Here is a 112,902-nt window from a genome sequence, read left to right as displayed (position 1 = left end):
GCAAGCGCCTGCTGGTGTTAACCGAGCAGGGCGGCGAGGCGTTCGCTACGGTGAAAACGCAAGCGGATGCGCTGCGCGCCCAGTTGCTGGCCGATATCGATCCCGCCGCGCTGGCAGTGACCGAAAACGTGTTGCAGCAGCTGCTTGAACGCTTAGGAAACGTATAGCCGTGGCGAAACGTAACCCGTATGCCCCTCGCGAATGGCTGCCGCACGAAAAGCCGATGCTGCCGGGATCGCCCTCGACACCGCTGCATGCGCCATCGAAACGCATCGCGTTTGGCCTGATCGGCCTGCTGATCTCCATTACCGGTGCGCTGAGTAATGCGCTGGTGACCGCCAACCTCACCAATCTGCAGGGCACCTTCGCCGCGTACAGCAACGAAATCGCCTGGCTGCCGGCGGTCTACGTAATGGGCAATATCTCCATTAATCTGTTGCTGGTGAAGTTCCGCCAGCAGTTTGGTCTGCGGCTGTTTACCGAAGCTTTTCTGGTGCTGTACGTCATCGTGGCGTTTTTTCACATCCTCGCTAACGATCTCAGCTCGGCGATTATCGTGCGTACCGCGCACGGCATGGAGGGCGCGGCGCTCAGCTCGCTGGGCATCTATTATCAGATCCAGGCCTGGCCGGCGAAGCACCGGCTTAAAGCGCTGGTGATTGGCATCACCGCCTCGCAGCTGGCGATTCCGCTGGCGCGGCTGTTCTCCAGCGAGCTGCTGCAGCTGGAGGAGTGGCGCGGCCTCTATCTGTTTGAGCTGGGCCTGGCGATGATTGCGCTGGGCTGCGTGCTGGTGGTCAAGCTGCCGCCGGGCGACCGTATCAAAGCGTTCGAAAAGCTCGATTTTGTCACCTTTATGCTGCTGGCACCGGGCATGGCGTTATTGTGCGGCGTGCTGTCACTCGGGCGCATTGAGTGGTGGTTCAGCACACCCTGGCTCGGCGTCTGTCTGGCGCTGGCGCTGGTGCTGATTGTCGCGGCGGTGGTGCTGGAGCATAACCGCGCTAACCCGCTGATTAACACCCGCTGGCTGAGCAATGGCATGATCGTGCGGCTCGGCATCGTGATGATCATGATGCGCATCGTGCTGGCCGAGCAGAATACCGGCGCGGTCGGCTTTCTGCAGCAGCTGGGCCTGCTCAACGATCAGATGCGCGGGCTGGCGCTGGCGATCATTGCGGGCGTGATCTGCGGCATGATTGCCAGCGCGCTGACCATCAAACCCAACCATCTGAGCTGGCCAATCGTGGTCTCGCTGGCCGTAATGATTGTCGCCTCGCTGATGGATGCGCAATCCAGCCCGCTGACGCGTGCCAGCAATCTCTACTTCAGCCAGTTTCTGCTCGGTTTCAGCAGTGCTTTTTTCCTTGGGCCAGCGATGCTGCTTGGCATCGGCGGCGTGGTGACTCAGCCGAAAAATCTGGTGAGTTTTGTCGTGCTGTTTGGCATGAGCCAGAATCTTGGCGGGCTGATTGGCTCTGCCATTCTCGGCACCTTCCAGACGTGGCGCGAAAAATATCACTCCAGCCTGCTGGGTGATCAGCTGTCGCTGCTCGATCCTAATGTGGTGGATCGCCTCAGCCAGTACAGCGCGCTGTTTCGCAGCCAGCTGGCGGACAGCGGCCTGCTCAGCGCGCAGAGCAGCAGTCAGCTGCAAACCGTGGCCACGCTGCAGGCCAACGTGCTGGCTTATAACGATACCTATTTACTGACCGCCGCGCTGGCAATGATAACGCTGATGTGGGTGCTGTGGCGCCTGACGCGGCTGCGTTATCTCAACTGGCGCCAGGCGCGACATAATCTGACTGAGCAACAGCAGCAGGCTGCGCCAGCAAACCGAACGGAGACCCCATGAGTCAACAGGACGATCTACAGGCTGCGGAGCGCGAGCGCACCAACCGCCGACGCATTCTCTCTATCGCCGCCGGGAGCGGCATCGCCATCGTGGGCGTGCTGGTGATTTTATACGCCTGGCAGCTGTGGCCCTTTACCAGCACCATCCAGTCAACGGAAAACGCCTACGTGCGCGGCCAGGTGACCTTTATCAGCCCGCAGGTCAGCGGCTACCTGACGAACGTTGAGGTGGTGGATCTGCAGCCGGTGCGCAAAGGACAGCTGCTGATGACCATTGACGATCGTATCTATCGCCAGCGCGTGCATCAGGCGCAGGCACAGCTGGCGATGAAGATCGCCGCGCAGAATAACAACCAGCAGCAGCAGAAGAGTGCGGAAGCCACTATCGCCAGCAATAAAGCCGCGCTGGAGAATGCCAAAGCGCAGGCGCTGAAAAGCAGTCTCGATTTGAAGCGGGTGGAAAATCTGGCGGCGGATGGCTCGCTGTCGGTACGCGAGCGTGACGCCGCGCGCGCAGCCAATGCGCAGGCTCAGGCCCAGCTGCGCCAGGCGGCGGCGCAGGTGGCGGTCTCGCAGCAGAATCTGCAAACCACCATCGTCAACCGTGCGGCGCTGGCCGGCGACGTAGCCAGCGCGCAGGCGGCACTGGAGCTGGCCAATATCGATCTGGACAACACGCGCATTATCGCGCCGGACAGCGGCCAGCTCGGTCAGCTGTCGGTGCGCAAAGGCACGTATGTTACTGCCGGCACGCGGCTGACCTCGGTGGTGCCGGATAATAAATGGGTGATTGCCAACCTGAAGGAAACCCAGCTGGCGCGCGTGCGCCCCGGCCTGCCAGTGTCGATCCGCGTTGATGCGCTGGACGGCAAGCGCTTTGACGGCCGCGTTGAGTTTATCTCGCCCGCCGCCGGATCTGAGTTCAGCGCCATCTCGCCAGATAACGCCACCGGTAACTTCGTGAAAATCGCCCAGCGCATTCCGGTGCGCATCAAAATTCTTGGTGACGAACTGCAGCAGCTGCGGCCGGGGATGTCGGTGGAAGTCGACATTGATACCGCCGCCGAACCACACCGGGATGCGTTATGAAGCGGCCGTTACTCGCGGTGCTCATCGCGCTGCTGCTGACCGGCTGCGCCCGCGAAGTGGAGCAGGCGCCGTCGTCGCTGCCGATTCCGCCCGACTGGCGTCAGCAGGTCGGGCCCGCCGCCGCGCCGGAAGCACAGTGGTGGCGCAGCTTTGGTGATGATCGCCTCAACTGGCTGGTGAACCAGGCGCTACAGCACAACAGCGATATTCTCATTGCCCGGTCGCGCGTCGATCAGTATCGCGCCGAGCTGCGCGCTGCGCAGGGCGACAACTTCCCCACGCTGTCGGCGGGCGTGGCGGCAACCCATCAACGTGCGCTGTCAGCGGCGACCGGTCAGCCGTACGAAAGTGCGGTTTTTCAGGGACTGCTGCAGGCGAATTATGAGGTCGACTTATGGGGCAGCCGCAGCAACAGCATCCGCGCGGCGGAAGCCACGCTGGCGGCGCAGCGTGCGGCGGCCTCGGCAGCCGAGCTGACGGTGGCCAGTTCGGTCGCGTCCGGTTACCTCAGCCTGTGCGCGCTCGACGAGCAGCTGCGTGTGACCGAGGCCACGCTGGAAACGCGGCAGAACTCGCTGAACCTGGCGCAGCGTCAGTTCGAAACCGGCTATACCTCGCGGCTCGAATGGATGCAGGCGGCGTCGGAGTATCAGACAGCGAAAGCGCAAATTCCGCAGCTGCAGCATCAGATCGCCCAGCAGGAGAACGCGCTCAGCATTCTGGTTGGCATGAATCCGCGCCAGATCGCGCGCAGCAGCCAGTTCGACCAGCTGCGACCCCACGCACTGCCGGCGCTGCTGCCGTCGCAGCTGCTGAATCGCCGGCCTGACATAGTCCAGGCGCAGCGCCTGCTGCTGGCGAGCGACGCGTCACTGGCGGCGGCACAGGCACAGCTGCTGCCATCGCTCAACCTGACGGCGTCCGGCACGCTGCAGAGCAGCCAGCTACACGATCTGCTGGATAATCCGTTCCGCCTGTGGAGCATCGGCGGCAGCGTGCTGGCACCGCTGCTCAACCGCGAAGCCCTGACCGCACAGGTGGATGTGGCGATGGCGTCGCGCAACCAGGCGCTTTATGGCTACGAAAGGGTGGTGCGCAACGCCTTTGCCGAGGTGGATAACGCGCTGGATGCCATCACGCGCAGCCAGCAGCAGCTAACAGAGTTGCAGGCGCAGGAGCGCTACGTTGCCGAGGCGTGGCGGATTGCGCGCAACCGTTATCAGAATGGCTATGCGTCCTATCTCGATGAGCTTGATGCGCAGCGCACGCTGTTCAGCACCCAGCTGAATATTGTGGCGGTGAAAAACACGCTGCTGCTGGCGCAAATCGATCTCTACCGCGCACTTGGTGGCGGCTGGCAGGGTTGATCATCATGCCGCAGCCGCCTGGCTGCGGTCATAAATGATGTCTAAAGCCCGTTCACCCCGCTTTCACAACAGCACCAGCCCGAACTTAAGTGGTTCATGCTTTTTTTTACTTGTCTTTACAATTAGTGGTATTATCCGCGGCGCTTTACACAGTCTGAACGGAACTATGCAGGGGTTGTTGCCTGCACGGTCGCGTGGTTGCGCGGCTTGCCATGACAGGGGAAGAAAAGGAAATGATGAATAAAAAAGCCACGCTGGCACTGCTGGTTGCAGCGGTATTAATCACCGGCTGTGCATCGCGCACGGCACCGATCCAGAACGTCAGCCAGACGGTCGCGCAGAGCTACAGCGATCAGCAGATGCAGCGGGCTATCGTGGAAGCTGGCGCGGCCAATCACTGGGTGATCTCACCGGCGGGTCCGGGCGTGATGAATGGTCTGCTGGCAGAACGCGGCCACACGGCGAATATCCGTATCACCTACACTGCTAACAGCTACCGCATTGATTACGTCAGCAGCACCAATCTGAAAGCAGGCAGTGGCCAGATTCACCGTAACTATAACCGCTGGATTCAGAACCTGAACCAGGGCATCCAGACCCGTCTGGCGGTGCAGGCGGTAAAATAAGTCATCACCCGCGCCGCTAACAGTTAATCGTAAAGTTAGCCGGCACGCTGCCGAAATAGAAACAGGCGGACCCGATGTCCGCCTGAGAACTCGGCGACATCCGCGTGAGGCGGATGACTGGAATAGAGAGCAGGGAAGGGATGCCGCGCAGCGAAAATCTGACCATCCCTGAGGCTGAAGAAAGAATGCAGGTATGAAACTCGCTTACTCCCTTGTTGACTGGCATGCCATCGCGCCGGGCCACAGCAGCGCCGACGACTGGCAGCGCTGGGCGCAACACGCGCCGGTACTGGATGCCTGCCTGGCTATCGCCAAACCTCAGTTTTTACCGATGATGACTGCCCGTCGTCTCAGCCCCGGCAGCCGTGCCGCCGTTGAGTGCGGCCTTGCGCTGCTGGCCCGACAGTCGGTTGACGCCGTGGTGTTTACCAGCCGCCATGGCGAACTGGAACGCAATCTGCGTATTCTGCGTACGCTCGCGGACGGCCAGCCGCTATCCCCCACCGACTTCGCAATGTCCGTGCACAACTCGGCGGTCGGCAGCCTGACCATCGCCGCACGTCAGCCATTAGTGTCATCGTCAATTTCTGCCGGCATCGACAGCTTCCAGCAGGGCCTGCTTGAGGTCAGCACGCTGCATCAGGCCGGTTACCGGCAGGTGCTGCTGGTGGATTTTGACGGGCTGGTGCCCGACTACTACCGTCCGTGGCTGCCGGAGATCGATACCTTTAATGCACCCTACGCGGTTGCGCTGCTGCTGCGCGCCGGCGAAGCGTGGCGCTGTACGGCGACCGCCGCCCGCTCTCAGCCCGATGCGCTGCCGCAGAGCCTGCAGTTTCTGCATGCGATGCTGAGCGAAACGGCGGATTTCACCCTGGCCGGCGAGCGTCATCAGTGGCGCTGGGAGCGTGCTCATGGCGGATAACGCTATGCCGATGCGCCAGCGGCGCGGTGGCAACTATTACTGGCGGCTGGTGATGACCGCGCTTTGCTTTAGCCTGTTCAGCATTGGCGGTCTGTTGCTGTCGCTGATCTGGTTCAACCTGCTGCTGCTGATTCAGCGTGACGGTCTGCGCCGGCGGCAGATCGCGCGCCGCAGCATTGCGTGGAGCTTTCGCTGCTTTCTGCGCTTCTGCCGTTTTGTCGGCGTGTATGACTATCAGATGCTGGGTGCAGAAGCGCTGCGTCAGGATCGCGGCTGCCTGATTGTCGCCAACCATCCGTCGCTGATCGATTACGTGATGATCGCCTCGCTGTTACCCGAGATGGATTGCCTGGTGAAGGCCGACCTGCAGCACAACATTTTCTTCCGCGGCGTTATTAAATCAGCCGATTACCTGATCAACAGCGAGGCGGAGACGCTACTGCCGGATAGCCAGCAGCGGCTGGCACGCGGCGATACCATTCTGATTTTCCCCGAAGGGACGCGCACCCGCTACGGCCAGCCGCTGCAACTGCAGCGCGGTGCGGCAAATATTGCGGTGCGCGCCGGATGCGATCTGCGCGTGATTCATATCACCTGTACCCAGCGTATGCTCGACAAGCAAAGCCGCTGGTATCAGATTCCGCTGGTTAAACCGGTTTTTACGGTACGCGTACAATCGCGTATTGCCAGCCACGCCTTTCACGAAGCGGATGAGGATGCGCAGCCGCTGGCCGCGCGCCGTTTGACGCGTTATCTGCAAAAGGCGCTGGTGCCTGAAGAGACAAAGTAAGTTATGCAAGCACTGATTGACGACATTAAAACCATGATTATCGACACGCTGAATCTGGAAGATATCAGTCCGGATGATATCGATAGCGATGCACCGCTGTTTGGCGAAGGGCTGGGGCTCGACTCGATCGATGCGCTGGAGCTGGGACTGGCGGTGAAAAACCGCTTCGGCGTGCAGCTCTCCGCCGAGAGCGAAACGCTGCGGGCGCACTTTTTTTCCGTGGCCACGCTGGCCGCTTTTGTTGAACAACAGCAAGCCTGAGAACCGTCGACATGAATAAACAAGATATTTACCAGGAAGTGGCGACGCTGCTGACTACGCTGTTCGAAATTGATCCGGACGAGATCCGCCCGGACGCTCGCCTGTATGAAGATCTCGAACTCGACAGTATTGATGCGGTTGACATGGTGGTGCATCTGCAAAAACGCACCGGGCGTAAGATCAAGCCAGAAGCCTTCCGCGCGGTGCGCACCGTACAGGACGTGGTTGACGCCGTCGACCAGCTGATGCGCGACCAGGCCTGATAAACGCCATGCACAGGCTGTTGCAGCTGCTGAACGCGCTGGCGCTGATCGCCTGGCCATTGCTGGTATGGCTGGCGCTGACTCACCCGCAGTGGCGCGGCGTGCTGGTGCTGCTGGCGCTGGTGTTTGCGGCGCGCATCTGGAGCCTGCGTCAGGCGCAGGGCGCGCTGAACCGCACGCTGCTGCTGCTGGCGCTGATCGGCTGCCTGCTGTCTCTCGCCAGTATCGTGTTGCGGGCGCAGCATCTGCTGCTGTGGTATCCGGTGGTGGTGAATGGCCTGTTGCTTCTGCTGTTCGCCGCGTCGCTGTTCAGCCCGATGCCGCTGGTAGAGCGCCTGGCGCGCCTGCGTGAACCTCAGCTGCCGCCGCGTGCCGTCCGTTATACCCGACGCGTGACGCAGGTGTGGTGCGGGTTTTTTATTTTCAACGGCAGCGTGGCACTGACCACCTGCCTGCTGAGTCATATCCGGCTATGGACACTCTGGAACGGGTGCATCAGCTATGTGCTGATGGGCGCGCTGATGGGCGGCGAATGGCTGCTGCGTCAGCGCATGAGGAAACATGCATGAAGGCCTTGGCGATTCGCGACTGGCTGCACGGCGCCGATCGTCTCGTCGCCTGGCAGGGGCAACAGCAGCATACGCTGGCGCAGATGCGGCAGCAGGTGCTGGGCTTAACCCATCAGCTACAGGCGCAGCCTGGTGCACGCTGGGCGCTGTGCTTTGACAACAGTTACCACTTTACCGTGGCGCTGCTGGCGAGCTGGTACGCCGGCAAAACGCCGGTCATCCCGGGCCACTGCCGCGCAGCGCAGCTGGAAGAGATGCACGACAGTCTTGATGGCGTGATCAGCGATATGCCGCTGGCGGTCACCCTGCCACAGCTACGCTGGGACGGCGCGCTGGCGCAGGGCGCGCTGCCAGAGATAGCGGCGCAGGCGAGTCTGGTGCTGTTCACCTCCGGCTCAACCGGAACGCCGCGTCGCGTGGTCAAATCACTGCGCGCCATGGATCTGGAAGCTCAGTGGCTGGCCGATCTGTGGGGCACGCGTCTGCAGGCGTGTCACGTCATTGCCTCGGTAAGCCATCAACATCTGTATGGCCTGAGTTTTCGCATTATTCTGCCGATGGCGCTCGGCCTGCCGTTCGCCGCGCAGCAAATTTTTTATGGTGAGCAACTGGCGGATCAGCGTGCCGATCGCCGCTACGCCTTTATCAGCAGTCCGGCGTTTTTGCGCCGGCTGGACACGGCGCTGGTGGCGCCGCCCTGTGCACTGATTGTCTCCGCGGGCGGCGCGTTGCCGGGCGCGGATGCGCAACGCGCGCAGCAAACGCTGGACTGCGCGGTGGATGAAATTTACGGCAGTACCGAAACCGGGGTGATCGCGTGGCGCCGGGCCAGCGATGACGCTGCGCTGTGGCAGTGCTTCCCCCACGTCTCGCTGCGCGAGATCGCGCCGCAGCGCTGGCAGGTCTTCTCCGATCTGCTGGAGAGCCGCGCGGGCTGTGCGCTGGACGACCGTATCGTGCAGCAGCCGTCGGGCCGGTTTCAGCTGGCAGGGCGCCAGGATCGGGTGGTGAAAATTGAAGACAAGCGCGTGTCGCTGAGCGAAGTAGAGCGTCGCCTGCTGGCGCTGCCTGGTGTGGAAGATGCCGCCGCGCTGGCGATTCAGCGTCACGGCCGCCATGCCATCGCGGTGGTGCTGGCGCTGCCGCAACTGCCAGACGCCGCCACGCTGCACCAGCGTAAACAACAATGGAAACGCGCGCTGCAACCCTGGCTGGAGCCGGTCGCCATGCCGCGCTACTGGCGGGTGGTGACGGCGATTCCGGTCACCGCGCAGAGCAAGCGCGCATGGCCGCAGATAGAGGAATTGTTTGATGTTACCGGTTGAATTAGACGCGCAACAGCAGGATGGCACGCTCACCCTGCGCCTGCTGGCGGCTGCCGACCTGCTGTGGTTTCGCGGCCACTTCCCGACGCTGCCGATTCTGCCAGGAGTGGCGCAGCTTGACTGGGTACTGCACTACGGCCTGACGCGCCTCGCGCCGGGTAAGAGCTTTGCCTCGATTGAAAACATCAAATTTCAGCAGCCGGTGCCGCCGGATGCGCAGCTGGAGCTGCAGTTGCAGTGGCTGCCGGAGAAGTCGCTGCTGAGTTTTCGCTACGCGCTGCTGCGCGGTGCGCAGGCTGAGGTCGCCAGCAGCGGGAAGATTCGCCTGTGCTGAGTGCCTCTTTTGCGCCCTGCGTGCTGATTCCCTGCTACAACCACGGTGCCATGCTGGCGTCGGTGCTGGCGCGGCTGGCCCCGTTCAACCTGCCGGTGATCGTGGTCGACGACGGCAGCGATGCCCGGACCAAACAGCACATCGCTGCGCTGGATGCGCCGCAGCTCCGGGTGCTGACGCTGCCGCACAACCAGGGTAAGGGAGCGGCGGTGATTGCCGGACTGCGCGCCGCCGCAGCCGCGGGCTTTAGTCATGCGCTGCAGCTGGACGCCGACGGACAGCATCAGGTGGAGGACACACCGCGCATGCTGGCAGAGGCCGAACGCTATCCGCACTGCCTGATTTCCGGCCAGCCGCAGTACGATGCCTCAATCCCGAAATCCCGGCTCTATGGACGCTACATCACCCATTTCTGGGTATGGGTGGAAACGCTGTCGTTCTCGCTGAAAGACAGCATGTGCGGTTTCCGCGTCTATCCGCTGGCAGCGTCGCTTGAGCTGTGCGATCGCCGCGCTATTGGCCAGCGCATGGATTTTGACACCGAGATCATGGTGCGCCTCTACTGGCAGGGCACGCCGAGCCGGTTTATCCGCACGCGCGTGACCTATCCGCCGAGCGGCGTCTCACACTTTGACGCGCTGCACGACAACCTGCGTATCTCGTGGATGCACACCCGTCTGTTCTTTGGCATGCTGCCACGCATCCCGCAGCTGCTATCCCGCCGGCATCAGCAGGCGCACTGGGCAGCGACGCCAGAGCGCCGCGGCCAGTGGGGGCTGCGCTTTATGCTGTGGCTGTACCAGCGTGCCGGCCGCCTGCCGTTTATTCTGCTGCTGTGGCCAGTGGTGGCGGTGTACTGGCTCAGCGGTCGCGCGGCGCGGTCGGCGTCGCAGCAGTGGCTGACGCGCGTACAGGCCGTGGCGCATCAACAGCAGATTACGCTGCCGCGGCCGCTCAGCAGCTATCGCCACTTCCTGCGTTTTGGCAACAGCATGCTGGATAAAGTCGCCAGCTGGCGCGGTGACCTGCAATGGGGACGCGATATCGACTTCGCGCCCGGTGCGGAAGCGGTGATTCGCGCCGCTGAAGGCAAAGGCCAGCTGATTCTCGCCTCGCATCTGGGCGATATCGAAGCCTGCCGGGCGATGGCGAAGCAGGTCAGCGGTCTGGTGATCAACGCGCTGGTATTCACCGACAACGCCCAGCGCTTCCGCGCGGTGCTGGAGAGCATTGCGCCGCAGGCGGGCGTCAATCTGCTGCCGGTCAGTGATATCGGCCCGGACACCGCAATTTTACTGCAGCAAAAGCTGGATGCCGGTGAGTGGGTGGCCATTGTTGGCGACCGCACCGCCGTGCAGCGTCAGCGCGGCGGCGAACGGCGCGTGGTGTGGAGTGAATTTATGGGCCAACCGGCACCGTTCCCGCAGGGACCCTTTGTGCTGGCGGCGGCGCTGCGCTGTCCGGTGCTGCTGATGTTCGCGCTGCGCCAGCAGGGCAAACTGCGCGTGCACTGCGAGGCCTTTGCCGATCCTTTACCGCTGCCGCGCAATGGACGACAGCAGGCGCTGCAGGCGGCGGTCGATCGCTACGCTGCGCGCCTGCAGCATCATGCCCTGCTGGCACCGCTGGACTGGTTTAACTTTTACGATTTCTGGGCTCTGCCCGAAGAGGAGCAACGCGATGCGTGACGCAAGCTGGCGCGCGGAGATTGAACGGGTGGTCTCGTTTCATGACTGCGATCCGATGGGCGTGGTGTGGCACGGCAACTATTTCCGCTACTTCGAAGTGGCGCGTGAAGCGCTGCTGCGCAGTATCAACTACAGCTATGCAGAGATGAGCGCCAGCGGCTACGTCTGGCCGGTGGTCGATACCCGGGTTAAATACCGCCTGCCGCTGCGCTGTGAAGAGGCCATTCGTGTTGAAGCCAGCATCAGCGAATATGAGAACCGGCTGCGCATCGATTATGTCATCCGTAACGCTGCCGGGCAGGTGACCACCAAAGCGCACACGCTGCAGGTGGCGGTCAGCGCCAGCACGCAGGAGATGTGCTTTGTCTCGCCGGATATTCTGCTGCAGCGTTTGGGGGTGTCATCATGATTCGTCTGGTCTGCCTGCTGCTGACGCTGCTCAGCGCCAGCGCCAGCGCGGTGACGCTGGAACAGCTACAGCAGCGCTTTGCCAGCCAGCCGGTGATTCGCGCCAGCTTTGTTCAGGTACGCAGCATCGCTGGAATGGCGCAGCCGCTGATGTCGCGCGGCCAGCTGTTGATTGCTCAGCAGCAGGGGCTGTGGTGGCACCAGGCGACACCGTTTCCGATGACGCTGATTCTGGATGATCACCGCATGGTGCAAAGCATGAGCGGCCAGCCGCCGCAGGTGATCACCGCAGACAGCAATCCGCAAATGTTCCAGTTTAACCATCTGCTGCGCGCGCTGTTCCAGGCGGATGAGCAGGTACTGCGCGAGAATTTTGTGCTCGATTTCCGCGATGATGGTGGCGACGGCTGGCAGCTGAGCCTGACGCCGAAAGCGGCACCGCTGAATAAGATCTTCAACCGCATCGATCTGCAGGGCGCGGCGTATCTCAACCGCATTACGCTGGATGACCGCCAGGGCGATAAAACGGAAATCACTCTGAGCGATACCCGTACGCAGCCCGGCCAACTGACTGATGAAGAGCGAGCCCGTTTTGCCGCAGCGCAGTGAGATTTTTGCCGCGCGCGCGTGGCTGGCCGTCTGTCTGATGCTGATGCTGGCGCTGGCCTGGTTACTGCCGCGCAGCCACATTAACAGCAGCGTGCTGGCTCTGCTGCCGCAGCAGAATCTTGGCCAGGCACCGGCAGAGATTCAGCAGGGCTTTATGCAGCGGCTCGACCGCCAGCTGGTGTGGCTGGTGAGTGCGCCCGGTGCGGACGGTGACGCCGCCGCTGCGTGGTGGCAGGCGCAGCTCCGGGCACTGCCGATGCTCAGTGAGGTCAGCGGCGCGCTGGATGGTGATCAGCTGCAGCGCTGGGGAAGCTTTGCTTATCAGCATCGCAACGGGTTGATCGATCCGCTGACGCGTGCGCGACTGCAGCACGGCGGCGGCGCGCAGGCCGACTGGATTCTGGCGCAGCTGTTTTCGGCGTTTGCCGGGGTGAGCAGCAAAGAGCTTGCCGGTGACCCGCTGCTGCTGGTGCGTGGCGCGCAGCTGGCGCTGCAGCAGAACGCCAGCAAAATGGTGCTGCACAACGGCTGGCTGACGGTCAGCGATGCGCAGCAGCGCCGCTGGTATTTTCTGCACGGCGAACTGGTACATAACGCCTTCAGCATGGCGCAGAGCCATCAGCTGGTCAGCGCGCTGCATCAGCTTGAGCAGCAGTTGAAACAGCGCTGGCCGCAGGCGCAGCTGCTGACGCGCGGCACGGTGCTGTTCAGCGACGATGCCAGCCAGCGCGCGCAGCATGATGTTGCCACGCTGGGCAGCGTGACGCTGGGCGGTTTGCTGCTGCTGGTGTGGCTGGTGTTTCGCTCACTGCGGCCGCTGGCACTGAGCGTGCTGTCGGTAGCCATCGGGGCGATGGCCGGCACCGTGTTCACGCTGCTGTTTTTTGGTGAGCTGCATCTCACCACGCTGGTGATGAGTCTCAGTATTGTCGGCATCTCGGCCGATTATACGCTGTACTACCTGACGGAACGCATGGTGCACGGTGAGCACGCCACACCGTGGCAGAGTCTGCATAAAGTGCGCGGTACGCTGCTGCTGGCGCTGGGCACCACGGCGATCGCCTGGCTGCTGATGCTGCTGGCACCGTTTCCCGGGCTGCGCCAGCTGGCGGTATTTGCCGCCAGCGGCCTGGGCGCCTCGTGCCTGACGGTGATCTGTTTCTATCCGTGGCTGGTGCGCGGCCTGCCGGTGCGACCGGTGCCGGCGATGGTGTGGCTGGCGCGCTGGCTGGCCGCGTGGCGCCGCCAGCGCGGGCTGCGCGTCGGGTTACCGCTGCTGGTAGCCCTTTACGCGCTGAGCGGCATCTTACAGCTGCGCGTCGACGATAATATTGCTCATCTGCAGAGCGCGCCGGCGCAGCTGCTGGCGCAGGATCGCCAGCTGGCGCAGCTCACCGGGCAACAGGCCGATCAAACCTGGTTTGTGGTTTGGGGTGATAACGAGCAGCAGGTGTTGCAGCGGCTTAATGCGCTGGCGCCCGAACTGCAGCGCGCGCAGCAGCAGGGCTGGCTGACAAGCTATCGCCTGCTGCCGCTCAGCACGCTGGAACAGCAGCAACAGGATGTCGCGCTGTTACAGCAGGCGGCCCCGACCATCATGGCGCGTCTGCAACAGGCCGGTATTCGTCCGGCGCAGGCCAGTCTGCAGCCGATGCCGGTCTGCGTGCAGGCGTGGCTGGCGAGTCCGCTGAGTGAAGGCTGGCGGCTGCTGTGGCTGTTGCTGCCTGACGGACGCAGCAGCGTGCTGGTCCCGGTGAGCGGCGTGCAGAACAGTGCCGCGCTGCAAAAGCTGGCGACAGGGCAAGCAGGCGTGAGCTGGGTCGATCGCAAGGCCCGTTACGATGAGCTGTTTGGCTTCTGGCGCACGCTGCTAAGCGGCCTGCTGGCGCTGGCGCTGCTGCTGATCACCGTCAGTTACACCCTGCGCCTTGGCCTCAAAGCCGGGCTGCGCAGCGCGCTGCCGTCATGGCTGTCGCTGGCGGCCGCGCTGGCCACGCTCGGCTGGCTGGGTGCCAGTCTGAATCTGTTTGCGCTGCTGGCGCTGATTCTGGTGCTGGGCATTGGCATCAATTACACGCTGTTTTTCAGTAATCCGCGCGGCACGCCGCTGACGTCGATGCTGGCGGTGACGCTGGCGATGATGACCACGCTGCTGACGCTGGGCATGCTGGTATTCAGCAGCACCAGCGCCATCAGCAGCTTTGGTACTGTGCTGTGCAGCGGAATTTTTTGTGCATTTTTACTGGCGCCGCTGGCGCTGGCGGGCGGAAAAAGGAAATCACGATGAGAATGGGTGCGTTACTGCTGGCGCTCAGCCTGCTGCTGAGCGGGTGTGCGTCTCACCATGACGAGTCCAGCCGGCCCACGGCCTGGCTCAAACCCGGCGTGCGCGTCACGCTGCCGGCACCGGGCATCTCGCCCGGCTTTCAGCAGCAGCAGTTGCTGACCGGGCGCGTGAAGGGCAAAACCCAGTCATTGCTGGTGCTGCTCAGCGCGGATGCGCAGCAGATCTCGCTGGCCGGGCTGTCGTCGCTTGGCATCCGGCTATTCCGCGTCACTTACGATCAACAGGGGATTCATACCCAGCAGATGATGGCGCTGCCCGACCTGCCGCCAGCCAGCCAGGTGCTGGCCGATATTATGCTGAGCTACTGGCCAGTCAGCGCGTGGCAGCCGCAATTGCCGTCCGGCTGGACGCTACGCGATGTGGGCGACCGGCGCGAATTGCGCGATGCCTCCGGACAGCTGATCAGCCAGATTCATTATCTGCAGCGCGGGGAACAGCGTGAGCCGATTAGCGTCGATCAGCGCGCCTTTGGCTATCAGATTCACATCCAGCATCTGGACACCTCCTCATGATTTACCTGTCGGCTTTTGGCATGGTCAATGCGCTGGGCAGCAGCCTGGCGCAGATTGCCGCCCAGCTACAGCAGGGCACAGCGCCCGGCATGCAGCTGCGTGACGGCTGGTTAGCGCAGGGCAAGCGCTGCTGGCTGGGTGAAGTGCCGGGCGCGCTGCCGCCGGTACCGGCTGAACTGGCGGCGCATGATACGCGCAACAATCGTTTGCTGCTGGCGGCGCTGCAGCAGTGTCAGCCGGCGCTGGATAAGGCGATTACGCGCTATGGTCGCGCCCGCGTGGCCATCGTGCTGGGCACCAGTACTTCCGGCGTGGATGAGGGCGATCGGCAGACGGACGGCGGCCATGCCGGTTATGACTACCGGATGCAGGAAATGGGCGATCCGTCGCGCTTTCTGGCGCACTATCTGCAGCTGGATGGCCCGGCGTACACCATTTCTACGGCCTGCTCCTCCAGCGCGCGCGCCATCATCAGCGGGGCGCGGCTGATTGCTGCCGGTCTGGCCGACGTAGCGCTGGTGGGCGGTGCGGACTCGCTCAGCCGCATGCCGATTAACGGCTTTGCCAGCCTAGATTCGCTGTCGGAACATCACTGCGCACCGTTCAGCGCCGGGCGCGACGGTATTTCGATTGGCGAAGCGGCGGCGCTGCTGCTGCTGACGCGCGAGCCACAGCTACTGGCGCTGCTGGGCTGCGGTGAATCGTCAGATGCCTGGCACATGTCAGCGCCGCATCCGCAGGGCGTGGGCGCGGAAGCCGCCATGCGCATGGCGCTGCAGCAGGCCGGTTTGCAGCCGCACGAGGTGGGCTATATCAATCTGCACGGTACCGCCACGCCGCTCAACGATCAGGTTGAAGCGGCGGTGATTCACCGCCTGTTTGGCGATGCCGTGCCGTGCAGCTCTACCAAGCACCTCACCGGCCACACGCTGGGCGCAGCAGGCGCCACCGAAGCCGCGCTGGCGGCCCTGATTATCCAGCAACAGTTGTCGCTGCCGCCGCAGGATTTTTCGCACGCGACGCAGGATAGTACGCTGCCGCCCTGTGGACTGCTGACTGTGGCACAGCCGCTGGCGCGCCCGGTGATTGCCTCCAACTCATTTGCCTTTGGCGGGAACAATACCTGCCTGATTGTAGGATCTTCGCATGAATGATTTTTTGCCGGTGGGCGATTACCTGCCGCACCGCGCGCCGCTGCTGCTGCTTGAGCGCGTGCTTGACGTCACGCCAGACAGCGTTGTCTGTGCGGTCACGGTGAGCCCGCACGGCGTGCTGGCACCGTTTCTCACGCCGCAGGGCGAGCTGCCGGCGTGGTTTGGCGTCGAGATCATGGCGCAGACCGTGGGCGTCTGGTCCGGCTTTCATGCCCGCCAGCGCGGTGCCAGTGACATACGCCCCGGCATGCTGCTGGGCGGGCGTGGCTATCGTGCCAGTGCGTCCACCTTCGCGGCACACAGTGCGTTGCAGATTGAGATGCACCTGCTGATGCGCGATGACAAGCTGGGCAGTTTTGAGGGCGAGATCCGCTGCGGCACCAGCCTGCTGGCCAGCGGACGACTGAACACCTACCAGCCCGACGACGACGAATTAACCCGATTAGCGCAACAAGGAACCGAGTGATGACCCGCAGCGTATTAGTAACCGGGGCCAGTAAAGGTATTGGCCGTGCCATGGCTTTACGTCTGGCCGCCGACGGATTTGATATTGTGGTGCATTACCACCGCGACGCCGTCGGTGCACAGCAGACGCTGACGCAGATCGTTGCCGCAGGCGGCCGTGGCCGCACGCTGCAGTTTGACGTGGCACAGCGGGAAGCCACGCGTAACGCGCTGGAGCAGGACATCGCCGCGCACGGTGCTTATTATGGTGTGATCAGCAATGCGGGCATTACCCGCGACGGTGCTTTTCCGGCGCTCACCGAAGATGAATGGGACAGCGTGATCCACACCAACCTCGACAGCTTTTACAACGTGATTCATCCCTGCGTCATGCCGATGATCGGCCTGCGCCAGGGCGGACGCATCATTACCCTCTCTTCGGTATCCGGCATGATGGGCAACCGCGGACAGGTCAACTACAGCGCGGCCAAGGCCGGCATCATCGGCGCCACGAAAGCGCTGGCGATTGAACTGGCGAAACGCAAAATCACCGTTAACTGTATCGCGCCAGGTTTGATCGATACCGGCATGACCGATCTTGAGCCACAGGTAATCGACGAAGCGCTGAAAATCATTCCGATGAAACGTATGGGCGCGGCAGACGAAGTCGCTGGCCTGGCCAGCTATCTGATGTCGGATATCGCTGGCTACGTTACGCGGCAGGTGATTTCCATCAACGGAGGAATGTTGTGATGCAGCGGGTAGTGGTTACCGGTATGGGCGGCGTCACCGCTTTCGGTGAGAGCTGGAGCGCGGTGGCGCAGCGCATTAAACAGGGCCAGAATGCGGTACGTAAAATGCCGGAGTGGCAAGTCTATGATGGGCTGCACACGCTGCTGGGCGCGCCGATCGATGACTTCACGCTGCCGCCGCACTACACGCGTAAACGCATCCGCGCCATGGGCCGCGTCTCACTGCTGGCGACGCGTGCCACCGAGCTGGCGCTGGAGCAGGCCGGCCTGATTGACCATCCGGTGCTGACCAGTGGTGAAACCGGCATCGCCTATGGGTCTTCGACCGGCAGCACCGGTCCGGTGAGCGAATTCGCCACCATGCTGACGGAAAAGCACACCAACAACATCACCGGCACCACCTACGTGCAGATGATGCCGCATACCACTGCGGTTAACGCCGGACTGTTTTTTGGTCTGCGCGGTCGCGTGATCCCCACGTCCAGCGCCTGCACTTCCGGCAGCCAGGCGATTGGCTACGCGTGGGAAGCCATTCGCCATGGCTATCAGACCGTGATGGTCGCGGGCGGGGCAGAGGAGCTGTGCCCCTCGGAAGCCGCCGTGTTTGATACGCTGTTTGCCACCAGCCAGCGTAACGACGCGCCGCACACCTCGCCGGCACCGTTCGATCAACAGCGCGATGGTCTGGTGATTGGCGAAGGGGCGGGCACGCTGATTCTGGAATCGCTGGCACATGCGCAGGCGCGCGGCGCGACCATCTATGCGGAGCTGGTCGGTTTTCACACTAACTGTGACGCGGCCCATATCACTCAGCCGCAGCGTGAAACCATGCAGATTTGTATTCAGCGCGCGCTGGACAGCGCAGGGGTGACGGCAGCGCAGATTGGTTACATTAACGCACACGGTACCGCCACCGATCGCGGCGATATTGCCGAAAGCCAGGCGACGGCAGCAATTTTTGGCAATCGTACGCCCATCTCTTCGCTGAAAAGCTATTTCGGTCACACGCTGGGTGCCTGCGGCGCGCTGGAAGCCTGGATGAGTATTGAGATGATGCGTGAGGGCTGGTTTGCGCCCACGCTGAATCTGACGCAGCCCGCCGCCGAATGCGGTGAGCTGGATTACATCACCGGCGAGCCTCGTCTGCTGCAGACCGATTATATCCAGTCAAACAACTTTGCGTTCGGCGGCATCAACACCTCGCTGGTGTTTAAACGCTGGCGCGACGCCTGATTCGCTCCGTTTACCCAGCATTCCCGTCGTCCGGCGGGAATATTCTTCCCCCGATGATGCGTCTGGCGGTGGTACACCGCCGGATTTCGCTTGCATTTGGCTGTACGCTGCGCATAATCGCAAACCGCAATAATAATGATTCTCAGTATAGTTTGCATCAGGGGATAACCATGCGCAGAACGCCTTTCAATCCCGGAATGAAACCGACGCTGCTGGCCATGCTGGTCAGCGCCGGTTGTTTGCCAGTGATGGCTGCTACCACTAACACCAGTAAAACGACCCAGAGCGCTAACGAACAGCAGACGCTGACCGTCACCGCCACGCCGCAGAGTGAATTCAAACCCGGCGGCAACGACTTAGTACCGGCCTTTCTCGACGGCCAGATTGCCCACGGCGGTCGCCTCGGCATGCTGGGCGAGCAAAACGCCATGGACGTGCCGTTCAACGTCATCGGCTATACGGCAAAAATGATTCAGGACCAGCAAGCGCAAACCATCGCCGATGTGGTGCGCAACGATGCGGGCGTGCAGAACGTCAAAGGTTACGGCAATTTTGCTGAAACTTACCGCATTCGGGGTTTTACTCTCGACGGCGATGATATGACTTTCGGCGGTCTGCCGGGCGTGGTGCCGCGCCAGGTGATGGACGCTTCGCTGATCGATCGCGTGGAGATCTTCAAAGGCGCGAACAGTCTGGTTAACGGCGCAGCCAGTTCCGGCGTCGGCGGTATGATTAACCTCGAGCCGAAACATGCCGAAGATACGCCGATCAATCGCGTTGGCCTCGATTACACCTCCTCGTCTCAGGTTGGCGGAACGCTGGACGTGGGGCGTCGCTTTGGCGATAACAATCAGTTTGGCGTGCGGGTTAACGCCGTGCATCGCGAAGGCGAAACCGGCGTTGACGGCGAGAAAAAACGCACCACGGCGGCTTCGGTCGGTCTTGATTATCGCGGCGACCGGCTGCGCACCTCGCTGGACGTTGGCTATCAAAAGAAAACCTTCCATGACGGCTTACAGGGCGTGAAATTCGCCAGCGCCGGCGTGATCCCGGCGGTGCCGTCAAATTCGCATAATTACAGCCAGAAATGGGTGTACAGCGATATGGAATCTGAATTCGGTATCGCCAAAGCAGAATACGATATTACCGACAGCTGGACGGCGTATGCCGGCCTCGGCGCACAGCACGCCCATGAAACCGGCAACTACGGCGCGCCGACCATTACCAACAGCAACGGTGACGGCACCATCAGTAGCTTCTACTCCAACCGCATTCAGGACAACATGAGCGGCATGGTGGGGCTGCGCGGTGAGTTCCACACCGGTTTCGTCAGTCATAAAGTCAACGTGGGTTACTCGGCGCTGACCACCAATGCGAAAAATGCCTACAACATGTCGCTGGTGGGCACGCCGTTTAATATCTACCACAGCGGTGACGTGGCGGAACCGGCGGCCACCTTCGCCGGCGGCAAGTTCTCCGATCCGCTTACCACGTCGCGCACCCGCACCCAGGGCTATCTGCTGAGCGATACGCTGGGATTACTGGACGATACGCTGCTGGTGACCGTTGGTGCTCGCCATCAGAAAGTGGTGGTGCGCAGCTATAACTACAACACCGGCGCGGAAAGCGTTGATTCGCGCTTCACCAACGACCGCTGGATGCCAACGTACGGCGTGGTCTACAAGCCGTGGAAAGAAGTGGCGCTGTACGCGAACCATACGGAAGCGCTGCAGCCTGGTGAAGTAGCCCCTAAAGACGCCGTCAACTATGGCACCGTGACTGGCGTGGCGCACTCGAAGCAGAATGAGATCGGTGTGAAAACGGATTTCGGCCGCATCGGCGGCTCGCTGGGGCTGTTCGAAATCCAGAAACCGTCCGGCCTGATCAACAGTGACAATGTCTACGTCATGGATGGCGAGCAGCGCCATCGCGGCGTGGAAGCCAACGTGTTTGGTGAGCCGGTGCTGGGCCTGCGCCTCAACGCCAGCGCCACCTGGATCGATCCGGTGATGAAGAAAACCGCCGGCGGCACTTACGATGGCAAACAGGCGATCGGCGTGCCGCGCTACACCTACGTGCTGGGCGCGGAGTATGACATCAAGCCGGTGGAGGGTCTGACGGCGACGGCGCTGCTCAACCACAGCGGCTCTCAGTACGCCAACTCGGCCAACACCCTCAAGCTGGACAGCTATACCACGCTGGATCTTGGTATGCGTTACCGCATGAAGGTGAATCAGAACGATCTGGTGTGGCGCGTGGCGGTCGAAAACGTCACCAATGAGAAGTACTGGTCAAACGTTGATGACACCGGCACCTATCTCGCACAGGGCGACCCGCGCACGCTGAAAATCAGCATGAGCTACGATTTCTAAGCGGCCACCACGGGGCGTAGTGACGCTCCGTGGTCTTTTCCGCCAGAAATAGTGCTGTACGTTGGCCGCTATTCCATTACACTCTGTGCGGCAATCCCGCTGAAAAACGCCTCTTTCCTGTTGAGTCATCATGAGTTCACCCGCACCACCTGACGATCACGACGAACCTTTACGGCAACCGCTGGATGATGCGCACTTCGCCATTGTGGTACTTGCAGTGACCTCGGTTACCCTTATAATCTTCGTCCTGATGCTTACATTATGGATGAGCTGAGGCCAGCAACCGACTACGGACGCCCGCAAGGAGATGTCGATGGAATCCCGGGATGACAAACTGATCGCCATCATTGGACTGCTTTCCGCCTGCCTGATCGGCGTAGTGTTCCTTTTCACCATGACCTGGCTGACGGACGTGCGCCATCCAGCCGATCCGTCACTGGATGTACAAACCTGCCCGCCCAAAACCGCCAGCCCGGTGCAGCACTCTTAATCCTGGGTGCGCCATTTAATCTGCTGACTGCGTAACTCCAGCGCCAGTGCTTCATGCAGGGTGCGATTGCCATTGGGATCGCCCAGACCAAACAGCGCGCCAGGCGAGCGCCGATCGTCGGCCCACGCCGGATACTCCACCACCGGATAGAGCGAAATGCCTTCCAGCGCCACGCCCTGCGCTAAGGCCAGCCGCGCTTCATCACTGACATGCCGCAGCCAGGGCGCGCGCGCGTCGCCTTCCGCGCCGGTTTCTGCCAGCAGCAGCGGGCGCTGATAACGCTGCCAGCACTGCATAAGCAGCCGGTGCAGCGGCTGACGCTGCGGATGATCGGGTGGAATGGTGTCGCCGGAGAAGAACCAGTGGTTGTCGGGATAATAGTTCAGCCCCAGGATGTCGAGAAAATCGGGCTGACCACCCAGCTCCGGCGCATCGCGTCCTGCCAGCCAGTCCCAGGCTTCAAACTGCGCCTGATGCTGGCTGTCGGCATAGGGTTTGCTGTCGGGGTTATGCGGATCGGCGGCGATCTGCACCAGCGGGTCGGTCAGCACGAAGCGGGCGTCCGGATAGACGTCGCGAATGGCGTGCATGGCCGTCAGCGAGGCGCGCACCAGCTGACGTTTCAGTTCGCGGCCGCGCGCGCTGGCGTAGGGATCGAGCCACGAGACATCGGCGCCGGCCCAGGACCAGAAGGATATCTGATTGATAGGCGTAAAGAACGGCTGCTCCACGCCCTCATCCCGCATCAGCTGAGCCATGGCGCGTGCGAAGCGGCCAAAGTGCTCCACAAACGCCGGCTTCCAGATATCGAGATGATCGGGGTAGCCAAAGTGCGCCAGCTCCCAGATGATTTGTAAATCATGGCGCGCCGCCGCGTGAATCATCGGCAGAAAGGTGCGCCAGTCGTATTCACCTGGCGTGGCTTCAATCAGGTGCCAGCGGGCGCCGTCGCGCGCGGTGCGCAATCCTTCCTGCGCCAGCGCGGCGTAATCTTTCTCCAGCAGCATGTCGTGGCCGCTGCTGATGACCATATCCAGTCGTCGCCCGCCGCTGCGGCAGGCGGTAGAGCAGGGGAAGCTGCCCTGAAAAAAGCTGCGAAATAGCCGGGGCTGATGGCGCGGGGATAGCTGAGTCATGATCTTCTCCTCACGAAGAACGCCGGATGCAGAACGCCTGGCTAAGTCTAGACTAAATTAACGCCGCACCCGACGCGGAAGTAGACGGCTCTGATTGCCTTTACGTGCGGTGATACCAACAATAACAGCTTCAGTGTAAGCAGGGATTGAGTATGAGCGAAGCGGCACTGCGTTCCTCACGCGAACGGCCGGGCGACGGGCTGAGAGAACATGCGCAACAGCAATGTGCCCGTCATCCGGGACTGAGCGGCATTCATCCGCTGAACGATGGGCTGGATGCGTTTGCGGCACGCTATCTGCTGATGGGCATGGCGCAGCACACCATCGACGTCCAGTATTACATCTGGCACAACGACATGTCCGGACGCCTGCTATTCAGCGCGCTGCTGGATGCGGCGGAGCGCGGCGTACAGGTGCGCCTGCTGCTGGATGACAACAATACGCCCGGGCTGGATGAAACGCTGGCCGAACTCGATCGGCATCCGAATATCGCCGTGCGGCTGTTTAATCCCTTCTCGTTTCGAACCCTGCGCGCGCTGGGCTATCTGACCGACTTCGCCCGCCTGAATCGCCGGATGCACAACAAAAGCCTGACCGTGGACGGCGCGGTAACGCTGGTGGGCGGCCGTAACATCGGCGACGAATATTTTGGCACCGGCAATGAGCCACTGTTTACCGATCTCGACGTGCTGGCGCTGGGGCCGGCGGTAGATGAAGTGGCGGAAGATTTCGCCCGCTATTGGCACAGCAAAGCGGTATCGCCGTTGCGCAGCGTCGTGGACACCGGCGCACCGCCGCATGAAGCGGTGCGTTTACCGCCGGAGTGGCAGCAGAGCGAGGCGGTGCAGCGCTATCTGGCGCGGCTGGAGAAATCCTCGTTTGTCAGCCAGCTGGAGCAGGGCTCGCTGAGCATGACCTGGGCACACACACGGCTGCTAAGTGACGATCCGCGCAAAGGGCTGGGCAAAGCGAAGCGCTCCTCTTTGCTGCCGCAGCGCATGCTGGAGGTGATCGGCACGCCGCAGCAGCAGTTCGATATTATTTCGGCCTATTTTGTCCCGACCCGGGCCGGGGTGGCACAGCTGCTGGCGCTGAAGCGGCGGGGCGTTAAGATCGCCATCTTAACCAACTCGCTGGCCGCCAATGATGTCACCGTGGTTCACGCCGGCTATGCGCGCTGGCGCAAGAAGCTGCTGCGTCACGGCATTGCGCTCTATGAACTGAAGCCGCAGGCCAATGCCGCGGATGCCCCGCACGATCGCGGTCTGACCGGGAATTCCGGCTCCAGCCTGCACGCCAAGACTTTCACCGTCGATAACCGCAAAGTGTTTATTGGCTCGTTTAATTTCGATCCGCGTTCGGCGGTGCTGAATACGGAGATGGGGCTGGTGATTGAGAGCGAAGCGCTGGCGCAGCAGACCCATCAGCGCTTCAGCAGCGGCATGCGCGACCGCGCCTGGGCACTGCGGCTGGATAAGTGGGGCCGCGTTAACTGGGTGGAGTACAGCGGCGAAGCGCGGGAAGTGGTACATAAGCACGAGCCGCAGTGCACGCTATTGCAGCGTTTGCTGGTGCGGCTGGTATGGCGTCTGCCGGTGGAGTGGCTGCTATAGCCGGGCTGCACCGCGCGCAGCCCGGCGGGTAAGCACGCCGTTACGTCTGCGCGGAGGTCTCTGGTTTACGCTGCGGCTTGCCGGAGAACAAAAAGCGCAGCAGCGGGATACGCAGATGAATTTCGTACAGGGCAAAGGCAACGCCAAACACCATCAGCAGGCCGACAAAGAAGCCCAGCGTATTACTGCTGATGTGTGGCGTAACATAGATGCCGTACAGGATGGTCAGCGGATGGTGCACCAGATAAATAAACAGCGACGCGTTCACCAGATACATGATGCGCGGCGAGTGGCTGTTCAGCAGCTTGTGGCCGAAGCTGAAGCAGACGTTCAGCATACACAAGCCCATCAGTGTAGAAATGATGGCATCAAGCTCGTAAAGCCAGCCTTCACCGCTGCTGTAGCGCTGATTCAGGCTGTACGCGATAAACACCGCAATGGCACCAAAGCACATCACCGGATTAAAACGCACAAACAGCGCTTTCAGCGCCTGATGTTTCCAGCTCAGTGCACCCAGCATAAAGAACGGCAGGAAGAACAGCGACTGCATTACCGCAATGCTGAACAGGCCATCCATTAACAACGCGGGGGCAAAGTGGAAAATCAGCCGACGGAAGGCGCACCACACCAGCGCATAAGCCAGCAGGGCCAGCGTCAGCTTGCCCCAGCCAACCTGCTGATAATCGATGCGGCGCTGCTGATCACGCAGCCAGCGGAAGCTCAGCATGCCAAACGCGGTCAGAATCACCAGTACCAGTAAAAACCACAGGTGCGAAATCAGATCCCACATCAGTGCGTTGTACTTGTCATACAGCGAGAAGTTTGCCCAGTCGCCGACTTTGCTGGTGAGATTTTTCAGCATAAAAAACTGTGGCAGGGTAATGAGCGGAACCGCGGTTAACAGCGGAATGCCGACGCGCTCCAGCCGCACCTGCAGCCAGCGGTTGGGCTGATAGCGCAGATAGAGCATATACGAGAAATAACCTGAAATAACAAAGAACACCTGCATGCGGAAGGCGTGAATAAAATCATTCAGCACCGTCAGCCACAGTGAGGCGTCCTGGCTGTTAACCGACCAGCGTTGGGTCGAGTAAATCAGCGAGACGTGGAAAGGCACGCCCAGCAGCATTAAATACGCTCGAATCGAGTCGAGGAAATATTCACGTTCGGGTTTGGCTGAACTCATAAGCTTCCGGTTTGTCAGTTTACTTGCCGGTTTCACCCTGAAACCGGATTATGCCGGACGAAATTCTACCGGCTGTAAACAGCGTATACTATCAGGTGAATCTGTTTCTTAATCTTCCGGGTTTAATTATCCGAAAAGTACACTTTCGGCTTACGAATCAGGGGAACAATCTTTTACATAAGCTGTCGGAAAACCGAATAATCCTTTAAGATAAATGGGTTTGATCTAAGCACACGAAAGGGGGGGATGTGCTGACTAAAGTGAAGAATAATGGCGGGCTGGTGAAGATGCGCTGGGTAGGCGCAGCAGTTCTGCTGGCGTTGTACGCCAACAATAGCTGGGCGTTCAACATTGATGATGTGGCAAAGCAAGCTAAGGCGCTGGCAGGGAAAGGTTTTGAAGCGCCAAAAAGCAATTTACCCTCTCAGTTTCGTGAAATGAAGTTTGCTGACTATCAGCAGATCCAGTTTAACCACGACAAAGCATACTGGGGCAAACTGCGCACGCCGTTTAAGCTCGAGTTCTATCATCAGGGCATGTATTTCGACACGCCGGTGAAAATCAATGAAGTCACCGCGTCTTCGGTACGTGAAATCAAATATAACCCTGACTACTTCAATTTCGGCAACGTGAAACACGATGCCGATGCGGTGAAAAACCTCGGTTTTGCCGGTTTCAAAGTGCTGTATCCTTTAAATAAAAAGGGTAAAGACGATGAGATCACCAGCTTCCTGGGTGCCAGCTATTTCCGCGTGATTGGCGAAGGCCAGGTGTATGGCCTGTCGGCGCGTGGTCTGGCGATTGATACCGCGCTGCCTTCCGGTGAGGAGTTCCCGCGCTTTAAAGAGTTCTGGATTGAGCGGCCGAAGCCGCAGGATAAACAGCTGGTGATTTATGCGCTGCTGGATTCTCCGCGCGCCGCTGGTGCCTATCGCTTTGTGATCCAGCCGGGCAAAGAGTCCACCGTGGACGTGCAGTCTAAAGTGTATCTGCGTGACAACGTCGGCAAACTCGGCGTAGCCCCACTCACCAGTATGTTCCTGTTTGGCGCTAACCAGCCGTCGCCGGTCAGCAACTTCCGTCAGGAATTGCATGATTCGAACGGCCTGTCGATTCACGCCGGAAATGGCGAGTGGATCTGGCGTCCGCTCAATAACCCGAAACACCTGGCGGTCAGCACCTTTACCATCGAAAACCCGAAAGGCTTCGGTCTGCTGCAGCGTGGCCGTGACTTCAGCCATTACCAGGACCTGGACGACCGCTATGATCTGCGTCCAAGCGGCTGGGTTGAGCCGCAGGGCGACTGGGGCAAAGGCCGCGTAGAGCTGGTGGAGATCCCGACGGCAGATGAAACCAACGATAACATCGTGGCCTTCTGGACGCCGGAGAGCCTGCCAGAGCCAGGCAAAGAGATGAACTTCAAATACCGTCTGCACTTTACGCGTGATGAAAACCAGCTGCACCAGGACGATGTGGCCTGGGTGAAAGACACGCTGCGTTCTGCGGGCGATGTGAAGCAGTCTAACCTGGTGCGTCAGCCGGATGGTTCCATCGCCTTTACCGTGGACTTTGTTGGTAAAGCGATGAGCAAGCTGCCGGAAAACACCCAGGTGGCGCCGCAGGTCAGCGTCGGTAACAACGCCGACGTGGTCGAGCAGAGCGTACGCTACAATCCGGTCACCAAAGGCTGGCGTCTCGTGCTGCGTCTGCGCGTGAAAGACAACAAGCAGCCGACCGAAATGCGTGCGGCGCTGGTGAGCGGCGACAAGACATTGACGGAAACCTGGAGCTATCAGTTACCTGCCAATGAATAAATCGACTTATTTACCTCAATCTTACGTGGAGGCGCTGCCGCTTGATGCGGCAGCACGCGCCACGCTCAGCGCCTCGCTGCAGAATGCGCAGGCGTTTCATGCCATTCACAGCGCGCTGGGGCAGGATATCGCCGCCAGCGAACGGCCGGACGATGCGCCGCTGAAATCGGTCTCGTCGCGCGTATCCATGGCGTGGCCGGATTCGCTCGCCGGTGGCCAGCAGCTCAGTAAAGATTATCTCGACCGCACCACGCTGAAGGCGATGCCGCCAGTGAAGCGTTCGCTGATGTTCCCGGAAGCCTGGCGGACTAACCCGATCGCGCGCGCCTGGGATTCCCTGCGCGGGCAGAAAGGCAACCCACGCTATGCCACGGTGGAAGAGCAGAAAGCGGAAGACAAATGGCGCCACGTGGGTTCCATGCGTCGCTACGTGCTGCTGATTCTGACCATTCTGCAGACCGTGGTCGCCACCTGGTACATGAAAACCATTCTGCCGTATCAGGGCTGGACGCTGCTCGATCCGGTCGAGCTGTTTAACCAGAACTGGCTGCAGTCGGTGGAGCTGATCCTGCCGTATATTCTGCAGACTGGCATCCTGTTCCTGTTTGCCATCCTGTTCTGCTGGGTATCGGCCGGTTTCTGGACCGCGCTGATGGGCTTCCTGCAGCTGCTGATCGGCCGCGATAAGTACAGCATCTCGTACTCGACCACCGGGGATGAGCCGCTCAATCCGGAACATCGCACCGCGCTGATCATGCCAATCTGTAACGAAGACGTGGAACGCGTGTTCGCCGGTCTGCGCGCCACCTGGGAGTCGGTGAAACGCACCGGTAACGCGGAGCATTTCGATGTTTACATCCTGAGCGACAGCTACGATGCCGACATCGCCATCGCCGAGCAAAAAGCGTGGATGGAGCTGGTGCGGGATGTCGGTGGGGCGGGCAAGATCTTCTATCGCCGTCGTCGCCGCCGCGTGAAGCGTAAAAGCGGCAACATCGATGACTTCTGCCGTCGCTGGGGCAGCAACTACAGCTACATGGTAGTGCTGGACGCCGACAGCGTGATGAGCGGTGAGTGTCTCACCGGTCTGGTGCGCATGATGGAAGCGAACCCGAACGCCGGTATTATCCAGTCGTCGCCAAAGGCGTCAGGCATGGATACGCTGTATGCGCGCTGTCAGCAGTTCGCCACCCGCGTTTACGGGCCGCTGTTTACCGCTGGTCTGCACTTCTGGCAGCTGGGCGAATCGCACTACTGGGGGCACAACGCCATCATTCGCGTGCAGCCATTTATTGAACACTGTGCGCTGGCGCCGCTGCCGGGTGAAGGCTCCTTCGCCGGTTCGATCCTGTCACATGACTTCGTGGAAGCGGCGCTGATGCGTCGTGCCGGCTGGGGCGTGTGGATCGCCTACGATCTGCCGGGTTCTTATGAAGAGCTGCCGCCGAACCTGCTGGACGAGCTGAAGCGTGACCGTCGCTGGTGCCACGGCAACCTGATGAACTTCCGCCTGTTCCTGGTAAAAGGCATGCACCCGGTGCACCGCGCGGTGTTCCTGACCGGCGTGATGTCCTACCTGTCGGCACCGCTGTGGTTTATGTTCCTTGCGTTGTCGACCGCCCTGCAGGTGGTGCATACGCTGATGGAACCGACCTACTTCCTGCAGCCGCGTCAGCTGTTCCCGGTGTGGCCGCAGTGGCGTCCGGATTTGGCCATTGCGCTGTTCTCCACCACGCTGGTGCTGCTGTTCCTGCCAAAACTGCTCAGCGTGGTGCTAATCTGGTTTAAAGGGGCGAAACCGTACGGTGGCGCATTCCGCCTGTTCCTCTCGCTGCTGCTGGAGATGCTGTTCTCGGTGCTGCTGGCACCGGTGCGCATGCTATTCCACACCGTGTTTGTGGTCAGCGCGTTCCTCGGCTGGGAAGTGGTGTGGAACTCGCCGCAGCGTGACGATGACGCCACGCCGTGGAGCGAAGCGTTCCGTCGCCATGGTTCACAGATGCTGCTGGGCATTGTCTGGGCCGTCGGGATGGGCGTGCTCGATCTCAACTTCCTGTGGTGGCTGGCGCCAATCGTCTTCTCGCTGATTCTGTCGCCGTTTGTCTCGGTGATGTCGAGTCGTGCCACGGTCGGGCTGAAGAGTAAGCGTGCAAAGCTGTTCCTGATCCCGGAAGAGTATGAGCCGCCGAAAGAGCTGGTCGACACCGATCACTATCTGCAGCTGAACCGGGAACGTGCGCTGAAGCATGGCTTTATGCATGCGCTGTTCAATCCGGCGTTCAACGCGCTGGCGACGGCGATGGCGACATCGCGCCATAAGCAGAGCGCACTGCTGGATCACGCACGCGATCGCCGCGTCGATCAGGCATTGAGCGATGCACCGGAAAAACTGAATCGCGAACAGCGTCTGCAGCTGATCAGCGATCCGGTGGTGCTGGCGCGCGTGCACACGCGCTTGTGGGAAAGTGCGGATAAATATCATCAGTGGGTAGAGAGTTATCAGAAACTCACGCTTAACCCGCAGGCGCTGCCTCAGCGCGCCTGACAGGCTAACGGTGATGAAAAAGCGGCAGCGATGCCGCTTTTTTTATGCCTGCGCTTTAGCGAAGTGCTTAACGCGCCTCACACAATCTTTACGCATAAAGACATAGCGGTTTAGCTGCACCCGCAGCTAAAATGGCGCGATGACGCGTGCCAGCGTTCCTGAGCACATTTAAACAGTCACTGACGCACATCAGAATCAGGGGTGTCAGTTCAGGGTGAGTAAATGCAGTGAAATATTGCCTGAAGTTAATTGCGCTGTGCGCCGCCATTTTACTGCTCACGGGCTGTGGCAGCATTATCAGCCGGACCGTACCCGGACAGGGGCACGGTAACCAGTATTATCCGGGCGTGCAGTGGGATGTGCGTGACGGGCCGTGGCGCGTGCTGACCATTCTCGATCTGCCGCTGTCGCTGGTGATGGACACGCTGCTACTGCCGGTTGACGCACAGCACGGCCCGTACGAGTAACTTACGCCCAGTTGTCTGACGGACTGTCGTCGTCTTCCCACTCTTCGGCCGCTGCCTCGCCTTCTTCCAGGTCGCGCGGCGGCTCCAGCTGAAATTCGCCTTCATCCCATTCGTGCAGGGTATTTTCCGACTGCCACTCCTGGCGCAGCTCAATTTCATCGAAATTACCGTCGAACACCGCCTGCGCCGCTTCACCGCTGCAAATTGGCAGGCATTCGCCCTGGCCATCTTCATCAGCGAAAAACTCCGCCTGCCACATAATGTCGCCATCCTGCATCACGTACTTCTGCAGCGCAAACTGGCTGACGCTGGCGTCATCCTGCTCCAGTTCAGGCTGGCTGGCGAGGAACTCTTCGCGTGCGGCTTCAATGGCTTCTTCTAACGTACTATACAGGCTCATCTGCAACTCCTTGTCAGTGCAAAAAGGGATTTCACAGAAGAATAGACGAAAATTGGCAGCTGTCAGGGCGGGAGAGAACAATGACGGGGTGGATGCGTAAAAAGTCATCCACCCGCGCCGGTTACATCATTTTTTGCGGAAAGTGCAGAACCGGTCGTACCGACTCGCGTAACACGGGTGCAGAATAACGGATGCAGCATTTAATACAGGGTTTCACCTTTTTAAAATTAATTCGTGCGGTGGCCAAAGCCTGATTTAAATTATAGAGCGTACCGATGAACACCATATCCTCCTTAACCGGCAGACGTTTACACTCCTTCCGATGCAGCAGATGGTAACCCTCCTGATCGGTACTGATCGTCACGTAGTAGTAGATACCTTTATTCATATTATGTGTCCTGAATATATTTGCTGTGTGTAATCTTTTTATATTTTTAAACGCGCAGTTAACGAACTAACTGTCAGGGTCGAAACTAACTGGATTCAATCGGGCTAACCAATTCCATAAAGATATATTAAAGATGAATTTTTAATCAAAAGAGAATATGGCGGTGAACTTTCAGACAAACACTTGTTTAATCAGTAAAATTTATTAGATAAGTAAGTAAGAAGGCAAGCCTGAGTAAAATTAAATAGGAAAAGGCCTGGAAGTCGTCAAAATCAGATCCGCACCCGTCAAATTTTACGCGTATTGCTGTATAAACTCAGGCACTGAAAAGCAGCGGCGGGCGAGGGAGAAAGCGTTAGCGTAGCAGCGAAAAACCGTGATTAATGCGCAAGATAGCAGCAGGAGGCGTAAAGGCTGCCGTTAACTTAAGTGTCAGCGAGTGGAAGACATAGCAGTTCAGGCTGGGCCTTTTTTTGCGCGCCACTGCGCAGAGAATCACATGAATTAAGGCAAATGTGCGGTAAATAACGCGGGGCATTGATAATACCCCGCAACCGATCAATAGCGTGAAGGCTGCCCTTCGGGGCGGGTTTTAAAGCGGCGATGCAGCCACATATACTGCTCAGGCGCCAGCAACACCGTCTCTTCCACCACTTTATTCATCACGATAGCGGTATCCAGTTCACTCTCCAGTGAGAATTTGTGGCGGATATCCGGCATCATTTTCAGTTCGTAGCCGCGGCCGTGCGGCAGGCGGCGTGCCAGAAACGGCACCACGCTCGGATTGGCCAGACGAATCAGCATATGCGTGCCGGTGGTGGTCGCGGCTTCCTGAACGGCGAAGAACGGGGCGAATACACTGCTGCGCGGGCCGTAGTCGTGATCGGGCGCATACCAGATGATGTCGTTGTTCTTCATGGCGCGGATCATGCCTTTCAGATCTTTGCGATCCAGCATGCTTTTATTGGAACGCATGCGTCCCCAGGTTTGCAGCCAGTCCAGTAACTTGTTGTCGTTAGGGCGATACACGCCAATGCCCGGGTTGTACATGCCAAACACGCGCGCGCCCAGCTCCAGCGTCAGGAAGTGCATGCCAATCAGCAGAATGCCGCGCTTTTGGGCCAGCGCCTCGGTAACGTGCTCCAGGCCGCTGGTGCTGACCCATTTACGAATACGCCAGTCCGGCCAGAACCACGCCATGCCGGTCTCAATCAGCCCCATTCCCACCGATTCGAAATTGTGCTTCACCATGGCTTCACGTTCGCTGGTCGGCATATCCGGGAAGCACAGCGCCAGATTGCGTTGCGCAACCTGGACACGACGCTTCATAAAACGCATGGCAAGGCGTCCCAGCCCGCAGCCAGTCACGTACAGCAGCGGGTAGGGCAACAGCACCAGCACATAGAGGAAACCGATGCCCAGCCAGGTCAGCCAGTAGCGTGGATGAAGGAGTTCGCGGGTAAATTGCGGAAGTTGCGTCATGGAAATATCAATGTCCTGCGTCGTGTACCAGAGAGTCCGGTTTCTGTAATTGGCCGGGATTATGCCATTTTTTCTCTCTGACTGAAATCAACCATCCGTGCGTCAGCGCACGACGAACAGCATTTCTGCGCAGATATTAGCGAGCACAACGCAGAACCCCGTCGATTGTGGCTGATGGCAGGAGAATTGCACCAGAGGCTTTGCATCACGCTCAATTCAGGTATCATATGCGCGCTAAATTTCTCTGATTGCTAACAGGTGTTCACCATGCCAGTGTTACACAACCTCGTTTCCAATAAAGAGCTGAAAGAACGTATGCTGGCCGAAACCGAGCCGCGTACCACAGTCTCTTTTTATAAATACTTCCAGATTGCCGATCCACAGGCATTCCGCGACCGTCTCTATGTTGCCTTAACCCAGCTGAAGGTGTTCGGCCGCGTCTACGTGGCGCAGGAAGGGATTAATGCACAAATCAGCGTGCCGGCCAGTCGCTATGAGGCGATGAAGGCGATGCTCTATGCCTTTGACCCGGCGCTGGACAATCTGCGCATGAACATCGCGCTGGATGACGACGGCAAATCGTTCTGGGTGCTGCGCCTGAAAGTACGCGATCGCATCGTGGCTGACGGTATTGAAGACGGTAGCTTCGACGCCAGTAACGTCGGTAACTATCTTAAAGCGGCCGAAGTCAACGCCATGCTCGACGATCCGGATGCGGTGTTTGTGGATATGCGTAACCACTACGAATACGAAGTGGGCCACTTCGACAACGCGCTGGAAGTGCCAGCCGATACGTTCCGCGATCAGCTGCCGATGGCGGTGGATATGCTGCAGGCGCAGAAAGACAAAAAAATCGTCATGTACTGTACCGGCGGCATCCGCTGTGAAAAAGCCAGTGCGTGGATGAAGCACAACGGTTTTGATGATGTTTACCACATTGAAGGGGGCATCATCGAATATACCCGCCGCGCGCGCGAGCAGGGTTTACCGGTGCGCTTCAAAGGCAAAAACTTCGTGTTTGACGAGCGCATGGGCGAGCGTATCTCTGACGATATTCTCTCCAGCTGCCATCAGTGTGGTGCGCCGTGCGACAGCCACACCAACTGCGTTAATGACGGCTGCCATCTGCTGTTTATCCAGTGCCCGAGCTGTGCAGAAAAGTATCAGAACTGCTGCAGCCCGCTGTGCATGGAAGAGTCGAAACTGGCGCCGGAAGAGCAGCGCGCGCGCCGCGCTGGCCGTGAAAATGGCAACAAAGTGTTCAATAAATCGCGCGGTTTACTCAACATGACCATGGCGATCCCCGCGCCGGACAAAAAGTAACGGCTTAACAGCCTGGCGCATTGCCCGCCAGGCTGTACTGCTGATTACTGACGCACACCTTCGACTGAAATGATCAGCTCGGCTTTTTGCGAGGCCGGACCGAGATCTTTGCTGATGTTGAACTCTTTCAGCACGATTTCGCCGCTGGCGGCAAAGCCGGCGCGATAACCGCCCCACGGATCCTTGCCTTCCCCAATCAGCTGCGCATCCAGCGTGATCGGCTTCGTTACGCCGTTGAGCGTCAGGTTGCCGGTGATCTTATAATCCTTGCCCTGTTTTTTAACCTCAGTCGAGCTGAAGCTGGCCTGCGGGAATTTGCCGGTATTGAGGAAATCCGCGCTGCGCAAATGCTTGTCGCGCTCGGCATGGTTGGTATCGAGGCTGTTGGTATTGATGGTCACGTTGACCTTGTCCGCGGCCGGATTGGCTTCATCAAAGGTAAAGCTGCCATCAAAATCTTTAAAGCTGCCGTACAGCCAGCTGTAGCCAAGATGCTGAATGCGGAACTGGACAAACGCGTGCTGACCCTCTTTATCAAACTTATACTCAGCCGCGCTGGCACTCAGGCTGGTCGAAAAGAGGGCAGCGGCGCTGAGCGCCAGCAGGGTTTTCCTGATCATATTACTTTTCCTTTTCAGAGGTTAAGGGGATGCGGTAACCGAGCATCCGTTTCAGCGTCATGTCGCGATCGACAAAATGGTGTTTCAGCGCGCCCAGGGCGTGCAGGGCAGACAACAGCACCAGAGCCCACGCCAGCCATAAATGGACCTCACCGGCGACATCGGCCTGCTCACCCGCGCCGGTAAACAGTGCCGGTACCTCAAACCAGCCAAACACTGAGACCGGCTTGCCGTCTGCGGTAGAGATCAGATAGCCGCTGATCAGCAACACCAGCAGCAGGCCATACAGCAGCCAGTGCGCCGCATGGGCGGCACGGCGCACGTGCGGCGAGTAACTGGTGAGCGGTGCCGGCGGCGGCGATATCACGCGCCAGCACAGGCGCAGCAGCAGAGCGGCAAACAGTAAGATGCCGATGCCTTTGTGAATCTCAGGGGCGCTGTGATACCAGCCGTCGTAGTAGCCAAGCCCGACCATCCATAAACCCAGCGCGAACATACCGTAAATCGTCAGCGCCATCAGCCAGTGCAACGCAATGGTTAACGCACCGTAATGTCGTGGAGAATTACGCCACATAGTTAAGCCGTTATCAGGAAATAAGTGGTAATGAGAATCTACAACCTGAAATAGAAAATCAATCGTCCTTACTTTTCTATAACTTTGAATTTAGGGGTTCGATATATATGGCGAAAGGCTGGCGGTGTAATTCAATAATTCTGAATAGATAAGCAAATAGCCGTTTTAGCCCTGGCGGCTATGACTATTGCTACACCAAATGCGCCATAAACGCGGGCGGAAAGTAAATTTGTGTCAGGAAAGGTCAATGACTGCCAGTGCGCTCTGCACCGGCAGCAACACGATCAGGCAAAACGCGTAAGTGAGAAGGGCGTGAGGTCAAAGGAGAACGGTTTATTCTGCGCAAACTCGCTGGCCAGTTCACCCAGCACGCTGGCGAATTTAAACCCGTGGCCGCTCAGGCCGGTGATAATCAGTCGGTCAGGCTCGCCGGGCAGGGTATCGATAATAAAGTCTTCATCCGGCGTATTGTCATAGCTGCAGGCTTCGCCATGCAGGCACACACCTACGCCTGGCAGAAACTGGCGCAGGAAGCTAAAGGCTTCGTTACCGTCAGCGGCGATGCTGCCGAACGGTTTGCGGTCCGCTGGCGTCTGCATCGGCTGACCGCCATCGTGGCGTCCCACTTTCAGGGCATTATTGTCTGCCGGGAAGCCGTAGAAATGGCTGCCATCCGGCATCTCTACCGTAAAGCCGGGGAACTGGTTATTTTCGCTGTAGCGCCCATCGGCCTGATACCAGGCAAACACCTTGCGCACCGGCGTAACGGGCAGATTGTCCACCAGCTGACTGACCCAGGTGCCGGCGCTGATCAGCAGCTTGCGCGCGCGGAATACGCCATCGCTGGTGGTGACCTGCTGCAGATCGCCCTCGCGGCCAATCGCGCTGACCGGGCAGTTAAACAGCTGCGCGCAGCCGGCCTGTTCCGCCAGCTGCACCCAGCTGCGTACCGCCTGTTCGCATTTCAGGAAGCCAGAGTTGGGCTCAAATACGCCTACGTAGCCGTCCGGTACGCTAAGCTGCGGCCAGCGTTTACGCACCTCATCGGCCTGTAACACCTGCACCGCCAACTGCCAGCGGTTAGCGCTGTCGATCACGTTGTGAATGAAATCCGAGCTGGCCGGTGCCAGATTAAGAATGCCGCTGCGGTGCATGATGCGTTCGCCGCTCTGGCGCTCCAGCTCGTCCCACAGCGTCTGGGCGCGCAGCACCAGCGGCACGTAGCGTTCACCTTCGCCGTAAGCGTGACGAATCAGGCGGGTTTCGCCGTGATGCGTCCCCTGGCTGTGGGGCGGGTGCGCGCTGTCGATCATCAGCACCGACAGGCCCGCCTGGGTTGCGTAGAAACCCGCGGCAGCTCCGACGGAACCACTTCCCACCACAATCAGATCATAAACCATGACGACATCACTCCTGCAAAACGGCGATTTTTTTCAATAGCATATCAAAAGAGTGCGCCCATGAAAAAGGCACCCTGTAGGGTGCCTTTTCACGCGATGGTGATGATTAGTGCTTGCGATTATCGCGTAGGTATTGCTCAGTGGACTCGATCTTTGCAATGCCAGCTTCGAGGATAGAGATAAACTGTCTGGCTACGTCAGTTGTCAGCCAGTATGTTGGGCCCACGTCAGCTTCTTCTTCTTTCTGGTCCTGCGATGATAGCGAGTGCAGGCGGATCATCATGGCGTCATAGCTGTCAACGGTGCTGATATCCCATCCCACCAGCGGATGGGTCTGGATGACGTCTTTACTTCTGTCCATTATAACCTCCTTATTACTCGTTAAACGAAGTGCTTTCGAGGTTCAATGCGTCTGTATCTTGCACTAGCGAGATAATTATAACATGGAATTAACAGTACAGTAGTTAAAAAGTGTGGTGGTTAAAAACACAGCAAAATAAAAGCAGCCAAAAGCCGGTTTTCAACGAATAAATAAACGCCTTACGCAGCTGGGTATTTATTGTCGCAGCGCAACATGTCGTCATACCGATTATCGGCATCTCAGCATTAAAACTTTAACGGGCTGAACGCCAGGGTAAAAATCTGAAATTATCCCTGCGACTCGGCAGGCAACTGCCCTTTGCGCCGGTGGATCTCGTCCGCCAGCCGGGCAAAATGCTGCTGTAACTGAGCGTCATGATTCTGATTTTGCGCTTCGAGCGTCAGATTGTGTGCCAGCAGCTGGCTGGCGCGATCGTCCAGACAGAAGGTCAGCGTAGCAAAGGCATTTTCCAGCACGGTCAAACGGCGTTGCTGTTCAGCAATGAAGGCCAGCAATTCCCCAAACGTCATCGCCTCTTCTGGTTTTTCAGTAGTCATGTGCAACACACCTCCTGTAAGCACGACGAGGCAAGAATAGGACATCGTTTAATCAGAGTCTAGCTGGCGCGGGTTTTTCTGGCGAGCGGGAAATAAAAACAAAAAAGCCGGGCGGCGGGCCCGGCAAAAACGGCACAGTGGCGGTTAATCGGTAATAAACCAGTCGTCAGCGCTTTCCCAGGTTTCCTGCAAAATATCGCTGATGCGGTCGCGTGATTCTTTACAGCCGCCAAACACGCTGAGCTGGTTACCACCGGCATAGCGCACTTTGACGTGATGATTGTCGTCGGGAAAATCGCGGGAGATACGGCGAGTGAGTTCAGCGCTCAGTGCATCCAGTGCACCGGCGGGAAGGGGCTGAGTCTTTGCTACGGTAATTTCAACACGCATAAACGCCTCCGGGATAATATACTGGTTATTTGTACAGTATAAAATTCCCGAAGGCAAGCGGCAGATGATTATTCTTTGATGCGCCAGTTAAGGGTTTCACCGGCGAGGAACGGAACCAGCGTATCGTCAGCGACCGTGATGCTCTCCTGCACCGTCCACGGCTCACGCACCAGCGTCAGGGTACCGTCGTTGAGCGGCAGGCCGTAGAAACTGGGGCCGTTCTCAGAGCAGAAGGCTTCAAAATGCTCCAGTGCGCCAAGCTCTTCAAACACGGTCAGATAAGCGGGCAGCGACGTCGGCGCATTAAATACACCGGCACAGCCGCAGCTGGCTTCTTTCAGGTGGCGCAGGTGTGGTGCCGTGTCGGTGCCCAGGAAGACGCGACGGTTGCCGCTTGCCACCAGGTTACGCAGCGCTTCCTGATGAATGTTGCGCTTCAGAATGGGCAGACAGTAGAGATGCGGGCGCACGCCGCCCACCAGCATGTGGTTGCGGTTGAACATCAGATGCTGTGGCGTAATGGTCGCGCCAAGCAGTTCATTGCCGGCGGCTACATACTCCGCAGCTTCCTTCGTGGTGATGTGTTCCATCACCACTTTCAGACCCGGGAACTGCTGGCGCAGCGGCTGCAGCACGGTTTCGATGAAACGCGCTTCACGATCAAAGATATCAATGTGTGCATCGGTGACTTCGCCGTGCACCAGCATCGGCATACCGATTTCCTGCATGCGCTCCAGCACGCTGGCAATGGAGGCAATGTTGGTGACGCCATGGCTGGAGTTGGTGGTGGCGTGTGCCGGATAGAGTTTTGCCGCCGTAAAAATACCGCTGCGGAAGCCGCGTTCGATTTCGTCCGCATCGAGCGAATCGGTGAGGTAACAGGTCATCAGCGGCGTGAAGTGATGCTCAGCAGGCAGCGCCGTCATGATGCGTGCGCGATACGCTTCGGCAGCCGCAACGCTGGTGACCGGCGGAACCAGATTTGGCATGACAATCGCACGACCATTCACCGCGCTGGTATAGGGCAGCACTGCATTGAGCATCGCGCCATCGCGCAGGTGGATGTGCCAGTCGTCAGGGCGGCGAATCGTGATTTGCTGGGGTTGGGCTGTCATTCAAAAAGGCTCCGGCTGAGGTGAAAACGAAATGGCTCGTTTAGGCCGGGGACTAATCATAAGGGGGCGGGCAACCGTTTGCACGGGATTTTGCAGTGCGGCAGAGAAATAACCGCAGGCGCGGCAAATTGCGTAGCAGCGTGGCAGGCGCGGGCAGAATAATGCCGGCATCCTGCCACGCTATGCATGGCCGCCATTGAGAACGGCTGCTTGCAATGTTAATCGGTAAACGGAATCACCAGCTGGCCAGGCTTCACTTCCAGCCCTTTAGCCAGTTTCTTCGCCAGCGCCTCGCCTTTGCTGCGGTCGGCGCTTAGCACGTAGGCGGGTTTTTCATTGAAATAGCGCTTGAGGGATTCGTTCAGATACGGCGTAAGGGTTTTCATGATCGACGCCATCTTCTCAGGTTGTACCTGCGCGTCGACGATTTCGAGGTCCTGCAGATAGATGGCGCCCTGCTGCGCGTTGTACACCGGTTGCGCTTTCATCTTCAGCTGCATTTCGGCCTGCTGCGGACCAAACAGCGAGCTGACGTTGATGTTGGCTTTACCAGACAGCGTCACTTTGCCGGGTTCTTCACGGCCAATCTGGCTGCTCAGGTCGGTCAGTACAATATGGGCATTCACCAGCCCGGACACGCCGATGTCTTTCTCATAGTTGTTGCGCTTTTGCAGCGCCTGATTCACTTCCTGCTCGCTGATGGTGTATTGCGTCAATTGGTTACAGCCGCTGAGCAGCACGGCAAAAAACAGGGCAAACAGCCCGGGAAACGCCTTCTTCATGATTTCTTCTTCCTGGTTGATACGGCCAAACAGCCTTAAGCCTGCCTGATTCAGGGCCAGGTGTCACCAGGAGAGAGATGAGAAACGCAGCCGCGCGCTTCTCATCACAGCGCCATCAGGCCGCAATCGACGACAGCAGATTCACCTGCGTCTGTTTTGCCATATTATCGCGGTAGTCGGCGACACGGCTCGGCCATTCGATACCGGAAACCAGCGTCAGCGAGCGCAGCAGCGGAAACAGATGAATGTCATCCTCAGACAACTCGCCGTTCACCGCATTGGGTTTGACGATCAATTTATCCAGCTGGCGCAGATCATCGCTGATATTTTTGATGAAACCCGGGGCATGCTTACGCAGTTCGGCAAAGTCACCGAGGCTGGCCTGTTTCTTTTCGCGGAAGTAATCACGCGCTTCGGGGGTGGCAAATTCAGCAAACGCAGCCTCGGCGATGCGCGGCAGCAGCAGCTTGTTGATGGAGCCATTGACCCGTCGCAGCCAGTCGGCGATGGCGGGATTTTGCTTGCCGGTCAGCAGCGGCTGGCGATCCTGATTATCGACAAAGCGCACGATATCCATGCTCTCCGGCATCGCACTGCCATCGGCTTTTTGCAGAATCGGTGCCATTTTCTGGCCAATCAGCTTTTTCGGCGTTGCTTCATCATCATTGAGCATCACAATCAGCTCAACCGGCAGGTTTTTCAGGCCAAATATCATGCGTGCTTTGACGCAGAAAGGGCAGTGATCGTAGATGTAAAGTTTCATCCCGTTTCTCCTGTGGTTCTCAGGGTGACAGAGGTCACCCTTTTTCCGGACGTGCGGGAAGTATGGAAGAGAACGCCTGAACCGGCAAACTAGCTGCTGAAGATCGCCGGTGCCACCTGGCGCGGCTGGAACTGCCACCACAGCGCCAGCAGCGTGATCATACCGACGGTGCTGAGCAGCATCCACGGCAGCTCCGGCAGGGCCAGCTGCTGGCCCATATCAAACATCCAGCCGCCACCGGAGTAGCCAATCAGCCCGCCAATTGCCAGGCCGAGCCGGCTGAATCCCATATAGCTGCCGCGTGCCCGGGCGCTGGCCAGGGACGCACTCAGGGTTTCACGTGCCGGTTCAGCGATGATCGATCCGAGATAGAAAACGGCGATCAGCAAAAACAGCGACGGCAGCGAATCGGTCATGCCAACCGGCAGCAGGCTGAAGGTCATCAGAAACAGCCCGGCCATCAGGCGTGTCTCAAGGCGGAAGCGCTTTTCACTCCAGCGCGCCAGCGGATAGAGCAGGCTGAGTGACAGTAGCGCTTCAATCGCGTACATCCACTTCACCGCCGCCGGTGCGCCCGCCACCTGATTGACCATGACCGGCAGCATCAGCATCACCTGCACGGCGAGAATGTAATAGCCGGTCAGGGTAAAGACATACAGCCGGAAACGGCGGTCGCGCCACACACGCTGCATTCCCTCGCGCATGGCGATACGCTCCGTAGAGATGCGCCATGCTGGCAGCCACACGGCGTTAAAGATGGCGGCGACGACAAACACCGCCGCACCGACCCAGCACACCAGACGGAAATCCCACGCCAGCAGCCAGCTGCCAATCAGCGCGCCCAGCACCGCGCCGGCGCTGTCCTGCATCATCAGCAGCGAAAAGAAGCGTCCGCGCTCGCGTGCCCGCACCAGTTTCACCACCAGCGCGCTGCGTGGCGGATCGAACAGCGTGCCGCCCAGTCCGGACAGCAGGCAGGCCAGCCACAGCAGCCACGGCTGATGCGCCAGCGCCATACAGGCGAAACCAGCGGCACGCATCAGCATGCCGGTGACAATCAGCGGCCGCGCGCCAAAACGGTCAGCAATCGCCCCACCGAAGATACCAAGCCCCTGCTGCATCAGCTGACGCAGGCCGAGCGCAATGCCCACCAGCAGCGCGGCCCAGCCAAGCTGTTCCACAAAGTGAATGGAGATCAGGGGAAACACCACAAAGAATCCCATTACCACCAGCATGTTATCGACTAACAGAAACGTTTTTCCAAGGCGTCGTGCCCGCGCAACCCGTGACATGCTGAATCCTGAGCAAGTGAGAAGGAAAAGTGACCAGCTGGTCTATTTTCTGCCTGCTCCGGCGGGAAAAATAGCGTTTTCAGGATGATATTTTTTTATCCAGCCTGAAGAGAAATTAATCCTTAATCGGAATCAATTGCCGTGAGCGATGCGCGGGGTTTTACCGCAGCCGGGGTGACGGTTATAGTGAGAAGTAACGCCGCTGGCGTACATCTTTCTTTCGTTATGGATTTCAGGAGTCATGATGTTTGGCTATCGCTCTGCTGGCCCGCGCGTGCGGCTTACCACCGATCGTCTGGTGGTGCGTTTAGTACATGAACGCGATGCCTGGCGTCTGGCGGATTACTACGCCGAAAACCGCGCCTTTCTTAAACCCTGGGAACCGGTGCGCGATGAGAGCCACTGTTATCCTTCCGGCTGGCAGGCGCGCCTGGGTTTAATTGCCGACATGCATAAACAGGGCTCCGCGTTCTATTTTGTGCTGATGGACCCGGAAGAGCATGAAGTGCGCGGCGTCGCCAACTTCAGCAATGTGCTGCGCGGATCGTTTCATGCCTGCTATCTCGGCTACTCGCTGGGAGAGAAGTGGCAGGGGCAGGGCATGATGTTTGAGGCGCTGCAGGCGGCGATTCGCTATATGCAACGCCAGCAGCGCATTCATCGCATCATGGCCAACTATATGCCGCACAATCAGCGCAGTGGTGATTTGCTGGCGCGCCTCGGTTTTGAAAAAGAGGGCTACGCCAAAGACTATTTACTGATTGATGGCCGCTGGCAGGATCATGTGCTGACGGCGCTTACCTGGCGCGAATGGAACCCGGATCGTCGCGGACAATAATAAAAGGAACACGTAATGAAGATGGCTCTCTCCGCGCAGGCATTGCGCGTGATCGGCTGCCTGCTGGAGAAGCAGGTCACCACGCCGGATCAATATCCGTTATCCCTCAATGGCGTGGTCACCGCCTGTAATCAGAAATCTAACCGTGAGCCGGTAATGAACCTGAGCGAAAGCGAGGTGCAGGCTCAGCTCGATGAGCTGGTGAAAAAGCATCTGGTCACCGCTAACAGCGGTTTCGGTCAGCGTGTCAGCAAATATGAACAGCGTTTCTGCAACTCGGCGTTTGGCAATCTGCAGCTGAATGCCGCCGAAGTGGCGGTGCTGACGCTGCTGTTCCTGCGCGGCGTGCAGACGCCGGGCGAACTGCGTACCCGCAGTGGTCGTCTGCATGAGTTTCAGGACATGGCCGAGGTGGAACGCACGCTGGAGGGGCTGACAACGCGCGACGACGGCCCCATGGTGGTGCGTCTGGCGCGCGAGCCGGGCAAGCGTGAAAGCCGCTATATGCACCTGTTTGGCGGCGAGGTGGCGGACGAACTACCCGCCAGCCACACAGCGTCGCCTGAATCAGACGATCTGGCCGTGCGCGTTGCTCAGTTGGAAGCGCAGGTGGCGCGCCTTGATGCTCAGCTGCAGCAACTGCTGCAGCGGGAGGCGTGAAATGACGCTGCGTATTGGTGTGGTGGGGCTTGGCGGTATCGCGCAGAAAGCCTGGCTGCCGGTGCTGGCGCAGGCCAGCGGCTGGCAGCTGGTGGGCGCGTTCTCGCCCAGCCAGGCGCGGGCGCAGCCGGTCTGCGACAGTTACCGTATTCCTTATTTTAGTCAGCTGGATGCGCTGGCGGCGGCCAGCGATGCGGTGTTTGTACACAGCAGCACCGCCAGCCATTTTGAGGTAGTGCAGGCGCTGCTGCTGGCCGGTAAAGATGTTTGTGTCGATAAGCCGCTGGCCGAAACGCTGCAGCAGGCCGAGACGCTGGTGGCGCTGGCGGAAAAGCGCAAACGCAAACTGATGGTGGCATTCAACCGGCGCTTTGCACCGCGCTACCAGCAGCTGAAAGCGCAGCTGCCGGGCGCGTCCTCGCTGCGCATTGAGAAACACCGGGCAGACAGCGTCGGCCCGCACGACCTGCGCTTTACCCTGCTGGATGATTATCTGCATGTGGTCGATACCGCGCTGTGGCTGGCCGGCGGCAAGCTCAGGCTGGAGCTCGGCCATATCGACACCCATGATGACGGCGCAATGCTCTACGGTGAGCACCATTTCTCGGCCGGATCGCTGCAAATTACCACCAGTATGCATCGCCGTGCGGGCACGCAGCGTGAAGTGGTCAGCGCCATCTGCGACGGGCGTTACATCGAAATTAATGAGATGCGCGACTGGCGTGAAGAGACGCTTAGCGGCCTGCGCAGTGATGTCCCGCCGGCGTGGCAAAGTCATCTGACCCAGCGTGGCTTCAGCGGTGCGGCACACCATTTTATCCAGTGCGTGGAAAATCAGACGAAGCCTGAAACCAGCGGTGAACAGGCGCTGGCGGCGCAGCGTCTGGTGGAAAAACTGTGGCGCGACGCCGTACAGGAATAATCCCTTGTAACACTCAATGCTGGTCATTTCCCACCGCAGCAGTAGACTATCGCCGGACATCGCAGGATGTCCGCGCTAAGTTGCTCATTTATCCGACACTTTTCAGGATGCGCCACTCATTATGAATTTGCTGAAATCGCTGGCTGCGGTCAGTTCGATGACCCTGTTTTCCCGCGTGCTGGGCTTTGCCCGCGACGCCATCGTGGCGCGCGTTTTCGGGGCTGGCATGGCCACCGATGCCTTTTTCGTGGCGTTCAAACTGCCCAATCTGCTGCGCCGTATTTTCGCCGAAGGCGCCTTTTCACAGGCCTTCGTGCCAATTCTTGCCGAATATAAAAGCAAGCAGGGCGAAGACGCCACGCGGGTGTTTGTTGCCTATGTATCAGGCCTGCTGACGCTGGTGCTGGCGGTGGTGACGGTGCTGGGCATGGTCGCAGCTCCCTGGGTAATCGTGGTAACGGCGCCGGGTTTTGCCGATACCGCCGACAAGTTCGCCTTAACCAGTTCGCTGCTGCGCGTCACCTTTCCTTATATTCTGCTGATCTCGCTGGCGTCGCTGGCCGGGGCGATTCTTAATACCTGGAACCGCTTCTCCGTCCCGGCGTTCGCGCCCACGCTGCTGAATATCAGCATGATCGGCTTTGCGCTGTTTGCCGCGCCGCACTTCCATCCGCCGGTGATGGCGCTGGCGTGGGCAGTGGTAGTGGGCGGGCTGCTGCAGCTGTTCTATCAACTGCCGCACCTGAAAAAGATTGGCATGCTGGTACTGCCGCGCGTCAACCTGCGCGATGCCGGCGTGTGGCGGGTGATGCGCCAGATGGGCCCGGCGATTCTCGGCGTGTCGGTGAGCCAGATCTCGCTGATCATCAATACCATTTTCGCCTCGTTTCTGGTCTCCGGCTCGGTGTCGTGGATGTACTACGCCGATCGTCTGATGGAGTTTCCCTCTGGCGTGCTGGGCGTGGCGCTCGGCACCATCCTGCTGCCGTCGCTGGCGAAGAGTTTTGCCAGCGGCAACCACGATGAATATTCCCGTCTGATGGACTGGGGCCTGCGTCTGTGCTTCCTGCTGGCGCTGCCGAGCGCGGTTGCGCTGGGCATTCTTTCCGGTCCGCTCACCGTGGCGCTGTTCCAGTACGGCAAATTTACCGCTTTTGATGCGGCGATGACCCAGCGCGCGCTGATTGCCTATTCGGTTGGGCTGATGGGGCTGATCGTGGTGAAAGTGCTGGCGCCGGGCTTCTATTCGCGTCAGGACATCAAAACGCCGGTAAAGATTGCTATCGCCACCTTGATCATGACCCAGCTGATGAACCTGGCGTTTATCGGCCCGCTGAAGCACGCAGGTCTGTCGCTGTCGATTGGTCTGGCGGCCTGCCTGAATGCGGCGCTGCTCTACTGGCAACTGCGCAAACAGCAAATCTTTCAGCCGCAGCCGGGCTGGCACGGTTTCCTGCTGCGTCTGCTGGTCGCCGTCGCGGTGATGGCTGCTGCGCTGCTGGGCATTCTGCAGGTGATGCCGGCGTGGGAAGAGGGGCAGATGTGGTGGCGGTTACTGCGGCTGGCGGCGGTGTGCGCCATTGGCGGCGGCGCTTACTTCGTGATGCTCGGTTTACTGGGCTTCCGCCCACGCGATTTTGCCCGCCGCACGGCGGTGTGAGCGCACAATAAAAAAGGGTCGCCTGGCGTGGGCGACCCTGATTCAGCGGAACCGCAGCACGGCTGCGTTTAGCCTTTGCGGCTCAGCGTGCTCTGGCCTAAACCGCGGCCGTCCGGGCCGTAAAATGACTGGGTCTGATGCGGTTTCAGCACCGACAGTGCCTGTTCGGTAAAGGTCATCTGATGCTGCAACAGCATGCCATTGTGCTGATTAGCGTCGCGCAGACGCTGGGTATGTTGCTGAATACTGTGCCAGCGGCGTGCAATATCACTGTGACCACGATAAGGCGCTTTGGTACCCAGCGACAGCTCGGTTTTGCGGCGCATCTCGTCCAGATAATTCAACGTCGTCAGCAGCGCGCTTTTATCTTCTGTAATGCGCTGCAGCAGGTTGCCATTAATCCGTCCGGCAGAAAGTTGCTGCTGCTCTTCATCCATCACGACGTTAAGCGAACTCAGCACATCCTGCATTTTATCTAAGGTGGTCAGCAGATTATCCATCGGGACTATTTACCCTCTAAAAACGCCCTGGTATCGGCGATCAGCGCATCGGCGATCTTACCGGTATCCATTTTCAGTTCACCATTACGAATGGCGGTCTTCAGCTGCTCTACGCGCGCTGTGTTAATATCTTTGCTGCCCGGCTGCATCAGCTGCGCCTGAGCGGGACTCAGCGTCACTTCCGCACCATTCTGGCTGGTGCTGGTGGCCGGTGCGCTGTTCTGACGCACTTTTGCCTGGTTGTCGCTGCTGTCACGGGTTTGTACAGTGCTCACCGGTTTTAAAGGCTGCGTTCTGTCGATACTCATGGTGTGGCTCCTGTTAGGGTCAGTTGGGGATCAGCCAACTGAGTCAGCATAGGGTAATATCATTGTTGATATCTCTATCGGCAGAACAACAGCGTTCTTTAACGCTTTATAGCGATATCAGAATATTCCCATCCTCGCTGACACGACCGCTTACCACCTGGCCATTGCTCATGCGCACGCGCACCGTCTGCGCCGCGCTGGCGTTGTTTAACGCACGACCTTCACTGCTGGCATTAAAGCCGTTGCCGCTGGCAATCACCATCACATTCTGACCGGCTTTCACCCGCCACGGCTGGCGCAGCATAGTGGCCGTCACCGGCTGGCCTGGCGCAATGTCACGCAGGGCAATGGCGTCCGCCAGATTGCTGCTGCTGAGCAGCGCGCGCGCCGGCAGCGTGTCCAGCCGGCCACTCTCCAGGCGGAAATCACTGGCGCTGACGTTGCTGCCGCGCGCCAGCTGACGATTGGCCACCAGATACTCGCCGGTGACCTGCACCTGTACCTGCAGATAGCGACGATTCTGGCCGCAGCTGGCGGCAATGCTCAGATTGCCCCACTGGCGACTGTTACCCGGCAGCAGCAGCTGCGGTGTGTCGCAGGCGGGCCACTGCGTCTGCGGCGTGCGGACCACCACGGTCATACCGGCGGCGTGCTGCGGATCGCGCGCCTGAAAGAACTGAGTCAGCTGCGCGCTGAGATCGGCAGCATAGCCGGGCGTCGCGAAGGCCAGCCACAGCAGGGCCAGCAGGGAAGAAGTTGTACGCATCAACGCCTCCTGTCGAAAAGATGGCACTGAGTCTACTCCGCGCACCAAAAATTCAAGGTGAAAAATAGCCACGATTTTTGCTGCTATTCAGACGATAGCCCTTGCTTTTGTCCCATTAAGCTGTCAGCTCGAAATTCTCATTCGCGGAGGAAGCATGCTCGACAAACTCGATGCCGCGCTGCGATTTGGTACAGAAGCATTAAACCTGCGGGCGCAGCGCCAGGAGATTCTGGCGTCTAACATTGCCAACGCCGATACCCCGGGCTACCAGGCGCGGGATATCGACTTTGCCAGCCAGCTGAGCAAGGTGATGCAGAACGGCCGTGCCGAAGGCAGCAGCCTGGCGCTCAATGTCACGTCATCACGTCACATTGAAGCGCAGACCAACTCACAGCCCGCACTGGATCTGCTGTACCGCATTCCCGATCAGCCTGCCGCGGATGGTAACACCGTGGATATGGATCGCGAGCGTACGCAGTTTGCGGATAACAGCCTGAAATACCAAACCGATCTCACCCTCATCAGTAGCCAGATCAAAGGCATGATGAGCGTTCTGCAGGGGCAATAATCATGGCATTGCTGAATATCTTTGATATCGCCGGTTCTGCGATGACCGCACAGTCACAGCGGCTCAACGTCAGCGCCAGTAACCTGGCCAACGCCGACAGCGTCACCGGGCCTGACGGCCAGCCCTACGTGGCGAAGCAGGTGATTTTCCAGACCGATGCCGCTCAGGGCGCGGCCACCGGCGGCGTCAAAGTAGCCGGTGTCGTGAACGACCCGACGCCCGCCAAACTGGTGTATGACCCGGGTAATCCGCTGGCTGACCAGAAAGGCTACGTCAAAATGCCTAACGTCGACGTGGTCGCCGAAACCGTTAACACCATGTCCGCGTCGCGCAGCTATCAGGCCAACGTCGAAGTGCTGAACACGGTGAAGTCAATGATGATGAAAACCCTCACCATGGGTCAGTAACGGAGACGCATTATGAGCCTTGCAGTAGGGATTAAAGACAACCTCGACCCCACGGTCCTCAGCTCCAGCAGCAGCACCGGCAGCGGCAACAGCGCGCAGGATCTGCAAAACCAGTTCCTGAACATGCTGGTGACGCAGCTGAAAAATCAGGACCCGACTAACCCGATGGACAACAGTCAGCTGACAACCCAACTGACGCAGATCAACACCCTGAGCGGCATTGAAAAACTCAATACCACGCTGGGATCGATTTCCGGTCAGATCAGCACCAGCCAGTCGCTGCAGAGCTCAACGCTGATCGGCCATGGCGTGATGGTGAAGGGCAGCCAGGTGCTGGTCGGCAGCGGCACCAGCACGCCGTTTGGCGTGGAGCTGGGCACCGCGTCGACCGCCACCAGCGTCACCATCAAAGATGGCAACGGCAGCGTAGTGCGCTCCATCGATCTCGGCGGTCTCAGCGCCGGCGTTCACACCTTCTCGTGGGACGGCAAGATGGACGATGGCAGCGCCGCACCGGACGGCAAATATACGGTTTCACTCGCCGCCAGCAATGGCAGCACCCAACTGGTGGCACAGCCGCTGAACTACGCCTATGTCAACGGCGTCAGCACCGTGAATAACACCGCAAAACTGGATCTCGGCACCATGGGCTCCGCGACCCTCGATGAAATTCGTCAGATTCTCTGACTAACCTCTTAGCAGGAGAAATAGCATGTCATTTTCACAAGCGGTGAGCGGCCTGGGCGCTGCCTCCAGCAACCTCGACGTTATTGGTAACAACATCGCCAACTCGGCGACGGCCGGCTTTAAATCCAGCACCATCGCGTTTGCCGATATGTTCGCCGGTTCGAACGTCGGTATGGGTACCAAAGTCGCAGCGGTGATTCAGAACTTTAACGACGGCACCACCACCTCTACCAGCCGTGGGCTGGACGTGGCGCTGAGCGGCAACGGTTTCTTCCGTCTGACCGACGCCAGCGGCGGCGTGTTCTATTCGCGCAACGGCCAGTTCACGCTGGACGAAAACCGTAACCTGGTGAACACCCAGGGCCTGACCGTAACCGGCTATCCGGCTAACGGCACTCCGCCAACCATTCAGGCCGGTGCCAACCCGGTCGCGCTGAGCATTCCGACCACCCAGATGTCGGCGCGCGCCACCACTACCGCCACTATGGTATCCAACCTGAACTCAACCGATGCGGTGCCAACCGGCGGTGCGTTCACGGCGACCAATGTGGATACTTACAACGCCAAAAGCACCGTGACCGTGTACGACTCGCAGGGTAACGACCACGCGCTGGATCTGTACTACGTCAAAACGGCCGACAACAACTGGACGGTGCACGCGATTGATTCCACCACCGGTCAGGCTGCCGGTAACTTCAACATGGTATTCGATACCAGCGGTAACCTGACCTCGGCCAGCACCGTGGCGCTGACCATTCAGGGGGCGAACGGTGCTGCGGCCAACCAGGCGGTCAGCCTCAGCGTGCTCGGCAGCCTGCAGCAGAACACCGGCAAAACCAACTTCGGTAACCCAACCCAGGATGGCTATGCACCGGGCGATCTGACCAGCTACACCATCAACGACGACGGCACCATCACCGGGACTTACTCCAACCAGAAAACCCAGCTGCTGGGTCAGATTGTGCTGGCGAGTTTCTCTAACCCGGAAGGGCTGAAGTCCGAGGGTGATAACGTCTGGTCGGCAACCAACTCTTCGGGCCAGGCGGCAGTCGGTCTGGCAGGCACCGGTACCTACGGCAACCTGACCTCCGGCGCGCTGGAAGCGTCCAACGTCGACCTGAGTAAAGAGCTGGTGAATATGATCGTTGCCCAGCGTAACTATCAGGCCAACAGCCAGACCATCAAAACGCAGGACCAGATTCTTAATACCCTGGTCAACCTTCGTTAATACGCTAACGGGATTGCTTTATGGATCACGCAATATATACCGCGATGGGCGCGGCCAGTCAGACGATGGAGCAACAGTCTGTGACCGCCAGCAACCTCGCCAACGCCTCGACGCCGGGCTTTCGCGCTCAGCTCAATGCGCTGCGCGCGGTGCCGGTCAACGGCTGGTCGCTGCCAACACGTACGCTGGTCGCCGCTTCCACACCGGGTGCCGATATGTCGCAGGGCTCGCTCGATTACACCGAGCGTCCGCTCGATGTGGCGGTGCAGCAGGATGGCTGGCTGGCGGTGCGTACCGCTGACGGCAGTGAAGCTTATACCCGCAACGGTAACATGCAGATCAGCCCGACCGGCCAGCTGACCATTCAGGGCAATCCCGTGATGGGCGATGGCGGTCCGATTGCCGTGCCGCAGGGCGCGCAACTGACCATTGCCGCCGACGGCTCCATCACCGCGCTTAACGCCGGTGACGCGCCGAACGCCACGGTGCAGCTCGGACGGCTGAAGCTGGTACGTGCCACAGGCCAGGAACTGACGCGCGGTGATGACGGCATGTTCCGTCCCAGCGCCGCCACTCAGGCACAGCGCGGCGCGGCACTGCCGAATGACGCAACCGTGCAGGTGATGCCGGGCGTGCTGGAGGGCAGCAACGTGAAGCCCGTGGAAACCATGGTCGACATGATCGCCAACGCCCGACGTTTCGAGATGCAGATGAAAGTGATCTCCAACGTCGATGAAAACGAACAGCGGGCTAATCAGCTGCTCAATATGAGCAGCTAAGGCTTAAGGAAAACACAATGATTCGTTCTTTATGGATCGCGAAAACCGGTCTTGACGCACAGCAGACCAACATGGACGTCATCGCCAACAACCTGGCGAACGTCAGCACTAACGGCTTTAAGCGTTCACGCGCGGTGTTCGAAGACCTGATGTACCAGACCCTGCGTCAGCCGGGTGCGCAGTCGTCAGAACAGACCACGCTGCCGTCGGGCCTGCAGATCGGTACCGGTGTGCGTCCGGTGACCACCGAACGTCTGCACAACCAGGGCAACCTGTCGCAGACAAGCAACTCAAAAGATGTGGCGATCAACGGTCAGGGCTATTTCCAGGTGCAGATGCCGGACGGCACCTCTGCCTATACCCGCGATGGCTCGTTCCAGGTGGATCAGAACGGCCAGCTGGTGACCAACGCCGGTTTCCCGGTGCAGCCGGGCATCACTATTCCGGCGAACGCCACCAGCATCACCATTGCGCGTGACGGCGTGGTGACGGTGACACAGCAGGGGCAGACGCAGCCGGCGCAGGTTGGCCAGCTGACGCTCAGCACCTTCATGAACGATGCCGGACTGGATAGCGTCGGGGAAAACCTCTATCAGGAAACCCAGGCCTCCGGTGCGCCGACCGAAAGCACGCCGGGCCAGAACGGGGCCGGTCTGCTGTATCAGGGTTACGTGGAAACCTCCAACGTCAACGTGGCGGAAGAGCTGGTGACCATGATCCAGACGCAGCGCGCTTATGAGATCAACAGCAAAGCGATCAGCACCTCCGATCAGATGCTGCAGAAGTTAACCCAGCTGTAATGCCGGGATCGTTGGGCCAGCGCGTCTGGCCCGATTAAGAACATGAAAAAGGTCAGAACTCTGTGGCGAAGCAAGTGATTCTCAAGCCTGGGCATTGGTTAGTAGCCACGCTGCTACTGACCCTTAACGGTTGTGCGCTGGTGCCGCGCACGCCACTGGTACAGGGTGCGACGACGGCTGAGCCGACGCCATCCGCACCGCCGGTGGTGAACGGTTCCATTTTTCAGGGCGTGGCGCCGCTCAACTACGGCTATCAGCCGCTGTTTGAGGATCGTCGTCCACGTAACATTGGTGACACCCTGACCATTACGCTGCAGGAAAACGTCAGCGCCAGCAAAAGCTCTTCAGCCAATGCCAGCCGCGACGGTAGCAACAGCTTTGGCCTGAGCGCCATCCCAACCGGCCTGGCCGGACTGGTGGGCGCCGGCGGCGAAAAAGCCGCGCTCGATGCCAACGGCAAAAACGATTTCGCTGGCAAAGGTGGCGCAACCGCCAACAACACCTTTACCGGCACCATCACCGTCACCGTTAACCAGGTGCTGTCGAACGGCAACCTGCGCGTGGTCGGCGAGAAACAGATTGAAATCAACCAGGGCACCGAATTTATTCGCTTCTCTGGCGTAGTGAACCCGCGCACCATCAGCGCCAGCAACGCGGTGCTGTCAACGCAGGTCGCCGATGCACGTATTGAGTACGTCGGTAACGGTTATATCAATGAGGCGCAGACTATGGGCTGGTTCCAGCGCTTCTTCCTGAACGTCTCGCCGATGTAAGAGGTCATGATGAAAAACACTACACTGCTGCGTTTGGGCCTGGGCCTGTTGCTCGGCATCAGCAGCCTGATGGCGCAGGCCGATCGCATCCGCGATCTCACCAGCGTGCAGGGCGTACGCGATAACCAGCTGATTGGTTACGGTCTGGTGGTTGGCCTTGACGGCACCGGTGACCAGACCACCCAGACGCCGTTCACCACGCAAACGGTGAGTAACATGCTGTCGCAGCTGGGCATCACCGTGCCTGCCGGCACCAACATGCAGCTGAAAAACGTGGCGGCGGTGATGGTCACCGCCAAGCTGCCGTCGTTTGCCCGTCAGGGACAGACGGTTGACGTGGTGGTGTCCTCTCTGGGTAACGCCAAAAGCTTGCGCGGCGGTACGCTGCTGATGACGCCGCTGAAGGGCGTCGATAACCAGGTTTACGCGCTGGCGCAGGGTAACATTCTGGTCGGCGGGGCGGGTGCTTCGGCCGGCGGCAGCAGCGTGCAGGTTAACCAGCTCAACGGCGGCCGCATTACCGGTGGCGCCACCGTCGAGCGTGAGCTGCAGAGCAACTTCGGCAGCCAGAACACCATCAACCTGCAGCTTAACAACGAAGATTTCACCATGGCGCAGCGCATTGCTGATGCCATCAACAGCCGTGGCGTGGGGGCAGCGCTGCCGCTGGACGCCCGTACCGTGCAAATCCGCGTGTCGCCGAATAACAGCTCGCAGGTACGTCTGCTGGCGGAGATCCAGAACATCGACGTGTCGGTGCCGCTGGAAGACGCCAAAGTGATCATTAACTCGCGCACCGGTTCGGTGGTGATGAATCGCGAAGTGACGCTCAACACCTGTGCGGTGGCGCAGGGCAACCTGTCGGTCACGGTTAATCAGCAGCAGAACGTCAGCCAGCCGGATACGCCGTTTGCCGGTGGTCAGACGGTTGCCACCACGCAAACGCAGATCGATCTGCGTCAGAGCGGCGGCGCGCTGCAGCGGGTTAACGCCAGTGCCAACCTGAACAACGTAGTGCGGGCGCTGAATGCGCTGGGTGCGACACCGATTGAGCTGATGTCGATTCTGCAATCGATGGAGAGCGCGGGCTGCCTGCGCGCGAAGCTGGAAATTATCTGATGACCGATACGCAATCGCTGATGAACGCGGCGTATGACAGCCGCTCGCTGAACGAACTGAAACGCCAGGCTGCCGTGGACCCGAAAGGCAAAGCGCTGCAGGTGGCGAAACAGGTCGAAGGGATGTTCGTGCAGATGATGCTGAAGAGCATGCGTGAAGCGCTGCCGCAGGATGGCATGCTGAGCAACGATCAGACGCGGCTTTACACCTCGCTTTACGATCAGCAGATTGCGCAGGAAATCGGCAAGCGCGGGCTGGGTCTGGCCGACACCATTGTCAAACAGATGCAGCCGGCGCAGGCTCCGGACGAAAGCGCCGGTACCGTGCCGATGAAGCTGGATAACAGCTTCATCTATAGCAGCCTGGCGCCCACGCAGCTGGAGCAGATGGTGCGCAAAGCGGTGCCGCGTCTGCCGGTCTCGCCGGCCAGCCTGCCGGGTGACAGCAATGAGTTTATCGCCCAGCTGGCGCAGCCGGCGAAAGTGGCCAGCCAGCAGAGCGGCATTCCTCACCATCTGATCCTGGCGCAGGCGGCACTGGAGTCCGGCTGGGGCCAGCGGCAGATCCTGACGCGCGACGGTAAGCCGAGCTACAACGTGTTCGGGATCAAAGCCAGCGGCGACTGGAAGGGCGAAACCACCGACATCATGACCACGGAATACGAGGGCGGTGAGGCGAAGAAAGTGCGCGCCACCTTCCGCGTTTATGGCTCCTATTTCGAAGCGCTCAGCGACTACGTGCGGTTGATTTCCAGTAACCCGCGCTATGCGGCAGTGGCGAACGCACCGAGCGCCGAGCAGGGCGCGCGCGCGCTGCAGGCGGCTGGCTATGCGACTGACCCGAAATATGCGCAGAAACTGGTAGGAATGATCCAGCAATTCAAAAACATGGGCGAAAAAGTGGTTAAGGCTTACAGCCAGGATTTCACCGATCTGTTCTGATTTTTCCGCTCAAGTTTCGCTTAAGCACGCCGATAACCTTCACATGCCGCGGGCGTTGTGGCCCGCGCAATCGCACTGATGACTGCCAGCCCGGTTAACGGGAAAAAGGAACCGAGATGTCCAGCATAATTAACTCCGCGATGAGCGGGCTGAGCGCCGCACAGGCCGCATTAAGCACCACCAGTAACAACATCAGTAATTACACCGTAGCCGGTTATTCGCGCCAGACGATTTTGCTGTCGCAGGCCAACAGTACGCTGCAGGGCAGCAACTATTATGGCAACGGCGTCAACGTGACCGGCGTGCAGCGTGAATACGATGAGTTTATTACCGCCCAGTTGCGCGGTAACAGCGCCAACTACAGCGCGGTCAATTCACAGTACAACCAGATTTCGAATATTGATGATCTGCTGTCGACGTCGACCACCAGCCTGTCTGACTCGATTCAGAGCTTTTTCACTAACGTGCAGAACGTGGTGAGTAACGCGGACGATCCTTCTGCGCGTCAGTCTATGCTCAGCTATGCGCAGGGACTGGTAAACCAGTTCCAGACCACCGCACAGTATCTGACCAGCATGCAAAACAGCGTCAATACGGACATTAAAGCCAGCGTCGAGCAGATCAACACCTACTCCAGCCAGATTGCCGATCTCAACACGCAGATCGCTAAGCTGACCACCGGCGGCGGCTCTGCGCCCAACGACCTGCTCGATCAGCGCGATCAGCTGGTCAATAACCTGAATGGCCTGGTCGGCGTGAACGTTTCGCAGCAGGACGGTAACTATATCGTCTCGATGGGCAACACCACGCTGGTCAACGGCAGCAAAACCACCTCACTGATCGCCATGCCTTCCAGCAGCGATGCGTCGCGCATTACCGTGGGCTATGTCGATAAGCAGGCCGGTAACGTTGAGATCCCGGAAAAAACGCTGACCACCGGTTCGCTCGGGGGCCTGCTGGCGTTCCGTACCCAGGATCTGGATAACGCGCAGAACCAGCTCGGGCAGCTGGCAGCGGCATTCACCACCAGCTTCAACCAGGTGCACAGCCAGGGCTATGACAGCAAAGGCAACACCGGTATCAACTTCTTCAATATTGGTAGCCCGACAGTGGTGACCAACAGCAAAAACACCTCTGCCGCTACCGTCAGCGCCAGCTGGACCGACACCGGGGCGATGAAAGCCTCTAACTACAGCGTCAGCTATGACGGCAGCAACTGGTCGGTGACGCGTCTTTCAGACAACGTGAAAGTGACGCCGACCATGGGCAGCGACGGTGCCGGCAATACCACCATGAGCTTTGACGGACTGTCATTAACGGTAAACGGAACGGCTAACGCCAAAGACAGCTTCCTGGTCAAACCGGTGCAGGATGTGATTAGCGGCATGTCAGTGGCTATCACCAGTGAATCGCAGATCGCGGCAGCTTCGGCTGCGGGTGGCGCCAGCGATAACCGTAACGCGCAAAAGCTGCTGGACCTGCAGGATGCCAAACTGATTAACGGTAACGCCACGCTGGCGCAGGGTTATGCCAGCCTGGTGAGCACCGTTGGCAACAAAACCAAAAACCTCGAAACCGCCGCTACCACTCAGAAGGGCGTGGTGACGCAGCTGACCGAACGTCAGCAGTCGGTTTCTGGCGTAAACCTCGACGAAGAGTACGCCAACCTGAGCAAATATCAGCAATTTTACATGGCGAACGCGCAGGTACTGCAAACCGCCAATACCATTTTCGATGCTCTGATGAGCATTCGCGGTTAATACGGGAGGCCTGACCGATGAGACTCAGTACCAACATGATTTTCGACCAGCAGGTGCGCGGCGTCACTGACGCGCAATCCTCCTGGCTGAAAGCGGGTGAACAACTGTCAACCGGTCGCCGCGTGACCAATCCGTCTGACGATCCGATCGCCGCTTCGCGCGCCGTAGTGCTGTCGCAGACGCAGGCGCGCGACAGCCAGTTCGCGCTGGCGCGTTCGTTCGCGAATCAGGGACTGTCGCTGGAAGAGAGCACGCTGAGTGATGTCACGACGGCGATTCAGTCGGCGCAATCCACGCTGATCAGCGCCGGTAACGGCTCGCTGAGTGACGATGACCGCGCGTCTTATGCTACCCAGCTGGAGGGCATTCGCTCGCAGCTGCTCAACCTGGCCAACAGCAAAGACGGGAACGGCCGCTACCTGTTTGCCGGCTATGCGTCCGACAAGCCGCCGTTCACCGAAGATGCCAGCGGTAAAATCATCTATAGCGGTGGCAGCGACGCGATCACCCAGAAAGTTGACAGCGAACGCACCATGACGGTGGGCCATACCGGTAATTCAATTTTTGACCAGCTGACCAGCAACGCCAAGCCGGAGCCGGATGGCAGCGCCAGCCAGACTAACCTGTTCGATATGCTGGATGACGCCATTGCGGCGCTGAAAGTGCCGCAGAATGACGCTGACGATGCCACTAAACAGACCTTCAGCGCGGCGATGGACAAGGCCAACCGTGGCTTCAGCAACTCGCTGAACAATGTGCTGGCGGTGCGTTCTGAGATTGGTACCCAGCTGGACGAACTGGATACGCTGGATGCAAAAGGTGACGACCGCAAGGTGACGCTGAAAGATCAGATGAGCACGCTGGTTAACGTCGATTACACCGAAGCCATTTCTACCTATACCATGCAGCAGCAGCTGCTGCAGGCGTCGTACACCACCTTCAGCGATATGTCGAAGATGTCGTTGTTCCAGATGAATAAATAAACCTGACTGTTTGAGCGTACTTAAACCGGGTACGCTTAGTTTTTCCCACTGCCTGCGAGGGCCGTGGGATTTTTTTTGGCTTTTATTCAGAGTGTTCAGTCAGGTGGGAGGGGAGAATGCGGGCAATAAAAAACCCCGGACCAGCCGGGGTTTGGAGATGGTAGTGCTACAGCAGAGGCTTACTCGCTTTCCGGACGGGTAGCCGGTGCGGTAGCCTGATGCGTGGCGCTGTGACCACCGGCTGAACCGCGTCCTTCGAAGTTGAAGGCCGGACGGACCCAGTCACTGTGGCGCACGGGCTCAGGTTCCCATGCCGGTGCCGGTGCTTTGGTCATCGGTGCCGTAGCGTGATGCTTGAAGCGGGTCTCAGCATGGCTGACACCGGTATCACGGGCGGCAACCGGTGCGTGCGGTTCGGTGACCGGCGCGACAGGTGCTTCGGCCGCTACCGGCGCGGACAGCACTTCTTCTACCTGCGCTTCGACTGCGGGTGACACCTCGATTGGAGCCTGTTCCGCTGCGCTAACCGCTTCGGTAACCGCTTCGGTAACCACTGGCTGCGTCTCTTCGGCAGGCGTAACAGCCGGTTGCGCTTCTGCTGCGGTTTCCTGTGCAACCGCTTCATCGGCGGCGGAAATCACTGCTGGCTGGTGATCAACCGGTGCCGCCACTGGCGTCAGGTCATCAGTATTCACCACCGGCACTTCAGTGTGCGCCTGCGGTTCAGCCTGATGCACCACTTCTGGCGCTGGCGTTTCTGACTGTGCCACGGCTGCGGCTTCGACAGCCACAGGCAGTTCTTCCGCCGGCGCGGCATCCTGATAGCCATAGTCTGGCATTTCGTTCAGCGCCTGGTTAGAGGTGAAGTGCTCGTGAGTCTGCGTGACCGGATAAGTGATCCACACTTTGCCTGACGCCATCTCTGGTGAGGCTGCAGCTGTTTCCAGCGGCATCGCAGACTGCGTAGGGTAACGCTCGTCACGATAGCGACGACGACGCTGACCGCTGACGCGCAGATGACGCGGTGAGCGACGTGAACGGCGCGGCATGTTGGCCCCGTCACGGTTCTCGCTGTCATCCTGCTCATCCTGAGCGGTTTCGGCTTGCTCTTTCAGCTGGGCGCGCTGGCTGTTTTCCTGCACCGCTTCAGTAACGGCAGCGGCAGGCAGCTCAGCTGGCATCGCCTCAGCGTTGTCACCTACGCGCACGCGCTGACTGAGCTGGCGCTGTTTGCGACGCGGCATAACCTGAACGCGTTCGTCTTCCTGCGCAACGCTGTCATCAACGCTATCAACAACAGGCACCTGCTCAGCCACTTGCGGCTCCTGCTGCGCACGCTTCTCTTCCTGACGACGACGCTGGCGCTCAGCACGCTGTTCGCGACGCTGTTGCTGCTGCTCATCACGCTGCTGCAGTTGCTCTTCAGTCAGCGCCGGACGCTCGCCGCGCGCGTCATTCTGACGCTTGTTACGGCGGTTATCCTGATCGCGTGGCTCGCGTGCTTCACGAGGCTCACGGGGTTCACGCGGCTCGCGCGCTTCACGTGGCTCACGGCCTTCACGGCTCTGCGCATGCTCACCGTTGCGCGGTGTGCGCTCGCGGCGATTGTTGTTGTTGCGACGATTGTTACGACGCTCACCACGCTGCTGCGTATTCTCACCGTCAGCCGTTTTCGCTTCGGTCTTCTCTTCAGCAGGGGCCGCGGCGGGTGCATCACCAGCAAACAGTTTTTTCAGGCCACCCAGCAGGCGCGCAACAAAACCGGTGCTGACGGTCGCGGGTGCTGCGACCGCCGGTTTGGCTTTGACGTCAACCGCTGCCGGCTGGCTCTCTTCACTCACTTCAACCGGAGCCGGTGGTGCATCCGGCATCACGAAGGCGGCCAGTGCTGGCTGCTCCGGACGACGACGCTCAGCGTGCTCTTCTTCCGAAGGCAGCGCCATCTCAGCTTCATGCAGTTTCGGCAGGTGATAGGAGAGGGTTTGCGTCTCTTCACCTTTGCGCACGCGCAGCACCGAGTAGTGCGGCGTTTCCATCTGATCGTTTGGCACGATGATGGCACGCACGCCGCCCTGACGTTTCTCAATCGCACTGACCGCTTCACGTTTTTCGTTCAGCAGGTAAGAGGCCACCTGAACCGGCACAATGGCGTGCACTTCTTTGGTGTTGTCTTTCAGCGCTTCTTCTTCAATCAGACGCAGGATCGACAGCGACAGCGATTCGTTATCACGAATGGTGCCGGTACCGCTACAGCGCGGGCAGACGTGATGGCTGGACTCACCCAGTGACGGGCTGAGGCGCTGACGCGACATCTCCAGCAGACCAAAGCGTGAAATGTGGCTGATCTGGATACGCGCCCGATCCTGACGTACCGCTTCACGCAGACGGTTTTCCACGGCGCGCTGATGGCGCACCGGCGTCATATCGATGAAGTCGATAACAATCAGACCACCGAGGTCGCGCAGACGCAGCTGACGGGCAATCTCGTCGGCGGCTTCCAGGTTGGTGTTGAAGGCGGTCTCTTCGATATCACCACCGCGTGTCGCGCGGGCGGAGTTGATATCGATGGCGGTCAGCGCTTCGGTGCTGTCGATAACGATAGAACCGCCGGACGGCAGACGCACTTCGCGCTGGAACGCCGATTCAATCTGCGATTCGATCTGGTAATGGCTGAACAGCGGAATTTCACCGGTGTACAGTTTGATTTTGCTGCTGAAGTCCGGACGACCGAGCGCGGCGATGTGCTGACGCGCCAGCTCCAGCACTTTCGGGTTATCGATAAGGATTTCACCGATATCCTGGCGCAGGTAGTCGCGGAAGGCGCGCACAATCACGTTACTTTCCTGATGAATCAGGAACGGTGCCGGGCGGCTGTCTGCGGCTTTTTTGATGGCTTCCCAGTGCTTCAGGCGGAAGCTGAGGTCCCACTGCAGCGATTCGGCAGATTTGCCGACGCCAGCGGTACGCACGATCAGGCCCATGCCGTCCGGCAGCTCCAGCGCTGACAGCGCCTCTTTCAGCTCGGTACGGTCATCACCTTCGATACGGCGGGAAATGCCGCCAGCGCGCGGGTTGTTGGGCATCAGCACCAGATAGCTACCGGCCAGCGAAATAAAGGTGGTCAGTGCTGCCCCTTTATTACCGCGCTCCTCTTTATCGATTTGTACGATCACTTCCTGGCCTTCACGCAGCACATCTTTGATGTTCGGACGGCCATGCGCGTTGTAATTAGCAGGGAAGTATTCGCGGGAAATTTCTTTCAGAGGGAGGAAACCGTGACGCTCGGCACCGTAATCAACAAACGCAGCTTCGAGGCTGGGTTCAATACGGGTGATTTTACCTTTGTAGATGTTGGCTTTTTTCTGCTCGTGTCCGGGGCTTTCGATATCCAGATCGTACAGACGTTGTCCGTCAACAAGGGCAACGCGCAACTCCTCCTGCTGAGTTGCGTTGATTAACATTCTTTTCATCGTGACTTACTCGTTATTCTCACATGAGTGATAAAGCTGCGGGCATCGTTACCCTGGACGAGAATCAACCGATGGCCCCGTGTCTGCATGCACTGACGTCAACCTCACGGTTGTCGGCGGCTAAAGGGGCGCAAATCTTGTCGGTGGCCTGTTTTTCATAAGGAAAACCAGCGCCTGAAGGTGGAAGTGCTACAGAGTATTCAAAAATCCACACATCCCAGTCTGTCGTCCAGGCCGCAACCCGCAGCCCGCTAAGTGCCTGATTAAACATCACGTCTTACGCCATTGCTGCGTGTCCGTTTCATCCGGCAAAATACCTTAATTTCGCTCTTTTTCCTGCCTGACTCTTTCCAGGACAGAAACCTCTGCATTATTCCATTGCTTAGCAACTTATAGCAAGGCGACTTTTACCGAGCTGTGAAGTTTGTTCATCCTTAACCTGTTCATTTGCAGGGGTAATCATCGCATCGTTGAAAAAGCCAGCATTCTGGCCGCGTAACGCGGCGATAAAGTCAGAGTTAAGCACAGAAAAAGGGGTGGCGCTATCCGGGGACACTATTTAGAATCGCCGCCATGAAAACAGAGAATCCCGGCGTACAGTTTGTCGCCATCACGGCTGAAAATGCCGGTCAACGCATTGATAACTTTTTGCGCACCCAGCTGAAAGGAGTGCCGAAAAGCATGATTTACCGCATTCTGCGTAAAGGCGAGGTGCGGGTTAATAAGAAGCGCGTAAAACCTGAATACAAGCTGGAAGACGGCGACGAAGTGCGTGTGCCGCCGGTGCGCGTGGCCGAGCGTGAAGAGCAGGCGGTGTCGCCCAAACTGGATAAAGTAGCGGCGCTGGAGTCGTGCATTCTGTATGAAGACGATTATCTGCTGGTGCTGAACAAACCGTCCGGCACCGCGGTGCACGGCGGCAGCGGGCTGAGCTTCGGCGTGATTGAAGGGCTGCGCGCGCTGCGCCCGGAGGCGCGTTTCCTGGAACTGGTGCACCGTCTCGATCGTGACACGTCCGGCATTTTGCTGGTGGCGAAGAAGCGCTCGGCGCTGCGTTCACTGCACGAGCAGCTGCGTGAGAAGGGCATGCAGAAGGATTATCTGGCGCTGGTGCGCGGCGACTGGCCATCGCACCTGAAAGTGGTGCAGGCACCGCTGCTGAAAAACATTCTGCAAAGCGGCGAGCGCGTGGTGCGGGTCAGCGCCGAGGGCAAGCCGTCAGAAACGCGCTTTAAAGTTGAAGAACGTTTTGGCCTGGCGACATTAGTTAAAGCCAGTCCGGTGACCGGACGTACGCATCAGATTCGCGTGCATACCCTGCATGGCGGGCACCCGATTGCCTTTGACGATCGCTATGGCGATCGCGAATTCGATCGTCAGCTGGCACCAACCGGTCTGGCACGGCTGTTCCTGCATGCTGCCGCACTGACGTTTACCCATCCCAACACCGGCGAAAGCCTGCGTATGGAAGCGCCGCTGGATAAGGCACTGAAGTACTGCCTGTCCCAGCTGCGCCAGCAGAAAAAAGCCTGACAGCGTGTCATCAGCCCAGCGGGTTGATGCCCGCCTGCCTTAGCAGGTCATTCAGCGCGATCAGCGGTAAGCCAATCAGGCTATTGGGATCGCGCCCCTCCAGCCGTTCGAACAGACAAATCCCCAGTCCCTCACTTTTGAAACTGCCGGCGCACTGCAGCGGCTGCTCCAGCTCGACATAGCGCGCGATCTCTGCCGCGCTCAGTTGCCGAAAATGCACGGTAAAGGGTTCACACAGCACATGCTGCTGCGCGCTGGCGGGGTGAATCAGCGCCAGGCCGGTGTAAAAGGTAATGGCTTTGCCGCTCGCCAGCGCCAGCTGCTGGCAGGCGTTCTCTGCGGTATGCGGCTTGCCGGCGATGCGGCCGTCCAGGACACAGACCTGATCGGACCCAATGATCCAGTGCGCAGGATAGCGCGCGGCCAGCGCCTGCGCTTTGGCGATGGCCAGACGCTGCACCAGCTGCGGCGCGGCTTCTCCCGGCAGCGGCGTTTCATCGCTTTCAGGGGCGGCAGTGATAAACGGCAGGCCGAGCTTGCGCAGCAGCGCCTGACGGAACGGAGAGGTTGAGGCTAAAACCAGCGGTGTCATCATTTTTTTGCAGAAGTGATAGCGTAAAGATGACAGGCATTTTAAACTATGCGCCGCACTGGATGCGACTAACGGGTGAAAGATGCTGTAAACCGGCCTTTTTCTTTGACTCTATGACGTTACAAAGTTAATATGCGCGCCCTATGCAAAAGGTAAAATTACCCCTGACGCTCGATCCGGTCCGCGCCGCGCAAAAACGCCTGGATTATCACGGTGTTTACGCACCTGAATTGGTGGCGCGCCTGGCCGAAACGGTCGTGAGTGTGGACAGTGATGTGGAATGTGCCATGTCGTTTGCGGTTGACAACCAGCGCCTCGCGGTTCTGCAAGGAACAGCCGATGTGCAGGTAACGTTGTTATGTCAACGCTGCAACCAACCGTTCCCGCATGCTGTGCACGTAAGCTATTGCTTCAGTCCTGTCTCTTCTGATGAGCAGGCCGAGGCACTGCCGGAAGCCTACGAGCCGGTCGATGTCAACGATTTCGGTGAAATCGACCTGCTGGCGGTGATCGAAGATGAACTCATCCTCGCGCTGCCGGTCGTTCCGGTGCATGATTCTGAACACTGTGAAGTGTCCGACGCGGACATGGTCTTTGGCCAGCTGCCTGAAGAGGCGGAAAAACCAAACCCATTTGCCGTATTAGCCAGTTTAAAGCGTAAGTAATAGGAGTAAGGTCCATGGCCGTACAACAGAATAAACCAACCCGTTCTAAGCGTGGTATGCGTCGTTCGCACGATGCGCTGACCACTACCACTCTGTCAGTAGATAAAGTTTCTGGTGAAACTCATCTGCGTCACCATATCACTGCGGATGGTTACTACCGCGGTCGCAAGGTTATCACCAAGTAATTCTTTGCGGTTACGCAAGGCGATACCTTGACACGTTTGACCCTGGCAGTTGATGCCATGGGCGGGGACTTCGGTCCTTGCGTGACAGTGCCTGCAGCCTTGCAGGCACTGGCCTCTCATTCGCAGCTGGTTCTTCTTCTGGTCGGCGATCCCGACATCATCTCGTCATTTCTTGCCAAAGCGGATTCCTCGTTACTGGGGCGTGTGCAGGTAATCCCTGCCGAATCGGTTATTGCAAGTGATGCCAAACCCTCGCAGGCGATTCGTAACAGCCGCGGCAGCTCCATGCGTGTGGCGTTAGAGCTGGTGAAAGAGGGGAAAGCGCAGGCGTGCGTCAGTGCCGGCAATACCGGTGCGCTGATGGGCCTGGCAAAATTATTACTGAAGCCGCTGGATGGCATTGAGCGTCCGGCGTTGATGACCGTGCTGCCGCATCAGCAGCACGGCAAGACGGTGGTGCTGGATCTGGGCGCTAACGTTGATTCCGACAGTGAAATGCTGGTGCAGTTTGCCGTGATGGGTGCGGTGATGGCGGAAGAAGTGCTGGAAATCAGCCAGCCGCGCGTCGCGCTGCTCAACATCGGTCAGGAAGAGACGAAGGGGCTGGAGACGATCCGCGCCGCATCGGCGGTGCTGCGGGCCTCGCCGCAGATCAACTATATTGGTTACCTTGAGGGGAACGATCTCCTCACCGGCAAGACGGATGTGCTGGTCTGTGATGGCTTCGTGGGTAATGTCACGTTGAAGACCATGGAAGGCGTGGTAAGAATGTTTCTTTCTCTGCTCAAATCGTCAGGCGAAGGAAAAAAACGGGCCTGGTGGCTGAAATGGCTGGGACGCTGGATCCAAAAGCGTCTGGCTAAACGTTTCGGTCATCTCAACCCCGACCAGTACAATGGCGCTTGTCTGTTAGGATTGCGCGGGACAGTGATCAAGAGCCACGGCGCGGCGAATCAACGCGCGTTTGCCGTGGCGATAGAACAGGCAGAGCAGGCGGTGCGCAAGCAAGTTCCCGAGAGAATTGCCGCGCGCCTTGACGCTGTATTAGCCAGGAGTGACAAAGCGTAGATGTTTACCAAAATTATCGGTACGGGCAGCTATTTGCCTGAGCAGGTTCGCAGCAACGCGGACCTGGAAAAAATGGTGGAGACTTCGGACGAGTGGATTGTCACCCGGACCGGTATTCGTGAACGTCGCATTGCGGCACCGGATGAAACGGTAGCCAGCATGGGCTTCACCGCTGCCCAGCGTGCGCTGGAGATGGCGGGCGTGGCAGCCAGCGACGTTGGCCTGATCATCGTGGCAACCACCTCTTCCAGCCACGCCTTCCCGAGCTCAGCGTGTATGATTCAGCAGATGCTGGAAATCAACGACTGCGCCGCCTTCGATCTCGCAGCCGCCTGTGCCGGCTTTACCTATGCGCTGAGCGTGGCCGATCAATACATCAAAAACGGTGCGGTGAAGCACGCGCTGGTGATCGGCGCGGATGTGCTGGCTCGCACCCTCGATCCTGACGATCGCGGCACCATCATTCTGTTTGGTGATGGCGCGGGTGCCGTGGTGCTCGGCGCAAGTGAAGAAGCGGGCATCCTCTCCACGCATCTGCATGCCGATGGCCGCTACGGTAAGCTGCTGACGCTGCCGTACCAGGATCGCGCGCATCAGGATGAGCCGGCTTACCTCACCATGGCCGGCAACGAAGTGTTTAAGGTCGCGGTCACTGAGCTGGCGCATATCGTCGATGAAACGCTGCAGGCGAATAATCTCGATCGTGAACAGCTTGACTGGCTGGTGCCGCATCAGGCCAACCTGCGCATCATCAGCGCCACCGCCAAAAAGCTCGGCATGGGCATGGATAAAGTGGTGGTGACGCTGGATCGACACGGCAACACCTCGGCAGCGTCGGTGCCAAGCGCGCTGGACGAAGCGGTACGTGATGGCCGCATCAAGCCCGGACACCTGATTTTGCTCGAGGCCTTTGGTGGCGGTTTCACCTGGGGCTCGGCGCTGGTTCGCTTTTGATTGACAGGAACGCAAGATGACGCAAATTGCTTTTGTTTTCCCGGGACAGGGATCGCAGACCGTCGGCATGCTGGCCGATCTGGCAGCGGAAAATCCACAGGTTGAAGCCACTTTCCGTGAAGCTTCTGACGCGCTGGGTTACGACTTATGGCAGCTGGTCCAGCAGGGCCCGGCTGAAGAGCTGAATAAAACCTGGCAGACCCAGCCGGCGCTGCTGGCAGCCTCGGTCGCGATTTATCGCGTCTGGCAGAGCAAAAATGGCGCGCAGCCCGCGCTGATGGCCGGACACAGCCTCGGTGAATACTCTGCGCTGGTGTGTGCGGGCGTACTGAATTTTGCTGACGCCATCAAGCTGGTTGAACTGCGCGGCAAACTGATGCAGGAAGCGGTGCCGGAAGGCACGGGCGCCATGCAGGCGATTATCGGTCTCGACGACGCGGCAATTCGCAAAGCCTGTGAAGAGAGCGCGCAGGGCCAGGTGGTTTCGCCGGTCAACTTCAACTCGCCGGGCCAGGTGGTGATCGCCGGCAATAAAGAAGCGGTAGAACGTGCCGGTGCCGCCTGTAAAGCCGCAGGCGCCAAACGCGCGCTGCCGTTGCCGGTCAGCGTGCCGTCGCACTGTGCGCTGATGAAGCCGGCCGCTGATAAGCTGGCGGTGGCGCTGGAAAGCGTGACCTTCAATGCACCTTCGGTGCCGGTGGTGAATAACGTTGACGTTAAATGCGAAAGCGACGCTGCAGCAATCCGCAGCGCGCTGGTGCGTCAGCTGTACAGCCCGGTACGCTGGACTGAGGCGGTTGAGTTTATCGCTGCGCAGGGCGTGACCGTACTGCTGGAAATCGGCCCGGGTAAAGTGCTGACCGGCCTGACCAAACGAATTGTGGACAGCCTGACGGCTGCAGCGGTGAACGATCCGTCGTCACTGGCTGCGGCGCCTGGCCAGGAATAAGAGGAAAATCATGAGCTTTGAAGGTAAAGTAGCGCTGGTGACCGGCGCCAGCCGCGGTATCGGACGTGCCATCGCGGAAACGCTGGCGGCACGCGGTGCAAAAGTGGTGGGTACTGCCACCAGCGAAAGCGGCGCGGAAGCCATCAGTGCTTACCTCGGCGACAAGGGCAAAGGTCTGCTGCTGAACGTGACCGATGCGGCCTCTATTGAGAGCGTGCTCGAGAAAGTTCGCGCCGAATTTGGCGAAGTTGACATTTTGGTCAATAATGCAGGCATTACGCGTGACAATCTGCTGATGCGCATGAAAGACGATGAGTGGGCGGATATCCTCGATACCAACCTGACATCGGTGTTCCGCCTGTCGAAGGCGGTCATGCGTGCCATGATGAAAAAGCGCGTGGGCCGTATCATTACCATCGGTTCGGTAGTTGGAACCATGGGTAACGCGGGTCAGGCAAACTATGCTGCAGCAAAAGCAGGTTTGATTGGCTTTAGCAAATCACTGGCGCGAGAAGTTGCGTCACGTGGCATTACCGTAAACGTCGTGGCTCCGGGCTTTATTGAGACGGACATGACGCGTGCACTGAACGAAGATCAGCGCTCGGGCATTCTGGCAGAAGTGCCGGCAGGTCGTTTAGGCGACCCGCAGGAGATTGCCAATGCTGTTGCATTCTTAGCCTCTGACGAAGCCGCCTACATCACGGGTGAGACGCTGCACGTCAATGGCGGCATGTACATGGTCTGATAATCACGAAATCATTTGCATTATCTGCGGTAAACACCGCAGAATAACGCAAAATCGTGGTTCGACCAGCCGGGATTTTGTTGCATCTTTTTCAACATTTTATACACTACGAAAACCATCGCGAAAGCGAGTTTTGATAGGAAATTAAATAGTATGAGCGATATCGAACAACGCGTTAAGAAAATCGTAGCTGAGCAGCTGGGCGTTAAAGAAGACGAAGTGGTTAACGGCGCTTCTTTCGTTGAAGACCTGGGTGCAGATTCTCTTGACACCGTTGAGCTGGTAATGGCTCTGGAAGAAGAGTTTGATACTGAAATTCCAGACGAAGAAGCTGAGAAAATCACTACCGTTCAGGCAGCGATCGACTATATCAATAACCATAAAGGTTAATGAATATCTTCAGGCGGTCATTCGACCGCCTGAGTTTTATGTTTGCCCCACATAGCGTCATTATTTCCCTCCCTGGAGGACGAACGTGTCTAAGCGTCGTGTAGTTGTGACCGGTCTTGGCATGTTGTCTCCTGTCGGCAATACCGTAGAGTCTACCTGGCGTGCTCTCCTTGCCGGTCAGAGCGGCATTAACCTGATCGACCATTTTGATACCAGTGCCTACGCAACGCGTTTTGCGGGTCTGGTGAAAGATTTTAACTGCGATGAATACATCTCGCGCAAAGATCAACGCAAGATGGATGACTTCATCCAGTACGGCATTGTGGCCGGTATTCAGGCTATGGCGGACTCCGGTCTGGTCGTAACCGACGAGAATGCCGGACGCATCGGTGCGGCTATCGGTTCCGGCATCGGCGGTCTGGGTTTGATCGAAGATAACCATACCTCGCTGGTCAATGGCGGTCCGCGCAAAATCAGCCCATTCTTTGTGCCTTCAACCATCGTTAACATGGTCGCTGGCCACCTGACCATTATGTACGGCCTGAAAGGCCCGAGCATCTCGATTGCGACCGCCTGTACGTCTGGCGTGCACAATATTGGTCACGCTGCCCGTATCATCGCGTACAACGACGCGGATGTGATGCTGGCCGGCGGTGCTGAAAAAGCCAGTACGCCACTGGGCGTGGGCGGTTTCGGCGCGGCGCGTGCGCTCTCTACCCGTAACGACAATCCGCAGGCGGCGAGCCGTCCGTGGGATAAAGATCGTGACGGTTTCGTGCTGGGCGACGGTGCCGGTATTGTGGTACTGGAAGAGTACGAACACGCGAAGAAACGCGGTGCGAAGATTTATGCGGAAATCGTCGGTTTCGGCATGAGCAGCGACGCTTACCACATGACATCTCCACCGGAAGACGGTTCAGGTGCAGCCGCAGCGATGGTCAACGCGCTGCGTGATGCGCAGCTGGACCCGGCGCAGATTGGCTATGTTAACGCGCACGGCACCTCAACGCCGGCCGGTGACAAAGCCGAAGCGCAGGCGGTGAAGTCGGTGTTTGGTGCGGCCGCGCACAGCGTAATGGTCAGCTCGACCAAATCGATGACCGGTCACCTGCTGGGTGCGGCGGGCGCGGTAGAAGCGATTTACTCGATTCTTGCGCTGCGCGACCAGGCGGTTCCGCCCACCATCAACCTCGACAATCCTGACGAAGGTTGCGATCTGGATTTCGTGCCGCATACGGCGCGCCAGGTCAGCGGACTGGAGTACACGCTGTGTAACTCCTTCGGTTTCGGCGGCACCAACGGCTCGCTGATCTTCCGCAAGGTTTAAGCGCTATCCAGCCGAACAGAGGCCCGCAATGCGGGCCTTTTTTATATTTTGTCACGCAGTGGCGTGGAATGTTACGCGCCACAGTGCTATTCAACGCTGACGCCAGCGGCAGAGGAGAAGCGCATGTGGATTAACGGAGTCGCGCAGGACACCCTTTCTGCCCGCGACCGCGCGGTGCAGTTTGGTGACGGCTGTTTCACCACGGCGGCAGTCAAAGAGGGCCGCATCCAGCTGCTGGAAGCGCACCTGCAGCGTCTGGATGAGGGCTGTCAGCGCCTGCTGATGGCCGCGCCGGAGCGCACGTTACTGGCGGAGGAGATGCGCTGCGCCGCAGCGGGTCAGCGCGAAGCGGTGCTCAAAGTGATCCTGACGCCCGGCGCGGGCGGACGCGGTTACAGCCGTGCTGGCTGCACCCAGCCGACGCGCATTATTGCGCTTGCGCCCTGGCCGCACCATTACGCCACGCTGCAGCAGCAGGGCGCGCGGCTGGTGACCAGCCCGGTGCGGCTGGCACAGAATCCGTTGCTGGCCGGCATCAAACACCTTAACCGGCTGGAGCAGGTGCTGATTCGCCAGCAGCTGGAAGGGTGCGATGCTGACGAAGCGCTGGTGCTTGACACCGCCGGGACGGTAGTGGAATGCTGTGCGGCCAATTTATTCTGGCGCAGCGGTGAAACCATTTTCACGCCGCGCCTGGCGCTGGCTGGCGTTGATGGCATCATGCGTCGTTATCTGCTGGCGCAGCTGGCGCAGGCCGGTCACGACTGCCAGCAGGTGGAGGCCAGCCGAACGGCGGTGTTAAGCGCCGATGAAGTGGTAATCTGTAACGCGCTGATGCCAGTATTACCTGTGCGGCAAATTGACGACGTCACCTTTTCCGCACGCACGCTGTACCAGCAACTGCTCGCCAGTTGCCAGACGATGGAAGCATCATGACCCGAATGAAAAAAATAGTTGCCGGCGCCGTAGTCATCGCTGGCCTGGCTGCCGCATTGAGCTGCTGGCAGATTAAACGCTTTGCCGCGACGCCATTAACCATTCACCAGGAAACCCTGTATACCCTGCCGGCCGGCAGCGGTCGCGTGGTGCTGGAAGCGCAGCTGGAGAGCCAGCACATCATTCCGCAAAGCATCTGGTTTGGCCCGTTGCTGAAGCTGGAGCCCGATCTGGCTAACTTCAAAGCCGGGACGTATCGCCTTGAGAACGGCATGACGGTGCGCCAGCTACTGCAGTTGCTGGCCAGCGGCAAAGAGGCGCAATTTCCGCTGCGCTTTGTCGAGGGTTCCCGGCTGAAAGAGTGGCTGGCTGAGCTGCGTAAAGCCCCATACCTCAAACACACGCTGCCGGATGATGAATTTGCCAGCGTTGCGGCCGCGCTTAAGCTTGATGTCAGCCAGCTGGAAGGCGGTTTCTATCCGGATACCTATCTGTATACTGCCAACACCAGCGATGTGGCACTGCTGGAGCGGGCGCACGCGCGCATGAACAAGCTGGTGGATGAGATCTGGCAGGGGCGGATGGCCAGTCTGCCGTATAAAACACCGCAGCAGATGGTCACCATGGCGTCGATTATCGAAAAAGAGACCGGCGTCAGCGAAGAGCGCGCGCGCGTTGCTTCGGTATTCATCAATCGCCTGCGCACCGGTATGAAACTGCAGACCGATCCCACGGTGATCTACGGCATGGGCGACAGCTATACCGGTACGCTGACGCGTAAGGATCTTGAGACCCCGACCGCGTACAATACCTATACCATCAGCGGCCTGCCGCCGGGACCGATTGCCATGCCGGGGCGCGCCTCGCTGGAAGCGGCGGCTCACCCCGAGAAGACCAATTACCTCTATTTCGTCGCGGATGGCAAAGGCGGTCACACCTTTACCACCAATCTGGCCAGTCATAATAAAGCCGTGCAGGTTTACCGGCTGGCGATGAAGGAAAAAAATGAAAAGTAAGTTTATCGTCATCGAAGGGCTGGAAGGCGCCGGCAAAACCACCGCGCGTGAGGCGGTGGTTGCGGTCCTGCATGAGCAGGGCATTGAAGACGTGGTCTTTACCCGTGAGCCGGGCGGCACGCCTTTAGCCGAACAGCTGCGCGTGCTGGTGAAACAGGGCATTGATGGCGAACAGGTGAGTGATAAAGCCGAGCTGCTGATGCTGTATGCCGCGCGGGTGCAGCTGGTAGAAAACGTCATTAAACCGGCGCTGGCACGCGGTGCCTGGGTGGTGGGCGATCGTCACGATCTTTCGTCGCAGGCGTATCAGGGCGGTGGCCGCGGGCTCGACACCCAGCTGATGACCACGCTGCGCGATGCGGTACTGGGCGATTTTCGTCCCGACCTGACGCTCTATCTCGACGTCACGCCGGAGATTGGCCTGCAGCGTGCCCGGGCGCGCGGCGAACTGGATCGCATTGAGCAGGAGTCGCTGAACTTTTTTACCCGCACCCGCGAACGCTATCAGGCGCTGGCCGCTGCCGATCCAACCATCAAAAGCATCGATGCGACACAGCCAATTGATAATGTGACAGCGTCACTTAAAGCCGTGCTGCGTCAGTGGCTGGCAGGTCAGGCGGCATGAACTGGTATCCGTGGCTGAACCAGCCGTACCGACAGATCATTGCCCGCCATCAGAGTGGACAGGCACATCATGCGCTGCTGATTCAGGCCATCGACGGCATGGGCGACGATGCGCTGGTGTGGGGCGTCAGCCGCTGGCTGATGTGTCAGCAGCCGCAGGGACTGAAAAGCTGCGGTCAGTGCCACGGCTGCCAGCTGATGCAGGCAAACACCCATCCGGACTGGTATCGGCTGGAAGCGGAAAAGGGGAAAGCCTCGCTCGGCATTGATGCGGTTCGCGACGTCAGTGAGAAGCTGTACCATTTTGCCCAGCAGGGTGGCGCGAAAATTGTCTGGCTGCCGGATGCGACGCAACTGACCGAAGCCGCCGCCAACGCGCTCCTGAAAACGCTGGAAGAGCCGCCCGCCAACTGCTGGTTTTTCCTCAGCGTGCGCGAGCCGTCGCGACTGCTGGCCACGCTGCGCAGCCGCTGTATGACGTGGCATCTGTCGCCGCCGGAAGAGACGCACAGCCTGCAATGGCTGCAGAAACAGCAGCCGCAGCCGGAAGCGATTCTGCGCGCGGCGCTGCGTCTGAGCAACGGGGCACCTGCTGCGGCGCTGGCCTTGTTACAGCCGGACCGCTGGCAGGCACGGCAAACGCTGTGCGACAGCCTGAACAGCGCACTGAGCGGCGATATTCTGCAGCTATTGCCGGCGCTCAACAGCGACGATGTGGCGGTTCGCCTCGGCTGGCTGCTTTCGCTGCTGGTGGATGCGATGAAAGTGCAGCAGGGCGCCAGCAACTGGCTGAGTAATGGCGATCGCCCGGACGTGGTGACGCAGCTGGCGCAGCAGTTCAGCAGCAGCGCGCTGAATGCCAGCGTGCAGCAGTGGCTGCAGTGTCGCGAGCAGCTGCTGCACGTAGCGGCGCTTAATCGTGAACTGATTCTGACCGACTGTCTGCTTGCCTGGGGACGTTTGCTGTCTCCCGCGACGGTCGGCTAAGAGTAAAAGAGAGATCTATGTTTATTGTTGATTCGCACTGCCATCTTGATGGCCTTGATTATGAAACCCAGCACCGCGATCTGGATGACGTGATTGCCAAAGCGGCGGCGCGGGATGTGAAATTCATGCTGGCGATTGCCACCACGCTGCCGGATTACTACAAAATCAAACAGCTGGTCGGCGATCGCGACAACATCGCGCTGGCCTGCGGCGTGCATCCGCTCAATCAGGAAACGCCGTATGACGTGGAAGAGTTTCGCCGTCTGGCGGCGGAAGAGCAGGTGATTGCACTGGGCGAAACCGGGCTGGATTATTTTTACCAGCAGGAGACCAAAGCGCAGCAGCAGGCCTCGTTCCGTGAGCACATCCGCACCGGCATTGCGCTGAACAAGCCGATTATTGTGCACACCCGCGATGCGCGCGAAGACACGCTGGCCATTCTGCGTGAAGAGCAGGTAGAGCGGTGCGGCGGCGTGCTGCACTGTTTCACGGAAGACAAAGAGACGGCGGCGCAGCTGCTGGATCTTGGGTTCTACATCTCCTTCTCCGGCATTGTGACCTTTCGCAACGCTGAACAGATCCGCGAAGCAGCGCGCTATGTACCGCTGAATCGCATTCTGGTTGAAACCGATTCACCCTATCTGGCACCAGTACCGCATCGCGGCAAAGAAAACCAGCCGGCCTTCACCCGCGACGTAGCTGAGTATATGGCCGTGGTGAAGGGCGTCGATCTTGCTACCCTGGCGGCCGCCACCACGGAAAACTTCTCCCGCCTGTTTAAGGTGCCGATGAGCCGACTCGGCGGCTAACGCGCTTTATTTCAAACTCTGTAATTAATCTGAAATCACTCATCTGCGCTGCGTGTTTCGCGGCGCAGGCAGTGATTTATTGCTGTTTATAGCAGCAAGTCAGTAAGAAATGACTGAAATTTCAGCGCTGTGTTTGGTGAAACGTGATAGCCGTCAAAGTAACGTGTCGTCATTTATTTTACCCTTCGTAATAAATCAAAAGACGCTCAGCGTCACCCCGGCTAAGGATCCTCCCCCTTTGCCATGCGCACTGCGCTAAAAAATGCACTCATACTCAGGAGCTTCTATGTTCAAGAACGCATTTGCGAACCTGCAAAAGGTAGGTAAATCGCTGATGTTGCCGGTATCGGTTCTGCCGATTGCCGGTATTTTGTTAGGTGTTGGTTCTGCTAACTTCAGCTGGCTGCCGGAAGTGGTTTCCCACGTGATGGCCGAAGCGGGTGGTTCAGTATTTGCTAACATGCCGCTGATCTTTGCGATCGGTGTGGCACTGGGCTTTACCAATAACGACGGCGTGTCGGCGCTGGCCGCCGTGGTCGCCTACGGCATTATGGTGAAAACCCTGGCTGTGGTCGCGCCGCTGGTGCTGCATCTGCCGGCAGCTGAGATCGAAGCCAAACACCTCGCCGATACCGGGGTGCTGGGCGGCATTATTGCCGGTTCGATTGCGGCCTACATGTTCAACCGTTTCTACCGCATCAAGCTGCCGGAATACCTCGGCTTCTTCGCCGGTAAGCGCTTTGTGCCGATCATTTCCGGTCTGACCGCGATTTTCACCGGTGTGGTGCTGTCCTTCATCTGGCCACCTATTGGTACCGCGATTCAGGACTTTTCGCAGTGGGCGGCCTATCAGAACCCGGTGGTGGCGTTCGGTATTTACGGTGTAGTTGAGCGTGCGCTGGTGCCGTTTGGTCTGCATCACATCTGGAACGTTCCTTTCCAGATGCAGATTGGTGAATTCACCAACGCGGCTGGTCAGGTCTTCCACGGTGACATTCCGCGCTACATGGCGGGTGACCCGACTGCCGGTAAACTGTCTGGCGGCTTCCTGTTCAAGATGTACGGTCTGCCGGCTGCGGCTATCGCCATCTGGCATTCTGCTAAACCTGAAAACCGCGCCAAAGTGGGCGGTATCATGATCTCCGCCGCGCTGACCTCGTTCCTGACCGGTATCACCGAGCCGATCGAGTTCTCGTTCATGTTCGTGGCACCGATCCTGTACGTGATCCACGCCATCCTGGCGGGCCTGGCGTTCCCAATCTGTATTCTGCTGGGCATGCGTGATGGCACCAGCTTCTCACACGGTCTGATCGACTTCATCGTGCTGAGCGGCAACAGCAGCAAAATCTGGCTGTTCCCGATTGTCGGTATCATCTACGGTCTGGTGTACTACACCGTGTTCCGCGTGCTGATCGCAAAACTGAATCTGAAAACCCCGGGTCGTGAAGATACGGCCATGGAGCAGAGCAGCGCGACCGGCAGTGAAATGGCGGGCAAGCTGGTCACGGCGTTCGGTGGTAAAGAGAACATCACTAACCTTGATGCCTGTATTACCCGTCTGCGCGTCAGCGTGGCGGACGTAGCGAAGGTGGATCAGGCTGAACTGAAAAACCTCGGCGCGCGTGGTGTGGTGGTGGCCGGTTCCGGTGTGCAGGCGATTTTCGGCACCAAGTCCGATAACCTGAAAACCGAGATGGATGATTATATCCGCAGTATGTAAGTGACATGACTTCAGGCCGGGCCGGTGCGGTGAAGCGGCGTCAGATCGTAAAGACGCCAACACCATCCCTGGGGCTCGGCCCGCGACATCCCTGTCGCGGGACGCTTTACTCCTCTGCCGCCGCTTCACCGCACTGCAACTTCGGTGCGACAAAACCCCTCATCCGAGGGGTTTTTTATTTTACTGCCGCCAGACACCGCCGGCCGCGCCGCGCCAGCGTGAAAAAGTGATGCAAAGGCAGCCATTTAATGAAGAAAAGTGGTCCTGAGGTTGAAAGAAACGGAATTCCTCACGCATACTGCCTGACTGAACTCAGGCTTAAGGAACTGCACCATGGCTGAAGAAACCATTTTCAGTAAAATCATTCGTCGCGAAATTCCCGCCGACGTGGTTTATCAGGACGAACTGGTCACCGCCTTCCGCGATATCGCGCCCAAAGCGCCTACCCACATACTGATTGTCCCCAATGTACTGATTCCGACCGCCAACGATGTACAGGCGGCGCATGAGCAGGCGCTGGGCCGCATGGTTACCGCCGCCGCAAAAATTGCCCGCGATGAAGGCATCGCCGAGGATGGCTATCGCCTGATCATCAACTGCAACCGTCACGGTGGGCAGGAGGTTTACCACATTCATATGCACCTGGTCGGCGGACAGCCGCTGGGCCCGATGCTGGCCATCTAACCTCAGGCGGACCTTGTGATGCGTCAATGGCTGAGCGGCTTGCTGTTGCTGACCCTGGTGGGCTGCAGCAGCGATAAGCCGATGATCAACACCTCCCAGTCGCTGGTGATGGAGTCTGCCGTACTGTCGGCGGGCATCATCACCGATGAGCCCGCGCTGACCAGCCGTGACGGCCAGCAGCGCGCCGCCAGCGTGCTGCAAAATCTGCGTGAAACGCCGGTCACCGTCCACTATCGTTTCTACTGGTACGATGACAAAGGGCTGGAGATTGAGCCGCAGGAGCCGGCGCAGACTCAAACCGTACCGGCGCACGGCAGCGTAGAAGTGGCCTCGCAAATGGGTAACCCGACCGCCAGCAAGGTGCGTCTCTATCTTTATCTTTGAGGAGTAACCTGTGATTCGCAGTGTACAACGTTCCGGCGCGCTACTGTTTGCGCTGATGCTCACCGGTTGTGTGGTGAAACAACAAACCCCGGCGCCGGTTGAACCGACGCAGCCGACCACGCCAACCCAGCCAGAACAACCGCCCGCGCAGCCAGTGCCGCCGCCGCAAACTGTGCCGCAGCCGCCGAAGCTGAAAACCATCAACTGGAACGCCAGCGTCCAGCCGTTAGTCGCCAATATGGTGCAGTCGGCGGGCGTCAATCCGGGCAGCGTGCTGCTGGTGGATCGCATCAAAAACAGCACCAACGGCTCGCTGCAAACGGAAAAAGCCACGGCAGCGATTGAGAACGCGCTGGCCAATAACGGCAAGTTCAGCCTGGTCTCAAACGATCAGCTCAATCAGGCGAAGCAAACGCTCGGCCTGTCGCCAGAGGATAGCCTCAACTCGCGCAGCAAAGCGATTGGCCTGGCGCGCATCGTCAACGCGCAGTATGTGCTGTACAGCAACGCGCAGGGCGATGTGAAAGCCCCTGCGCTGCAGATGCAGCTGATGCTGGTGCAGACCGGCGAAATCATCTGGTCGGGCAACGGCGTTGCACAACCCTGATCCCCGGCTGCAGCATCTGGTTCAGCAACAATGGCCGACGGCGCAAGCTGCCGGTCATTTTTTCGCGCTGCCAGGACTGAGCGGTAACAGCGTGCAGGTACGCAGCGATCAGGGCGATCTGCTGGCGCGCCGGACGCCGCCACAGCCCATCCCGTTTGTCGATCGTCAGCGCGAATACCGCATCCTGCGTCAGTTGCGTACTACGGCGCTGGCGCCGCAGCCGCTGACGTGGCAGGCGCCGTGGCTGCTGCAGCGCTGGCTGCCGGGCGAGGTGCTGTCGCCGGATCAGTTCAGCGCGCAGCGCGCAGCGGTGCTGACGCTGCTGCTGCGCCTGCATCACCAGCCGCTGACCGGTTATCGCTTACGGCTGGCACCGCTGCTGCAGCGCTACTGGCAGCTATGTCAGCAGCGGCACTGGCGCTGGCAGCGGCGCTTAAACCAGTTGCTGCAGCGCGGCGAACCGTCGCCGCTGCGGCTGGCACCGCTGCACATGGACGTCCACCCTGGCAATCTGATTGCCACACCGGATGGCCTGCGTTTAATTGACTGGGAATATGCTGCGGATGGCGATGTGGCGCTGGAGCTGGCCGCTGTCGGCGCGGTGGATGGCGCTGAACACGATTACTGGATAACCGACTATGCCGCCGAGGCGCGGCTGTCGGCAATGGCGCTGCGGCGTCAAAGCCGGCGCTGGCAGCCTTGGCTGCAGCTGCTGATGGCCAGCTGGTATCAGCTGCGCGCCGAGCAGAGCCACGACCAAACATTGCAACGGCTGGCGCAGGCCAGCTGGCAGGATCTTTAATTCAGGAACCGAAACATGACGATGACAACGCCCGGACCGCTGATGCTGGACGTCGAAGGCTACGAGCTGGACGCCGAAGAGCGCGAAATTCTGCAACATCCGCTGACAGGCGGACTGATCCTGTTCGCCCGCAACTTCCATGATGTTGCGCAGCTGGCGGAGCTGGTACGCCAGATTCGCGCGGCGTCGCGCAACCGGCTGCTGGTGGCGGTCGATCAGGAAGGCGGACGCGTGCAGCGCTTCCGCGACGGTTTTACCCAGTTGCCGGCGATGCAATCGTTCGCCGCGCTGCACGACATGACACGCGCTGGCGAGCTGGCGCAGCAGGCCGGCTGGCAAATGGCGGCCGAAATGATCGCCATGGACATCGATATCAGCTTTGCGCCGGTGCTGGACATCGGCCACATCAGCGCGGCCATCGGCGATCGCGCTTTCCACGCCGATCCGGCGATTGCGCTGCAGATGGCGCGCCAGTTTATCCACGGCATGCACGAAGCCGGCATGAAAACCACCGGCAAGCACTTCCCGGGCCACGGCGCGGTCAGCGCGGATTCGCACAAAGAGACACCGCGCGACACGCGCGATGCGGCCACGCTGCGCCAGCACGACATGGCAATCTTCCAGCAGCTGATTGATGAGCAGCTGCTGGATGCGGTGATGCCCGCGCATATTATCTATACTGAAGTGGACCCGCTGCCAGCCAGTGGTTCGCCTTACTGGCTGCAAACGGTGCTGCGGCAGGAGCTGGGCTTCAACGGGGTGATCTTCTCAGACGATCTGTCGATGGAGGGCGCGGCGGTGATGGGCAGCTACGCGGAACGGGCTCAGCAGTCGCTGAATGCCGGCTGCGATATGATCCTGGTGTGCAATCAGCGTGCTGGCGCGGTGAGCGTGCTGGATAATTTGACGCCGATCCAGGCGACGCGCGTCACGCAGTTATACCATCAGGGACGTTTTGACCGTCAGAGTTTGCAGGCCAGCGAGCGCTGGCGGCAAAATCACCGTCAGCTCAGTGACCTGCAGGATCGCTGGCTGGCGCACAAAGCGTCGGGCAGATAATCGCCGCTGCCCGGATCTCACTCCACGCTGAGGATAATCATGATCATCTATCTGCACGGTTTTGATTCCAACAGTCCGGGCAACCATGAAAAGGTGCTGCAGCTGCAGTTTATTGACCCGGACGTCAGACTTATTAGCTACAGCACCCGCCATCCGAAACACGATATGCAGTTTCTGCTGAAAGAGTGCGACAAACTGCTCCAGCAGGGCAGCGATGCGCATCCGTTGATTTGTGGCGTCGGCCTGGGCGGCTACTGGGCAGAACGCATCGGCTTCCTTTGCGGCATGCGCCAGGTGATATTCAATCCCAACCTGTTTCCCGATGAAAACATGGAAGGCAAGATCGACCGGCCGGAAGAGTATCTTGATATCGCCACCAAATGCGTCAGCAACTTCCGTGAAAAGAACCGCGACCGCTGCCTGACCATTTTGTCACGTCACGATGAAGCGCTGGATAATCAGCGCAGCGCGGCCGCATTGCACCCGTACTATGAGATCGTGTGGGACGAGGAGGCCAGCCACAAATTCAAAAATATTGCCCCGCATCTGCAACGCATCAAAGCGTTCAAAACCCTTGCCTGAGTGCTGGTGCGCCGTGTGATGCGGCGCACAAAACGTGTAACATTCTGATAATGCAGTGCAAAGATTGATGTACATCAATTTTCTTATGTCCGGATGATTATGCCGTGCTATTCTGCCCTCAGCTCGCGATTAAATGTCGCCAACCCTATGTTTATTAAGGTTTTATATAACCATTAATTAACTTTTGGTTTACAACTTTGAGGGGGTCTTCATTGACTACAAGCATGGAAAAAATCGTCATCGTCGGTGGCGGTGCCGGAGGGCTGGAGCTGGCAACGCAGCTCGGCCATAAACTCGGCCGCAAAAAAAAGGCGGAGATCATCCTGGTCGATCGTAACCACAGCCATCTGTGGAAACCGCTGCTGCATGAAGTGGCGACCGGTTCGATGGATGAAGGTATTGATGCGCTCAGCTATCTGGCGCATGCGCGCAACCACGGTTTCCAGTTCCAGCTGGGTTCGCTGACGCAAATTAATCGCGACACTAAAACCATTGAACTGGCTGAGATCCGCGACGCGGAGGGTGGGCTGCTGGTACCGCAGCGCGAACTGGCGTATGACCGTCTGGTGATGGCGCTGGGCAGCACCTCGAACGATTTCGGCACGCCAGGCGTGAAAGATCACTGCATCTTCCTCGACAACCCGCATCAGGCGCGTCGGTTCCACAATGAGATGCTCAACCTGTTCCTGCGCTTCTCTGCCAGCGAAGGGCAGCTGCAGAAAGTTAATATCGCCATTGTCGGCGGCGGCGCGACCGGCGTCGAGCTGTCGGCAGAACTGTATAACGCAGTGAAACAGCTGCACAGCTACGGCTATAAAGGTCTCGACAGCAGCGCGCTCAACGTTACGCTGGTGGAAGCCGGCGAGCGTATTCTGCCTGCGTTGCCACCGCGCATCTCCGCAGCGGCGCACCAGGAGCTGAGCAAGCTTGGCGTGCGCGTACTGACGCAAACCATGGTCACCAGCGCAGCAGCCAACGGTCTGAATACCAAAGGGGGCGAATTCATCGAAGCCGATCTGATGGTGTGGGCGGCCGGTATTAAAGCGCCAGACTTCATGAAAGAGATTGGCGGGCTGGAGACCAACCGCATTAATCAGCTGGTGGTCAAAGAGACGCTGCAGACCACGCTGGACGACGATATTTACGCCATCGGCGACTGCGCATCCTGCGCGCTGCCGGGCGGCGGATTCGTGCCGCCGCGCGCGCAGTCGGCGCACCAGATGGCGTCGCGTGCGCTGGACAACATTCTCGCCCAGCGCAAAGGCAAGCCGCTCAAAGCCTACGTGTATAAAGATCACGGCTCGCTGGTGTCGCTGTCCCGCTTCAGTACCGTCGGCAGCCTGATGGGGAACCTGATGCGCGGTTCGATGATGGTGGAAGGGCGTATTGCGCGTTTTGTCTACATCTCCTTGTACCGTATGCACCAGATTGCGCTCCATGGATACTTCAAGACCGGTCTGATGATGCTGGTCGGCAGCCTCAACCGCGTGCTGCGTCCGCGTCTCAAACTGCATTAATCGCTGGCGGGCGGTCACCCCCGCCCGCTGCGTGCCCGGCTGCCGTAACCGGCTGATTGCCGTTCATTCAGCGCCAGGTTACGGTGCAATGACACTGCCGCTCAGAACTCTCCTAAAAGCTGGTCCTGCTGGCTTTCCGCTGCGTTTCCTCCATTAATCTGATGTTGCATTTTCGGACCATCTGTAAAACTTATGCCAACGAACACGGCGCGGCGCGCACGCCGGTTATGCCTCGGTAACCCGGGATCGGGTTGCGGCAGGAATGCGCGGTAACAACTTCAGGAGGACATTCCTGTGAATAAATCAATGTTAGCGGGTATTGGAATCGGCGTAGCAGCAGCGTTGGGCGTGGCCGCCGTCGCCAGCATGGATGTGTTTGATCGTGGCCCGCAGTATGCTCAGGTGCTTTCGGCAACGCCAATCAAAGAGAGCATCAAGCAGCCGCGTCAGGAGTGCCGCAACGTTACCCTCACGCACCGTCGTCCGGTGCAGGATGAGAACCGCATCGCCGGTTCCGTACTGGGTGCCGTGGCCGGTGGGGTGATTGGTCACCAGTTCGGCGGTGGCCGCGGCCGGGATATCGCGACCGTAGCCGGTGCGCTGGCAGGCGGCTACGGCGGTAACCAGGTACAGGGTGCGCTGCAGGATCGTGACACTTACACCACCAGCGAGCAGCGCTGCAAAACCGTGTACGATAAACAGGAAAAAATGCTGGGTTATGACGTGACCTATAAAATAGGCGACCAGCAGGGCAAAATCCGCATGGAGAATGACCCTGGCACCCGCATCCCGCTCGACCGTAATGGTCAGCTGATCCTGAATTCGAATCAGGCCTGATTGGGCAAAGCTACTTCACAGCAGCAGTAACAAAAAAAGCGCCGCAAGGCGCTTTTTTTATGCTCAGGCTCCCGCACCGTACGCAGCAGCGCGTCGCATAGCGCTGCTGCGTAACGGCTGGGCGATCAAACCCGGTTCTTCGCCAGCTCGGCGACGAAATTCTGCACCCATTCCATGCGCGTTTTGCGTTCGCTCAGATCGCGGGTGAATTTCAGTCGCGTCGGACCATCCAGCTTCCACTGCTTGGCATCTTTCTGCAGCAGGCCGATCAGCCAGCCGGGATCGACCTGATTCTGCGGCGCGAACTCAAAAAAGCCGCCTTTTTCGCTGGCTTCGATTTTACGCAGCCCCAGCTGGCGCGCCACCAGACGCAGCGCGGCGATGTCCAGCAGGTTACGCGCGGCGTCGGGCAGCTTGCCGAAGCGGTCAATCATCTCAATTTTCAGCTCAGCCAGCTCCTGTTCATCGGCCGCACTGGCGATGCGTTTATACAGCGACAGGCGCGTATTGACGTCCGGAATAAAATCATCCGGCAACAGGGCAGGCATGCGCAGCTCAATCTCGGTCTGATTGCTGGTGAGATCTTCCAGCGACGGTTCACGTCCGGCCTTCAGCGCATCCACCGCGTTTTCCAGCAGCTCCATGTAGAGCGTGAAACCAATGGTCTCCATCTGACCGCTCTGATCTTCACCCAGCAGTTCACCGGCACCGCGAATCTCCAGATCGTGCGTCGCCAGCGCAAAGCCAGCGCCCAGATCCTCCAGCGAGGCAATCGCTTCCAGTCGCTTCTGGGCATCGGTGGTCATCGCTTTCGGGTGCGGTGTCAGCAGCCAGGCATAGGCCTGATGATGCGAACGGCCGACGCGGCCACGCAGCTGATGCAGCTGCGCCAGACCGAAATGGTCGGCGCGCTCAATGATGATGGTATTGGCGCTCGGCACATCGATCCCGGTTTCGATGATGGTGGTGCACACCAGCACGTTGAAACGCTGGTGGTGGAAATCGTTCATCACCCGTTCCAGATCGCGCTCACGCATCTGACCGTGGCCGATGGCGATGCGCGCTTCCGGCACCAGCTCGGCCAGCCGCTGCGCTGCTTTCTCGATGTTCTCGACGTCGTTGTAGAGATAGTAAACCTGGCCGCCGCGCAGCACTTCACGCAGGATCGCTTCGCGCACCACCAGGCTGTCATACTCGCGCACGAAGGTTTTCACCGCCAGACGGCGCGCCGGTGGCGTGGCGATAATCGACAGATCGCGCATGCCGCTCATCGCCATGTTCAGGGTGCGCGGAATCGGCGTTGCGGTGAGCGTCAGAATATCGACGTCAGCGCGCATCGCTTTAATGCGCTCTTTGTGACGCACGCCGAAACGGTGCTCTTCATCGACGATCAGCAAACCGAGATCGCGCCACTTCAAATCGCTCATCAGCAGCTTGTGGGTGCCGATCAGAATATCAATTTTGCCCTCGCTGGCCTGTTCCAGCACCTGCGCCTGCTCTTTGGCGCTGCGGAAGCGCGACAGCATTTCAATGCGCACCGGCCAGTTGGCGAAGCGGTCGCGGAAGTTATCGTAATGCTGCTGCGCCAGCAGGGTAGTTGGCACCAGCACCGCCACCTGTTTGCCGTTCTCCACCGCAAGGAAGGCAGCCCGCATCGCCACTTCGGTTTTACCAAAGCCAACATCGCCGCACACCAGGCGGTCCATGGCCAGCGGCTGGCACATATCGCTGAGCACGGCGTTAATTGCCTGCGCCTGATCCGGCGTGGTTTCAAACGGAAAACCTTCGCAGAACAGCTGATACTGCTCGCGGTCGTGCTTAAAGGCAAAGCCGGCCTTGGCCGCGCGCTGGGCGTAGATGTCCAGCAGTTCAGCGGCCACGTCACGCACTTTCTCCGCCGCTTTCTGCCGCGCGCGTGACCAGGCATCGCTGCCCAGTTTGTGCAGCGGCGCATTTTCATCGGCGCCGCCGGCGTAACGGCTGATCAGATGCAACGATGACACCGGAACGTAAAGTTTGGCATCGCCGGCATAGGAGAGCATCAGATACTCGGCCACGATACCGCCGGCTTCCAGCGTGGTCAGGCCGATGTAGCGGCCCACACCGTGTTCAAGATGCACCACCGGCTGGCCCGGGTGCAGCTCGGCGAGGTTACGAATCAGTACATCCGGATTGATGGTGCGGCGATTGTCCTGACGCCGCCGGCTGACGCGCTCGCCGAGCAGATCGCTTTCGCAAATCAGCGCGCGCTGGCGCTGGGTGTCGATAAAACCGCGCTCGCTAGCGCCAATCATCAGGCTGTACGGCTGCTCATCGGCCTGCTCGAAGCGATCAATCGGCTGCGGGCGCAGTTTGATGCGGGACAGCAGCTCCTGCAGGCTCTCGCGGCGACCTTCGCTTTCTACCGAGAAAATCACCTGACCGGTAAACTGTTCGAGGAACTGACGCAGCAGATCGAGCGGCGCTTTGGCCTGCGCCTGCACCGTCAGCTCCGGCAATGGCTGATAGCCCAGATTACTGTTCGCGGCTTTCTCCGGCAGCGTTTCAGCGCTGAGCTGCATGCGCGGCCAGTTTTTCAGCTCGCTCAGCAGCGCATCCGGGCGCAGCCACAGCGTGGCCGGTTCCAGCAGCGGGCGCATAGGATCGATGCGACGATTTTCATAGCGTGCGTTAGCATCCTGCCAGAAACGTTCAGCGCTGGCGTGCAGATCGCCGCTGTTCAGCACCAGCGTGCTGGCGGGCAGATAGCTAAACAGGGTAGGCAGTTCCTGCTCGAAAAACAGCGGCTGCCAGTACTCAATCCCGGCCGGCAGCGTGCCTTTGCTCACCTGCTGATAGACGTGCTCGGGTTCGCGCCGCACGTCGAAGGTTTCACGCCAGCGGCTGCGGAACAGCTCAATGGCCGCTTTGTCGGTGGGAAATTCATGCGCCGGCAGCAGGTTGATGGCGCTCACCGCCTCCAGCGTGCGCTGTGAGTCGACGTCAAACAGGCGCAGACTATCGATCTCATCATCAAAGAAATCGATGCGGTAAGGCTGATCGCTGCCCATCGGGAACAGGTCGAGCAGCGCGCCGCGCGTCGCGTACTCGCCATGCTCCATCACCTGATCGACATGGCGATAACCGGCCTGCTCCAGCTGGTCGCGCAGGGCATCGCGCGACAGTTTCTGGCCCTGCTGCATCACCAGCGCATGGCCGTGCAGGAAGCTGTGCGGGCAAACGCGCTGCATCAGCGTATTGACCGGCAGAATCAGCATGCCGCGCGTCAGGGTGGGCAGCTGGTACAGCGTAGAAAGACGGGCGGAAATAATGTCCTGATGGGGCGAGAAGCTGTCGTAGGGCAGTGTTTCCCAGTCAGCAAGGTTGGTGACCGGCAGATCGGTAAACTGCCTGATCTCCTCCTGCAGCCGCAGGGCCGATTGCATATCCGGGGTGATCATTAACACCGGACCGCTGTGGCGTTCGGTGATGCTGGCACACTCAACCGCCTGCGCGGCGCCGACCAGCTGACCGAGCTGACGATGGTCGCCTGCTTTAGCAGGCAGGGTATAACGACGCTGTTCCGACATAAGGTCCGACATTCTCTCCTCAGTTTCCAGGGCGTCATCATTCCACATTCCGCCGTGAGGATCATCTCTCCTTTCTGAGTTTATGTCAGGGTGCATGAATGCGCACCTTACCTCAGCGGCACCCTGAAGGGCCGCCAGTATGGCCAGTTGCCAGGTCGTCATTGATGGCGACCTGGCCGCGTCACGTTATTTACTGGATTGCTGTGTGTAGTGCATGCGTGGACGATCCACATTGGCCCATGACAGCTCGCGCTCGACATGGTAGCTGTTGTTGCCATCGTCCCACTTCACATAATAACCGGTTAGCGCGTCTCCCTGCTCAAAGACATTGACCACTTCGCCTTTGATCTCGCCAGATTTATGTTTAACGATACTGCCTTTAGGAAACCTGCTCATGGTAAGAACCTCCGTACTGCGCTTACTGTGATGCGAAAACCGGTACTGCAAGCTAAGTCTAACCCACCTGCTGACGAATAATCGTACTAATAGCGTCACTATTTTGTCGTAATTTTGTGCATTGTCGCGCAGGAGGACGCATTTTGACGCAACTTTGCAACTGACTCAGCGGGTTAGAGGTTTCATAAAGCAGACGGCTCCTTTATCATCGCTCTACTTAATTTTGAGCAACGGCCAAGACGGATCTCATGTATCAACCAGTCGCGTTATTCATCGGTTTGCGCTACATGCGTGGACGTGCTTCAGACCGTTTCGGTCGTTTCGTCTCCTGGCTCTCGACTATTGGTATCACGCTCGGCGTACTGGCACTGGTGACGGTGCTGTCGGTGATGAACGGCTTTGAGCGCGAGCTGGAAGGCAACATTCTCGGCCTGATGCCGCAGGCGCTGGTGACCAGCGACACCGGCAGCATCAATCCGCAGCAGATGCGCGCGCAGGATCTCAAACTGCAGGGCGTGACGCGGATCGCGCCGCTGACCACCGCCGATGTGGTGTTGCAGAGTGCGCGCAACGTGTCGGTGGGCGTGATGCTGGGCATCAATCCCGACGAACAGGATCCGCTGACGCCTTATCTGGTCAACACCCAGCAGAGCGTGCTGCAGCCGGGGCAGTATAAGGTCATTCTCGGTGAACTGCTGGCCTCGCAGCTGGGCGTGAAGCGCGGCGATCAGCTGCGCCTGATGGTGCCATCGGTCAGTCAGTTTACCCCAGTGGGGCGCGTGCCGAGCCAGCGCATCTTTACCGTTGCCGGTACCTACGCAGCCAATAGCGAAGTCGATGGCTATCAGATTCTGGTGAACCAGCAGGATGCCTCGCGCGTGATGCGCTATCCGCTCGGCAACATTACCGGCTGGCGCCTGTGGCTGGATAAGCCGCTGAATGTCGATGCGCTCAGCCAGCAGCCGCTGCCGCAGGGGCTGACGTGGAAAGACTGGCGCGAACGCAAGGGCGACTTGTTCCAGGCGGTGCGCATGGAGAAAAACATGATGGGGCTGCTGCTCAGCCTGATCATTGCCGTGGCCGCCTTCAATATCATTACCTCGCTGGGCCTGCTGATCATGGAGAAGCAGGCGGAAGTGGCGATCCTGCAAACCCAGGGCTTAACGCGGCGGCAAATCGTCGCGGTATTTATGGTGCAGGGCGCCAGCGCCGGTATTATCGGCGCGCTGCTCGGTACGCTGCTGGGCGTGCTGCTGGCCAGCCAGCTCAACAATTTAATGCCGGTGATCGGCCTGTTCCTTGATGGCGCCGCGCTGCCGGTGGATATCAATGTCTGGCAGGTGATCACCATTGCGCTGGTCTCGATGGCCGTGGCGCTGCTGTCTACCCTCTATCCGTCATGGCGCGCTGCCGCCGTTCAACCCGCTGAGGCTTTACGTTATGAGTAATACCCCTTTGTTGCAGTGTCGTGACCTGTGCAAACGCTATCAGGAAGGCAGCGTGCAGACCGATGTGCTGCGCAATGTGGCTTTTAGCCTGCAGCCGGGCGAACTGACGGCCATCGTCGGCAGCTCCGGCTCCGGCAAAAGTACCTTACTGCACCTGCTGGGCGGGCTGGATGCGCCGACCTCCGGTGACGTGGTATTTGACGGGAAATCGCTCAACGCCATGTCGTCGGCGGCCAAAGCAGAGCTGCGCAACCGGGAACTCGGCTTCATTTATCAGTTTCACCATTTGCTGCCGGACTTCAGTGCGCTGGAGAACGTAGCCATGCCGCTGCTGATTGGCAAAACCGGCAAAGCCGAAGCGGAAGCGCGCGCACGCGAGATGCTGGCGGCGGTTGGCCTGGAAAAGCGCGCGGCGCACCGGCCTTCTGAGCTGTCGGGCGGTGAACGTCAGCGCGTAGCGATCGCCAGAGCGCTGGTGAACCGGCCGCGGCTGGTGATGGCCGATGAGCCCACCGGTAACCTCGATGCGCGCAACGCGGACGCCATTTTTGAACTGCTCGGCGAGCTCAACGTGCAGCAGGGCACCGCGTTTCTGGTGGTGACGCATGACCTCAACCTGGCGAAGCGCCTGAGCCGGCAGATGGAAATGCGCGACGGCCAGCTGAGCGATCACCTGACGCTGGGAGCGATCTGATGGCGTCCTCTTTATCCCTGCTGCTCGGGCTGCGCTTCAGCCGCGGCCGGCGGCGCGGCGGCATGGTGTCGCTGATCTCCATCATATCGACCATCGGCATTGCGCTTGGCGTGGCGGTGCTGATCATCGGGCTGAGCGCGATGAACGGTTTCGAGCGGGAGCTCAACAACCGTATTCTGGCCGTGGTGCCGCACGGCGAAATTGAGGCGGTTAACCAGCCATTTCGCAACTGGCAGCCGATGATTGCGCCCATCGAACAGGTGCCGGGCATCGCCGCGGCGGCACCTTACGTTAACTTTACCGGATTGATTGAGAGCGGTGCGAAGCTGCAGGCGCTGCAGGTGAAGGGCGTTGATCCGCAGCAGGAGCCGCGACTCAGCGCGCTGCCGCGTTTTGTCAGCGGCGATGCCTGGTCGCAGTTCAGCGCCGGCAGGCAGCAGATTATTCTGGGCGGCGGCATCGCCAAATCGCTCAACGTGAAGCAGGGCGACTGGATAACCATCATGATTCCGAATAATGATGGCGAGAACAAACTGCTGCAGCCAAAACGCATTCGTCTGCAGGTGAGCGGTATTCTGCAGCTGAGCGGCATGCTGGATCACAGTCTGGCGCTGGTGCCGCTGGCCGATGCGCAAAAGTATCTGGATCTGGGCGACAGCGTCAGCGGCATTGCGCTGAAGATGAGCGATCCGTTCCAGGCACAGAAGCTGGTGCGCGATGCCGGCGAAGCCACTCACTCCTATGTCACCATCCGCAGCTGGATTGGCACTTACGGCTACATGTATCGTGATATCCAGATGATTCGCGCCATTATGTATCTGGCGATGGTGCTGGTGATTGGCGTGGCCTGCTTTAATATCGTGTCGACGCTGGTGATGGCGGTGAAGGACAAGAGCAGCGATATCGCCGTGCTGCGCACGCTGGGCGCGAAAGACGGCCTGATTCGTGCCATCTTTATCTGGTATGGCCTGCTGGCCGGGCTGCTGGGCAGCGTCAGCGGTGTGGTGGTCGGCGTGCTGGTGGCGCTCAATCTGACGCCGGTGATGCGCGTAGTGGAGCACCTTACCGGGCATCAGCTGCTGGCGGGCGATATCTACTTTATCGACTTTCTGCCGTCCGAGCTGCACTGGCTGGATGTGGCCATCGTGCTGGCAACGGCGATTGGCCTGAGCCTGATTGCCAGCTGGTATCCGGCGCGGCGCGCCAGCCGCATCGATCCTGCCCGCGTGCTGAGCGGTCAGTAAAGACAAAACACGCAGCCGCCTTCGCGGCTGCGCACATTTTCAGCGTCTGCGGCATGCAGCCGTCATACCCAGCCGCTATTATCGGGTCTGAGTAACCCGGAAAACACCCGCAGCGCGGCGTTCAGCGCCGCAGATTAAGGAGCCTTTATGCGCCAACCGCGCCGCCGCCTTCGACTCGCCCGCTACAAAAAGAATCGCCGCAAAGTGCATCAGCGCTTTCGCCAGCGCATCTTTGAGCGCGATCGTCAGGTCGAACTTGCCGCCCATCCGCAGCCGCACGTGGTGGTGCTGACCGGTGCCGGAATTTCGGCAGAATCCGGCATTCGCACCTTCCGCGCGGAAGATGGCCTGTGGGAAGAGCATCGCGTGGAAGATGTGGCGACGCCCGAAGGCTTTCGCCGCGATCCGGCGCTGGTGCAGGAGTTCTACAACGCGCGCCGGCGTCAGCTGCAGCAGCCAGAGATCCAGCCTAACGCGGCGCACAAAGCGCTGGCCGAACTGGAGCAGGTGCTGGGCGATAATTTCCTGCTGGTTACGCAGAACATCGATAACCTGCACGAGCGCGCCGGCAGCCAGCGCGTGCTGCATATGCACGGTGAGTTACTGAAGGTGCGCTGTGAGCATAGCGGTCAGGTGCTGGCGTGGACGGAGGACGTCGGTCCGGACGATCGCTGTACCTGCTGCCAGTTCCCGTCGCGGCTGCGTCCGCACGTGGTGTGGTTTGGTGAAATGCCGCTCGGCATGGAGGAGATTTATCAGGCGCTGGAACAGGCCGATCTGTTTATTGCCATTGGTACCTCAGGCCACGTCTATCCGGCGGCAGGCTTTGTGCACGAGGCGAAACTGCAGGGGGCGCACACCGTGGAGCTGAATCTGGCCCCCAGTCAGGTCGGTAACGAATTCGCTGAAGCGCATTACGGCTTAGCCAGCGAAGTGGTGCCCGAATTCGTGCATACTTTTTTGCGCGGCTTGTATAAATAGTCAGCGTGCTGCGCGTTTCCCCTCATCCCGGCCTTCTCCCGGCGGGAGAAGGGGAAAAACGCGCCCGACTGAAACTCAGGCTAAATCCAGTGCGATCTTTCCCACAGGCCGAATCCAGCATGAATGAACCCTCTCCCTCTGGGAGAGGGCAGGGTGAGGGCCAGGCCGCACAATCTCCCACCTCAGAACCTCACCGTCCCGCTTTCAGCTTCTGGAACAGCGTTTCGTACTGCACGCTGGCGGCACCGACATCGTTCTGCCACTCGCCGTTTTGGATCACTTCAGCCGGCGGATAGAGTGACGGATCGCTGGCCACCTCGGGCGGCAGCAGCTTTCTTGCCGCCAGGTTGGGCGTCGGATAACCGATGGTTTCCGCCACTTTAGCCGCCACATCCGGGCGCAGCAGGAAGTTAATCAGCTTCAGCGCGCCCGCTTTATTTTTCGCATTCGCCGGGATCGCCAGGTTATCCATCCAGAAAATCCCGCCCTCTTTCGGCCAGATAATCTGCAGCGGCGTGCCAGCCTGGCGCGCCACCCAGGCGGAGCCATTCCAGATCATGCCGACGTTGACTTCGCCTTCCATAAACGGATTACCGGGATTATCCGAGTTGAACGCCAGCACGTTCGGCATCAGCTTTTTCAGCTCTTCATAGGCGGCTTCAATCTGTTTTGGATCCTGCGTATTACCGGAGTAGCCGAGCTTGCGCAGCGCCATCTGGAACACTTCACGCGCATCATCGGTCAGCAGCAGGCTCTGCTTATACTGAGGTTTCCACAGATCGGCCCATTGGGTCAGGGTTTTTGGATCCACCTCGTCGGTATTCACGCCAATGGCGGTTGCGCCCCAGATATAGGGAATGGAATAGTCGTTGTTCGGATCAAACGGCTTGTTCAGCAGGTCGGGATCGAGGTTGCGGAAGTTGCTCAGCTGTGACTTGTCGATCTTCTGCAGCATGCCCTCGTTGCGCATTTTGGCGATGAAGTAGGTCGACGGCACCACCAGATCGTAAGCGCCTGCTTTCCAGGTTTTCAGCTTGGCGTACATGCTTTCATTGGATTCATAGGTGGAATAAATCACTTTGATGCCGGTCTCTTTGGTGAACTGCTCCAGCAGCCCGGGCGGCACATATTCGGTCCAGTTATAGAAGTAAAGCGTGTTGTTGTCATCCGCCTGAGCGCTTTGCATACCCAGTGCCAGCGCCCCAGCCGCCAGCCAGTGAGACCATTTTTTCATCGGTTATCCTCTATTTGGTTTTATCACGCAGCAACAGCTGACTGGCTGCCACCAGCAGCAGCGACAGCAGCATCAAAATGGTAGCCAGCGCGTTCACCTCCGGCGACACGCCCACTTTCACCATGGAATAAATTTTCAGCGGCAAAATTTCGAAGCCGGGACCGGTGACAAATGACGACACCACCACATCATCCATCGACAGGGTGAAACTCAGCAGCCAGCCCGCGGCTACTGCCGGCAGCGCCAGCGGCAGCAAAATCTTGCGCAGAATAGTCACTTCGCTGGCGCCGAGATCTTTTGCCGCCTCCAGCATGCGCACGTCAAAGCCTTTCAGGCGCGAATAGACGGTAATCACCACAAACGGCAGGCAGAAAGTGATGTGGGAAAACAGCAGCGACCAGAAGCCGAGCGAAATCCCCAGCAGCATAAACAGCACCAGCAGCGAAATCGCCATTACGATATCCGGCGACATCATCACCACAAATAGCATACCGCTGACAAACGGCTTGCCGCGAAAACGATAGCGGTACAGCGCCACGGCGGTGAGCGAGCCGATCAGCGTCGCGCAGCTGGCCGACAGCACGCCCATGATCAGCGAATGCTGCGCCGCCTGAATCAGGCTGTCGTTATTGACCAGCAGGCGATACCACTGGGTGCTGAAGCCCTGCCAGTTGATGCCGAAGCGCGAGGCATTGAAGGAGTTGACGATCAGGATGATGATCGGAATGTAGAACCAGGCATAAATCACGGCCATGAAGCCGTGGCGTAATCCGCGCGCCATCATTGCAACGCCGCCTTGTGATTCAGCAGACGCGCTGCGCGCCAGTAAACCAGCAGCATCAGCCCCATCAGCAGCGTCATGACAATGCTGGTGGCGGCGCCGAACGGCCAGTCACGAATATTGAGGAACTGGCTTTTGATTACGTTACCGATCAACAGGTTCTTTGCCCCGCCCATTAAATCCGCTACGTAGAACAACCCCATCGCCGGGATAAATACCAGTAGCGCGCCGGCAACGATACCGGGTAGGGTCAGCGGCAAAATGATACGGATGAAGGTCTGTAGCCTGCTGGCGCCAAGATCGCGCGCCGCTTCCAGGCAGGATTTGTCCAGCTTCTCAAGGCTGGAGTAGAGCGGCAGCACCATAAATGGCAGCAGAATATAGATCAGCCCGAAGATCACCGCTTCCGGGGTAAACATGATGCGAAACGGCTTGTCGATGACGCCGAGCCACAGCAGAAATTCATTGAGCCAGCCGCGCGTGCTGAGAAAAATTTTCAGACCATAAATGCGAATCAGAGAGTTGGTCCAGAACGGTACAATCAGCAGAAACAGCATCAGCGGACGCAGACGCGCCGGCAGTCTGGTCAGGCACCAGGCAAAAGGGTAGCCGAGCAGCAGGCAGCACAGCGTGGCGATGCAGGCCATGTTGAGTGAGTGCAGCAGCACGTCGGCATACAGCGGATCGAGGAGCCGGCCGTAGTTGTTCAGGGTGAACACCATGCTGACAAAGTGCGCGTCGTCGCGCGTCAGAAAGCTGGTGACGAAGATCATCAGATTCGGCAGCAACACGAACAGCGTCAGCCAGCCGACGATCAGTGCCACAATGGCTTTCTGCAGACGATTACGCATCCGTTTCATACGGCAGCACCACCTCCCAGTTTGGCACCCAGCTGACCGCCATTTTCTGGTTCAGCGAGTGGTCAAAATCCGGATCGTCCTCATTAAAGAACTCGCTGACGGTGAGCAGCTTGCCGTTCTCCAGTTCGACGGTGGATTCCAGCGTCATGCCTTTATAGTTGCGTTCGCGCACATAGCCGATCAGGTTTTCGCTGCGGCTGTCGTGATCGATCTCCTCGACGCGCAAATCTTCCGGTCGCAGCAGCACATGCAGCCGATCGCCGGGTTTGACCGGGAACGGGCAGTGAATATCACACTCGCGGCCTTCGACGCGAGCCCGTACCTGCGGCGCGTGCGCGCTACCGATCACTTCTGCATCAAACACGTTGATTTCGCCAATGAAGCGCGCCACAAACAGGTTCGCGGGCTCTTCGTAGATCTCGCGCGGCGTGCCGTCCTGCTCAATGCGCCCGTCGCGCATCACCACGATGCGGTCGGACATGGTCAGCGCTTCTTCCTGATCGTGCGTGACAAACACAAACGTGATGCCCAGCTTGCGCTGCAGTGCTTTCAGCTCGTTTTGCATCTGGCGGCGCAGTTTGTAATCCAGCGCGGAGAGCGACTCATCAAGCAGCAGCACTTTGGGCCGGTTGACCACTGCGCGCGCAATCGCCACGCGCTGCTGCTGGCCGCCGGAGAGCTGGTGCGGCCGGCGCGCGGCAAAGCTTTCCAGCTGCACCATCGCCAGCGCCTCGTTGACGCGCTGCGTCAGCTCTGCCGCCGGGGTTTTCTGCATGCGCAGGCCAAACGCGACGTTTTCAAACACCGACATGTGCGGAAACAGCGCGTAGCTCTGAAACACGGTATTGATATGGCGATGCTCGGCGGGCGTTTCAGTGATGTCGCTCTCATCCAGATGGATACGTCCGCTGTCGGCGTTTTCCAGCCCGGCGATCAGGCGCAGAATCGTGGTCTTACCGCAGCCGGAGGGGCCAAGCAGGGTGATAAATTCGCCATGACCGATGGTCAGGTCGAAATCCGGGATGATGGTTTTGCCATCGAAAGCTTTACTGATGCCAGAAAGCGTAACCAGCGCCTGCTGCGCGCGTGTTTGCGTCATTATAGTCACTCAGTCTGATGAGAATCAGGTTACAGCATAGCCGCCGGCGACAGCTTGCCGTGATGAAGGGCGCGATAATACCTGAAAAATGCGCCATTGCCATGTTCAGACACGGAATAACCTTGAAAAGTCTGCAAATTGCTGGAGTATGCTCATCGGGCCAGCCGGACGGGTGGCTGGCAGGGCGAATTTCAGCGCACGATTGAGCTGAGAGGGCTAACCTGAAGGATAATGATTTGACGCAACATGGCGATAATCAGGCCCCATGATAATAATGCAGGTTCTTTAGAGGGATGACAGATGGATCAATTACTTGAGCGTTTTCTCAGTTATGTGGCAGTAGAAACCCAGGCAAAACCTCAGGCGCGGCAGGTGCCGAGCAGCGAAGGGCAGTGGACGCTGGCGCGTCAGTTACAGGAAGAGCTTATTGCGCTGGGTTTTGTCGACGTCACCTTAAGCGATCATTGCTGTGTGATGGGCACCCTGCCGGCAAACGTCGACTGGCCGACGCCGGTGATCGGTTTTATTTCCCACATGGATACCTCGCCGGATTTCACCGCGAAAAATGTCAATCCGCAGATCATTGAAAACTATCGTGGCGGTGACATCGCGCTGGGCAACGGGGATGAAGTGCTCTCGCCGGTGATGTTCCCGGTGCTGCACAAGCTGACCGGGCATACGCTGATCACCACCGACGGTAAAACGCTGCTGGGCGCTGATGATAAAGCCGGTATCGCTGAGATCATGACGGCAATGGCCGAGCTGGCCAAAGGGGATGTGCCGCACGGCGCCATTCGCGTGGCCTTTACCCCGGATGAAGAGATCGGTCGCGGCACGTCGCACTTCGACGTTGAGGGGTTTGCGGCTGACTGGGCTTATACCGTTGACGGCAGCGATCTCGGCGAGTTTGAGTTCGAGAACTTTAATGCCGCGACGGCGCTGGTCAAAATCACCGGTAACAATGTGCATCCCGGCAGTGCGAAAAACGTGATGGTGAACGCGCTGGACCTGGCGATGCGCTTCCACGCCGAGCTGCCGGCCAAAGAGAAGCCGCAGTTTACCGACGGCTATGAAGGCTTTTTCCACCTGCACACTATTAAGGGATCGGTTGAGCACGCCGAGCTGATGTACCTGATTCGTGATTTTGATGCCGACAGCTACGAACAGCGTAAGCAGCTGCTGCAGGAGATTGGCCGCCGCGTCAGTAAAGGTCTGCAGGCTGAGTGCTCCATCAAGGTGGAGATCAGCGACAGCTATCGCAATATGCGGGAGAAGGTGGAACCGCATCCGCACATCATTGAGCTGGCGCTGCAGGCGATGCGCGACTGCGGTATCGAACCGAACGTGAAGCCAATTCGCGGCGGCACCGACGGATCGGCGCTGTCATGGAAAGGACTGCCGTGTCCGAATCTGTTTACCGGCGGCTACAACTATCACGGCAAGCATGAGTTTGCGTCGCTGAATGTGATGGCGAAGTCGGTTGAGGTGATTGTGCGCCTGGCCGCGCTCGCGGCGGAGAAGAAGTAAGGGCGGAGAGGGGCTTGCCCTCACCCTAACCCTCTCCCGCTCGCGGGAGAGGGGACCGATCGAGCGGGAATCAGGCTTTGTTTATTGCCTTAACTCCTGTTTGTGCCCCTGTTTTTTTACGCATCTTGTTGCCGGCGCTTTACTGCAATCGTCGCGCGGTTTTCTCCCTCTCCCGCGGGCGGGAGAGAGGACCGATCGAGCGAGAATCAGGCTCTTCATTTGCCCATGCCGCCGCCGACGCTTTACTGCAATCGTCGCACGGTTTTCTCCCTCTCCCGCGGGCGGGAGAGGGCCGGGGTGAGGGAAACGGGCGCAGAGGACCTGATCAACTCAATCAGCAAAAAACCAGTACCCGCTGTTCACCAGTGCCGCCAGTTGAGCCAGCAGCGAAGGATCGTCCAGCGCATCGCCGAAATCTTCCAGCGTCAATACGTGTTTGTGGGCCAGCGCAGCCAGAACCGACGGATGCGCGCACTCGACGCGTTCACCGTTGACGTACACCGCGTCGCCCAGCGTCAGCACGCGCAGGCCGCCGAGGCGCGTCAGTGCATCCCCCTGCTGCAGCGCGTCATAAATCTCATCCGGCTGATACGGCGGTTCCGGCGGTGCCACATCCAGCTCGTGACGCGACTGGGAAATAAATTCGCCAAACCACTGGTTAAACTGCTCCGGCTGATTAATTACATCCAGCATCACCTTGCGGATCCCTTCTACTTCCGACGGCAGAATCTGCGATGGGCAGTCACGCGCCGGCACATCCGGATCGCTGAAGCGGTAGCTGCCCAGCTCATGCGCCAGCATATAGTCCGCAAAGCCGCTGATCAGCTCGCGTCCGTTAGGTGCGCGGAAGCCGACTGAATAGTTGAGCGCGTTCTCCAGCGAATAGCCTTCGTGCGGGAAACCCGGTGGAATATAGAGAATGTCGCCCGGTTCCAGCTCTTCATCGATGATGGCGTCGAACGGTTCAACCTGCAGCAGGTCCGGATGCGGGCAGTGTTGTTTCATCGGCACTTTTTCGCCCACGCGCCAGCGACGGCGGCCAGTGCCCTGAATAATAAATACGTCGTATTGATCAAAGTGCGGGCCTACGCCGCCGCCCGGCACTGCGAACGAGATCATCAGGTCGTCGATACGCCAGTCGGGCAGAAAGCGGAACGGGCGCATCAGCGCAGCAGAAGGTTCATGCCAGTGGTTCACCGCCTGTACTAGCAGCGACCAGTTACTTTCACCCAAATGATCGTAGCTTTCAAACGGACCATGGCTGACCTGCCACTTGCCGTTGTTGTGGCTGACGAGGCGGCTGTCCACCTCGTTTTCCATTGCCAGACCGGCCAGCTCATCCGGAGAAATCGGATCAATGAAGTTTTTGAAACCCCGTTTCAGCACCACCGGGCGTTTTTGCCAGTAGCGCTGAATAAAGTCGGGCCAGTTGATGTCGAGCTGATAGTCCATGCGAGGATTCCGGTTAGGGCCATAATTGCTGCCAAGTATAACAGCCCGCGCCCGGTTCTACTCGCGGTGATGTTCAACTTCCTGCCGCTGAAAAATCACCTCCATGCGGGCGCCGCCGAGCGGGCTGGTCGTGGCGATTACCTGACCGGCATACTGCTCGAGAATATCGCGCACTACCGCCAGTCCCAGTCCCTGACCGGGACGCAGCGTATCGGCACGCTGGCCGCGCACAAAAATCAGATCGCGCTTGCTTTCGGGAATGCCGGGGCCGTCGTCGTCAATGAACAGATGCAGCGCGTTTTCCGTCTGGCGCGCGCTGACCTCAATAAATTCGAGGCAGTATTTGCAGGCGTTATCCAGCACGTTGCCCAGCACTTCCATAAAGTCATTTTGATCGCCGATAAAGGTCAGCTCCGGCGAAATATCCAGCGTGATCTCAACGCCCTTGCGCTGATACACCTTATTGAGCGCGGAACACAGGCTATCCAGCAGGGCCGAGACCGAATGCAGATCGCGCTGCAGCGGGTTGTGATCCGCCTGCATGCTGGCGCGATGCAGGTAGTAGCCAATCTGCTGCGAGATGCGGCTGATCTGCTCGAGCATCACCGGCTCAGCCTGTTCGATGGTCAGCTCTTTGCCACCGCGCAGCGAGCGCAGCGTGCTTTGCAGCACCGCCAGCGGCGTTTTCAGGCTGTGCGTCAAATCCGACAGCGTGGTGCGATAGCGCGTGTAGCGCTGCCGTTCGTTGGTGAGCAACAGATTGAGGTTGCGCACCAGGCTGCGCAGCTCCTGCGGCGGGTTGTCGTCGAGATTTTCCCGGTGACCGGTTTCCAGCTCGCGCACCTGCGAAGTCAGGTGGCCAATCGGACGCAGGCTCCAGTGTGCCGCCAGCCACAGCAGCGGAATCACCAGCAGCAGATTGGCCGCCAGCACATAGCTAAACCACGACCACACCACGTCTGAGTGCTGCAGCTCCTGCGGGATCGAGTCCACCACCACAATGGTCAGCGCCGGGAGATTGGTGGTCGCGTCGTAGCGGTTCACTGCCACCGAGTGGGTGAAGGTGTCATTGCTGTCACTGTCCAGCGCGTGCAGCCGCTGCTGTGCCTGCGGATTGTTACCCATCGCCGCCATACTGGTACGATTGCTGGTATCGATCTCGTAAAAGTCTGGCTTCATCAGCCAGTCGCGGCGAATGTTTTTGCGGATTTCCGGCACGTCGCGCTGCTGCCACAGCAGCTTACCGTGCTCGTCATAGATGAACACCAGCGTCGGGAAATTGAGCGTCATGCGTTCCGGCTGGGCGATGGTGAGCTTGTTGTCTTTCCACTGCGCGAGGGTGAAGAACAAATTGCTCTCGCCGCGCATCACGCGATAGGTATTTTTATCAAAGCTGACCACGTAGCCAATAACCGCCACCATGCCATACGACAGCGACAAAAACAGCACGATCGCCGCCGTCGCCAGCAGAAAACGCGCGCGTAAGGAGAAAGGGCGCTGACGGCGGAACAGCTTCATAAATCAGAGATCAAAGCGGTATCCCTGGCCACGCACGGTGTTGATCACTTCGGTCGGGTGCAGCGCGAGAATTTTTTTGCGCAGCCGGCCCATCAGTACATCAATGGTATGGCTTTCGCGCAGTTCCGCATCGGGATACAGCTGCAGCATCAGCGAGTCTTTGCTGACCACTTTACCGGCATTGCGGATCAGCGTTTCAACAATGGTGTACTCAAACGCGGTCAGCTTGACCGGTGCGTCGTTCACCGAAAGCTCGCGGCGCGACAGGTCAACCTGGAACGGCGGCATGGAGATAATTTGCGAGGCGTGTCCGCTGTTACGGCGCATCAGCGCCTGTAAGCGGGCGGCGACCTCTTCAATGTGGAACGGCTTGGTCACGTAGTCATCGGCACCGGCTTCCAGCGCTTCAACTTTCGCCTGCCAGCCTTCGCGCGCGGTCAGCACCAGAATCGGCTGACGAATGGCATCGCCACGCCAGCGGCGAATCAGCGACATGCCGTCTTCGTCGGGCAGGCCGAGATCGACCAGCGCGATATCGGGAATGTGTTCCTGCAGGAAATAGTCGGCTTCTTTGGCGTCTTCGGCGGCATCCACCTGATGACCCATGTCACGTAACTGGACTGCGAGGTGATGGCGCAGCAGGGCATTATCTTCCACAACCAGAACACGCATAGAATTTCCTTACCTTCAACTCAGTGATGATGGCGAAAAGTATACGCTACGCCAGCTAAACCGCAGATTAACACTCCGCTGTGATGCACTGGCAGGGGAACCTCAGCCACCACGTGACGTGCGTGACTGAGGTAACACCAACTTGCCATAGCCTGAGTTTTCAGAGCAAGGAATTACTTCAGGTCGTCAACCATCTGAATCGCGCGGCCGAGGTAGTTGGCTGGCGTCATCTGCTTCAGGCGCACTTTCTCTGCTTCCGGCAGCTCCAGGCTGTCGATAAACGCCTGCATACCGGCTGCGTCCACGCGCTTGCCGCGCGTCAGCTCTTTCAGCTTCTCGTACGGCTTTTCAATGCCGTAGCGGCGCATCACGGTCTGGATCGGCTCTGCCAGGACTTCCCAGTTGTGATCCAGCTCGTCCAGCAGGCGATCGCGGTTCACTTCCAGCTTGGAGATACCTTTGAGCGTGGCCTGATAGGCGATCAATGCGTAGCCGACGCCGACGCCGAGGTTACGCAGCACGGTAGAATCGGTCAGATCGCGCTGCCAGCGTGATACCGGCAGTTTACTGGCCAGGTGCTGCATTACCGCATTAGCCAGCCCCAGATTCCCTTCGGAGTTTTCGAAGTCGATAGGGTTAACCTTGTGCGGCATGGTTGAAGAGCCAATTTCGCCAGCAATGGTTTTCTGTTTGAAATGGTTCAGGGCGATGTAACCCCAGATGTCGCGGTCAAAATCAATCAGGATGGTATTGAAGCGCGCGATGCAGTCAAACAGCTCGGCGATGTAGTCATGCGGCTCGATCTGCGTGGTGTACGGGTTCCAGCTGATACCCAGCGAGGTCACAAACTGCTCGCTCAGCTGATGCCAGTCCACTTCCGGATACGCGGCGATATGCGCATTGTAGTTACCCACCGCGCCGTTGATTTTGCCCAGCACTTCCACCTTGCTCAGCTGACGCAGCTGGCGTTCCATGCGGTAGGCCACGTTGGCCATCTCTTTGCCCATGGTGGACGGCGTTGCCGGCTGACCGTGGGTGCGCGACAGCAGCGGAATGTCGCGATACTCCTGCGCCAGGCCCTTCACGGCGGTGATGATCTGGTTCCAGAACGGCACGATCACGTCGCGGCGTGCGGTTTCCAGCATCAGCGCGTGTGACAGGTTATTGATATCTTCGGAGGTGCAGGCGAAATGGATAAACTCAGACACCGCGTGCAGCGCCGGCACGTTCGCCACTTTCTCTTTCAGAAAGTATTCGACGGCTTTCACGTCATGGTTGGTGGTGCGCTCAATGGTTTTGATGCGCGCCGCATCTTCTTCGCTGAAACCGGCGACAATTGCATCAAGGAAAGCGTTTGCGTCGGCATCAAATGCAGGAACTTCCTTGATCTCTGCGGTCGCGGCCAGTTTCTGTAACCAGCGAACTTCAACCTCAACGCGGAATTTCAGCAAACCGAACTCGCTGAAAATCGCACGCAGCGGGCTGACTTTATCGCCGTAACGACCATCGACAGGTGAGACGGCGGTCAGAGAGGATAATTCCATCAGTGCAACTCCTGAATCGTTAACAATATAGGGCAGGGCGGCGCTTAATACGCCGGACCCAGCCGGGATAAAAGGGTTTTCGCTTCGCGCAGCAGACGCTGGCGCGCAAACATCAGCTGCAGCCGACCGCCGCCGACCTGCTGCCACAGCACCGCCGCGCGGATACCGGCCAGCAGCGCAGCGCGAACTTTACTCTGCACCTGCGAATTCTGCAGCACCTGCGGTGAGCCGGTGACCTGAATGCGCGGGCCGAGCGGGCTAATCACATCAACGTAAATGCCGGCCATGGCGCTGGTAATGGTGTCTGATTCCAGTTCGTAATGCGCCAGCTGACGATCAAGCTGGCCGATGCGCTGCGCCAGGGTGTTTAGCGCGGTTTTGTTACCGTGCAGTTTACGCTCCAGCACCATCAGGCTCAGGGTATAACGCGTCAAATCGGCGCTGGCACCCTGCCGGCTGCCGCTGTTCAGCACCGCCATCAGCGCTTCCAGCCCCGGGCGCAGGTTGGCTTCATCATTGCCAAACACCGCCAGCGTTGAGCCTGGATTTAAATCCAGCAGGCTGCGCAGCGACACCTGCAGCGCCGCGTTGTTGCAGTGCCCCTGATGTGCCAGCTGCTGCACCAGATGGGCTGCCTGGCAAACGCCGGCCAGCGCCAGCGTTATCTCATAATAGTTTTTAGCCACGCTTCACTCCTGTAGACGCGTCGGCAGTGCCGACTCAGGCCTCTGTCAGCGGCAGGCGCTGTTCAATAATACCGCCACCAAGGCACACGTCACCGAGGTAAAATACCGCGGACTGGCCCGGGGTGACGGCCGCGACCGGCTCATCGAAACGCACTTCAATGCGATCGTCGCCGTGCGGAATGATCTCGCAGGGAATGTCGCTCTGACGATAGCGGGTTTTCACCGTGCAGCGCAGCGCTGCGGTCACTGGCTGGCGATCGACCCAGTGCAGCTGCTGTGCTATCAGCCCCACCGACATCAGGCGCGGATGATCGCCGCCCTGTGCGACAATCAGCGTATTGCGCGCGACATCTTTGTCGACCACATACCATGGATCGTCATTGCTCTCTTTGCGTCCGCCGATGCCCAGCCCTTTACGCTGACCCAGGGTGTGATACATCAGCCCCTGGTGTTCACCGACCACTTCACCGTCAACGGTTTCGATGACGCCCGGCTGGGCCGGCAGGTAACGACCGAGGAAGTCGCGGAATTTACGCTCGCCGATAAAGCAAATACCGGTGGAGTCTTTTTTCTTCGCCGTAATCAGATCGAGCTGTTCGGCGATGCGGCGCACCTCAGGCTTCTCCAGTTCGCCGACCGGGAACAGGCTCTGTGCAATCTGCTGGTGGCTGAGCGTGTAGAGGAAATAGCTCTGATCTTTGTTGCCGTCGAGACCGCGCAGCAGCTGACTGGTGCCGTTGACATCGGCACGGCGCACATAGTGGCCGGTGGCAATGTAGTCTGCGCCGAGATCGTCTGCAGCGAATTCGAGAAACGCTTTGAACTTGATCTCTTTGTTACAAAGAATATCCGGGTTTGGCGTGCGTCCGGCCTTGTACTCTTCCAGAAAGTGCTCGAATACGTTGTCCCAGTACTCAGCGGCAAAATTGATTTTGTGCAGTTTGATGCCGAGCTTGTCACACACGGCCTGTGCGTCAGCCAGATCGTCAGCGGCGGTGCAATACTCCTCGCCATCGTCTTCCTCCCAGTTCTTCATGAACAGGCCTTCAACCTGATAGCCCTGCTGCTGCAGTAACCAGGCGGAAACGGAAGAATCGACGCCGCCGGACATCCCGACGATCACTTTTTTCTGGCTGTTGTCAGACATGACGCACTCTTGATTACGATAAAAACAGGCGGCGCATTCTATCACGCGGAAGCGTTGTGCGCACCCTCATGAAACGGCCACTGATACGGGGCTATCAGCTGCAGCGGATAGCGGGCCCCCTGCTGCCACAGCCGCACGCTTTCGGCCACCAGCGGCGAACGCAGCGTCTCTGCGCTGAGAATCTGCGCGGGCGACAGCCACCAGCAGCAGTCAATATCGCTGTCGTGTGGCGTGGTGGTAACGGTGGCAGGCAGATCGAGGCCAAACAGAAAACGCACAAAAGGTGTATGGTCCGGGGCGATCCACTGCTGCACGCCGAGAAAATAGTCGGGCTGCGCGCTGATGCCGGTCTCTTCGTACAGCTCACGTTGCGCGGCTTCCAGTAGCGTTTCATCGGCCTCAAGATGACCGGCCGGCTGATTCCAGGTAACGCGGCCGTCGACGCGCTCTTCCACCACCAGTAATTTGCCCTGCGCGTGCACCATACAGGCGACGGTTACATGAGGTTTAAACATCGTTCCTCCCAAATAGTTAACCTGACGTTATCGAAATGTATAAATTACGTCCGGTCGCTGATGTCGCGCCATTCGCCCGGTGCCAAATCCTGCAGCTGGTACTCACCCATGGCAAAACGGACCAGGCGTAATGTCGGAAAGCCAATGTGCGCCGTCATCCTTCGGACCTGGCGATTGCGCCCTTCATACAGCGTGATTTTCAGCCAGCAGGTGGGGATAGCTTTGCGCTCGCGAATCGGCGGGATGCGCGGCCACAGCCACGCGGGTTCAGGCACCACTTCTGCGCCCGCCGGCAACGTTGGGCCATCGTTGAGGGTGATGCCACTGCGCAGGCGGGATAAATCTGATTCCTGCGGCACGCCTTCCACCTGAACGTAATAGATTTTGCCGGTGCGCTTGCCCGGCTGCGTCAGCTGCGCCTGCAATGCGCCATCGTTGGTCAGAATCATCAACCCTTCGCTGTCGCGGTCGAGACGGCCTGCGGCATACACCTCGCTCACCGGCACAAAATCTTTCAGCGTGCGGCGGCCAGCCTCATCGCTGAACTGCGGCAGAACATCGAAAGGTTTGTTAAAGAGTATGACGCGACGCGGACCTTTTGGCCGCGTGTCACGCCGCGCGGGCTGGCGCGCCGGGGCAGCAGGGCGCTTATGCTGGTGAATTCGTTGAGAAGTTTTTCGCATGGGCTTTGCAGTTGGTAACAATCGGCGCATTATAGCGCGAAACTGCGGTGATTGGCGTGGCGGAAATATTCAAGTAGTATTGACGCGCATCTTACAAATCATTAACAAAAAATCGCTCGAAGGAGAGGTTAATGGAAAGCAAAGTAGTTGTTCCGGCGGAAGGTCAAAAAATCACCCTGGATCAGGGCAAACTGAATGTCCCGAATAACCCGATCATCCCCTACATTGAAGGTGACGGTATTGGGGTTGACGTTTCCCCGGTGATGCTGAAAGTGGTTGATGCCGCTGTGAAGAAAGCCTACAACGGCGAGCGAAAAATTTCCTGGATGGAAATTTACACCGGCGAAAAATCCGTCGAACTCTATGGCCAGGATGTCTGGCTGCCGCAGGAAACCCTCGATTTAATCAAAGAGTACCGCGTAGCCATTAAAGGCCCACTGACTACCCCGGTAGGTGGCGGTATTCGTTCCCTGAACGTGGCACTGCGCCAGGAACTGGATCTGTACGTGTGTCTGCGTCCGGTACGTTACTACAAAGGCACGCCAAGCCCGGTTAAACGTCCTGAAGATACCGACATGGTGATCTTCCGCGAAAACTCCGAAGATATCTATGCCGGTATCGAGTGGAAAGCCGGTACGCCGGAAGCGGACAAAGTGATCAAATTCCTGCGTGAAGAGATGGGCGTGAAGAAAATTCGCTTCCCGCAGCAGTGTGGTATTGGCGTGAAGCCGTGTTCAGAAGAGGGCACGAAACGTCTGGTGCGTGCCGCGGTTGAATACACCATCACCAATGACCGTGATTCCCTGACGCTGGTGCACAAAGGCAACATCATGAAGTTCACCGAAGGCTCTTTCAAAGACTGGGGCTACCAGCTGGTGAAAGAAGAGTTCGGCGGCGAGCTGATCGATGGCGGTCCGTGGATGAAGTTCAAAAACCCGAACACCGGTAAAGAGATCATCGTTAAAGATGTGATTGCCGACGCCTTCCTGCAGCAGATCCTGCTGCGTCCAGCCGAGTATGACGTTATCGCCTGTATGAACCTGAACGGTGACTACATTTCTGATGCCCTGGCGGCACAGGTAGGCGGTATTGGTATCGCACCGGGCGCCAACATCGGTGACGAGTGCGCACTGTTCGAAGCCACCCACGGTACGGCACCGAAGTATGCGGGCCAGGATAAAGTGAACCCAGGTTCCGTGATCCTGTCTGCAGAAATGATGCTGCGTCACCTGGAGTGGTTCGAAGCGGCTGACCTGATTGTTAAAGGCATGGAAGGCGCAATCGCTGCCAAAACCGTGACCTACGACTTTGAGCGTCTGATGGACGGCGCTAAGCTGCTGAAATGTTCAGAGTTTGGTGACGCGATCATCGCGAATATGTAATTTGCCCTGAGCAAATGCAATATGAAAGGGAGCCGCAGGGCTCCCTTTTTTATGCTGGCAGCGGGAAGGACTTCATGTCACCGCCGGTTTGCCATGCATGACGACTGTGCGATGCGTGGCTTTATTCCGCCGGAGGCTGTAACTGACCGATCTGGCTATCGCGCGCCTGCGATAAACGCCAGAAATCATTGCCGGCCGGATGCTGGTAAATCCGCAGCGAAAACTGACCGACAATGGCGTAGATGAATTCAAATATCGCCGACTGGGAATTCTCGTAATCGACCCACAGCACCGAGGAGGTAAAGCAATAAACCTCTACCGGCAATCCCTCCGGTGAGGGTTTCATCGCGCGCACCACGATATACATATCTTTTTTAATATCGTCGCGCTGCGCCAGCCAGGCGGTGAGATAGTGACGGAACACCGTGAGGTTGGTAATGCCGTTTTCGGCAAACCAGCGGTCACCGACCACGCTGCTATCGCGGCCATCCATCAGGATTGAAAGCTGCTCACTGACGCCGCGAATCTGGCTCATCTGCTGCACCATTTGCTGATCGAGAAAGCGAATCGAGGTCTGGTCGAGATGAAAGCTGCGCATGATACGCCGCGCGCCGGAGGAGAACATCGCCTGCCAGTTGGTGTAGGTTTCAGTCAGGAAATTTTTGGTCGGGATGCGCGACAGCGTGTTGTCCCAGTTGCGGATGGTAATGGTATGCAGAGCGATATCAATCACTTCACCGCTGATGCCGTTATCCGGCATTTCAATCCAGTCGCCAAGCTGCAGCACATCGTTCGATGACACCTGAATATTGGCCACCAGCGACAGCAGGGTGTGCTGAAACACTAACATCAATACCGCCGCGACCGCACCCAGACTGGAGATAATGATCACTGGCGATTTGTTCGACATGATAGCCAGAATCATGATGGCGGAGATGATGTGCACCAGGATCTTACCGATCTGGATATAGCCTTTTATCGAGTGGTTCTTGCGCTTCGACTTACGCGAATAGGAGTTATTAACGATCTCCAGCACTTCGTTAAAGAATAGCGACAGATAAACAAAAAACAGAATGCCGCAGATGGTTTTCACCGCGATCAGCAGATGCTCGGGCAAATCCGGCATAAACTGCAGCAGGTAATAGACGGTGATCACCGGAATAAAATTCGACAGCTTTTCTGAGAGCCGGACGTCTTTATCCAGCGGCACCTGGTTTTTATGCGTGCTAAAGAACACGCGGCGCACCACTTTTACCACGAAGAACTTGCAGATCAGATGGGTGACCATACCGGCAACCAGTAACAGCAGCAGGCTGAAGGTGGCGGAGAGCACCGTGTTGCCTTCAATAAACGTTTGTATGTCGCGTAAGTAATTCATTTTAACCACATGCCGGCCGGTTGAGGCGGGAATTCAAACATAAAGCGGCCACGGACGATAAGCGACGCGTGCGCAATAGTGTTGCTACGAGACCAGCGCTTTGCGTGCCGCCTCGGCAAGAAAATGGCTGCGGCTGCTGTAGCGCGCGTTATTACTGACCATCTTATCGATCTTCTCAATCAGCAGATGCGGCATAGTGATATTGATGCGCTCGGATTTGCCCAGATAGCGGGTGACATCAATATCAACGTAGATCCACACGCCGGGCTGGCTAAATTCCTGCTGCCAGTGCTGCGCCGGCTCCGGAATCAATAAGCCTTTCTCCGCCATCAGTTCAAAGTGGGCATGCAGCGCAGATTGCGCATCCTGCAGCGTTTGCTCGGGCGTATCACCGGCAAAATAACAGCCGGTGACATCCGGGAAATAACCACTGGCCGAGCCGTCAGCGTCTATCTCTACCAAAGCGGGAAACAGCATCATGTCACCTCTGAGCAAGCGGAATAAAACCAGCATGGATCAATCCAGCCTGGCGTCTTTCAGAATCTGCATCAGCGTGCCTGTCTTCATATCCTTCTGCGGATGCGGCACGGTGATCAGATGAACAAAATCCGGGTGCGAGAACTGATGATGACTGCCGCGTATGCGCTCCAGCTTCCAGCCATTTTTTTGCAGCAGTTTAATCAGCGTCGCGCTCTTCATCGGACTTCCTGTAGGTGAAATTATACACACAATACACACTGATGCAAGGCGGTCTCTGCCATCACATCGGCGGGTCATGGCCAAACTAACCGGGACGGCCATGACAGGCACCCGTTGATGCTGCGTTCTGCGTGCTGTTTTCCACGGCTTTTTCCCGCTGCGATAGTGGTTTGCGTAAAACTTTGAAACAGTTAACATCCCGGCACCGGCGCGCGTGCCATTTGCTGGCTGAACCGCTATCTTCAGCCTTCATCAATCCGGAGGTGCTATGCAAGGTGTGATCAAGTTTGTAAAAGGCTGGCTGATTTTTTCCCTGCTGTGGGGCATTTTTATGTGGTTTGTTTCCTGGCAGGCACAGGGCAAAACGCCGGGCATGATGATTGTCATGAGCCTGTATGCCGGTTTGATTTATCAGGCATTAATGACCATGGTGGCGCGTTACAAAGCGCGGCGCGCACAGGCCTGATTATTCACAACTGCCGACATAGCTTTGCGTCGCGCTGACGCTAATTTGCATGACATCCGGCAAGCTGAGCGCTCACTAATCAGCGTGTAAGGCGGGCAGGATGGGAAGAACGTTACTGACGGGATGGTTTTTATTGCTGCTATCACTGGCGGCCAGTGCACAATTACCGGTGGGGCCTGTGGTGATAGCGGGGCAGCATGGGCGCCACCTGGCCGGGCACAGCAGTACGGCAGATGTCGCCGAGACGCCGGATGAACATATTCAGGAACGACGGGACGGCGTGCCGCAGCGGCATTGAGTATCGGGGCCGCACGGGCCCCGATCGCCGGGGATTATTTACGGCCCAGCAGGAAACCGACAATCACGCCGATGCTGGCGGCAACGGCCAGCCCGGTCGCCGGGTTGTCGCGTACCGATCTCACCACGCAGTCTGCTGCATCCTGCACCGCATAACTGGCCTGCGCCGGATAGCGTCGCGCGGCACCGCGTGCCTGATGGCGGCGTGAACCGGTGAACTCGCCAAATTTTTCCTGTACGGCACCCGCCGCTTCATTCAATTTTGCTTCCGCTTTATCGGTCATATTAACTCCCTGAGAGTGGTGAATGTCTCTTTCAGCGTAGACAGAGAAGTGCAGACCGGCAACCTGGTGGCTTTTCAGGATGTAACAGTGGTTTGCAGGAATCGGCATTGCTGTCCATACCTGGTAAGGACCACGTTAAGCTGCACGAACCTCACGCAGCGCCCACTGAACGGAGGAGAAATGAAACGCGATATCCTGAATGAAGACGATTACGATGAAGTTTGCCGGGTGATTGGCGATGCGGTGATTGTCCTTTCCGAGTGCGGTCATGAAACCAGACGGGAGGAGATTGCCCGTTTGCTGCAGCGTACGCGCCACGATCGCGCCCACGACGAACGCGATGAACAGCGTATGCTGGAGCACGCGATTCGTCTGGTACGGCCTTGAGCGCAGGGCGTCACGCGGACGCCCTCACTGCTGGCCGCGATACGCCGGGTACCAGCTCACCAGGAAGTGGCGCAGATGATCAAAACACCATTCGGCATCGTCCGCCTGCTGGCAGTAATAGCGAATGGTGACCTTCTCATAGCGACGATGGCGCTGCTGCAGCGGCGACCAGCTCCAGTCCAGCACCGCGCGCGCATAGTTGACCAGCGCGTCGCGCGGCATGCTGTGCTGCTGCTCCTGGCGGCGCAGATACATCTCAAAGAACTGATCGAGACTCTGTGTCTCTTCGCTGCTACAGTCCAGCGTGGGGCGGAACGCCACATCGAGAAAGCCGCACACGCCATCTGCGCGCTGCTGCCAGTCACAGGCCAGCGTCATAAACAGGCCATCCTGCAGATTGACCTCTTCCAGCAGACGACGCAAATTTTCAGAATGTTTACCGGCGGCGATCTCATCAATGCGATCGGTTTCCAGCGTCAGGTCAAAACCGCACGGGTTGACCGAGCCATCCGCGTCTCGGGTGGCCGGAAAGGGGAAATCGATATAACCGTTATTGTCCAGACTCTTTTCCATAATGCAGGTCCGCAGCATGACAAACGCTGACAATAAACCATCTGCGCGCGCCACGCACGACTTATGGACACGTCCAGGTAATCATGGTGTTACGCGCCGGGTTGATCAGGCGGAACTGCTTGTCGCTCAGCCGCTGTGCATAAAAGCCTTCCGGCGTCACGGCAGAAGGGACATAGCGGAAACGGTCGGTGGAGTGCAGTGCGCCGCTGCTCAGCGTTACGCCATCGCGCGCCACCGAAAACGAATTCACCAAATCGAAAATGCGCCCTTCGGTGTGGCCCAGCGACTGACCATAGAGCGTTGCGACCTCGCCGGGGCAATCGACGCCTTTCGGCGTGGAGCTGCAGCCAGCCAGCAGGATAACTGTGAGTAGAAAACTGAGTCTTAACATGGTCCTGTTCCTGGTGCATTCCCTGATTTATGCTGGCCTGACGATGCGCGCCACTGATCCGATCATAGCATGTCTGACGCCACTGCCCATTTGCCATTTGTTTAATCGTTAAGCGGTAAGCATGTAAAGGGGTGACTTTGCTAGCAGATAAACGTTATTCTTGCCAGCGTTGCGCACCAGGTAAGCAAAACAAGGGTAAATCCATGAGAGAAGAAGAAGCCAGTTTAATGATTCTTCAGCACGCGATTGATAAGTTAGACGCCGACAAAAAACAGCAGGTGATGAACTGCGTGACGGCGATCCATGAAGTTATGCAGCGTTTCGATCCAGACGATGCAGGACTGGCGCTGATGCTGGTGGCCGCGCAGGTCGCGGCAGAGTAGCTCCATCCCATCCCGGTCTTAACCATTTATTTCACCCACCAGCCAGCGGTGAATCACCCGCACCATATATTGCTGCTGCTCTGCCGTTAACGGCTGATGCGCAGCAATGCCATGCCATTTTGCCAGACAGCCGCGGCAGCAGGTTGCCGTGGCGTGCTGGGCGATAAATACCGGATGTCCGCGCATTGGCGTCTGTTTGCCATCATTCTTTGGTTCGGCTGCGGCCAGTCTTTGCTGGATAAAATCGGCCGCGTGTTGGTCGATCACCGCCGGGCCTTTCTCAATACAGTACTGTCGCTCTTTCGCGCCTAAATGGAAGCGGCGGCGAAACGGCGATTGCGCCAGCCGCGCGAATAATGCCTGTTCATCTCGCATAACATCCTCCTGACGCGATCTTAGCGCATTTAACTTAACTCGTTACAAAGATATCCCGAACGCATAAAACCTTACAAAATCAGTGATGTGGAGGCGTTCTTCCTGCTCGCACTGGCTGACCCGCGGTCACAGATTACCGCACCGGCGGCGGTTGTATGTTACCCTCTGGCCAATTAAATTCCTGTAAAATCATGATCTAACCTCAGTGGAGAACACCCATGAAGGCGATAACCCTTGCCGCGCTCCTGATGGCCTGCCAGATTGCCCCCGCGTGGAGCGAAAGCGAATTCCAGATCACCTGCCCGGGCCGCCCCACCATGACGGTATCGCGTGCCGCCTACGGGCTCAGCACGCTGATGTGGCCAACCCGGCATTTCCAGATTGCCGCCGGGCAGCAGCGCACGCATCTGCAGGACGGCGATAAGGTCGCCATTACCCGTTTCCGCAATGGCGATCAGCTGATCGTGAATAAAAACAGCGGCGAAACCTTTTTCGTCTACGCCGACAGCGATAAGCTGTTGCCCTGCAACCGCACGGAAAAACGCGATGCTGATATTCTGTCGCTGGAGCGCTACGACGACCGCCAGCACCCCTCTTCATAATGCCGCCACAAGGAGCCGACCATGCAATTAAGCGTTACGGATAGCGTCACGCATCAGGACCTGGATGAAATGCGCCTCGGCCTGAACGCCTTCAACAGCCGCTTTATTGACATCAATGAGATGAAAGCTATCGGTGTGTTCATTAAAGACGGCGCCGGAAAAAAGCTGGCGGGGCTGACGGGCTCAACCTATGGCAACTGGTTACGCATTGATATGCTGTGGGTCAGCGATGGGTTACGCGGGCAGGGCGCCGGCAGCCAGTTGATTCAGGCTGCCGAACAGGAAGCCCGCGCACGCGGCTGCCGTTACGCGCAGGTGGATACCGCCAGCTTTCAGGCGCGGCCGTTTTATGAAAAGCTTGGCTATACGCTACGTTTTAGCCTTGATCACTATCCGCGCGAACATCAGCGTCACTATCTGAGCAAGACGCTGTAATCACAGCAGTGGCTGCTGGCGCAGATCCAGCGGCGACTGTTCCGCTTCATCAATCGCGGCCAGCCAGCTCTGTAAATCGACCTTCGCCCAGGAGAGATGCCCGCGCGTGGTGCTCATCAGCACTACATCCGGACGCAGCGAGCGGTACAGCTCCAGCGACTGCTGCAGCTCCGCAGGATTACTGTCCGGCACCAGCACGCTAATCCAGCGATGGTAATCCCGCGTCAGGGTGTCGCCGACAAACAGGTAGGTCTGGCCGAGCGGTGAGTGATACAGGTAGCTGCAGCTGCCCGGCGTGTGGCCCGGCGTGGGCAGCAGGTGAAAGTCGCCAAAGTGCACGTCCTGATGCGTGAAGGTTTCGTCCGGCTCAATCACCAGGCTCACCGGGCCGAGCGAGCGGCTGTGGCAATACAGCGCACTATTGAAGCGCTGCTGAATGGCCCGCGCGCCCGGCGCGGCTTCGTGCCAGTGGGTAAAATAGTGGCGAATCACGCCGCCCGCGTCCGCGAGCACTTCATGATCCAGCAGCTGCTCAACGCGGCCAATTAACAGGTTGCCGCGCGGATGGCGCAGCATAAACCCGTGCATCATTAAATCATTTGCCGTCTCTTCGGCGGGAAATTCCGGCGTGGAGATCCACAAGTCTTCGTACAGCGGCTTCAATAGCGGTCTCCTGCGGCAACACGTCAGCGCAACGTCGGATGGCCGGTAAAGGCTAACCGCGCGGCGCCCTGGTCAATCTCAAGCGTGGCGCTGGCGCCAAGCGGCAGCGTCACGGTATCGGCATCATGGCCAAACGGCAGATCGCTGATTACCGCAATCTGGTACTCATCACGCAACCGCTGCCACACCGTGGCGAAATCAAAGCCGTTGTCGTAATCGGACAGGGCAGTGCTGGTGAAGCTGCCGGTGACAATGGCGCGCTGGCGCGCCAGAATACCGCTCTGCTGCAGTTGAATCAGCATACGCTCAATGCGGAACGGATGCTCATTCACATCCTCGATCACCAGAATGCCGTCTTCAATCTGCGGCAGCCACGGCGTGCCAATCAGGGAGCAGATCATCGCCAGATTGCCGCCCCACAGCGTGCCCTGCCAGCGGCCGCGATCCGGACTGGCGCTGTGCCACGCCAGATTGACTGTAGGAGATGTTAGCGCCTGCCAAAAGTGGCTGACGGTAAATTCAGATAAAGCCTCCGCGCCAAAATTGCCGGCCAGCATCGGTCCGCTGAAGGTGATCAGCCCGGTCTGCGCCAGCAGCGCCAGCTGAATAGCGGTGAAATCACTGTGGCCGCATAGCGCGACAGGCTGATTAAGCAGGCGACGCTGCAGCGCCACATAGTCGAGGTGATCGAGCAGGCGTGAGGCACCATAGCCGCCGCGCACCGCCAGTACGATATCCGGCAGCGACGCCAGCGACGCCAGTGCATTCACATCCTG

At 58.8% G+C, this 112,902-nt stretch carries 121 protein-coding genes (2 of these 121 cut by a window edge); 78 read left to right on the top strand and 43 right to left on the bottom strand.

All coding sequences use genetic code 11. The features are described 5' to 3' along the window. The 23 genes from C1N56_RS12040 to C1N56_RS11930 all read left to right on the top strand — a co-directional run. Positions 1–167, top strand: the final stretch of a protein-coding gene (locus tag C1N56_RS12040) for a MarR family winged helix-turn-helix transcriptional regulator (protein ID WP_058769594.1). 265 nt of this gene lie to the left of the window's left edge; only the last 167 of its 432 coding nucleotides appear in the window; its start codon lies off the left edge, out of view; the stop codon is at positions 165–167. 2 nt (positions 168–169) lie between these two features. Beyond that, on the top strand, positions 170–1,855 hold the full coding sequence (locus C1N56_RS12035) for an MFS transporter (protein ID WP_394516690.1): 1,686 nt from the start codon (positions 170–172) through the stop codon (positions 1,853–1,855). Continuing rightward, positions 1,852–2,943, top strand: a complete 1,092-nt coding sequence (locus C1N56_RS12030; RefSeq protein WP_021508268.1) for an HlyD family secretion protein — start codon at positions 1,852–1,854, stop codon at positions 2,941–2,943. The genes C1N56_RS12035 and C1N56_RS12030 overlap by 4 nt, the downstream gene beginning before the upstream one ends. After that, complete coding sequence (locus tag C1N56_RS12025; protein WP_058780775.1) at positions 2,940–4,310, top strand: efflux transporter outer membrane subunit; 1,371 nt, start codon at positions 2,940–2,942, stop codon at positions 4,308–4,310. The genes C1N56_RS12030 and C1N56_RS12025 overlap by 4 nt, the downstream gene beginning before the upstream one ends. Positions 4,311–4,546: 236 nt before the next feature. Further along, positions 4,547–4,936 (top strand): hypothetical protein, encoded by a 390-nt coding sequence (locus tag C1N56_RS12020; RefSeq protein ID WP_058759697.1) that lies wholly within the window; start codon positions 4,547–4,549, stop codon positions 4,934–4,936. Positions 4,937–5,129: 193 nt separating this feature from the next. Next, entirely contained in the window at positions 5,130–5,861 is a 732-nt protein-coding gene (locus C1N56_RS12015; RefSeq protein ID WP_282995862.1) for a beta-ketoacyl synthase chain length factor, read from the top strand. Beyond that, positions 5,851–6,651 (top strand): lysophospholipid acyltransferase family protein, encoded by an 801-nt coding sequence (locus tag C1N56_RS12010; protein ID WP_282995861.1) that lies wholly within the window; start codon positions 5,851–5,853, stop codon positions 6,649–6,651. The genes C1N56_RS12015 and C1N56_RS12010 overlap by 11 nt, the downstream gene beginning before the upstream one ends. A 3-nt stretch (positions 6,652–6,654) precedes the next feature. After that, on the top strand, positions 6,655–6,912 hold the full coding sequence (locus C1N56_RS12005; protein ID WP_021508263.1) for a phosphopantetheine-binding protein: 258 nt from the start codon (positions 6,655–6,657) through the stop codon (positions 6,910–6,912). An 11-nt stretch (positions 6,913–6,923) separates the two neighbouring features. Next, complete coding sequence (locus C1N56_RS12000; RefSeq protein WP_021508262.1) at positions 6,924–7,175, top strand: acyl carrier protein; 252 nt, start codon at positions 6,924–6,926, stop codon at positions 7,173–7,175. 8 nt (positions 7,176–7,183) lie between these two features. Beyond that, positions 7,184–7,744: a COG4648 family protein gene (locus C1N56_RS11995; RefSeq protein ID WP_021508261.1), complete on the top strand. Its 561-nt coding sequence runs from the start codon at positions 7,184–7,186 to the stop codon at positions 7,742–7,744. After that, positions 7,741–9,069 (top strand): AMP-binding protein, encoded by a 1,329-nt coding sequence (locus C1N56_RS11990; protein ID WP_394516689.1) that lies wholly within the window; start codon positions 7,741–7,743, stop codon positions 9,067–9,069. Before C1N56_RS11995 ends, C1N56_RS11990 begins: the two co-directional genes overlap by 4 nt. Then, a complete protein-coding gene (locus C1N56_RS11985; protein ID WP_058759692.1) occupies positions 9,056–9,403 on the top strand; it encodes an ApeI family dehydratase in 348 nt (115 codons plus the stop codon). Before C1N56_RS11990 ends, C1N56_RS11985 begins: the two co-directional genes overlap by 14 nt. Before the next feature lie 50 nt (positions 9,404–9,453). Next, positions 9,454–11,091: a glycosyltransferase family 2 protein gene (locus C1N56_RS11980; protein WP_394517474.1), complete on the top strand. Its 1,638-nt coding sequence runs from the start codon at positions 9,454–9,456 to the stop codon at positions 11,089–11,091. Further along, complete coding sequence (locus C1N56_RS11975) at positions 11,084–11,500, top strand: acyl-CoA thioesterase (protein WP_021508257.1); 417 nt, start codon at positions 11,084–11,086, stop codon at positions 11,498–11,500. Before C1N56_RS11980 ends, C1N56_RS11975 begins: the two co-directional genes overlap by 8 nt. Further along, positions 11,497–12,108, top strand: a complete 612-nt coding sequence (locus tag C1N56_RS11970) for an outer membrane lipoprotein carrier protein LolA (RefSeq protein WP_394516688.1) — start codon at positions 11,497–11,499, stop codon at positions 12,106–12,108. Before C1N56_RS11975 ends, C1N56_RS11970 begins: the two co-directional genes overlap by 4 nt. Then, entirely contained in the window at positions 12,074–14,395 is a 2,322-nt protein-coding gene (locus C1N56_RS11965) for an MMPL family transporter (RefSeq protein ID WP_394516687.1), read from the top strand. Before C1N56_RS11970 ends, C1N56_RS11965 begins: the two co-directional genes overlap by 35 nt. Continuing rightward, the gene (locus C1N56_RS11960) at positions 14,392–14,967 is read left to right on the top strand and encodes a DUF3261 domain-containing protein (RefSeq protein WP_394516686.1); all 576 of its coding nucleotides are present in this window, start codon (positions 14,392–14,394) and stop codon (positions 14,965–14,967) included. Before C1N56_RS11965 ends, C1N56_RS11960 begins: the two co-directional genes overlap by 4 nt. After that, positions 14,964–16,121 carry a beta-ketoacyl-[acyl-carrier-protein] synthase family protein gene (locus tag C1N56_RS11955; RefSeq protein WP_394516685.1) on the top strand — a complete coding sequence of 386 codons (1,158 nt, stop codon included), beginning with the start codon at positions 14,964–14,966 and terminating at the stop codon, positions 16,119–16,121. The genes C1N56_RS11960 and C1N56_RS11955 overlap by 4 nt, the downstream gene beginning before the upstream one ends. Further along, positions 16,114–16,587, top strand: a complete 474-nt coding sequence (locus tag C1N56_RS11950) for an ApeP family dehydratase (RefSeq protein WP_021506454.1) — start codon at positions 16,114–16,116, stop codon at positions 16,585–16,587. Before C1N56_RS11955 ends, C1N56_RS11950 begins: the two co-directional genes overlap by 8 nt. Then, positions 16,587–17,318, top strand: a complete 732-nt coding sequence (locus tag C1N56_RS11945) for a 3-ketoacyl-ACP reductase FabG2 (RefSeq protein ID WP_059010474.1) — start codon at positions 16,587–16,589, stop codon at positions 17,316–17,318. Before C1N56_RS11950 ends, C1N56_RS11945 begins: the two co-directional genes overlap by 1 nt. After that, on the top strand, positions 17,318–18,550 hold the full coding sequence (locus C1N56_RS11940; RefSeq protein ID WP_394517473.1) for a beta-ketoacyl-ACP synthase: 1,233 nt from the start codon (positions 17,318–17,320) through the stop codon (positions 18,548–18,550). Before C1N56_RS11945 ends, C1N56_RS11940 begins: the two co-directional genes overlap by 1 nt. Before the next feature lie 170 nt (positions 18,551–18,720). After that, positions 18,721–20,922 carry a TonB-dependent receptor gene (locus tag C1N56_RS11935; protein WP_394516684.1) on the top strand — a complete coding sequence of 734 codons (2,202 nt, stop codon included), beginning with the start codon at positions 18,721–18,723 and terminating at the stop codon, positions 20,920–20,922. A gap of 313 nt (positions 20,923–21,235) precedes the next feature. Beyond that, complete coding sequence (locus tag C1N56_RS11930) at positions 21,236–21,412, top strand: hypothetical protein (RefSeq protein WP_021506450.1); 177 nt, start codon at positions 21,236–21,238, stop codon at positions 21,410–21,412. Here C1N56_RS11930 and C1N56_RS11925 read toward each other — a convergent pair. Further along, on the bottom strand, positions 21,409–22,548 hold the full coding sequence (locus C1N56_RS11925) for a beta-glucosidase (protein WP_127833908.1): 1,140 nt from the start codon (positions 22,546–22,548) through the stop codon (positions 21,409–21,411). The two genes, C1N56_RS11930 and C1N56_RS11925, sit on opposite strands and share 4 nt — an antisense overlap. Positions 22,549–22,700: 152 nt before the next feature. Between C1N56_RS11925 and C1N56_RS11920 the strand changes: the two genes are divergently transcribed. Next, positions 22,701–24,161: a phospholipase D-like domain-containing protein gene (locus C1N56_RS11920; protein WP_021506448.1), complete on the top strand. Its 1,461-nt coding sequence runs from the start codon at positions 22,701–22,703 to the stop codon at positions 24,159–24,161. A 40-nt stretch (positions 24,162–24,201) separates the two neighbouring features. On the opposite strand, the gene mdoC is transcribed toward C1N56_RS11920, so the two are convergent. After that, the gene (mdoC, locus tag C1N56_RS11915; protein ID WP_394516683.1) at positions 24,202–25,347 is read right to left on the bottom strand and encodes a glucans biosynthesis protein MdoC; all 1,146 of its coding nucleotides are present in this window, start codon (positions 25,345–25,347) and stop codon (positions 24,202–24,204) included. Between the two features lie 278 nt (positions 25,348–25,625). Here mdoC and C1N56_RS11910 point away from each other — a divergent pair, with 278 nt between their 5' ends. The 3 genes from C1N56_RS11910 to C1N56_RS11900 all read left to right on the top strand — a co-directional run bounded on the left by C1N56_RS11910 (position 25,626) and on the right by C1N56_RS11900 (position 30,173). Further along, positions 25,626–27,161: a glucan biosynthesis protein G gene (locus tag C1N56_RS11910; RefSeq protein ID WP_182688977.1), complete on the top strand. Its 1,536-nt coding sequence runs from the start codon at positions 25,626–25,628 to the stop codon at positions 27,159–27,161. Further along, positions 27,154–29,706, top strand: coding sequence for a glucans biosynthesis glucosyltransferase MdoH (gene mdoH, locus C1N56_RS11905; RefSeq protein ID WP_222951065.1), 2,553 nt, complete (start codon positions 27,154–27,156; stop codon positions 29,704–29,706). Before C1N56_RS11910 ends, mdoH begins: the two co-directional genes overlap by 8 nt. 227 nt (positions 29,707–29,933) lie before the next feature. Beyond that, entirely contained in the window at positions 29,934–30,173 is a 240-nt protein-coding gene (locus tag C1N56_RS11900; protein ID WP_021506444.1) for a YceK/YidQ family lipoprotein, read from the top strand. Between the two features lies 1 nt (position 30,174). Here the strand turns inward: C1N56_RS11900 and C1N56_RS11895 are convergent, their stop codons facing one another. From C1N56_RS11895 to C1N56_RS11885, 3 genes are all read right to left on the bottom strand, one after another. Next, positions 30,175–30,573, bottom strand: coding sequence for a MysB family protein (locus tag C1N56_RS11895; RefSeq protein ID WP_021506443.1), 399 nt, complete (start codon positions 30,571–30,573; stop codon positions 30,175–30,177). A 121-nt stretch (positions 30,574–30,694) separates the two neighbouring features. Next, on the bottom strand, positions 30,695–30,961 hold the full coding sequence (locus tag C1N56_RS11890) for a hypothetical protein (protein WP_021506442.1): 267 nt from the start codon (positions 30,959–30,961) through the stop codon (positions 30,695–30,697). Positions 30,962–31,519: 558 nt separating this feature from the next. Continuing rightward, a complete protein-coding gene (locus C1N56_RS11885) occupies positions 31,520–32,443 on the bottom strand; it encodes a Kdo(2)-lipid IV(A) acyltransferase (protein WP_021506441.1) in 924 nt (307 codons plus the stop codon). A 267-nt stretch (positions 32,444–32,710) separates the two neighbouring features. Between C1N56_RS11885 and C1N56_RS11880 the strand changes: the two genes are divergently transcribed. Beyond that, positions 32,711–33,766 carry an oxygen-dependent tRNA uridine(34) hydroxylase TrhO gene (locus C1N56_RS11880; protein ID WP_021506440.1) on the top strand — a complete coding sequence of 352 codons (1,056 nt, stop codon included), beginning with the start codon at positions 32,711–32,713 and terminating at the stop codon, positions 33,764–33,766. 44 nt (positions 33,767–33,810) lie between these two features. Here C1N56_RS11880 and C1N56_RS11875 read toward each other — a convergent pair whose 3' ends face one another. The 10 genes from C1N56_RS11875 to mdtH form a co-directional block, all read right to left on the bottom strand. Further along, a complete protein-coding gene (locus tag C1N56_RS11875) occupies positions 33,811–34,386 on the bottom strand; it encodes a YceI family protein (RefSeq protein WP_021506439.1) in 576 nt (191 codons plus the stop codon). 1 nt (position 34,387) lies between these two features. Continuing rightward, a complete protein-coding gene (locus C1N56_RS11870; RefSeq protein WP_058759455.1) occupies positions 34,388–34,960 on the bottom strand; it encodes a cytochrome b in 573 nt (190 codons plus the stop codon). Between the two features lie 284 nt (positions 34,961–35,244). Further along, positions 35,245–36,360 carry an N-methyl-L-tryptophan oxidase gene (gene solA / locus C1N56_RS11865; protein WP_058769615.1) on the bottom strand — a complete coding sequence of 372 codons (1,116 nt, stop codon included), beginning with the start codon at positions 36,358–36,360 and terminating at the stop codon, positions 35,245–35,247. Between the two features lie 106 nt (positions 36,361–36,466). Further along, a complete protein-coding gene (gene bssS, locus C1N56_RS11860) occupies positions 36,467–36,721 on the bottom strand; it encodes a biofilm formation regulator BssS (protein WP_021506436.1) in 255 nt (84 codons plus the stop codon). A gap of 287 nt (positions 36,722–37,008) precedes the next feature. After that, positions 37,009–37,278, bottom strand: a complete 270-nt coding sequence (locus C1N56_RS11855) for a hypothetical protein (protein WP_010617279.1) — start codon at positions 37,276–37,278, stop codon at positions 37,009–37,011. Positions 37,279–37,422: 144 nt separating this feature from the next. Then, positions 37,423–37,668, bottom strand: a complete 246-nt coding sequence (gene dinI / locus C1N56_RS11850) for a DNA damage-inducible protein I (protein ID WP_021506435.1) — start codon at positions 37,666–37,668, stop codon at positions 37,423–37,425. A 68-nt stretch (positions 37,669–37,736) separates the two neighbouring features. Then, positions 37,737–38,783, bottom strand: coding sequence for a dihydroorotase (gene pyrC, locus C1N56_RS11845; protein ID WP_394516682.1), 1,047 nt, complete (start codon positions 38,781–38,783; stop codon positions 37,737–37,739). 218 nt (positions 38,784–39,001) lie between these two features. Next, complete coding sequence (locus tag C1N56_RS11840; protein WP_021506433.1) at positions 39,002–39,565, bottom strand: lipoprotein; 564 nt, start codon at positions 39,563–39,565, stop codon at positions 39,002–39,004. A 115-nt stretch (positions 39,566–39,680) separates the two neighbouring features. Further along, positions 39,681–40,328 (bottom strand): glutaredoxin 2, encoded by a 648-nt coding sequence (gene grxB, locus C1N56_RS11835; RefSeq protein WP_394516681.1) that lies wholly within the window; start codon positions 40,326–40,328, stop codon positions 39,681–39,683. Between the two features lie 89 nt (positions 40,329–40,417). Beyond that, positions 40,418–41,620 carry a multidrug efflux MFS transporter MdtH gene (gene mdtH / locus C1N56_RS11830; protein ID WP_150360963.1) on the bottom strand — a complete coding sequence of 401 codons (1,203 nt, stop codon included), beginning with the start codon at positions 41,618–41,620 and terminating at the stop codon, positions 40,418–40,420. A 244-nt stretch (positions 41,621–41,864) separates the two neighbouring features. On the opposite strand from mdtH, the gene rimJ reads away from it, so the two are divergent. The 4 genes from rimJ (at position 41,865) to murJ (ending at position 45,700) form a co-directional block, all read left to right on the top strand. Continuing rightward, positions 41,865–42,458 carry a ribosomal protein S5-alanine N-acetyltransferase gene (rimJ, locus tag C1N56_RS11825; protein WP_021506430.1) on the top strand — a complete coding sequence of 198 codons (594 nt, stop codon included), beginning with the start codon at positions 41,865–41,867 and terminating at the stop codon, positions 42,456–42,458. A gap of 15 nt (positions 42,459–42,473) precedes the next feature. After that, the gene (locus C1N56_RS11820; protein WP_150360962.1) at positions 42,474–43,118 is read left to right on the top strand and encodes a DUF480 domain-containing protein; all 645 of its coding nucleotides are present in this window, start codon (positions 42,474–42,476) and stop codon (positions 43,116–43,118) included. A gap of 1 nt (position 43,119) precedes the next feature. Next, positions 43,120–44,040, top strand: a complete 921-nt coding sequence (locus C1N56_RS11815; RefSeq protein ID WP_394516680.1) for a Gfo/Idh/MocA family protein — start codon at positions 43,120–43,122, stop codon at positions 44,038–44,040. 121 nt (positions 44,041–44,161) lie between these two features. Continuing rightward, the gene (gene murJ / locus C1N56_RS11810) at positions 44,162–45,700 is read left to right on the top strand and encodes a murein biosynthesis integral membrane protein MurJ (RefSeq protein ID WP_058759461.1); all 1,539 of its coding nucleotides are present in this window, start codon (positions 44,162–44,164) and stop codon (positions 45,698–45,700) included. A gap of 68 nt (positions 45,701–45,768) precedes the next feature. Here murJ and flgN read toward each other — a convergent pair whose 3' ends face one another. From flgN to flgA, 3 genes are all read right to left on the bottom strand, one after another. Next, entirely contained in the window at positions 45,769–46,200 is a 432-nt protein-coding gene (gene flgN, locus C1N56_RS11805; RefSeq protein WP_058775420.1) for a flagellar export chaperone FlgN, read from the bottom strand. Between the two features lie 5 nt (positions 46,201–46,205). After that, positions 46,206–46,508, bottom strand: a complete 303-nt coding sequence (gene flgM, locus C1N56_RS11800; protein ID WP_104186892.1) for a flagellar biosynthesis anti-sigma factor FlgM — start codon at positions 46,506–46,508, stop codon at positions 46,206–46,208. 106 nt (positions 46,509–46,614) lie between these two features. Then, entirely contained in the window at positions 46,615–47,274 is a 660-nt protein-coding gene (gene flgA, locus C1N56_RS11795) for a flagellar basal body P-ring formation chaperone FlgA (RefSeq protein WP_021506424.1), read from the bottom strand. Positions 47,275–47,428: 154 nt separating this feature from the next. On the opposite strand from flgA, the gene flgB reads away from it, so the two are divergent. From flgB to flgL, 11 genes are all read left to right on the top strand, one after another. Then, positions 47,429–47,842 (top strand): flagellar basal body rod protein FlgB, encoded by a 414-nt coding sequence (gene flgB / locus C1N56_RS11790; RefSeq protein WP_021506423.1) that lies wholly within the window; start codon positions 47,429–47,431, stop codon positions 47,840–47,842. 2 nt (positions 47,843–47,844) lie between these two features. Continuing rightward, complete coding sequence (flgC, locus tag C1N56_RS11785) at positions 47,845–48,249, top strand: flagellar basal body rod protein FlgC (RefSeq protein ID WP_021506422.1); 405 nt, start codon at positions 47,845–47,847, stop codon at positions 48,247–48,249. A 12-nt stretch (positions 48,250–48,261) separates the two neighbouring features. Beyond that, positions 48,262–48,936: a flagellar hook assembly protein FlgD gene (gene flgD, locus C1N56_RS11780; RefSeq protein WP_021506421.1), complete on the top strand. Its 675-nt coding sequence runs from the start codon at positions 48,262–48,264 to the stop codon at positions 48,934–48,936. A 25-nt stretch (positions 48,937–48,961) separates the two neighbouring features. After that, a complete protein-coding gene (gene flgE / locus C1N56_RS11775) occupies positions 48,962–50,164 on the top strand; it encodes a flagellar hook protein FlgE (protein ID WP_021506420.1) in 1,203 nt (400 codons plus the stop codon). Positions 50,165–50,184: 20 nt separating this feature from the next. After that, the gene (locus C1N56_RS11770; protein WP_058759464.1) at positions 50,185–50,943 is read left to right on the top strand and encodes a flagellar basal body rod protein FlgF; all 759 of its coding nucleotides are present in this window, start codon (positions 50,185–50,187) and stop codon (positions 50,941–50,943) included. A gap of 17 nt (positions 50,944–50,960) precedes the next feature. Further along, positions 50,961–51,743, top strand: a complete 783-nt coding sequence (gene flgG, locus C1N56_RS11765) for a flagellar basal-body rod protein FlgG (protein WP_021506418.1) — start codon at positions 50,961–50,963, stop codon at positions 51,741–51,743. Positions 51,744–51,805: 62 nt separating this feature from the next. Next, a complete protein-coding gene (locus C1N56_RS11760; RefSeq protein ID WP_021506417.1) occupies positions 51,806–52,516 on the top strand; it encodes a flagellar basal body L-ring protein FlgH in 711 nt (236 codons plus the stop codon). Positions 52,517–52,585: 69 nt separating this feature from the next. After that, a complete protein-coding gene (locus C1N56_RS11755) occupies positions 52,586–53,635 on the top strand; it encodes a flagellar basal body P-ring protein FlgI (protein WP_394517472.1) in 1,050 nt (349 codons plus the stop codon). Next, positions 53,635–54,576 (top strand): flagellar assembly peptidoglycan hydrolase FlgJ, encoded by a 942-nt coding sequence (flgJ, locus tag C1N56_RS11750; protein WP_058775423.1) that lies wholly within the window; start codon positions 53,635–53,637, stop codon positions 54,574–54,576. Before C1N56_RS11755 ends, flgJ begins: the two co-directional genes overlap by 1 nt. 116 nt (positions 54,577–54,692) lie before the next feature. Next, positions 54,693–56,336 (top strand): flagellar hook-associated protein FlgK, encoded by a 1,644-nt coding sequence (flgK, locus tag C1N56_RS11745; RefSeq protein WP_021506414.1) that lies wholly within the window; start codon positions 54,693–54,695, stop codon positions 56,334–56,336. Positions 56,337–56,353: 17 nt separating this feature from the next. Continuing rightward, positions 56,354–57,319 carry a flagellar hook-associated protein FlgL gene (gene flgL, locus C1N56_RS11740; protein ID WP_059010446.1) on the top strand — a complete coding sequence of 322 codons (966 nt, stop codon included), beginning with the start codon at positions 56,354–56,356 and terminating at the stop codon, positions 57,317–57,319. Between the two features lie 179 nt (positions 57,320–57,498). Here the strand turns inward: flgL and rne are convergent, their stop codons facing one another. Continuing rightward, positions 57,499–60,789, bottom strand: coding sequence for a ribonuclease E (gene rne, locus C1N56_RS11735; protein ID WP_394516679.1), 3,291 nt, complete (start codon positions 60,787–60,789; stop codon positions 57,499–57,501). 573 nt (positions 60,790–61,362) lie between these two features. Here rne and rluC point away from each other — a divergent pair. Continuing rightward, the gene (gene rluC / locus C1N56_RS11730) at positions 61,363–62,322 is read left to right on the top strand and encodes a 23S rRNA pseudouridine(955/2504/2580) synthase RluC (RefSeq protein WP_394516678.1); all 960 of its coding nucleotides are present in this window, start codon (positions 61,363–61,365) and stop codon (positions 62,320–62,322) included. 10 nt (positions 62,323–62,332) lie between these two features. Here rluC and C1N56_RS11725 read toward each other — a convergent pair whose 3' ends face one another. After that, positions 62,333–62,914 (bottom strand): Maf family protein, encoded by a 582-nt coding sequence (locus tag C1N56_RS11725; RefSeq protein ID WP_394517471.1) that lies wholly within the window; start codon positions 62,912–62,914, stop codon positions 62,333–62,335. 143 nt (positions 62,915–63,057) lie between these two features. Between C1N56_RS11725 and yceD the strand changes: the two genes are divergently transcribed. From yceD to C1N56_RS11615, 22 genes are all read left to right on the top strand, one after another. Further along, entirely contained in the window at positions 63,058–63,579 is a 522-nt protein-coding gene (gene yceD / locus C1N56_RS11720) for a 23S rRNA accumulation protein YceD (RefSeq protein WP_058759469.1), read from the top strand. A gap of 14 nt (positions 63,580–63,593) precedes the next feature. Then, complete coding sequence (gene rpmF, locus C1N56_RS11715) at positions 63,594–63,764, top strand: 50S ribosomal protein L32 (protein ID WP_016192161.1); 171 nt, start codon at positions 63,594–63,596, stop codon at positions 63,762–63,764. Positions 63,765–63,791: 27 nt separating this feature from the next. Next, positions 63,792–64,832, top strand: coding sequence for a phosphate acyltransferase PlsX (plsX, locus tag C1N56_RS11710; RefSeq protein ID WP_058759470.1), 1,041 nt, complete (start codon positions 63,792–63,794; stop codon positions 64,830–64,832). Further along, a complete protein-coding gene (locus tag C1N56_RS11705; RefSeq protein ID WP_021506407.1) occupies positions 64,833–65,786 on the top strand; it encodes a beta-ketoacyl-ACP synthase III in 954 nt (317 codons plus the stop codon). A gap of 16 nt (positions 65,787–65,802) precedes the next feature. Beyond that, positions 65,803–66,735 (top strand): ACP S-malonyltransferase, encoded by a 933-nt coding sequence (gene fabD / locus C1N56_RS11700; RefSeq protein WP_058775428.1) that lies wholly within the window; start codon positions 65,803–65,805, stop codon positions 66,733–66,735. A 10-nt stretch (positions 66,736–66,745) separates the two neighbouring features. Then, positions 66,746–67,480, top strand: a complete 735-nt coding sequence (fabG, locus tag C1N56_RS11695; protein ID WP_021506405.1) for a 3-oxoacyl-ACP reductase FabG — start codon at positions 66,746–66,748, stop codon at positions 67,478–67,480. A gap of 153 nt (positions 67,481–67,633) precedes the next feature. Continuing rightward, on the top strand, positions 67,634–67,870 hold the full coding sequence (gene acpP, locus C1N56_RS11690; protein WP_010617251.1) for an acyl carrier protein: 237 nt from the start codon (positions 67,634–67,636) through the stop codon (positions 67,868–67,870). An 85-nt stretch (positions 67,871–67,955) separates the two neighbouring features. Further along, entirely contained in the window at positions 67,956–69,197 is a 1,242-nt protein-coding gene (fabF, locus tag C1N56_RS11685; protein WP_058769628.1) for a beta-ketoacyl-ACP synthase II, read from the top strand. A gap of 123 nt (positions 69,198–69,320) precedes the next feature. After that, entirely contained in the window at positions 69,321–70,133 is an 813-nt protein-coding gene (pabC, locus tag C1N56_RS11680; protein ID WP_278426534.1) for an aminodeoxychorismate lyase, read from the top strand. Beyond that, positions 70,130–71,149, top strand: coding sequence for an endolytic transglycosylase MltG (gene mltG, locus C1N56_RS11675; protein WP_394516677.1), 1,020 nt, complete (start codon positions 70,130–70,132; stop codon positions 71,147–71,149). The genes pabC and mltG overlap by 4 nt, the downstream gene beginning before the upstream one ends. Beyond that, positions 71,139–71,774, top strand: coding sequence for a dTMP kinase (gene tmk / locus C1N56_RS11670; protein WP_238560984.1), 636 nt, complete (start codon positions 71,139–71,141; stop codon positions 71,772–71,774). The genes mltG and tmk overlap by 11 nt, the downstream gene beginning before the upstream one ends. After that, on the top strand, positions 71,771–72,760 hold the full coding sequence (gene holB, locus C1N56_RS11665) for a DNA polymerase III subunit delta' (protein ID WP_315655797.1): 990 nt from the start codon (positions 71,771–71,773) through the stop codon (positions 72,758–72,760). Before tmk ends, holB begins: the two co-directional genes overlap by 4 nt. 17 nt (positions 72,761–72,777) lie before the next feature. Next, positions 72,778–73,569, top strand: a complete 792-nt coding sequence (locus C1N56_RS11660) for a metal-dependent hydrolase (RefSeq protein ID WP_394516676.1) — start codon at positions 72,778–72,780, stop codon at positions 73,567–73,569. A gap of 286 nt (positions 73,570–73,855) precedes the next feature. Next, positions 73,856–75,289, top strand: a complete 1,434-nt coding sequence (gene ptsG / locus C1N56_RS11655; protein ID WP_021506398.1) for a PTS glucose transporter subunit IIBC — start codon at positions 73,856–73,858, stop codon at positions 75,287–75,289. 333 nt (positions 75,290–75,622) lie between these two features. Then, entirely contained in the window at positions 75,623–75,973 is a 351-nt protein-coding gene (gene hinT, locus C1N56_RS11650) for a purine nucleoside phosphoramidase (protein ID WP_021506397.1), read from the top strand. Positions 75,974–75,991: 18 nt separating this feature from the next. Further along, a complete protein-coding gene (locus C1N56_RS11645) occupies positions 75,992–76,357 on the top strand; it encodes a YcfL family protein (RefSeq protein ID WP_021506396.1) in 366 nt (121 codons plus the stop codon). 10 nt (positions 76,358–76,367) lie between these two features. Continuing rightward, on the top strand, positions 76,368–76,964 hold the full coding sequence (gene lpoB, locus C1N56_RS11640) for a penicillin-binding protein activator LpoB (protein ID WP_021506395.1): 597 nt from the start codon (positions 76,368–76,370) through the stop codon (positions 76,962–76,964). Continuing rightward, a complete protein-coding gene (thiK, locus tag C1N56_RS11635) occupies positions 76,951–77,766 on the top strand; it encodes a thiamine kinase (protein ID WP_394516675.1) in 816 nt (271 codons plus the stop codon). Before lpoB ends, thiK begins: the two co-directional genes overlap by 14 nt. A gap of 15 nt (positions 77,767–77,781) precedes the next feature. Further along, a complete protein-coding gene (gene nagZ / locus C1N56_RS11630; RefSeq protein ID WP_394516674.1) occupies positions 77,782–78,825 on the top strand; it encodes a beta-N-acetylhexosaminidase in 1,044 nt (347 codons plus the stop codon). 39 nt (positions 78,826–78,864) lie between these two features. Next, positions 78,865–79,407, top strand: a complete 543-nt coding sequence (gene ycfP, locus C1N56_RS11625) for an alpha/beta hydrolase YcfP (RefSeq protein WP_264248597.1) — start codon at positions 78,865–78,867, stop codon at positions 79,405–79,407. 212 nt (positions 79,408–79,619) lie between these two features. Continuing rightward, the gene (locus C1N56_RS11620; protein ID WP_127833926.1) at positions 79,620–80,924 is read left to right on the top strand and encodes an NAD(P)/FAD-dependent oxidoreductase; all 1,305 of its coding nucleotides are present in this window, start codon (positions 79,620–79,622) and stop codon (positions 80,922–80,924) included. Positions 80,925–81,218: 294 nt separating this feature from the next. Further along, positions 81,219–81,761, top strand: a complete 543-nt coding sequence (locus tag C1N56_RS11615) for a glycine zipper 2TM domain-containing protein (RefSeq protein WP_031279257.1) — start codon at positions 81,219–81,221, stop codon at positions 81,759–81,761. 125 nt (positions 81,762–81,886) lie between these two features. On the opposite strand, the gene mfd is transcribed toward C1N56_RS11615, so the two are convergent. Together mfd and C1N56_RS11605 are read right to left on the bottom strand one after the other, a co-directional pair. Further along, on the bottom strand, positions 81,887–85,330 hold the full coding sequence (gene mfd, locus C1N56_RS11610; RefSeq protein ID WP_021506389.1) for a transcription-repair coupling factor: 3,444 nt from the start codon (positions 85,328–85,330) through the stop codon (positions 81,887–81,889). A gap of 186 nt (positions 85,331–85,516) precedes the next feature. Further along, positions 85,517–85,726, bottom strand: coding sequence for a hypothetical protein (locus C1N56_RS11605; protein WP_021506388.1), 210 nt, complete (start codon positions 85,724–85,726; stop codon positions 85,517–85,519). Between the two features lie 248 nt (positions 85,727–85,974). Between C1N56_RS11605 and lolC the strand changes: the two genes are divergently transcribed. The 4 genes from lolC (at position 85,975) to cobB (ending at position 90,093) form a co-directional block, all read left to right on the top strand. Next, entirely contained in the window at positions 85,975–87,174 is a 1,200-nt protein-coding gene (gene lolC / locus C1N56_RS11600) for a lipoprotein-releasing ABC transporter permease subunit LolC (RefSeq protein ID WP_132465185.1), read from the top strand. Next, positions 87,167–87,868: a lipoprotein-releasing ABC transporter ATP-binding protein LolD gene (gene lolD, locus C1N56_RS11595; RefSeq protein ID WP_021506386.1), complete on the top strand. Its 702-nt coding sequence runs from the start codon at positions 87,167–87,169 to the stop codon at positions 87,866–87,868. Before lolC ends, lolD begins: the two co-directional genes overlap by 8 nt. Next, on the top strand, positions 87,868–89,112 hold the full coding sequence (gene lolE / locus C1N56_RS11590) for a lipoprotein-releasing ABC transporter permease subunit LolE (RefSeq protein WP_021506385.1): 1,245 nt from the start codon (positions 87,868–87,870) through the stop codon (positions 89,110–89,112). Before lolD ends, lolE begins: the two co-directional genes overlap by 1 nt. 147 nt (positions 89,113–89,259) lie before the next feature. Continuing rightward, positions 89,260–90,093 (top strand): Sir2 family NAD+-dependent deacetylase, encoded by an 834-nt coding sequence (gene cobB, locus C1N56_RS11585; RefSeq protein WP_211725102.1) that lies wholly within the window; start codon positions 89,260–89,262, stop codon positions 90,091–90,093. A 190-nt stretch (positions 90,094–90,283) separates the two neighbouring features. Here cobB and potD read toward each other — a convergent pair whose 3' ends face one another. The 4 genes from potD to potA are packed head-to-tail and all read right to left on the bottom strand — an operon-like array spanning position 90,284 to position 94,067. Beyond that, entirely contained in the window at positions 90,284–91,327 is a 1,044-nt protein-coding gene (potD, locus tag C1N56_RS11580) for a spermidine/putrescine ABC transporter substrate-binding protein PotD (protein ID WP_394516673.1), read from the bottom strand. A 10-nt stretch (positions 91,328–91,337) separates the two neighbouring features. Continuing rightward, positions 91,338–92,111: a spermidine/putrescine ABC transporter permease PotC gene (potC, locus tag C1N56_RS11575; protein ID WP_058769642.1), complete on the bottom strand. Its 774-nt coding sequence runs from the start codon at positions 92,109–92,111 to the stop codon at positions 91,338–91,340. After that, the gene (gene potB / locus C1N56_RS11570) at positions 92,108–92,959 is read right to left on the bottom strand and encodes a spermidine/putrescine ABC transporter permease PotB (protein WP_136547113.1); all 852 of its coding nucleotides are present in this window, start codon (positions 92,957–92,959) and stop codon (positions 92,108–92,110) included. Before potB ends, potC begins: the two co-directional genes overlap by 4 nt. Next, positions 92,952–94,067, bottom strand: coding sequence for a spermidine/putrescine ABC transporter ATP-binding protein PotA (gene potA, locus C1N56_RS11565; protein WP_058759491.1), 1,116 nt, complete (start codon positions 94,065–94,067; stop codon positions 92,952–92,954). Before potA ends, potB begins: the two co-directional genes overlap by 8 nt. Positions 94,068–94,367: 300 nt before the next feature. Here potA and pepT point away from each other — a divergent pair, with 300 nt between their 5' ends. Then, positions 94,368–95,594 (top strand): peptidase T, encoded by a 1,227-nt coding sequence (pepT, locus tag C1N56_RS11560; protein ID WP_021506380.1) that lies wholly within the window; start codon positions 94,368–94,370, stop codon positions 95,592–95,594. A gap of 330 nt (positions 95,595–95,924) precedes the next feature. Here the strand turns inward: pepT and C1N56_RS11555 are convergent, their stop codons facing one another. The 8 genes from C1N56_RS11555 to rluE form a co-directional block, all read right to left on the bottom strand. Continuing rightward, positions 95,925–97,046 carry a ribosomal protein uL16 3-hydroxylase gene (locus C1N56_RS11555; RefSeq protein WP_058776487.1) on the bottom strand — a complete coding sequence of 374 codons (1,122 nt, stop codon included), beginning with the start codon at positions 97,044–97,046 and terminating at the stop codon, positions 95,925–95,927. A gap of 57 nt (positions 97,047–97,103) precedes the next feature. Beyond that, positions 97,104–98,564 carry a two-component system sensor histidine kinase PhoQ gene (phoQ, locus tag C1N56_RS11550; RefSeq protein ID WP_264441375.1) on the bottom strand — a complete coding sequence of 487 codons (1,461 nt, stop codon included), beginning with the start codon at positions 98,562–98,564 and terminating at the stop codon, positions 97,104–97,106. Between the two features lie 3 nt (positions 98,565–98,567). Next, positions 98,568–99,236, bottom strand: a complete 669-nt coding sequence (gene phoP, locus C1N56_RS11545) for a two-component system response regulator PhoP (protein ID WP_394516672.1) — start codon at positions 99,234–99,236, stop codon at positions 98,568–98,570. Positions 99,237–99,409: 173 nt separating this feature from the next. Continuing rightward, complete coding sequence (purB, locus tag C1N56_RS11540) at positions 99,410–100,780, bottom strand: adenylosuccinate lyase (protein ID WP_088517708.1); 1,371 nt, start codon at positions 100,778–100,780, stop codon at positions 99,410–99,412. A 44-nt stretch (positions 100,781–100,824) separates the two neighbouring features. Further along, positions 100,825–101,466: a high frequency lysogenization protein HflD gene (hflD, locus tag C1N56_RS11535; protein WP_021506376.1), complete on the bottom strand. Its 642-nt coding sequence runs from the start codon at positions 101,464–101,466 to the stop codon at positions 100,825–100,827. A gap of 34 nt (positions 101,467–101,500) precedes the next feature. Beyond that, on the bottom strand, positions 101,501–102,613 hold the full coding sequence (mnmA, locus tag C1N56_RS11530) for a tRNA 2-thiouridine(34) synthase MnmA (RefSeq protein WP_021506375.1): 1,113 nt from the start codon (positions 102,611–102,613) through the stop codon (positions 101,501–101,503). Between the two features lie 41 nt (positions 102,614–102,654). Then, positions 102,655–103,128 (bottom strand): NUDIX domain-containing protein, encoded by a 474-nt coding sequence (locus tag C1N56_RS11525; RefSeq protein WP_031279253.1) that lies wholly within the window; start codon positions 103,126–103,128, stop codon positions 102,655–102,657. A gap of 44 nt (positions 103,129–103,172) precedes the next feature. Continuing rightward, positions 103,173–103,811, bottom strand: a complete 639-nt coding sequence (gene rluE, locus C1N56_RS11520; RefSeq protein WP_211077180.1) for a 23S rRNA pseudouridine(2457) synthase RluE — start codon at positions 103,809–103,811, stop codon at positions 103,173–103,175. Between the two features lie 131 nt (positions 103,812–103,942). On the opposite strand from rluE, the gene icd reads away from it, so the two are divergent. Next, positions 103,943–105,193 (top strand): NADP-dependent isocitrate dehydrogenase, encoded by a 1,251-nt coding sequence (gene icd, locus C1N56_RS11515; RefSeq protein WP_010617214.1) that lies wholly within the window; start codon positions 103,943–103,945, stop codon positions 105,191–105,193. Between the two features lie 121 nt (positions 105,194–105,314). Here icd and C1N56_RS11510 read toward each other — a convergent pair whose 3' ends face one another. From C1N56_RS11510 to C1N56_RS11500, 3 genes are all read right to left on the bottom strand, one after another. After that, positions 105,315–106,571 carry a mechanosensitive ion channel family protein gene (locus C1N56_RS11510; RefSeq protein WP_021506372.1) on the bottom strand — a complete coding sequence of 419 codons (1,257 nt, stop codon included), beginning with the start codon at positions 106,569–106,571 and terminating at the stop codon, positions 105,315–105,317. A gap of 84 nt (positions 106,572–106,655) precedes the next feature. Next, on the bottom strand, positions 106,656–107,048 hold the full coding sequence (locus C1N56_RS11505; RefSeq protein ID WP_022548759.1) for a type II toxin-antitoxin system HicB family antitoxin: 393 nt from the start codon (positions 107,046–107,048) through the stop codon (positions 106,656–106,658). A 39-nt stretch (positions 107,049–107,087) separates the two neighbouring features. After that, positions 107,088–107,270, bottom strand: coding sequence for a type II toxin-antitoxin system HicA family toxin (locus C1N56_RS11500; protein WP_394516671.1), 183 nt, complete (start codon positions 107,268–107,270; stop codon positions 107,088–107,090). Positions 107,271–107,538: 268 nt separating this feature from the next. On the opposite strand from C1N56_RS11500, the gene C1N56_RS11495 reads away from it, so the two are divergent. Both C1N56_RS11495 and C1N56_RS11490 read left to right on the top strand, forming a co-directional pair. Further along, on the top strand, positions 107,539–107,736 hold the full coding sequence (locus C1N56_RS11495) for a DUF6404 family protein (RefSeq protein ID WP_021506369.1): 198 nt from the start codon (positions 107,539–107,541) through the stop codon (positions 107,734–107,736). 100 nt (positions 107,737–107,836) lie between these two features. After that, positions 107,837–108,034, top strand: a complete 198-nt coding sequence (locus C1N56_RS11490) for a hypothetical protein (RefSeq protein WP_150058304.1) — start codon at positions 107,837–107,839, stop codon at positions 108,032–108,034. Between the two features lie 34 nt (positions 108,035–108,068). On the opposite strand, the gene C1N56_RS11485 is transcribed toward C1N56_RS11490, so the two are convergent. Then, positions 108,069–108,317: a DUF883 family protein gene (locus tag C1N56_RS11485; RefSeq protein ID WP_021506368.1), complete on the bottom strand. Its 249-nt coding sequence runs from the start codon at positions 108,315–108,317 to the stop codon at positions 108,069–108,071. Between the two features lie 180 nt (positions 108,318–108,497). On the opposite strand from C1N56_RS11485, the gene C1N56_RS11480 reads away from it, so the two are divergent. Next, positions 108,498–108,704 carry a DUF2767 family protein gene (locus tag C1N56_RS11480; RefSeq protein WP_021506367.1) on the top strand — a complete coding sequence of 69 codons (207 nt, stop codon included), beginning with the start codon at positions 108,498–108,500 and terminating at the stop codon, positions 108,702–108,704. 24 nt (positions 108,705–108,728) lie between these two features. Here the strand turns inward: C1N56_RS11480 and C1N56_RS11475 are convergent, their stop codons facing one another. Continuing rightward, the gene (locus C1N56_RS11475; protein ID WP_058769856.1) at positions 108,729–109,277 is read right to left on the bottom strand and encodes a hypothetical protein; all 549 of its coding nucleotides are present in this window, start codon (positions 109,275–109,277) and stop codon (positions 108,729–108,731) included. Between the two features lie 61 nt (positions 109,278–109,338). After that, positions 109,339–109,668 carry a hypothetical protein gene (locus tag C1N56_RS11470; RefSeq protein WP_058776492.1) on the bottom strand — a complete coding sequence of 110 codons (330 nt, stop codon included), beginning with the start codon at positions 109,666–109,668 and terminating at the stop codon, positions 109,339–109,341. A gap of 203 nt (positions 109,669–109,871) precedes the next feature. Between C1N56_RS11470 and C1N56_RS11465 the strand changes: the two genes are divergently transcribed. After that, on the top strand, positions 109,872–110,051 hold the full coding sequence (locus C1N56_RS11465; RefSeq protein WP_031279245.1) for a hypothetical protein: 180 nt from the start codon (positions 109,872–109,874) through the stop codon (positions 110,049–110,051). A gap of 18 nt (positions 110,052–110,069) precedes the next feature. Here the strand turns inward: C1N56_RS11465 and C1N56_RS11460 are convergent, their stop codons facing one another. Then, positions 110,070–110,426, bottom strand: coding sequence for a DUF4186 domain-containing protein (locus C1N56_RS11460; RefSeq protein ID WP_010617204.1), 357 nt, complete (start codon positions 110,424–110,426; stop codon positions 110,070–110,072). Positions 110,427–110,644: 218 nt separating this feature from the next. Between C1N56_RS11460 and C1N56_RS11455 the strand changes: the two genes are divergently transcribed. Both C1N56_RS11455 and C1N56_RS11450 read left to right on the top strand, forming a co-directional pair. Continuing rightward, positions 110,645–111,028: a hypothetical protein gene (locus C1N56_RS11455; RefSeq protein WP_058780734.1), complete on the top strand. Its 384-nt coding sequence runs from the start codon at positions 110,645–110,647 to the stop codon at positions 111,026–111,028. Positions 111,029–111,049: 21 nt separating this feature from the next. Next, positions 111,050–111,463 (top strand): GNAT family N-acetyltransferase, encoded by a 414-nt coding sequence (locus tag C1N56_RS11450; RefSeq protein WP_058757613.1) that lies wholly within the window; start codon positions 111,050–111,052, stop codon positions 111,461–111,463. On the opposite strand, the gene C1N56_RS11445 is transcribed toward C1N56_RS11450, so the two are convergent. Continuing rightward, positions 111,464–112,126 carry an MBL fold metallo-hydrolase gene (locus tag C1N56_RS11445; RefSeq protein ID WP_021506360.1) on the bottom strand — a complete coding sequence of 221 codons (663 nt, stop codon included), beginning with the start codon at positions 112,124–112,126 and terminating at the stop codon, positions 111,464–111,466. Positions 112,127–112,149: 23 nt separating this feature from the next. Next, on the bottom strand, positions 112,150–112,902 hold the 3' portion of the coding sequence (ldcA, locus tag C1N56_RS11440; RefSeq protein WP_058776494.1) for a muramoyltetrapeptide carboxypeptidase. It continues 171 nt past the right edge of the window; the window shows 753 of its 924 coding nt (coding positions 172–924); its start codon lies beyond the right edge, outside the window — the gene reads right to left on this strand; the stop codon is at positions 112,150–112,152.

Source organism: Pantoea sp. SGAir0175, assembly GCF_043547855.1.
This window is presented reverse-complemented; position numbering and strand designations above follow the sequence as displayed.

Coding starts and splice junctions, on each gene's coding strand:
- C1N56_RS12030 (WP_021508268.1), top strand. CDS start 1,852: ATGAGTCAACAGGACGATCTACAGGCTGCGGAGCGCGAGCGCACCAAC.
- C1N56_RS12025 (WP_058780775.1), top strand. CDS start 2,940: ATGAAGCGGCCGTTACTCGCGGTGCTCATCGCGCTGCTGCTGACCGGC.
- C1N56_RS12020 (WP_058759697.1), top strand. CDS start 4,547: ATGAATAAAAAAGCCACGCTGGCACTGCTGGTTGCAGCGGTATTAATC.
- C1N56_RS12015 (WP_282995862.1), top strand. CDS start 5,130: ATGAAACTCGCTTACTCCCTTGTTGACTGGCATGCCATCGCGCCGGGC.
- C1N56_RS12010 (WP_282995861.1), top strand. CDS start 5,851: ATGGCGGATAACGCTATGCCGATGCGCCAGCGGCGCGGTGGCAACTAT.
- C1N56_RS12005 (WP_021508263.1), top strand. CDS start 6,655: ATGCAAGCACTGATTGACGACATTAAAACCATGATTATCGACACGCTG.
- C1N56_RS12000 (WP_021508262.1), top strand. CDS start 6,924: ATGAATAAACAAGATATTTACCAGGAAGTGGCGACGCTGCTGACTACG.
- C1N56_RS11995 (WP_021508261.1), top strand. CDS start 7,184: ATGCACAGGCTGTTGCAGCTGCTGAACGCGCTGGCGCTGATCGCCTGG.
- C1N56_RS11990 (WP_394516689.1), top strand. CDS start 7,741: ATGAAGGCCTTGGCGATTCGCGACTGGCTGCACGGCGCCGATCGTCTC.
- C1N56_RS11985 (WP_058759692.1), top strand. CDS start 9,056: ATGTTACCGGTTGAATTAGACGCGCAACAGCAGGATGGCACGCTCACC.
- C1N56_RS11980 (WP_394517474.1), top strand. CDS start 9,454: ATGCTGGCGTCGGTGCTGGCGCGGCTGGCCCCGTTCAACCTGCCGGTG.
- C1N56_RS11975 (WP_021508257.1), top strand. CDS start 11,084: ATGCGTGACGCAAGCTGGCGCGCGGAGATTGAACGGGTGGTCTCGTTT.
- C1N56_RS11970 (WP_394516688.1), top strand. CDS start 11,497: ATGATTCGTCTGGTCTGCCTGCTGCTGACGCTGCTCAGCGCCAGCGCC.
- C1N56_RS11965 (WP_394516687.1), top strand. CDS start 12,074: ATGAAGAGCGAGCCCGTTTTGCCGCAGCGCAGTGAGATTTTTGCCGCG.
- C1N56_RS11960 (WP_394516686.1), top strand. CDS start 14,392: ATGAGAATGGGTGCGTTACTGCTGGCGCTCAGCCTGCTGCTGAGCGGG.
- C1N56_RS11955 (WP_394516685.1), top strand. CDS start 14,964: ATGATTTACCTGTCGGCTTTTGGCATGGTCAATGCGCTGGGCAGCAGC.
- C1N56_RS11950 (WP_021506454.1), top strand. CDS start 16,114: ATGAATGATTTTTTGCCGGTGGGCGATTACCTGCCGCACCGCGCGCCG.
- C1N56_RS11945 (WP_059010474.1), top strand. CDS start 16,587: ATGACCCGCAGCGTATTAGTAACCGGGGCCAGTAAAGGTATTGGCCGT.
- C1N56_RS11940 (WP_394517473.1), top strand. CDS start 17,318: ATGCAGCGGGTAGTGGTTACCGGTATGGGCGGCGTCACCGCTTTCGGT.
- C1N56_RS11935 (WP_394516684.1), top strand. CDS start 18,721: ATGCGCAGAACGCCTTTCAATCCCGGAATGAAACCGACGCTGCTGGCC.
- C1N56_RS11930 (WP_021506450.1), top strand. CDS start 21,236: ATGGAATCCCGGGATGACAAACTGATCGCCATCATTGGACTGCTTTCC.
- C1N56_RS11925 (WP_127833908.1), bottom strand. CDS start 22,548: ATGACTCAGCTATCCCCGCGCCATCAGCCCCGGCTATTTCGCAGCTTT.
- C1N56_RS11920 (WP_021506448.1), top strand. CDS start 22,701: ATGAGCGAAGCGGCACTGCGTTCCTCACGCGAACGGCCGGGCGACGGG.
- mdoC (WP_394516683.1), bottom strand. CDS start 25,347: ATGAGTTCAGCCAAACCCGAACGTGAATATTTCCTCGACTCGATTCGA.
- mdoH (WP_222951065.1), top strand. CDS start 27,154: ATGAATAAATCGACTTATTTACCTCAATCTTACGTGGAGGCGCTGCCG.
- C1N56_RS11895 (WP_021506443.1), bottom strand. CDS start 30,573: ATGAGCCTGTATAGTACGTTAGAAGAAGCCATTGAAGCCGCACGCGAA.
- C1N56_RS11890 (WP_021506442.1), bottom strand. CDS start 30,961: ATGAATAAAGGTATCTACTACTACGTGACGATCAGTACCGATCAGGAG.
- C1N56_RS11885 (WP_021506441.1), bottom strand. CDS start 32,443: ATGACGCAACTTCCGCAATTTACCCGCGAACTCCTTCATCCACGCTAC.
- C1N56_RS11880 (WP_021506440.1), top strand. CDS start 32,711: ATGCCAGTGTTACACAACCTCGTTTCCAATAAAGAGCTGAAAGAACGT.
- C1N56_RS11875 (WP_021506439.1), bottom strand. CDS start 34,386: ATGATCAGGAAAACCCTGCTGGCGCTCAGCGCCGCTGCCCTCTTTTCG.
- C1N56_RS11870 (WP_058759455.1), bottom strand. CDS start 34,960: ATGTGGCGTAATTCTCCACGACATTACGGTGCGTTAACCATTGCGTTG.
- solA (WP_058769615.1), bottom strand. CDS start 36,360: ATGGTTTATGATCTGATTGTGGTGGGAAGTGGTTCCGTCGGAGCTGCC.
- bssS (WP_021506436.1), bottom strand. CDS start 36,721: ATGGACAGAAGTAAAGACGTCATCCAGACCCATCCGCTGGTGGGATGG.
- C1N56_RS11855 (WP_010617279.1), bottom strand. CDS start 37,278: ATGACTACTGAAAAACCAGAAGAGGCGATGACGTTTGGGGAATTGCTG.
- dinI (WP_021506435.1), bottom strand. CDS start 37,668: ATGCGTGTTGAAATTACCGTAGCAAAGACTCAGCCCCTTCCCGCCGGT.
- pyrC (WP_394516682.1), bottom strand. CDS start 38,783: ATGACAGCCCAACCCCAGCAAATCACGATTCGCCGCCCTGACGACTGG.
- C1N56_RS11840 (WP_021506433.1), bottom strand. CDS start 39,565: ATGAAGAAGGCGTTTCCCGGGCTGTTTGCCCTGTTTTTTGCCGTGCTG.
- grxB (WP_394516681.1), bottom strand. CDS start 40,328: ATGAAACTTTACATCTACGATCACTGCCCTTTCTGCGTCAAAGCACGC.
- mdtH (WP_150360963.1), bottom strand. CDS start 41,620: ATGTCACGGGTTGCGCGGGCACGACGCCTTGGAAAAACGTTTCTGTTA.
- rimJ (WP_021506430.1), top strand. CDS start 41,865: ATGTTTGGCTATCGCTCTGCTGGCCCGCGCGTGCGGCTTACCACCGAT.
- C1N56_RS11820 (WP_150360962.1), top strand. CDS start 42,474: ATGAAGATGGCTCTCTCCGCGCAGGCATTGCGCGTGATCGGCTGCCTG.
- C1N56_RS11815 (WP_394516680.1), top strand. CDS start 43,120: ATGACGCTGCGTATTGGTGTGGTGGGGCTTGGCGGTATCGCGCAGAAA.
- murJ (WP_058759461.1), top strand. CDS start 44,162: ATGAATTTGCTGAAATCGCTGGCTGCGGTCAGTTCGATGACCCTGTTT.
- flgN (WP_058775420.1), bottom strand. CDS start 46,200: ATGGATAATCTGCTGACCACCTTAGATAAAATGCAGGATGTGCTGAGT.
- flgM (WP_104186892.1), bottom strand. CDS start 46,508: ATGAGTATCGACAGAACGCAGCCTTTAAAACCGGTGAGCACTGTACAA.
- flgA (WP_021506424.1), bottom strand. CDS start 47,274: ATGCGTACAACTTCTTCCCTGCTGGCCCTGCTGTGGCTGGCCTTCGCG.
- flgB (WP_021506423.1), top strand. CDS start 47,429: ATGCTCGACAAACTCGATGCCGCGCTGCGATTTGGTACAGAAGCATTA.
- flgC (WP_021506422.1), top strand. CDS start 47,845: ATGGCATTGCTGAATATCTTTGATATCGCCGGTTCTGCGATGACCGCA.
- flgD (WP_021506421.1), top strand. CDS start 48,262: ATGAGCCTTGCAGTAGGGATTAAAGACAACCTCGACCCCACGGTCCTC.
- flgE (WP_021506420.1), top strand. CDS start 48,962: ATGTCATTTTCACAAGCGGTGAGCGGCCTGGGCGCTGCCTCCAGCAAC.
- C1N56_RS11770 (WP_058759464.1), top strand. CDS start 50,185: ATGGATCACGCAATATATACCGCGATGGGCGCGGCCAGTCAGACGATG.
- flgG (WP_021506418.1), top strand. CDS start 50,961: ATGATTCGTTCTTTATGGATCGCGAAAACCGGTCTTGACGCACAGCAG.
- C1N56_RS11755 (WP_394517472.1), top strand. CDS start 52,586: ATGGCGCAGGCCGATCGCATCCGCGATCTCACCAGCGTGCAGGGCGTA.
- flgJ (WP_058775423.1), top strand. CDS start 53,635: ATGACCGATACGCAATCGCTGATGAACGCGGCGTATGACAGCCGCTCG.
- flgK (WP_021506414.1), top strand. CDS start 54,693: ATGTCCAGCATAATTAACTCCGCGATGAGCGGGCTGAGCGCCGCACAG.
- flgL (WP_059010446.1), top strand. CDS start 56,354: ATGAGACTCAGTACCAACATGATTTTCGACCAGCAGGTGCGCGGCGTC.
- rne (WP_394516679.1), bottom strand. CDS start 60,789: ATGAAAAGAATGTTAATCAACGCAACTCAGCAGGAGGAGTTGCGCGTT.
- rluC (WP_394516678.1), top strand. CDS start 61,363: ATGAAAACAGAGAATCCCGGCGTACAGTTTGTCGCCATCACGGCTGAA.
- C1N56_RS11725 (WP_394517471.1), bottom strand. CDS start 62,914: ATGACACCGCTGGTTTTAGCCTCAACCTCTCCGTTCCGTCAGGCGCTG.
- yceD (WP_058759469.1), top strand. CDS start 63,058: ATGCAAAAGGTAAAATTACCCCTGACGCTCGATCCGGTCCGCGCCGCG.
- rpmF (WP_016192161.1), top strand. CDS start 63,594: ATGGCCGTACAACAGAATAAACCAACCCGTTCTAAGCGTGGTATGCGT.
- C1N56_RS11705 (WP_021506407.1), top strand. CDS start 64,833: ATGTTTACCAAAATTATCGGTACGGGCAGCTATTTGCCTGAGCAGGTT.
- fabD (WP_058775428.1), top strand. CDS start 65,803: ATGACGCAAATTGCTTTTGTTTTCCCGGGACAGGGATCGCAGACCGTC.
- fabG (WP_021506405.1), top strand. CDS start 66,746: ATGAGCTTTGAAGGTAAAGTAGCGCTGGTGACCGGCGCCAGCCGCGGT.
- acpP (WP_010617251.1), top strand. CDS start 67,634: ATGAGCGATATCGAACAACGCGTTAAGAAAATCGTAGCTGAGCAGCTG.
- pabC (WP_278426534.1), top strand. CDS start 69,321: ATGTGGATTAACGGAGTCGCGCAGGACACCCTTTCTGCCCGCGACCGC.
- mltG (WP_394516677.1), top strand. CDS start 70,130: ATGACCCGAATGAAAAAAATAGTTGCCGGCGCCGTAGTCATCGCTGGC.
- tmk (WP_238560984.1), top strand. CDS start 71,139: ATGAAAAGTAAGTTTATCGTCATCGAAGGGCTGGAAGGCGCCGGCAAA.
- holB (WP_315655797.1), top strand. CDS start 71,771: ATGAACTGGTATCCGTGGCTGAACCAGCCGTACCGACAGATCATTGCC.
- C1N56_RS11660 (WP_394516676.1), top strand. CDS start 72,778: ATGTTTATTGTTGATTCGCACTGCCATCTTGATGGCCTTGATTATGAA.
- ptsG (WP_021506398.1), top strand. CDS start 73,856: ATGTTCAAGAACGCATTTGCGAACCTGCAAAAGGTAGGTAAATCGCTG.
- hinT (WP_021506397.1), top strand. CDS start 75,623: ATGGCTGAAGAAACCATTTTCAGTAAAATCATTCGTCGCGAAATTCCC.
- C1N56_RS11645 (WP_021506396.1), top strand. CDS start 75,992: ATGCGTCAATGGCTGAGCGGCTTGCTGTTGCTGACCCTGGTGGGCTGC.
- nagZ (WP_394516674.1), top strand. CDS start 77,782: ATGACGATGACAACGCCCGGACCGCTGATGCTGGACGTCGAAGGCTAC.
- ycfP (WP_264248597.1), top strand. CDS start 78,865: ATGATCATCTATCTGCACGGTTTTGATTCCAACAGTCCGGGCAACCAT.
- mfd (WP_021506389.1), bottom strand. CDS start 85,330: ATGTCGGAACAGCGTCGTTATACCCTGCCTGCTAAAGCAGGCGACCAT.
- C1N56_RS11605 (WP_021506388.1), bottom strand. CDS start 85,726: ATGAGCAGGTTTCCTAAAGGCAGTATCGTTAAACATAAATCTGGCGAG.
- lolC (WP_132465185.1), top strand. CDS start 85,975: ATGTATCAACCAGTCGCGTTATTCATCGGTTTGCGCTACATGCGTGGA.
- lolD (WP_021506386.1), top strand. CDS start 87,167: ATGAGTAATACCCCTTTGTTGCAGTGTCGTGACCTGTGCAAACGCTAT.
- lolE (WP_021506385.1), top strand. CDS start 87,868: ATGGCGTCCTCTTTATCCCTGCTGCTCGGGCTGCGCTTCAGCCGCGGC.
- cobB (WP_211725102.1), top strand. CDS start 89,260: ATGCGCCAACCGCGCCGCCGCCTTCGACTCGCCCGCTACAAAAAGAAT.
- potD (WP_394516673.1), bottom strand. CDS start 91,327: ATGAAAAAATGGTCTCACTGGCTGGCGGCTGGGGCGCTGGCACTGGGT.
- potC (WP_058769642.1), bottom strand. CDS start 92,111: ATGATGGCGCGCGGATTACGCCACGGCTTCATGGCCGTGATTTATGCC.
- potB (WP_136547113.1), bottom strand. CDS start 92,959: ATGCGTAATCGTCTGCAGAAAGCCATTGTGGCACTGATCGTCGGCTGG.
- potA (WP_058759491.1), bottom strand. CDS start 94,067: ATGACGCAAACACGCGCGCAGCAGGCGCTGGTTACGCTTTCTGGCATC.
- pepT (WP_021506380.1), top strand. CDS start 94,368: ATGGATCAATTACTTGAGCGTTTTCTCAGTTATGTGGCAGTAGAAACC.
- C1N56_RS11555 (WP_058776487.1), bottom strand. CDS start 97,046: ATGGACTATCAGCTCGACATCAACTGGCCCGACTTTATTCAGCGCTAC.
- phoQ (WP_264441375.1), bottom strand. CDS start 98,564: ATGAAGCTGTTCCGCCGTCAGCGCCCTTTCTCCTTACGCGCGCGTTTT.
- phoP (WP_394516672.1), bottom strand. CDS start 99,236: ATGCGTGTTCTGGTTGTGGAAGATAATGCCCTGCTGCGCCATCACCTC.
- purB (WP_088517708.1), bottom strand. CDS start 100,780: ATGGAATTATCCTCTCTGACCGCCGTCTCACCTGTCGATGGTCGTTAC.
- mnmA (WP_021506375.1), bottom strand. CDS start 102,613: ATGTCTGACAACAGCCAGAAAAAAGTGATCGTCGGGATGTCCGGCGGC.
- C1N56_RS11525 (WP_031279253.1), bottom strand. CDS start 103,128: ATGTTTAAACCTCATGTAACCGTCGCCTGTATGGTGCACGCGCAGGGC.
- rluE (WP_211077180.1), bottom strand. CDS start 103,811: ATGCGAAAAACTTCTCAACGAATTCACCAGCATAAGCGCCCTGCTGCC.
- icd (WP_010617214.1), top strand. CDS start 103,943: ATGGAAAGCAAAGTAGTTGTTCCGGCGGAAGGTCAAAAAATCACCCTG.
- C1N56_RS11510 (WP_021506372.1), bottom strand. CDS start 106,571: ATGAATTACTTACGCGACATACAAACGTTTATTGAAGGCAACACGGTG.
- C1N56_RS11505 (WP_022548759.1), bottom strand. CDS start 107,048: ATGCTGTTTCCCGCTTTGGTAGAGATAGACGCTGACGGCTCGGCCAGT.
- C1N56_RS11500 (WP_394516671.1), bottom strand. CDS start 107,270: ATGAAGAGCGCGACGCTGATTAAACTGCTGCAAAAAAATGGCTGGAAG.
- C1N56_RS11495 (WP_021506369.1), top strand. CDS start 107,539: ATGCAAGGTGTGATCAAGTTTGTAAAAGGCTGGCTGATTTTTTCCCTG.
- C1N56_RS11490 (WP_150058304.1), top strand. CDS start 107,837: ATGGGAAGAACGTTACTGACGGGATGGTTTTTATTGCTGCTATCACTG.
- C1N56_RS11485 (WP_021506368.1), bottom strand. CDS start 108,317: ATGACCGATAAAGCGGAAGCAAAATTGAATGAAGCGGCGGGTGCCGTA.
- C1N56_RS11480 (WP_021506367.1), top strand. CDS start 108,498: ATGAAACGCGATATCCTGAATGAAGACGATTACGATGAAGTTTGCCGG.
- C1N56_RS11475 (WP_058769856.1), bottom strand. CDS start 109,277: ATGGAAAAGAGTCTGGACAATAACGGTTATATCGATTTCCCCTTTCCG.
- C1N56_RS11470 (WP_058776492.1), bottom strand. CDS start 109,668: ATGTTAAGACTCAGTTTTCTACTCACAGTTATCCTGCTGGCTGGCTGC.
- C1N56_RS11465 (WP_031279245.1), top strand. CDS start 109,872: ATGAGAGAAGAAGAAGCCAGTTTAATGATTCTTCAGCACGCGATTGAT.
- C1N56_RS11460 (WP_010617204.1), bottom strand. CDS start 110,426: ATGCGAGATGAACAGGCATTATTCGCGCGGCTGGCGCAATCGCCGTTT.
- C1N56_RS11455 (WP_058780734.1), top strand. CDS start 110,645: ATGAAGGCGATAACCCTTGCCGCGCTCCTGATGGCCTGCCAGATTGCC.
- C1N56_RS11450 (WP_058757613.1), top strand. CDS start 111,050: ATGCAATTAAGCGTTACGGATAGCGTCACGCATCAGGACCTGGATGAA.